Annotated in this window: 108 protein-coding genes and 1 pseudogene (2 of these 109 only partly in view); 51 read left to right on the top strand and 58 right to left on the bottom strand. The window is 65.6% G+C overall.

The genetic code is table 11. The features are described 5' to 3' along the window. The 3 genes from HF886_RS02935 to HF886_RS02945 form a co-directional block, all read right to left on the bottom strand. Positions 1–604: the 5' portion of a 2-oxoacid:ferredoxin oxidoreductase subunit beta gene (locus HF886_RS02935; protein WP_240954879.1), read on the bottom strand. Its footprint begins 476 nt before the window's first position; 604 of the gene's 1080 nt are visible here — the first part of the coding sequence; its start codon is at positions 602–604; the stop codon falls past the left edge of the window. Positions 605–645: 41 nt separating this feature from the next. Next, complete coding sequence (locus tag HF886_RS02940; RefSeq protein ID WP_169651500.1) at positions 646–2553, bottom strand: 2-oxoacid:acceptor oxidoreductase subunit alpha; 1908 nt, start codon at positions 2551–2553, stop codon at positions 646–648. Positions 2554–2692: 139 nt separating this feature from the next. Then, the gene (locus HF886_RS02945) at positions 2693–3406 is read right to left on the bottom strand and encodes an alpha/beta fold hydrolase (protein ID WP_346765285.1); all 714 of its coding nucleotides are present in this window, start codon (positions 3404–3406) and stop codon (positions 2693–2695) included. A 214-nt stretch (positions 3407–3620) separates the two neighbouring features. Here HF886_RS02945 and HF886_RS02950 point away from each other — a divergent pair, with 214 nt between their 5' ends. Continuing rightward, a complete protein-coding gene (locus tag HF886_RS02950) occupies positions 3621–4313 on the top strand; it encodes an SDR family NAD(P)-dependent oxidoreductase (RefSeq protein ID WP_169622098.1) in 693 nt (230 codons plus the stop codon). A gap of 100 nt (positions 4314–4413) precedes the next feature. Here the strand turns inward: HF886_RS02950 and HF886_RS02955 are convergent, their stop codons facing one another. From HF886_RS02955 to HF886_RS03010, 12 genes are all read right to left on the bottom strand, one after another. Next, a complete protein-coding gene (locus tag HF886_RS02955) occupies positions 4414–5304 on the bottom strand; it encodes an alpha/beta hydrolase (protein ID WP_169651502.1) in 891 nt (296 codons plus the stop codon). A 32-nt stretch (positions 5305–5336) separates the two neighbouring features. Further along, entirely contained in the window at positions 5337–6275 is a 939-nt protein-coding gene (locus tag HF886_RS02960; protein ID WP_206038470.1) for an NAD(P)-dependent oxidoreductase, read from the bottom strand. Beyond that, entirely contained in the window at positions 6275–7069 is a 795-nt protein-coding gene (locus HF886_RS02965) for a hypothetical protein (RefSeq protein ID WP_169651503.1), read from the bottom strand. The genes HF886_RS02960 and HF886_RS02965 overlap by 1 nt, the downstream gene beginning before the upstream one ends. 97 nt (positions 7070–7166) lie before the next feature. Next, positions 7167–9011 carry an NAD(P)/FAD-dependent oxidoreductase gene (locus tag HF886_RS02970; RefSeq protein ID WP_169651504.1) on the bottom strand — a complete coding sequence of 615 codons (1845 nt, stop codon included), beginning with the start codon at positions 9009–9011 and terminating at the stop codon, positions 7167–7169. Positions 9012–9125: 114 nt separating this feature from the next. Next, entirely contained in the window at positions 9126–9593 is a 468-nt protein-coding gene (locus tag HF886_RS02975) for a VOC family protein (RefSeq protein ID WP_169622094.1), read from the bottom strand. Between the two features lie 29 nt (positions 9594–9622). Next, on the bottom strand, positions 9623–10516 hold the full coding sequence (locus HF886_RS02980) for a cyclase family protein (RefSeq protein ID WP_169622093.1): 894 nt from the start codon (positions 10514–10516) through the stop codon (positions 9623–9625). Between the two features lie 533 nt (positions 10517–11049). Continuing rightward, the gene (locus tag HF886_RS02985; RefSeq protein ID WP_169651505.1) at positions 11050–12948 is read right to left on the bottom strand and encodes an NAD(P)/FAD-dependent oxidoreductase; all 1899 of its coding nucleotides are present in this window, start codon (positions 12946–12948) and stop codon (positions 11050–11052) included. A 40-nt stretch (positions 12949–12988) separates the two neighbouring features. Beyond that, a complete protein-coding gene (locus tag HF886_RS02990; RefSeq protein ID WP_169651506.1) occupies positions 12989–14563 on the bottom strand; it encodes an AMP-binding protein in 1575 nt (524 codons plus the stop codon). Then, the gene (locus HF886_RS02995) at positions 14560–15363 is read right to left on the bottom strand and encodes an enoyl-CoA hydratase (RefSeq protein WP_169622090.1); all 804 of its coding nucleotides are present in this window, start codon (positions 15361–15363) and stop codon (positions 14560–14562) included. Before HF886_RS02995 ends, HF886_RS02990 begins: the two co-directional genes overlap by 4 nt. Continuing rightward, complete coding sequence (locus HF886_RS03000; protein WP_169622089.1) at positions 15360–16442, bottom strand: acyl-CoA dehydrogenase family protein; 1083 nt, start codon at positions 16440–16442, stop codon at positions 15360–15362. The genes HF886_RS02995 and HF886_RS03000 overlap by 4 nt, the downstream gene beginning before the upstream one ends. 9 nt (positions 16443–16451) lie before the next feature. Next, the gene (locus HF886_RS03005) at positions 16452–17609 is read right to left on the bottom strand and encodes an acyl-CoA dehydrogenase family protein (protein ID WP_169622088.1); all 1158 of its coding nucleotides are present in this window, start codon (positions 17607–17609) and stop codon (positions 16452–16454) included. Continuing rightward, on the bottom strand, positions 17606–18643 hold the full coding sequence (locus HF886_RS03010) for a Rieske 2Fe-2S domain-containing protein (RefSeq protein ID WP_206037179.1): 1038 nt from the start codon (positions 18641–18643) through the stop codon (positions 17606–17608). Before HF886_RS03010 ends, HF886_RS03005 begins: the two co-directional genes overlap by 4 nt. A gap of 551 nt (positions 18644–19194) precedes the next feature. Here HF886_RS03010 and HF886_RS03015 point away from each other — a divergent pair. After that, a complete protein-coding gene (locus tag HF886_RS03015) occupies positions 19195–20265 on the top strand; it encodes a Zn-dependent alcohol dehydrogenase (protein WP_169651507.1) in 1071 nt (356 codons plus the stop codon). Positions 20266–20346: 81 nt separating this feature from the next. Here the strand turns inward: HF886_RS03015 and HF886_RS03020 are convergent, their stop codons facing one another. After that, entirely contained in the window at positions 20347–21375 is a 1029-nt protein-coding gene (locus tag HF886_RS03020; protein WP_169651508.1) for a TetR/AcrR family transcriptional regulator, read from the bottom strand. A 512-nt stretch (positions 21376–21887) separates the two neighbouring features. On the opposite strand from HF886_RS03020, the gene HF886_RS03025 reads away from it, so the two are divergent. From HF886_RS03025 to HF886_RS20990, 14 genes and pseudogenes are all read left to right on the top strand, one after another. Beyond that, positions 21888–22361: a nuclear transport factor 2 family protein gene (locus tag HF886_RS03025; protein ID WP_169651509.1), complete on the top strand. Its 474-nt coding sequence runs from the start codon at positions 21888–21890 to the stop codon at positions 22359–22361. 135 nt (positions 22362–22496) lie between these two features. Then, positions 22497–23873, top strand: coding sequence for an MFS transporter (locus tag HF886_RS03030; protein WP_169622083.1), 1377 nt, complete (start codon positions 22497–22499; stop codon positions 23871–23873). Positions 23874–23910: 37 nt separating this feature from the next. Beyond that, positions 23911–24729: an SDR family oxidoreductase gene (locus HF886_RS03035; RefSeq protein ID WP_169622082.1), complete on the top strand. Its 819-nt coding sequence runs from the start codon at positions 23911–23913 to the stop codon at positions 24727–24729. A 157-nt stretch (positions 24730–24886) separates the two neighbouring features. Continuing rightward, positions 24887–25825, top strand: coding sequence for an alpha/beta hydrolase (locus HF886_RS03040; RefSeq protein ID WP_169651510.1), 939 nt, complete (start codon positions 24887–24889; stop codon positions 25823–25825). Between the two features lie 28 nt (positions 25826–25853). After that, complete coding sequence (locus HF886_RS03045) at positions 25854–26579, top strand: SDR family oxidoreductase (protein ID WP_169651511.1); 726 nt, start codon at positions 25854–25856, stop codon at positions 26577–26579. An 86-nt stretch (positions 26580–26665) separates the two neighbouring features. Beyond that, a complete protein-coding gene (locus HF886_RS03050; RefSeq protein WP_169651512.1) occupies positions 26666–28339 on the top strand; it encodes an NAD(P)/FAD-dependent oxidoreductase in 1674 nt (557 codons plus the stop codon). A gap of 49 nt (positions 28340–28388) precedes the next feature. Then, the gene (locus tag HF886_RS03055) at positions 28389–29432 is read left to right on the top strand and encodes a ferredoxin--NADP reductase (RefSeq protein WP_169651513.1); all 1044 of its coding nucleotides are present in this window, start codon (positions 28389–28391) and stop codon (positions 29430–29432) included. 204 nt (positions 29433–29636) lie between these two features. Beyond that, entirely contained in the window at positions 29637–30740 is a 1104-nt protein-coding gene (locus HF886_RS03060) for an alkene reductase (RefSeq protein WP_240954839.1), read from the top strand. Positions 30741–30792: 52 nt separating this feature from the next. Beyond that, positions 30793–31599 carry a MaoC/PaaZ C-terminal domain-containing protein gene (locus tag HF886_RS03065; protein ID WP_169651514.1) on the top strand — a complete coding sequence of 269 codons (807 nt, stop codon included), beginning with the start codon at positions 30793–30795 and terminating at the stop codon, positions 31597–31599. A gap of 86 nt (positions 31600–31685) precedes the next feature. After that, positions 31686–32195, top strand: a complete 510-nt coding sequence (locus HF886_RS03070; protein ID WP_169651515.1) for an SRPBCC domain-containing protein — start codon at positions 31686–31688, stop codon at positions 32193–32195. Positions 32196–32242: 47 nt separating this feature from the next. After that, on the top strand, positions 32243–32992 hold the full coding sequence (locus HF886_RS03075; protein WP_240954840.1) for a glucose 1-dehydrogenase: 750 nt from the start codon (positions 32243–32245) through the stop codon (positions 32990–32992). A gap of 856 nt (positions 32993–33848) precedes the next feature. Continuing rightward, positions 33849–35933: an MMPL family transporter gene (locus HF886_RS03080; RefSeq protein WP_240954882.1), complete on the top strand. Its 2085-nt coding sequence runs from the start codon at positions 33849–33851 to the stop codon at positions 35931–35933. A gap of 111 nt (positions 35934–36044) precedes the next feature. Beyond that, positions 36045–36299 (top strand): DUF2892 domain-containing protein, encoded by a 255-nt coding sequence (locus HF886_RS03085; protein ID WP_346765185.1) that lies wholly within the window; start codon positions 36045–36047, stop codon positions 36297–36299. Between the two features lie 31 nt (positions 36300–36330). Further along, a pseudogene (locus HF886_RS20990) lies at positions 36331–36459 on the top strand (ABC transporter); the annotation flags it as partial. A 16-nt stretch (positions 36460–36475) separates the two neighbouring features. Here HF886_RS20990 and HF886_RS03095 read toward each other — a convergent pair. The 8 genes from HF886_RS03095 to HF886_RS03130 all read right to left on the bottom strand — a co-directional run bounded on the left by HF886_RS03095 (position 36476) and on the right by HF886_RS03130 (position 45604). After that, positions 36476–37699, bottom strand: coding sequence for a CaiB/BaiF CoA-transferase family protein (locus HF886_RS03095; protein WP_169651517.1), 1224 nt, complete (start codon positions 37697–37699; stop codon positions 36476–36478). Between the two features lie 27 nt (positions 37700–37726). Beyond that, positions 37727–38755, bottom strand: a complete 1029-nt coding sequence (locus HF886_RS03100) for an acyl-CoA dehydrogenase (RefSeq protein ID WP_169651518.1) — start codon at positions 38753–38755, stop codon at positions 37727–37729. After that, entirely contained in the window at positions 38752–39897 is a 1146-nt protein-coding gene (locus HF886_RS03105) for an acyl-CoA dehydrogenase family protein (protein WP_169651519.1), read from the bottom strand. The genes HF886_RS03100 and HF886_RS03105 overlap by 4 nt, the downstream gene beginning before the upstream one ends. After that, entirely contained in the window at positions 39894–40514 is a 621-nt protein-coding gene (locus tag HF886_RS03110; protein ID WP_169651520.1) for a TetR/AcrR family transcriptional regulator, read from the bottom strand. Before HF886_RS03110 ends, HF886_RS03105 begins: the two co-directional genes overlap by 4 nt. After that, positions 40511–42076, bottom strand: coding sequence for an AMP-binding protein (locus HF886_RS03115; protein WP_169622069.1), 1566 nt, complete (start codon positions 42074–42076; stop codon positions 40511–40513). Before HF886_RS03115 ends, HF886_RS03110 begins: the two co-directional genes overlap by 4 nt. A gap of 2 nt (positions 42077–42078) precedes the next feature. After that, on the bottom strand, positions 42079–43236 hold the full coding sequence (locus tag HF886_RS03120) for an acyl-CoA dehydrogenase family protein (protein ID WP_169651521.1): 1158 nt from the start codon (positions 43234–43236) through the stop codon (positions 42079–42081). Positions 43237–43266: 30 nt separating this feature from the next. Continuing rightward, a complete protein-coding gene (locus HF886_RS03125; protein ID WP_169651522.1) occupies positions 43267–44076 on the bottom strand; it encodes a crotonase/enoyl-CoA hydratase family protein in 810 nt (269 codons plus the stop codon). A 109-nt stretch (positions 44077–44185) separates the two neighbouring features. Beyond that, positions 44186–45604 (bottom strand): AarF/ABC1/UbiB kinase family protein, encoded by a 1419-nt coding sequence (locus tag HF886_RS03130; protein WP_346765193.1) that lies wholly within the window; start codon positions 45602–45604, stop codon positions 44186–44188. Positions 45605–45852: 248 nt separating this feature from the next. On the opposite strand from HF886_RS03130, the gene HF886_RS03135 reads away from it, so the two are divergent. Together HF886_RS03135 and HF886_RS03140 are read left to right on the top strand one after the other, a co-directional pair. Then, positions 45853–46887 carry a sigma-70 family RNA polymerase sigma factor gene (locus HF886_RS03135; protein WP_169622065.1) on the top strand — a complete coding sequence of 345 codons (1035 nt, stop codon included), beginning with the start codon at positions 45853–45855 and terminating at the stop codon, positions 46885–46887. 84 nt (positions 46888–46971) lie between these two features. After that, the gene (locus tag HF886_RS03140) at positions 46972–47901 is read left to right on the top strand and encodes a PaaI family thioesterase (protein ID WP_169651523.1); all 930 of its coding nucleotides are present in this window, start codon (positions 46972–46974) and stop codon (positions 47899–47901) included. 34 nt (positions 47902–47935) lie between these two features. Here the strand turns inward: HF886_RS03140 and HF886_RS03145 are convergent, their stop codons facing one another. Further along, a complete protein-coding gene (locus HF886_RS03145) occupies positions 47936–49120 on the bottom strand; it encodes a serine hydrolase domain-containing protein (RefSeq protein ID WP_169651524.1) in 1185 nt (394 codons plus the stop codon). A 140-nt stretch (positions 49121–49260) separates the two neighbouring features. Here HF886_RS03145 and HF886_RS03150 point away from each other — a divergent pair, with 140 nt between their 5' ends. Next, positions 49261–51231 (top strand): M13 family metallopeptidase, encoded by a 1971-nt coding sequence (locus HF886_RS03150; RefSeq protein ID WP_169622062.1) that lies wholly within the window; start codon positions 49261–49263, stop codon positions 51229–51231. A 55-nt stretch (positions 51232–51286) separates the two neighbouring features. On the opposite strand, the gene HF886_RS03155 is transcribed toward HF886_RS03150, so the two are convergent. Then, positions 51287–52018, bottom strand: a complete 732-nt coding sequence (locus HF886_RS03155) for a M23 family metallopeptidase (RefSeq protein ID WP_296550747.1) — start codon at positions 52016–52018, stop codon at positions 51287–51289. A gap of 310 nt (positions 52019–52328) precedes the next feature. Next, complete coding sequence (locus HF886_RS03160) at positions 52329–53045, bottom strand: enoyl-CoA hydratase/isomerase family protein (protein WP_169622060.1); 717 nt, start codon at positions 53043–53045, stop codon at positions 52329–52331. A 132-nt stretch (positions 53046–53177) separates the two neighbouring features. Here HF886_RS03160 and HF886_RS03165 point away from each other — a divergent pair, with 132 nt between their 5' ends. Genes HF886_RS03165 through HF886_RS03180 form a run of 4 tightly spaced genes read left to right on the top strand, consistent with a single transcriptional unit; the run spans position 53178 to position 57690 of the window. Then, entirely contained in the window at positions 53178–54725 is a 1548-nt protein-coding gene (locus HF886_RS03165; protein ID WP_169651525.1) for an AMP-binding protein, read from the top strand. A gap of 28 nt (positions 54726–54753) precedes the next feature. Then, a complete protein-coding gene (locus HF886_RS03170) occupies positions 54754–55935 on the top strand; it encodes an amidohydrolase family protein (RefSeq protein WP_169651526.1) in 1182 nt (393 codons plus the stop codon). Further along, positions 55932–57359, top strand: coding sequence for a FadD3 family acyl-CoA ligase (locus HF886_RS03175; RefSeq protein WP_169651527.1), 1428 nt, complete (start codon positions 55932–55934; stop codon positions 57357–57359). Before HF886_RS03170 ends, HF886_RS03175 begins: the two co-directional genes overlap by 4 nt. A 43-nt stretch (positions 57360–57402) precedes the next feature. Next, complete coding sequence (locus HF886_RS03180) at positions 57403–57690, top strand: DUF3263 domain-containing protein (protein WP_169622056.1); 288 nt, start codon at positions 57403–57405, stop codon at positions 57688–57690. Between the two features lie 37 nt (positions 57691–57727). On the opposite strand, the gene HF886_RS03185 is transcribed toward HF886_RS03180, so the two are convergent. The 10 genes from HF886_RS03185 to HF886_RS03230 all read right to left on the bottom strand — a co-directional run bounded on the left by HF886_RS03185 (position 57728) and on the right by HF886_RS03230 (position 70230). After that, positions 57728–59221, bottom strand: a complete 1494-nt coding sequence (locus HF886_RS03185; RefSeq protein WP_169622055.1) for an MFS transporter — start codon at positions 59219–59221, stop codon at positions 57728–57730. 27 nt (positions 59222–59248) lie between these two features. Beyond that, positions 59249–60367, bottom strand: coding sequence for an ABC transporter ATP-binding protein (locus HF886_RS03190; RefSeq protein ID WP_169622054.1), 1119 nt, complete (start codon positions 60365–60367; stop codon positions 59249–59251). Next, positions 60357–61295 (bottom strand): ABC transporter ATP-binding protein, encoded by a 939-nt coding sequence (locus HF886_RS21355; protein WP_296550713.1) that lies wholly within the window; start codon positions 61293–61295, stop codon positions 60357–60359. Before HF886_RS21355 ends, HF886_RS03190 begins: the two co-directional genes overlap by 11 nt. 102 nt (positions 61296–61397) lie before the next feature. Beyond that, a complete protein-coding gene (locus HF886_RS03200; protein WP_169651529.1) occupies positions 61398–62981 on the bottom strand; it encodes an ABC transporter substrate-binding protein in 1584 nt (527 codons plus the stop codon). Between the two features lie 51 nt (positions 62982–63032). Further along, a complete protein-coding gene (locus HF886_RS03205) occupies positions 63033–63935 on the bottom strand; it encodes an ABC transporter permease (protein WP_169622051.1) in 903 nt (300 codons plus the stop codon). Beyond that, complete coding sequence (locus HF886_RS03210) at positions 63932–64885, bottom strand: ABC transporter permease (RefSeq protein ID WP_169622050.1); 954 nt, start codon at positions 64883–64885, stop codon at positions 63932–63934. Before HF886_RS03210 ends, HF886_RS03205 begins: the two co-directional genes overlap by 4 nt. Before the next feature lie 279 nt (positions 64886–65164). Then, positions 65165–66325 (bottom strand): thiolase family protein, encoded by a 1161-nt coding sequence (locus HF886_RS03215; protein ID WP_169651530.1) that lies wholly within the window; start codon positions 66323–66325, stop codon positions 65165–65167. After that, positions 66322–67515 carry an OB-fold domain-containing protein gene (locus HF886_RS03220; protein ID WP_169622048.1) on the bottom strand — a complete coding sequence of 398 codons (1194 nt, stop codon included), beginning with the start codon at positions 67513–67515 and terminating at the stop codon, positions 66322–66324. Before HF886_RS03220 ends, HF886_RS03215 begins: the two co-directional genes overlap by 4 nt. Positions 67516–67531: 16 nt before the next feature. Continuing rightward, positions 67532–68737: a CoA transferase gene (locus HF886_RS03225; protein WP_169651531.1), complete on the bottom strand. Its 1206-nt coding sequence runs from the start codon at positions 68735–68737 to the stop codon at positions 67532–67534. Continuing rightward, a complete protein-coding gene (locus HF886_RS03230) occupies positions 68734–70230 on the bottom strand; it encodes an aldehyde dehydrogenase family protein (RefSeq protein ID WP_169622046.1) in 1497 nt (498 codons plus the stop codon). The genes HF886_RS03225 and HF886_RS03230 overlap by 4 nt, the downstream gene beginning before the upstream one ends. 217 nt (positions 70231–70447) lie before the next feature. Between HF886_RS03230 and HF886_RS03235 the strand changes: the two genes are divergently transcribed. The 9 genes from HF886_RS03235 (at position 70448) to HF886_RS03275 (ending at position 78877) form a co-directional block, all read left to right on the top strand. After that, positions 70448–71257 carry a TauD/TfdA family dioxygenase gene (locus HF886_RS03235; protein WP_169651532.1) on the top strand — a complete coding sequence of 270 codons (810 nt, stop codon included), beginning with the start codon at positions 70448–70450 and terminating at the stop codon, positions 71255–71257. Further along, entirely contained in the window at positions 71254–71958 is a 705-nt protein-coding gene (gene fabG, locus HF886_RS03240; RefSeq protein ID WP_169651605.1) for a 3-oxoacyl-ACP reductase FabG, read from the top strand. The genes HF886_RS03235 and fabG overlap by 4 nt, the downstream gene beginning before the upstream one ends. Before the next feature lie 82 nt (positions 71959–72040). Then, entirely contained in the window at positions 72041–72901 is an 861-nt protein-coding gene (locus HF886_RS03245; RefSeq protein ID WP_169651533.1) for a mycofactocin-coupled SDR family oxidoreductase, read from the top strand. Between the two features lie 85 nt (positions 72902–72986). Continuing rightward, entirely contained in the window at positions 72987–73178 is a 192-nt protein-coding gene (locus HF886_RS03250; protein WP_169622043.1) for a ferredoxin, read from the top strand. 49 nt (positions 73179–73227) lie between these two features. Beyond that, complete coding sequence (locus HF886_RS03255; protein ID WP_169622042.1) at positions 73228–74574, top strand: cytochrome P450; 1347 nt, start codon at positions 73228–73230, stop codon at positions 74572–74574. A gap of 29 nt (positions 74575–74603) precedes the next feature. Next, on the top strand, positions 74604–76304 hold the full coding sequence (locus HF886_RS03260) for an OB-fold domain-containing protein (RefSeq protein WP_169651606.1): 1701 nt from the start codon (positions 74604–74606) through the stop codon (positions 76302–76304). Then, the gene (locus HF886_RS03265) at positions 76304–77239 is read left to right on the top strand and encodes an alpha/beta hydrolase (protein WP_169651534.1); all 936 of its coding nucleotides are present in this window, start codon (positions 76304–76306) and stop codon (positions 77237–77239) included. The genes HF886_RS03260 and HF886_RS03265 overlap by 1 nt, the downstream gene beginning before the upstream one ends. A gap of 28 nt (positions 77240–77267) precedes the next feature. Continuing rightward, the gene (locus HF886_RS03270) at positions 77268–78086 is read left to right on the top strand and encodes an NAD(P)-dependent oxidoreductase (RefSeq protein WP_169651535.1); all 819 of its coding nucleotides are present in this window, start codon (positions 77268–77270) and stop codon (positions 78084–78086) included. After that, entirely contained in the window at positions 78083–78877 is a 795-nt protein-coding gene (locus HF886_RS03275) for an NAD(P)-dependent oxidoreductase (protein WP_169651536.1), read from the top strand. Before HF886_RS03270 ends, HF886_RS03275 begins: the two co-directional genes overlap by 4 nt. Positions 78878–78937: 60 nt before the next feature. On the opposite strand, the gene HF886_RS03280 is transcribed toward HF886_RS03275, so the two are convergent. After that, the gene (locus HF886_RS03280; RefSeq protein ID WP_206038535.1) at positions 78938–80479 is read right to left on the bottom strand and encodes an acyl-CoA synthetase; all 1542 of its coding nucleotides are present in this window, start codon (positions 80477–80479) and stop codon (positions 78938–78940) included. A gap of 170 nt (positions 80480–80649) precedes the next feature. On the opposite strand from HF886_RS03280, the gene HF886_RS03285 reads away from it, so the two are divergent. Beyond that, positions 80650–81411 carry an SDR family NAD(P)-dependent oxidoreductase gene (locus HF886_RS03285; RefSeq protein ID WP_169651537.1) on the top strand — a complete coding sequence of 254 codons (762 nt, stop codon included), beginning with the start codon at positions 80650–80652 and terminating at the stop codon, positions 81409–81411. A gap of 4 nt (positions 81412–81415) precedes the next feature. On the opposite strand, the gene HF886_RS03290 is transcribed toward HF886_RS03285, so the two are convergent. Genes HF886_RS03290 through HF886_RS03315 form a run of 6 tightly spaced genes read right to left on the bottom strand, consistent with a single transcriptional unit; the run spans position 81416 to position 88140 of the window. Further along, positions 81416–82363 carry an NAD(P)-dependent oxidoreductase gene (locus HF886_RS03290; protein ID WP_169622037.1) on the bottom strand — a complete coding sequence of 316 codons (948 nt, stop codon included), beginning with the start codon at positions 82361–82363 and terminating at the stop codon, positions 81416–81418. Further along, complete coding sequence (locus HF886_RS03295; RefSeq protein ID WP_169651538.1) at positions 82360–82833, bottom strand: carboxymuconolactone decarboxylase family protein; 474 nt, start codon at positions 82831–82833, stop codon at positions 82360–82362. Before HF886_RS03295 ends, HF886_RS03290 begins: the two co-directional genes overlap by 4 nt. 26 nt (positions 82834–82859) lie before the next feature. Next, complete coding sequence (locus tag HF886_RS03300) at positions 82860–84293, bottom strand: aldehyde dehydrogenase family protein (protein WP_169651539.1); 1434 nt, start codon at positions 84291–84293, stop codon at positions 82860–82862. A 53-nt stretch (positions 84294–84346) separates the two neighbouring features. Continuing rightward, positions 84347–85435, bottom strand: coding sequence for an aldo/keto reductase (locus HF886_RS03305; protein WP_240954841.1), 1089 nt, complete (start codon positions 85433–85435; stop codon positions 84347–84349). Further along, positions 85428–86837: an acyl-CoA reductase gene (locus tag HF886_RS03310; protein ID WP_169651540.1), complete on the bottom strand. Its 1410-nt coding sequence runs from the start codon at positions 86835–86837 to the stop codon at positions 85428–85430. Before HF886_RS03310 ends, HF886_RS03305 begins: the two co-directional genes overlap by 8 nt. Positions 86838–86844: 7 nt before the next feature. Then, on the bottom strand, positions 86845–88140 hold the full coding sequence (locus HF886_RS03315; protein ID WP_169651541.1) for a hypothetical protein: 1296 nt from the start codon (positions 88138–88140) through the stop codon (positions 86845–86847). 89 nt (positions 88141–88229) lie between these two features. On the opposite strand from HF886_RS03315, the gene HF886_RS03320 reads away from it, so the two are divergent. Next, on the top strand, positions 88230–88889 hold the full coding sequence (locus tag HF886_RS03320; protein WP_169651542.1) for a TetR/AcrR family transcriptional regulator: 660 nt from the start codon (positions 88230–88232) through the stop codon (positions 88887–88889). A gap of 33 nt (positions 88890–88922) precedes the next feature. On the opposite strand, the gene HF886_RS03325 is transcribed toward HF886_RS03320, so the two are convergent. The 3 genes from HF886_RS03325 to HF886_RS03335 are packed head-to-tail and all read right to left on the bottom strand — an operon-like array spanning position 88923 to position 91091. Beyond that, positions 88923–89780: a TIGR03619 family F420-dependent LLM class oxidoreductase gene (locus HF886_RS03325; protein ID WP_169651543.1), complete on the bottom strand. Its 858-nt coding sequence runs from the start codon at positions 89778–89780 to the stop codon at positions 88923–88925. Then, a complete protein-coding gene (locus HF886_RS21360; RefSeq protein ID WP_169651544.1) occupies positions 89777–90607 on the bottom strand; it encodes an SDR family oxidoreductase in 831 nt (276 codons plus the stop codon). The genes HF886_RS03325 and HF886_RS21360 overlap by 4 nt, the downstream gene beginning before the upstream one ends. A 40-nt stretch (positions 90608–90647) precedes the next feature. Continuing rightward, complete coding sequence (locus HF886_RS03335; RefSeq protein WP_169622030.1) at positions 90648–91091, bottom strand: VOC family protein; 444 nt, start codon at positions 91089–91091, stop codon at positions 90648–90650. 101 nt (positions 91092–91192) lie between these two features. Between HF886_RS03335 and HF886_RS03340 the strand changes: the two genes are divergently transcribed. The 4 genes from HF886_RS03340 to HF886_RS03355 are packed head-to-tail and all read left to right on the top strand — an operon-like array spanning position 91193 to position 95269. Further along, entirely contained in the window at positions 91193–92494 is a 1302-nt protein-coding gene (locus tag HF886_RS03340) for an acyl-CoA dehydrogenase family protein (RefSeq protein ID WP_169622029.1), read from the top strand. After that, positions 92491–93513 carry a phosphotransferase family protein gene (locus tag HF886_RS03345; RefSeq protein WP_169622028.1) on the top strand — a complete coding sequence of 341 codons (1023 nt, stop codon included), beginning with the start codon at positions 92491–92493 and terminating at the stop codon, positions 93511–93513. The genes HF886_RS03340 and HF886_RS03345 overlap by 4 nt, the downstream gene beginning before the upstream one ends. Next, entirely contained in the window at positions 93510–94295 is a 786-nt protein-coding gene (locus HF886_RS03350) for an enoyl-CoA hydratase-related protein (RefSeq protein ID WP_169622027.1), read from the top strand. The genes HF886_RS03345 and HF886_RS03350 overlap by 4 nt, the downstream gene beginning before the upstream one ends. A 5-nt stretch (positions 94296–94300) precedes the next feature. Continuing rightward, on the top strand, positions 94301–95269 hold the full coding sequence (locus HF886_RS03355; protein WP_169651610.1) for an NADPH:quinone oxidoreductase family protein: 969 nt from the start codon (positions 94301–94303) through the stop codon (positions 95267–95269). A gap of 70 nt (positions 95270–95339) precedes the next feature. Here HF886_RS03355 and HF886_RS03360 read toward each other — a convergent pair whose 3' ends face one another. The 8 genes from HF886_RS03360 to HF886_RS03395 form a co-directional block, all read right to left on the bottom strand. After that, positions 95340–95801 (bottom strand): hypothetical protein, encoded by a 462-nt coding sequence (locus HF886_RS03360; RefSeq protein ID WP_346765286.1) that lies wholly within the window; start codon positions 95799–95801, stop codon positions 95340–95342. A 41-nt stretch (positions 95802–95842) separates the two neighbouring features. Further along, positions 95843–96445, bottom strand: coding sequence for a TetR/AcrR family transcriptional regulator (locus tag HF886_RS03365; RefSeq protein ID WP_296550703.1), 603 nt, complete (start codon positions 96443–96445; stop codon positions 95843–95845). 111 nt (positions 96446–96556) lie between these two features. Continuing rightward, a complete protein-coding gene (locus HF886_RS03370; RefSeq protein ID WP_169651612.1) occupies positions 96557–97705 on the bottom strand; it encodes a thiolase family protein in 1149 nt (382 codons plus the stop codon). Beyond that, complete coding sequence (locus HF886_RS03375) at positions 97698–98564, bottom strand: enoyl-CoA hydratase-related protein (RefSeq protein ID WP_169622025.1); 867 nt, start codon at positions 98562–98564, stop codon at positions 97698–97700. The genes HF886_RS03370 and HF886_RS03375 overlap by 8 nt, the downstream gene beginning before the upstream one ends. Continuing rightward, positions 98561–99817 carry a CaiB/BaiF CoA-transferase family protein gene (locus tag HF886_RS03380; protein WP_169622024.1) on the bottom strand — a complete coding sequence of 419 codons (1257 nt, stop codon included), beginning with the start codon at positions 99815–99817 and terminating at the stop codon, positions 98561–98563. Before HF886_RS03380 ends, HF886_RS03375 begins: the two co-directional genes overlap by 4 nt. Continuing rightward, positions 99817–100584 (bottom strand): SDR family NAD(P)-dependent oxidoreductase, encoded by a 768-nt coding sequence (locus HF886_RS03385; RefSeq protein WP_169651545.1) that lies wholly within the window; start codon positions 100582–100584, stop codon positions 99817–99819. Before HF886_RS03385 ends, HF886_RS03380 begins: the two co-directional genes overlap by 1 nt. Then, positions 100584–101750: an acyl-CoA dehydrogenase family protein gene (locus HF886_RS03390; RefSeq protein ID WP_169622184.1), complete on the bottom strand. Its 1167-nt coding sequence runs from the start codon at positions 101748–101750 to the stop codon at positions 100584–100586. Before HF886_RS03390 ends, HF886_RS03385 begins: the two co-directional genes overlap by 1 nt. 242 nt (positions 101751–101992) lie before the next feature. Beyond that, a complete protein-coding gene (locus tag HF886_RS03395) occupies positions 101993–102304 on the bottom strand; it encodes a hypothetical protein (RefSeq protein WP_169651546.1) in 312 nt (103 codons plus the stop codon). Positions 102305–102686: 382 nt separating this feature from the next. Here HF886_RS03395 and HF886_RS03400 point away from each other — a divergent pair, with 382 nt between their 5' ends. The 12 genes from HF886_RS03400 (at position 102687) to HF886_RS03455 (ending at position 112445) form a co-directional block, all read left to right on the top strand. Continuing rightward, positions 102687–103223, top strand: coding sequence for a carboxymuconolactone decarboxylase family protein (locus HF886_RS03400; RefSeq protein ID WP_346765287.1), 537 nt, complete (start codon positions 102687–102689; stop codon positions 103221–103223). A 6-nt stretch (positions 103224–103229) separates the two neighbouring features. After that, positions 103230–104504, top strand: a complete 1275-nt coding sequence (locus HF886_RS03405) for an aromatic ring-hydroxylating dioxygenase subunit alpha (RefSeq protein WP_169622017.1) — start codon at positions 103230–103232, stop codon at positions 104502–104504. After that, entirely contained in the window at positions 104488–104811 is a 324-nt protein-coding gene (locus HF886_RS03410; RefSeq protein WP_169622021.1) for a hypothetical protein, read from the top strand. The genes HF886_RS03405 and HF886_RS03410 overlap by 17 nt, the downstream gene beginning before the upstream one ends. 267 nt (positions 104812–105078) lie before the next feature. Further along, on the top strand, positions 105079–106371 hold the full coding sequence (locus HF886_RS03415) for a cytochrome P450 (protein ID WP_169622020.1): 1293 nt from the start codon (positions 105079–105081) through the stop codon (positions 106369–106371). After that, a complete protein-coding gene (locus HF886_RS03420; RefSeq protein WP_169651547.1) occupies positions 106368–106556 on the top strand; it encodes a ferredoxin in 189 nt (62 codons plus the stop codon). Before HF886_RS03415 ends, HF886_RS03420 begins: the two co-directional genes overlap by 4 nt. Positions 106557–106787: 231 nt before the next feature. Beyond that, positions 106788–107099 (top strand): DUF1330 domain-containing protein, encoded by a 312-nt coding sequence (locus HF886_RS03425; RefSeq protein WP_169651548.1) that lies wholly within the window; start codon positions 106788–106790, stop codon positions 107097–107099. Positions 107100–107344: 245 nt separating this feature from the next. Continuing rightward, positions 107345–108619 carry an aromatic ring-hydroxylating dioxygenase subunit alpha gene (locus HF886_RS03430; protein WP_169622017.1) on the top strand — a complete coding sequence of 425 codons (1275 nt, stop codon included), beginning with the start codon at positions 107345–107347 and terminating at the stop codon, positions 108617–108619. Then, the gene (locus tag HF886_RS03435) at positions 108603–108926 is read left to right on the top strand and encodes a hypothetical protein (protein ID WP_169622016.1); all 324 of its coding nucleotides are present in this window, start codon (positions 108603–108605) and stop codon (positions 108924–108926) included. The genes HF886_RS03430 and HF886_RS03435 overlap by 17 nt, the downstream gene beginning before the upstream one ends. Before the next feature lie 4 nt (positions 108927–108930). Beyond that, on the top strand, positions 108931–110142 hold the full coding sequence (locus tag HF886_RS03440) for an amidohydrolase family protein (protein ID WP_169622015.1): 1212 nt from the start codon (positions 108931–108933) through the stop codon (positions 110140–110142). After that, positions 110129–110545: a nuclear transport factor 2 family protein gene (locus tag HF886_RS03445; protein ID WP_169622014.1), complete on the top strand. Its 417-nt coding sequence runs from the start codon at positions 110129–110131 to the stop codon at positions 110543–110545. Before HF886_RS03440 ends, HF886_RS03445 begins: the two co-directional genes overlap by 14 nt. Next, on the top strand, positions 110542–111630 hold the full coding sequence (locus HF886_RS03450) for an acyl-CoA dehydrogenase family protein (protein ID WP_169651549.1): 1089 nt from the start codon (positions 110542–110544) through the stop codon (positions 111628–111630). Before HF886_RS03445 ends, HF886_RS03450 begins: the two co-directional genes overlap by 4 nt. Further along, positions 111627–112445, top strand: a complete 819-nt coding sequence (locus HF886_RS03455) for an acyl-CoA dehydrogenase family protein (protein WP_169651550.1) — start codon at positions 111627–111629, stop codon at positions 112443–112445. Before HF886_RS03450 ends, HF886_RS03455 begins: the two co-directional genes overlap by 4 nt. Before the next feature lie 32 nt (positions 112446–112477). Here HF886_RS03455 and HF886_RS03460 read toward each other — a convergent pair whose 3' ends face one another. Next, the gene (locus HF886_RS03460) at positions 112478–112909 is read right to left on the bottom strand and encodes a nuclear transport factor 2 family protein (protein ID WP_169651551.1); all 432 of its coding nucleotides are present in this window, start codon (positions 112907–112909) and stop codon (positions 112478–112480) included. Between the two features lie 83 nt (positions 112910–112992). Here HF886_RS03460 and HF886_RS03465 point away from each other — a divergent pair, with 83 nt between their 5' ends. Then, on the top strand, positions 112993–113760 hold the full coding sequence (locus HF886_RS03465) for a glucose 1-dehydrogenase (protein WP_169622010.1): 768 nt from the start codon (positions 112993–112995) through the stop codon (positions 113758–113760). 60 nt (positions 113761–113820) lie between these two features. Here HF886_RS03465 and HF886_RS03470 read toward each other — a convergent pair whose 3' ends face one another. Both HF886_RS03470 and HF886_RS03475 read right to left on the bottom strand, forming a co-directional pair. Continuing rightward, the gene (locus tag HF886_RS03470) at positions 113821–114603 is read right to left on the bottom strand and encodes an enoyl-CoA hydratase (RefSeq protein ID WP_169622009.1); all 783 of its coding nucleotides are present in this window, start codon (positions 114601–114603) and stop codon (positions 113821–113823) included. 10 nt (positions 114604–114613) lie between these two features. Next, positions 114614–115343, bottom strand: the 3' portion of a protein-coding gene (locus tag HF886_RS03475) for an acyl-CoA dehydrogenase family protein (protein ID WP_169651552.1). 446 nt of this gene lie beyond the right edge of the window; 730 of the gene's 1176 nt are visible here — the last part of the coding sequence; the start codon falls outside the window, past its right edge; its stop codon occupies positions 114614–114616.

Raw genomic sequence — 115343 nt, forward strand, 5'->3', positions numbered from 1 at the left:
CCGAATCCAGCGCGCGGGCAACGAAACTCGCGTCCGCTCCGAGTGCCAGCGACATCGTGTTGAACGGGGCGTCGACCGAGCCCATCGGTGTGGACTTGGTGACCTTGCCGACCTCGGAGGTCGGTGAGTACTGCCCCTTGGTCAGTCCGTAGATCCTGTTGTTGAACAACAGGATCCGCATGTTCACATTGCGGCGTAGCGCGTGGATCAGGTGGTTGCCGCCGATCGACAGCGCGTCGCCGTCACCGGTGACCACCCACACCGACAGGTCGGGCCGGGTGACGGCCAGTCCGGTGGCCAGTGTCGGCGCGCGGCCGTGGATGGAATGCACGCCGTAGGTGTCGAGGTAGTACGGGAACCTCGACGAACATCCGATACCCGACACGAAGACGATGTTCTCCCTCGCGAGCCCCAACTGCGGCAGCATGCTGCGCACGGTCGCGAGGATGACGTAGTCGCCGCATCCGGGACACCACCGGACCTCCTGGTCGGTGGTGAAGTCCTTCGCCTTCTGTGGCACGTCGGTGCGGGGTACATGGGCGAGGCCACTGAGACCCAGATCCCTGCCGACCGCGCCGGTCTCGTGGGCCGTGCCGTTGTGCATCGTTCCCGTCATCTGTCGGATCTCCGATCTTCGGTGGCGCGTCAGCGTGTCACGGCTGCCGCCACCGCGGCTGGGGTCTTTGCGGATTCGGCGCTGCGCAGTCCGTCCTCGAACTCGTCGAGCAGCGCCTCGTGGAGTTCGTCGGCGAGGAACGCCATGCCGGCAACTTTGGTCACCGGCTGGATGTCCGCGTCGTACCGTGCCCGAAGCAACATGGACAGCTGACCGAGGTTCATCTCCGGTACCAGTACCCGCCGGTACCGGGCGAGCACGTCACCGAGGTTCGCGGGCATCGGGTTGAGATGACGAAGGTGTGCCCGCGCGACCGGACGGCCCCCGCGACGTGCCCGGCGGACGGCCTCCCCGATAGGTCCGTACGACGAACCCCAGCCGAGGACCAGGATGTCCGCGTCGTCACCAGGATCGTCGACCTCGAGATCGGGTACGGCGATACCCGCGATGCGGGCGACCCGAACCCGGGTCATCAGTTCGTGATTGGTGTGGTGGTACGAGATGTCGCCGGTGCCGTTGGCCTTCTCGAGACCGCCGATGCGGTGTTCCCGCCCCGGGGTACCCGGGATCGCCCAGTCTCGGGCAAGCGTCTCCGGATCCCGCGCGTAGGGCAGATGACCGGGGCCTTCCTCCCCCGGCGGTGTCGCAAATCCGGGTTCGATCGCGGGGAGGTCCGCGGCGTCGGGAATGCGCCACGGCTCGGACCCGTTCGCGATGGCGCCGTCGGACAGCAGCAGCACCGGTGTCCGGTAGGTGACGGCGATGCGCGCTGCTTCCCGTGCCGCCTCGAAGCAGTCGGACGGGGACTGCGGCGCGACGACGGCGACCGGAGATTCCCCGTTGCGGCCGAAGATCGCCTGGAGCAGGTCGGCCTGCTCGGTCTTGGTGGGCAGGCCCGTCGAGGGCCCACCGCGCTGCACGTCGATGACGATCAACGGCAGTTCGGTCATCACGGCCAGTCCGATGGCTTCCGACTTCAGAGCAAGACCCGGTCCCGACGTACTCGTCACCCCGAGGCAGCCGCCGTAAGATGCGCCGATCGCAGCACCGATCCCCGCGATCTCGTCCTCGGCCTGGAAGGTTTGCACACCGAACCGCTTGAGTTTGCTCAGTTCGTGCAGGATGTCGGACGCCGGGGTGATCGGATAGGTCCCGAGGAACACGTCCATCCCCGCGGACCGTCCGGCCGAGACGAGGCCGTACGCAAGCGCGGTGTTTCCGGTGATCTGCCGGTATCGCCCGGGCGGTAACGCGGCTTTGCCCACCTCGTAGGTGGTGGCGAACGCCTCGGTGGTCTCGCCGTAGTTCCATCCCGCGCGCAGCGCCAGGACATTGGCCTGCGCGATGTCCGGCTTCGCGGCGAACTTGCGCTCGAGGAAGTCCTCGACGGGGGCCAGTGGACGCCCGTACATCCACGACAACACTCCGAGCGCGAACATGTTCTTGGCGCGGTGGGCGTCCTTCTTCCCCACACCGGACGGCTCGACCGCGCCCGCGGTGAGGGTGCTCATGGGGATCGCGTGAACCACGAACGGCTCGACGAGGTCGGTCTCGAGCGGGTTGGCGTCGTAGCCGACCTTGCTCAGATTGCGCCTGGTGAACTCGTCGCTGTTGACGATGAGGATCCCACCCGCAGGCAGGTCGCCGAGGTTGGACTTCAGGGCAGCCGGATTCATCGCGACGAGCACGTCGGGCCGGTCCCCCGCGGTGAGGACGTCGTAGTCGGCGATCTGGATCTGGAAGCTCGAGACGCCGTGCAGTGTGCCCTGGGGTGCGCGAATCTCGGCGGGGAAGTTGGGCTGGGTGGCGAGGTCGTTGCCGAACGCGGCGGCCTCGGCGGTGAATCTGTCACCGGCGAGTTGCATCCCGTCGCCGGAGTCACCCGCTATGCGGATGACGACTTGTTCCAACTTCCTCGCGGTCGGTCTCGACGTCATACGGTCGGCTCCTTCTTCCCCCGGCGTGCGCTGGGGGTCGGGTGTGCTCCATGGTCGTCCTCCGGCGCATTTCCGCAACCCGTTCCCGGAACTTTCTCGTCCGTGCCGCCCCGAACCGTGCGTCGGCCGACCGCGCGGCTCAGCCGAGCGTGGTATCGGCGACGAAGCGCAGGACCTGCGGCCAGGAGAGCGCGTAGGCGTCCGCATTGACCTGATTGCCGTGCCGTGACCGCACGCTGAAGCCGTGTTCGGCACCGGGATAGACATGGATGATGGTTGCCCCGGTTCGGCGCTGCTGGAGCGCCTGCTGAAGGTCGCGGAAGATCTCTGCGGACATCACGGTGTCGGCGCCGGCGTGCAGCACCATGACCGGCGCGGTGATCGTCGAGGCCTGGTCGACCGCGTCGAGGGTGTGGTTCGGCGGAGCCGAGTCCCAGATGGAGGGGTGGTACGCGACCACAGCGGCGGGCCGCTCGTCGCGTGCGGCGAGGAGCAGCGCGAGGCGTCCCCCGAGGCACCACCCGATCACGCCGATCTTCGACACGCCCAACTCGTCGACGGCATAGTCCAGCAGCGTTCCCATCTCGGCGAGGGACGCCTCGTCGTCGAGTCGGCCCATCATCTCGGCGAGCCGGTCGCGCGGGGTGTCGTCGGCGCTCGGCCCGTGCCACGGGTCCCACACGAGCGCCGTGGCCCCGGCGCGCGCGATGTCCTCGGCGTATTCGCGGACCTGGGCGCCGATACCGGTGATCATCGGCAGGAGCAGCATCGCGCCGGTGCTGCCTCCGGCGGGACGAGCCAGGTAGGCGCGCAGTTCTCCGACGTGGAGGAAGTTCGCTTCGATGTCGGTCACAGGTGGTCCCTTCGCGGTGATCGGGCCGGAACTCCGGCCCGTGACGATCTTCGTACGGGGGGCCGAGCCGATGCCGATCCCATTCGCCGGAAAAATTTGGAGAATTCCATTTCCGTTTGCGATAGTGTGGCTCTCATCACCTCGGCGAACCGATGCCGAGCGTACTTCGGAGCCTCCCGGCGACCGAGCGAACCTGTCAGGAAGGGGCGGTGGCATGACTCGCACCGTATTGGTCAGTGGCGGCACCGGCGGTCTCGGAGCAGCCGTGACGAAACACCTGCTCGATACCGGGTGGCGAGTGGTGGTGCCCTGGCTCGTGCGCGAAGAACTCAGCCGCGTCGGTACCCACCCCAACCTGCATCTCGTGCAGGCGAACCTCACCGACGACCAGCAACTCGAAGATGCGCTGGCAGTCGCCGGCGAAGATCCGGACGCGCCGCTGTTCGGCGTCGTCAACCTCGTCGGTGGATTCGCCTCGGGTCCGAAGGTCCACGAGACACCCATCGAGGTCCTCGACTCCCAGCTCGACCTCAACCTGCGGACCGCGTACGCCGTCAGCCAGGCAGCGCTGCCCCACCTGATCCGTCGCGGCGGTGGATCGATCGTCTGCATCTCCACCGCCGCGACGCGCAGCCCGTTCCCAGGCGGCGCGTCCTACATCGCGTCGAAGGCCGCCGTCTCCGCTCTCGTCGAGACGATGGCACTCGAGTACCGCGAAGACCACATCCGGGTCAACGCCTTGCTGCCCGTCGTGATCGACACACCCGCCAACCGCGCCGCGATGCCCGACGCCGATACCAGCAAGTGGTCGCAGCCGGCCGACGTCGCCAAGGTGATCGAGTTCCTGATCTCCGACGCGGGCTCGCCCGTCACGGGCGCGCTGATCCCCGTCACGAACGTCGGCTGACCGCGCTCAGCCCGTGACGCGTGCCGCGCACCGGCATCGACCGACATTGCGGTTCCGGTGATGCGGGCGCACTCACCTCGGCCGCGAGGAGCAGCATCGCTTATCGCGTTTCGTTGCCACCCGTACGTCGACCGTTCGTTGCACGCGACCGGACGAACCGGGCACACGACTCGATCGATGCGACTGAGACGCTGTGACCGGGATAAATCAGCGGCCATGTGTGCCCCTGATCCGCTACTACTTCCAGTGTGCAGGTGACGTTCGCGTTCGCGAGCGATTCGGCCAGCCCGAGCGCATCACCGACCAGTGCCTCGTTGCCGCCGACCTGGATCAGGGTGGGTGGGAAACCGGTGTGGTCGGCCAGCAACGGCGAGACCAGCGGGTCGCTGGCGGAGGCGCCCTGCAGATAGTCGTCCCGCGCCGACGCCGCCGTCGCCAACGGGAAGAAGACGTCGGGTGCCGTTTCGTAGAACGGTGACGAGCAGTGCAGGTCGAGCCAGGGCGACAACAGCATCAACCCGTCGGGGCGGCGCACGTCGCTCGTCCTCGACGCGACGATCACCGCGGCGGCGAGACCGGCGCCCGCCGAGTCACCGCCGAGGATGATCGGTCCCTCCGCGGCGGATGCGAGCTGCTCGTAGACCGCGAGGGCATCACGCAGTCCGGCCGGGAACGGATTCTCCGGTGCGAGCCGGTAGCGCGGCAGGACAACCGTCGCCTCGGCGTCCACCGCCAGCGCCGCAGCATAGGCGTTGTATGCCTCCGGACTACCCATCCGGTAGCCGCCCCCGTGCAGGTAGAGGATGGTGGCCCGGTCACCGGCCCGAATGGTCCGGCACGGCACACCCGCGAAGTCCGCGTCGCCCGCCGCGACCCCCAGCGCGGGGTCGATCTCGGTCGCGGCGAACTTCGTGCGGCGTTCCCGCAATTCCGGACTCGCCGGTGTGCCCGTCCGTTCCGCGGGCAGCGACTTGTGCACTGTCGTCGGCATATCGTCTCCCAATGCTGATTACGAAGTGATGCTCACGAGCGGGCGGGCTCGACGAGCCTGCCCGGATGGCGAGTGGCAATCGTCCGACGGATGCCTTCACGCCAATCCACCGTGCACGGTCCGGTAATGGATGCGCGCCGCGTCGTGTCCGCGATCGATCCGCGCAGCGTCCCCTCGATAGGGACCACGTCGACGGTCTGGTCGAGGCCCATCAGCTCACCGGCATACGCCGCCCACTCCTGGACACTGACCGGATGGTCGCCGCCCCAGTTGACGATGAGTGCCGGCGTGGACGCTGCTTCGAGGAGGGCGCCGACCTGCATGTTGATGTCGTCTTCGTAGATCGGGCTGTACATGCACGGATCCCATCGCGTGGTGATCGACCGGCCTTCGACGAGGGCGTCGATGTGCATAGCAGGCAGTCCACCGTTGGGACCGTACGAGGCGTTCATCCGAGCGATCGTGACCGGAATGCCGAAGGCGCGGGCGGCGAACCGAGCGGTGGCTTCCTGGCTGATCTTCGACATCGAGTAGGTCGGGGTGTGGGTGCTGTTGCACTCTCCCAGTGGCGACTGCTCGGTGAACACGTACATGGGGTCGTCCTGCGGGCGGTAGACCGAATGGGTCGACATCACGAGGGCACCCTTGGCGGATCGGCAGTGCTGCAAGAGAAGCCCGGTGCCTTCCGCGTTGGCGCGGATCGCGGCGTCGTAGTCCCATCCCGGAGCCAGACTCGCCGCCAGGTGTACGACGTACGTGAAATCCGTCGGGACACCGTCGAAGTCGCCGCTGCCGAGATCACACGCGACCGGGACTATTCCCGCTTCGCTCACCCGCTGCCGGGCATCGGGGCGGCTGTACCGCGCCAGCCCCCACACCTCGTTCTCTGCCGCCAGCATCCGTGCGATCGGGAAAGCGATCTGACCGGTCACCCCGGTCACCAGAATCTTCTCGCCGCTCAACACGGGCATCACCACAGTTCGTCGGTGTACTTGTCCGTACCGATCTCGGTCGGGATGAACGGTGAGGCGAAGGTGACGCGACCCGCGCCCGAGCTCTCGATGTTCGCGGCGTAGTCGACGATGTGCTGCCAGCTCTCGGCGGGATCGCCCTCGAGGAAGCACATCTGAAGGATGCGCTCGGTGGATCCGCCGTCGTTGCCCATCTTCATCGGCACGTTGTGATCGGCGGGCCAGGGCTTCATCCGCCAGTTGCTCACGAGATCGACCGTGCCGGTGGCAAGGAGCTTCTCGGCCGGGCTGCTGTTGATGATCTCGAGGGCGGCATCGCGGGCAACGCCCTCGGCCGGCTCGATCATGACGGTGACGAGTCCGCGGTAGTTGTGGTCGAGCGCGAGTTCGAGAGGAACGCCGTCCTCGTGTGCCGAGATGTTCGAGTCCGGCAGATACTGGCCGGTGTGCACGTGCTCACGCTCGGCGAAACCGCGTCCCGCAGCGTACAACTCGCCTACCTGGGTACGCGCCCAGGCTTCGGCTTCCTCGATCTCCGGTTCGTGCACCCAGTAGATCGCGAGGTACGAGCCGTCCTCGGTCTTGGTCGCGACCGGGCCGGTCTCCGGGAAGCGCAGGTCCTTGAGCCACTTCGGCGCCACCCAGCGGCTACCGGCGAACCAGCCGGGACCGATCATGCAACCCGAGTAGCGGTGGTCGCGCTCGTACCAGCGGTTGTATGCGACCTCGTGACCGCGCGCCGGGTCCACCATGGTGAACAGCGCTTGGCCGAGTCTCACCGGAGTCAACGTCATTACTCTCTCCTTCGTTTTCTGGCACGGACACGCGCGCAGCCGTTACATCGGCTGCGCGCGGTCCCGGAACAATTCCTGTGGGCGACGTCCGGGTGAGTCAGCGAATCGCGGCGATGCCTTCGAACTCGTCGTCCTCACGCCACTTGCGGAGAAGGTCGAAGTACTCGTAGCCCGGTCCGTACAAGCCGCCGACGAGCGTGCTGCGCTTGTCGTCGACGCGGCCCTCGTTGTTGTAGTGGCCCGGGGTGCACGAGGTGTTCCAGTCGCGCCGCATCTCTGCGTGCTCGGCGATGGTCGCGTTCCATCCGGCTTCCGCCTCGGCGGTGGGTTCGATCGCCCGGATGCCCTCGTTCAAGCACTTGCCGACCATGTAGACCATGTGCCGGGCCTGGTTGTCGATGAGGTTCGAGATGTTCGATACCTGCGTCGACTGGGTGAAGCCCAGGAAGAACAGGTTCGGGAAGTCCTTGCTGAGGAAGCCGTGGTAGGTGCTGACGCCCTCGGCGAACTTCTTCGACAGCCGGTTGCCGTTGCGGCCCAGCACGTCGTAACCCGCCTTGTCGGTCCAGGTGCGTCCCTGCTGGAAGCCGGTCGCGTAGATGATGAGGTCGACTTCGTACTCTCGGTCACCGACGACGATGCCCTTCTCGGTGATCCGGTCGATCGGTGTGGTGGACGTGTCGACGATGTCGACGGACTCCTTGTTGAAGGCAGGCAGGAAGTCGTCGCTGAAGCCGGGCCGCTTGCACATGGTGCGGTAGTAGGTCTTGAGCTTGTCGGCCTTGGCCGGGTCGGTGATGATGGCGTCGACGCGGTCTCGCAGCATCTCGTTCCACTCGTAGTCCGAGCGCTCCATCGCGTCCATGTACTGCTCGAGGGTCGGTTCCGCGCCGCCGGCCTCGTAGATCGCGCGCATCTGGTACTTCGCGAACTTGATCCAGCCGTCGTCGACATCGCAGTGGGCGGTGGCACGGTCCATCGCGCACTTGTCGAAGGATGCGCGGCGCTCACGATGCCACCCTTCGGGCAGGGACTTGAACCATTCGACGTCGGTCGGAGCGTTCTCGCGGGGCGCAATCTGAGTAGGCGTGCGCTGTAATACGACCAGCGACTTCGCATACTCGGCGAGCTGCGGAATAGCCTGCACGCCCGTGGCACCGGTTCCGATGATGGCCACACGCTTGTCGTGCAACCCGGTCAGATTCCCGGTGATGTCACCGCCCGTGTACTCATAGTCCCAGCGGCTCGTGTGGAAGCTGTGGCCGGCGAACTTCTCGAGCCCCGGGATGCCGGGCAGCTGGGGGCGGCTGAACAGACCGCTCTGGGTCGAGACGAACCGGGCACGGAACACATCGCCGCCGTCGGTGCGTACCGTCCACCGCGCCGAGTCCTCGTCCCACTCCATCTCGGTGACCCGCGTCTGGAACAGGGCGTGCTCGTACAGGCCGAACTGCGTGCAGAGGGACTGGGTGTAGGCGAAGATCTCGCTGCCGCGGGTGTACCGCTCCGTCGGGATGTAACCGGTCTCTTCGAGGTACGGCAGGTAGATGTACGACTCGATGTCGCAGCGCACACCCGGGTAACGGTTCCAGTACCAAGTACCGCCGAAATCGCTTGCGACATCGAGGATTTTGAAGTTCGTGACACCGACCTTCTTGAGCTCGATGCCGGTACTGATGCCCATGAAGCCGGCGCCGATGACGAGCATGTCGAGATCAGCGGTCTCAGGGGGTGCGGTGCGGGGGCCGTCCGCGTGTGGATCGGCGTCGAACGAGGCGAACTTGCCGTCGAAATCGATGGCCTGGAAGGTGTCGGCACCGGTGTTCGGCAGGCGCTTGTCGCGCTCTTCCGCGTATTTCTGGCGGAACCATTCGAGGTCGTCGACCTTGCGCTGGGGTTCCCAGAGGTGTGGATCGCGTGCTGTCTTGTCGGGGGCGGTCATGAAAGTCCTTTGGTCGTCACTGCGTCGGCATGTGCGATCCGGCGACGGTGGGATCGGTCGCCGTGACGCACTCAGCGATCTATCGGGGGAAGCTGTAATCCGGCGCAGGTCCCGTCACCAGGGGGTGCCGGCGGGGATGTGCATGAGCTCGACTCGGTTACCGTCGGGGTCGGCCACGAACACGAACTGCGGGGCGGTCGGATCGCCCGCACCTGCGCGGGTCTGCGGCACCAGGACGCCGCCGAATTCACACAGCGCGTCGGCTGCGGCGTCGATGTCCTCGGCGAAGAACGACAGGTGGGTCATGCCCAGATGGTTGCGGCGTGTGGGCGGGGTCCCGATCACGCCGGGCTGCCGGTAGGAGAGCAGCTCGATGCGCAGGCCGTCCTTCTCCAAAAAAGACGAGGTGAGGCTGCACGGCGCGTCGACCTCGGGGATCTGCTCGTCGATATCGTATTCCATGATCTTGACGAAACCCAGTCCGTCGCAGTAGAAGCGAAGACTCTTGGCGAGGTCGGAAACACACAGTCCGACGTGGGAGGTGCGGTACGTGTGCACGGCCGCCTCGGTGTTCTCGGTCATCCGGAGGTCCTTGTCGTGTGAGAGGTTCGTCAGCCGACGGCGACCGGGGTTACCGGGCTCGCGGTGGCGCCCGTGATCTTCAATGCGCCGATGGTCAGCAGGAACTCGTAGCACCGGTCGGCTGCCAGTTCTGCGAGGTTCATGTTCTCGACCAGGTAGATACCGTGCTCGACGAGCAGGATGATGTGCCCACCGAGGTAAACGTTCTGATCGAACGGGATGGGTTCGATTGCGGCGTTGTCGGAGCCGACCAGCGCAACGTCCTTCTCCGCGAGGAAGGCGGCCGCTTCGAGACCGACGCCCGGTTGCGGCATCATCTCGCCTTGGTTGGCCAAGTAGTCCTCGAGCCATCCCGTACGGATGAGTACCAGGTCGCCCGTCTGCAGTTCGATACCCTGCTCGTCCAGTGCCTTCTGCAGATCGGCCACGGTGATGACGTAGCCCGGTTCGAGCAGGTCGACACCCTTGGAGGCTGCGACGTCGATGAGGACGCCGCGGCCGGCGATTCCGCCGACCTTGTCGATGCTGCACTTGGCGGCGCCCGAGTACGGGGTGACCTGGTCGGCGGGGTAGCCGTTATAGATCTTGTTGTCTGCGTACACGTGACACAGTGCGTCCATGTGCGTCGAGGTGTGCGACGGCATGACGAGTTGGTCCTCGTTGGCGCCGACTCCGGGCGCGCCACCGTTGGCGCGGGCCATCGCCTCGTCCTGATGATTGGTCAGGGTGAGTCGCTGTGGGATGCCGCGGTATTCGAGGTTCGGCACCCCGGACCGCTGGATCGGAATGCTGAGACTGTAGGTCTTGCCCGTCTTGGGAAGCCTGAGGGCGGCGAGGACCCGCTCCGGCGTGAGGTGATTGAGAGCGCCCAACTCATCCGACTCGCCCCAACGGCCCCAGTTCGACTTACGCGTGCTCAACATCGACTCCTCAACATCGTGTCCTCGTAGCGAGGTTCGGGGTGGTTGTCGGTCGGTTTCGGGGACATGCCGGACAACGAGTGCGAATCGAATCCGTGAGCCACGACATTTACCGTCCGCCTTGTGACCGGACTCACTGTAGCCATCGGCTACGTTCGCGTCAACATCCTGGTTTCGATTCGGTTCCACTCGATTCTGCTCACACAGGCATTCCGGCCCGTATCGAAAATCCGCGAAATAGCGACGGCGGGTGAATGTTTAAGTGCCGTCTCCACGGAGCCGGGAAGCTCCCATTGGCAATTCCGGATCCGCGTGAGCAGCCGGATGCAGACCGGCAGAGCTCGACGTCGACCGCAGCGTCAACCAGTCGGGAGGCGGAAGATCCGTTCCCCGGATGAAGACGGATTCCGATCGGTGGGCGAGGTCATGTTCGTGCCCGAAGACCGAACACCATCCCGCCGCAACTCCGTTGTCCTGCTTCTCTTTTCATCGTTCCCGCCCCACGCCCCTGTCACCGCGTGAGCGAACGAAACGTACTACTGCGCTTCGGTGAAGTCGAAGTGCGACTCGTCCGGGCTCTTGCACAGTTCGTAGTACTCCTCACCGTTCCACGGTGCATTCATCTGCAGCCGGCCGAACTCGTTGACGTAGTAGTTCTTCTCCATCGCAGAGTTCGGCATGAGGTAGATGAGTTTCTTGGCTTCCTCGTGCAACTGCTCGTTGTACTCGTCGAAGGCGTCCCTGCGGATGACCATCGACTTCCGGCCCTTCTCGAGCATGCCGACGATGCATTCGGCGATGTAGCGAGTCCAGATCTCGAACCACGTGGGCAGTCCCGCTCCGCTCGCCACCGGCTGCGAGTTGGGGCCGTACAGCATGAACATGTTGGGGAATCCGGGCACGGTCATGCCGAGATGCGCCTGAGCGCCCTGCGCGGTCCAGACGTCCTCGAGGCTTGCTCCGCCGAGGCCGTAGTACTGCGTCGGCCAGATGTACTTTTCGGTCTGGAAGCCGACCGCAGCGATGACCAGATCCGTCTCGCGGGTCTTCCCCTCGGTGGTGACGATCGCGGTATCGGTCATCCGCTCGATCGGCGTCGTGACGAGTTCGACATTGTTCCTCGTCAACGAGGCGTACCAGTTGTTGTCGACCACCGGGCGCCGCGTCATCGGCGGGTAGTCCGGGACAAGCTTGTCGATGAGGTCCTGGCGGCCGTCGACCTGGTTCGAGATGTAGGCGATAAGCATCTCGCGCAGCATGTCGTTGCGCTCGCTGATGTGACCGCCCCCGGCGATCCACTCCTCGTCGGGCATGAGCACATTACGCAGATCGATCGTGCTCAGTCCGGCAACGTACTTGTTCCAGTTCCAGTAGAAGGGCATGTTCTGGATCAGCCACTGCAGTTCATCGGCGATCGGCACGCCGTAGTTGGTGCGCGGCGAGATCCACTGCGGCGTCCGCTGGTACACCACTACCGAGTCGGCCTTCTCGGCCACCTTCGACAGGAGCTGGACTCCGGTTGATCCGTTACCGATGACGGCGACCTTCTTGCCGGCGTACTCGACATCCTCGCTCCACTGGGCGGTGTGCACAATCCGGCCGGTGAATCCGGAAACACCCTCCACCGACAGCTCACGCGGTGTCGCGAAGACACCGCTCGCGGCGACCACCACGTTCGCTTCGACCTCCGCGACCGAGTCCTCGCCCCGCACGGTCATCGTCCAGCACTGGGTGGTTTCGTCGAAACGGGCTTCCTGAACGTCGGCGTCGAACCGGATATGTTCGTAGACGCCATATTTGCGCGCTACGTGGTCGATGTACTCTCGGACATCCGACTGCCGGCCGAAGTACTCGGTCCACGGATACTTCTTTTCGAACGCGTACTCGTAGGTGAAGCTCAGCGTGTCGACACGGACGTCCGGGTAGGTGTTGATGCTCCACACCCCGCCGACCTCGGCGCGACGCTCGTAGATCGTGAACGGGATGCCGAGCTGCACGAGCTGCACCCCCATGGCGACACCGGCAAACCCGGCACCGACGATCGCGACGTGGTAACCCTCCGGGATCGTCTTCTCCCCGGTCCACTGTGCCTGGAATGGCATGTCCTCGAAGGCCGGGATGTGGTGGCGCATGATCAGGTCGTCGGGCCCCAGTTCGCGGGCTTCGGCCATCTCGAGCAACTCGACGACTTCGTCGCGCGACGGGATGGGCAGTGCGGGTTCGTAGGGTTCGGTGAGCAGGTAGTCGACGGCTTTCGCTCGGATGAGTGCGACATCGTGGTCGGAGAACACGATGGCGTCCGTCGTCGGGCCGAAGACACGTTCGGGGGTGATCGCGGCGATCTCCGCGTCACGGGTCGCCTGGTACAGCGCCATCCGCAACGCATTCGTGTCGGCGCATTCGACGGCGCGCTCTATGTAGCTACGTCCTGGCATGGTTGTTCCAATTCTCGATTCGGGGGGCACGGGGGGCGTGTCACTCGTCAGCCGCGCCGGACAGGGCCCGCTGGTCGATGACGAATTGCCGGAGATGCTGCTTGCGGATCTTCATCGTCGGTGTCTTCGGCATCTCCGAGACGATCACGACGTCCTCGGGAAACTTCGCGGGCGAGATACCGGCGTCACGGCAGTACGTGCGGAGCGTATCGACGTCGAGGGCCGCTGCGCCGTCCTGCAGTTGGAGAACTGCACAGATGCGCTCACCCGACCGGTCGTCGGGCAGGCCGATGACGGCGACGTCGGCGACGGCAGAATGGGCCGCGAGGACCTCTTCGATCTCGGTAGGGCTGATCGACTCGCCCTTGCGGATGATCAGGTCCTTCTCCCTGCCGACCAGGACCAGGTGCCCCTCCGGCTCGAGCTTTCCGGTGTCACCTGTGAACATCCAGCCCTCAGCATCGAAGGGACGGATGATCTCGCCGTCGGCGCGGTACTCCTTGAACAGCATCGGGCCGCGCAGCCATACCCGTCCGACCTGGCCGGTGGGCAGTACTTCGTCGTCCTCGGTGCGGATCTGTACCTCGCAACCCAGGACCGGGCGGCCGGAGGTGGTGGCCAGCTGTTCGACACTGTCGTCCATCCGGGCCGAGGTGATCATCGGACACTCGGTCATGCCGTAGGCATGCAGGATCGGAATGCCCATCTCGGCGAGCACGTCCCGGAACAAACTCTCCGGCATCGGCGCTCCCCCGCCGGTCACCATACGCAGGGTCGGAACCACCGGGTTCCCCGGATTCTTCCGCTGCTCCTCGAGCAGCAGGGCGTAGTGCGGGGTCGATCCGCCGGTGATGGTCACCCCCGTCCGGCGCATCAGCTCCACTGCGGCAGCCGGCGCGTAGACCTCCATGACCACCAACGACATTCCGGTGGCCAGCGAAGCGATCAGCAGATCGGGACCACCGATATGTGCGTACGGGAAGAAGATGGTGCCGGTGTCGTCGGCGGTCGCACCGATCGCATCGGCCAGCGCGACACCGCCGGCGATGAGCGTGCCGTCCGTGTGACAGACGCCCTTGGGTGCCGAGGTAGTACCGGAAGTGGTGTAGATCCAGCGCACCTCGTCGCGGCCGACCGGCGCGGGAGGAAGAGTGGCCGGGTCACCGTCGGGCAGTTCCGAGGAGACAACCATCAGGTTCAGGAGATCACCGCTCGCCGCGCGCAATTCCTCGGCCATGGCCCCGTGGTCGAAACCGCGGAACTCCCCCAGGGTGATGAGCCAATCCGACTCGCACTGGGCGATCATGGCCCCGACCTCACGTGCCCGATAGAGCGGGATGATCGGGTTCTGGGTCACGCCGAGACGCGACAGCGCCAGGCTGAGCACGATGGTCTCGATGCGTGTGGGCAGTTGCCAGCTCACCGTGGAGCGGGGTTCGACCCCGCGGGCCAGCAGGCCGGCCGCGACGCGTTCGGCCATGGAGACGACCTCGGTGAAAGTCATGCGGCGATCGAACTCGTCGATGACGGCGACGGTCTCACCGCTGGTCTCAGCTCGCAGGGCCAGCAGATCCCACAGGGAGACTGCGTCGTTCGGCGCGATGTCCGAGTTCACGACTTCTCCTTATTTGCATCCGACGGAAGGGGACCAGGTGTCAAGAGCGGGTATCCGGTGCGCAGCAGGGCGTTCGCGTGTCCGTGCCAGTGGATGTCGAAGGCCGATTGCAATGCGGCCTGCTGGCCCATGATGTCGAGGGTCTGGTTGACGGCGCGCTTGGCGGTGGCCAGGCCCCACGCATCCATCTCCGCGATCTCGCGCGCCAGTTCCATGGTCTGCGTGCCGAGTTCGTCGAGCGGGACCACCCGGTTCACCATGCCGGCGGCGAACGCTTCGGCCGCGGTGAGCTTCCGGGCCGTGAACAGCATTTCCTTGGCACGACGAGCACCGAGTTCCCAGGTGTGCGCGTGGTATTCGACGCCACCGACACCGAACTTGACCACCGGGTCGCTGAAGTAGGTGTTATCGGCCGCGATGATCAGATCGCACGGCCAGATGACGTTGAGGGCACCGGCGACGCAGGCGCCCTGGACAGCTGCGATCGACGGCTTGGGGACGTCTCGCCACTTGCGGGAAAAGCCGAGATAGTGCTCGGTCTCCCAGCCGTAGGCGCTCTCGAGGGTGGTCTTGCCCTCCTTGAAGTACCCCGGGGCCGGGGTCTTCAGGTCATGGCCTGCGGAGAAGTGATCGCCGTTGGCGCGCACGACGATCACCTTGACCTCGTCGTCGGCGGCGGCCTGCTGCCAGCGGGCGTCGAGGTCACGCAGCAGGGACGCATCCTGGGCGTTGTGCTTGTCCGGTCGATTGAGACTGATGACGGCGACGGCGTCGTCGACCCGGTAGTCGATGTAGCTCATCGGCCGGCCCCTGTGTAGATGTGGTCGAGGGCCGCGACGATGTCGGCGTCGTTGCGTGTGGCCGAGCCGAAGTCGAACTGCCAGCGCTTCGCGGCGTCGGTGAACAGGTGCACATTCGACTCGACCATGTAGCCGATGCCGGCGTGGACCTCGTGCGCCGAGTGGACTATCTCCAGTGCAGCTTTCGCCGCCTGTTTACACATCAGACCGATGTGGGGCTGCGGATCGAGGCCGGTGTCGAGGGCGGCGGCGGCCGCCCGCGTGTGCACCGAGGTGAAGTGCGCAGCGATCGCGATGTCGGTGCACAGGTATTGCACCGCCTGGAATCGGCCGATCGGTCCACCGAACTGGTGTCGTTGCTGCGCGTACAGCACGGTCATGTCCAGCAGTTTCAATCCGGCACCGTAGACCTGCGCGGCGCGCAGCACCGCTCCGCGCTGCGCTGCGACCTCGACGGCGCGGTCGGCGTCGAGGCCGCGGGCCAGCACCGCCGCGTCGGTGACCGGTGTGCTGTCGAACCTCACTGCGAACAAGGGGTGCCCACCCATGTTCGGCATCGCTTCGACACCGGCCACCGAGCTCGGCTGCACCACAGCCACAACGCTTTCCCTACCGGCTGCGTACACGAGGTAACTGTCGGCGCTGTCGGCGTGGTCCACGGCCAACGCGACTCCGTTGAGCACGCCGTTCTCGTACGTCACCGTCGAGCCCCATTCGGGGGACGGGAACACCGGGACCACCACGACCTCGCCGTTGCCGATCCGCTCGGCGAGGCTCGTCGCCTCGTCGGTGCCGATGACCAGTGCGGCGTCGCGGGACATCGTCAACTCGAGCAGCGGGGTGGCGGCCAGCGCCCTGCCCATCTCGACAAAGATGCCGGCGATCGTCGCAAGTGACGGACTATCGGCGTCGGCGCCGGTCGGATCACCGAGTTGCAGCCAGCCGAGTTCGGCGAACTGCGCGACCTGTTCCACCAACGGAACAGTGTTGGATCGGTCTTCGAGCGGCGAGTACCGCGCGAACACCGACTTGCTCACATCTGCGAGGGCAGTGAAGTCCTCGCCCCATGCCAATTCCATCTTCAGCTCCTATCGGGGCAGGCCGAGGCCCCGCGTCGCGAGCACCATCCGCTTGAGTTGGGACGTTCCTCCGGCGTGGTTGGCAAAGGACTGCCGGTACCACGCCTCAGGCCTTCCACTGAGGGGGGCGTACGCCGACCCCGACTGCAGTTGACTGGTCGGGCCGAGCACTCGGTCGTAGATCTGAGCGAACAGCGGCTCGTACTCCTTGGCCGCGACCTGCTGGACGCCGCCGCCCCAGGGGGTCAGCCGACCGTGGGCATTGTCGCCGATGATCTCGTAGGCGAGCAGGCGCTGGGTCTGGACGATGCCTGCGAGTTCGGCAAGGTCGGCTTGCACGTGCGGGTCGTCGAGCTTGCCCGGGACCGCCTTGCAGTGCTCGATGAGATCGCGCAGACGTGCTTCTTGCATCGCGTAGATCGGTTCGACGGTCCCCGAGGCGTAGAAAGCTCGCATGATGTATTGCCAGCCCTTGCCTTCTTCACCGATCAGCGAGGTCTCCGGCACTCGAACGTGATCGAGGTAGGTGCTGGACTGGACGCCACCGCCGTAGTTGCGCATCGGATGGAGGGTTACGCCGGGACTCTTCAGGTCGACCACGAAGATGCTGATCGCATCACGCGAGCCGGCGTCGGTCGCCGTGCGGGCAGCCACATACAGTACGTCGGACATCGGCCCCCAGGAAGTGAACGCCTTCTCTCCGGTGATGACCCACTCGTCACCCTCCCGGACGGCTTTCGTCCGTAGGGAGCCGAGATCGGAGCCCGCTCCCGGCTCGGTGAGCCCTTCGGCCCAGAGAGTCCGCATGTTCGCGATGTCCGGCAGGAGACGCTTCTTCTGCTCCTCGGTGCCGCCCACCAGGATCGTGCCCGCGGCGAGGAAGATTCCGACGGAATTGACCATCGGCGCGTCGGCCGCGTACAGCTCCTCGAGGAGGATCTGGTTCGCGATCGGGGGCAGCTCCTTGCCGCCGTACTCCTTCGGCCAGGTCAGACCGATCCACCCTTTGGCGGCGACCTTCTTGCTGAATTCGACGGCGATCGCCCACTGATCGGGTGCATCGTCGAACTCGGGGTTGAAGGCGTGTCCCTGGGGCAGTTCGGCGTCGAGGAACTCCCTGATCTCGGCCCGCCAAGCCTCGTGTTCCGCTGTCAGTGTGGGTCTCATGAGACGTTGTCCGCCTGAAATTCGTCGGTGCCTGCGGTCTGCTCGGCGGCGCCGTAACCGAGGTGGCCCTCGGGGTAGAAGCGGCGAGCCCACTGGCGGATGTCACGGAAGCCTGCCGCCTCTGCGGTCGCCAGGCCCGGCGGCTCGGTGTATCGCTGGTGTTCCCAGATAGCGATGTCGGCCTCGAGCTGGCCGATCGCATTGCGCTGGCGTTTCGTCACTCGTGCGTCGTCCTGGCCGTCCTCCTTGCTCGCCCACGCGGAAAAGCGCACGATCGAACGCTCGTCGTCGACAGGGGTCACCGCGGTCAGGGAGCAGATGGCGCCGACGCCGTCTGCGTACGAGTAGCCCAGTCCCAGACCGAGGAGTGACGCTCTGGTCCGGCCCTCGACGAGTTCGAATTCGCCGTCGGCGCCGCGACGCTTGAAGTGCAGGGCAAGTTCGGTTTTGAAGTCGTACTCACCGAACTCGCGGTGTACCACCGTAGGGATCTCGTCGGCGCGGTGGACGTACTTGAAGTGCGCGAAGTCGACGCCGTTCTCGGCGGCGTACTGCGGGTGGATCGGCAGCGCGGCCGACTCGAAACGGCCGGCCTCCGCCGGCTCGTGGTAATCGTTCGCCGAACCGCAACCCGGAAAAAGGTCGAAGACGCTGGGCACCTCGTACAGCGGTTCGCGGCCGTCGACGTCGTGCCAGATATACATGATCCCGTCGCTTTCGGCCGTAGACCAGGTACCGATCTTGCGGACTCGGTTCGCAGCCTTCTGGTACGGAATGCAGGTGTTGCGGCCTTCCTGGTTCCATTGCCAGCCGTGGAACGGGCATCGGATGTCGTCGCCGGAAACTGTGCCACCGTGGCCCATATGGGCGCCGAGGTGCTCACAGTATGCGTTCAGAACCACCAGGCGGCCGCTCTGGGCACGGTAAGCGACGAGGTCCTGACCGAAGTAGCGCAGCGGCTTCACATCGCCGATCTCGAGGTCGGCGGACCAGCCGATCTGGAACCACCCCGTCGGCTTCATCGATAACGCCATGGGCGACACTTCATCCTCCTGAACTGTTGTAACAGAGGCACTTTCGTCACCTGCGCAGAAGATGCTCCGCGACAGGGGTTTTCACGGGTCGCAATCAACGGGCGTGCGTCCACACGCCCGTTCGCCCGGCGTCCGGCGAAGACCCTCGTCGGGATGACGAGAGTCACTGCAACCACATTCCGTGACTGGCATCACTGTAGCCATTGGCTACGTATGCGTCAACAACATGACGCGGGTCGGGGGTTTTCCCAGTTCGGAGCGGATTTCGACTTGTCCCGCAGATATTTCGGGACAGAGCCGAAAGGTGTACGCCGACCAGCGCACGGCCGTCACATTTCGAGCATTCGCCCGGGAAGCTCAGCCCCCCCCGAACCGCTCGGCGTCCGCCCACCCGAGAGCTTGACGGGCCGACCCTCCACCCCTAGCATCACCAGCATCGATAGAGGTGCCACCGCAGTGGCCCGGATTCCCACCACCCCTTCATTTCTCGCCCGCACCCGTTGCGTCTCCCCGCCGTGCGAGCGAGTTCTCATCGACAGTGAGGTCGAGAATTGAAAGCGATCGTCTTCGACGGCACCGACAACAAGCTGGTCGACGGTGTCACAGTCCGAGACCCCGGACCCGGCGAGGTTCAGGTGCGCATCGTTGCGAGCGGCCTGTGCCAGAGCGACCTGAGCGTGGTCAACGGCAAGATCCCGTTCCCTGCACCGGTGGTCCTCGGGCACGAAGGTGCAGGTGTCGTCGAGGCCGTCGGGCCGGGCGTGACCGTTCCCGTGATCGGCGACCACGTGGTGCTCTCGACGCTGGCGACGTGCGGCCGGTGTGCCGCGTGCACCTCCGGGCGGCCCACCATGTGCCGCGAATCTTTCGGTAAGACGGCAACCCCCTTCGAATTCGACGGCACACCGGTCCACAACTTCGCAACGCTCTCGACCTTCGCCGAGCAGATCGTCGTCAAGGCCGGACAGGCGATACCTATTCCGAAGGACATTCCGCTGTCCACCGCATGCCTGATCGGTTGTGCGGTGTTGACCGGCGTCGGAGCGGTATTGAACCGGGCACGCGTCAACCCCGGCGAATCGGTGGTGGTGATCGGCGCCGGCGGTATCGGTCTCAACGTCATCCAGGGGGCACGCGTCGCAGGGGCTGCGACGATCGTCGCCATCGACACCAACCCCGACAAGGAGTCGAAGACCAACCTCTTCGGCGCCACCCACTTCATCGATGCGACCGCGGGTGACACCGTCGCCGCCGTCCGTGAACTCACCGACGGCGGGGCTCATCACGTCTTCGACTGCGTCGGCGGCGAGGCAATCACCAGCCAGGCAATGGAAATGCTCGACTGGGGCGGGCAGTTGATCATGCTCGGTGTCGCAGGCCCGCAGGCCAAGCTGTCCGTCCCGGCCGCCACCTTCTACATGGATCGCGCGGTACTGGGCTGCCGCTACGGCTCGTCACGACCGGGCGCGGACATCCCGAAGTACGTGGACCTGTACCGGTCCGGCAGGCTCCTCCTCGACGAACTCGTCACCAAGACCTACGAGCTGGAGGACTTCGAGTCCCTCATGGACGACGCCCGGAGCGGAAAACTCGACCGCGGTGTGCTGCTGATGCCGTCCTGACGGCAACTCCCCTGCGCCGGAACGGGCCGGATGACCTCCGGACCGTCCACCCGTTCCGGCTCCCTCGACGCGCCGAATGTCTCAGGTCTTCGGCCGGGCTGCATAGACGAGGAGCTTGAGCAGTTCGGTGACTTCCTGCCGGAGATCCTCCCGGCTACGCCACCGGTTGTCGGCGAGCTCGATCATGTAAGGCTCGTACAGATCCCACACCGATCCGAAGACACCGAGCAGCGCCGCCACCACGCTCGAATCGAACTCGGCCCGCACGTCCGGCTCGACCGGGTTGTTCCAGAGTGCGTCGATGTGCGGGCGGTAACCATTCGAACGTGCTTGTCCGAGCAGTCGATCCGGCTGGATCCCTTCGGAGATCGACCACATCAGCATCCGCCCGAACTGACCGGAGTCGAGGTCGGCGCCGATGGAGTTATCGATGGCGGCGTACGCGTCCTTCTCCCCGGACAGACGCTCGCCGCCGTAACCGACCAGCAGTTCCATCACCGCCACCAGCAGATTCTCCTTGTTGCGGTAGAACCGGTGGATCAGGCCGTACGACACGTCTGCCGCAGCGGCGATCTCCCGTAGCGTCACTTTCGCGGGGCCTTTGCGCGAGAAGAGGTCTGCAGCAGCAAGAAGGATGGCTTCTTGAGCTCCGGATGCCCCTGGGCGGGTCGGCCTCCACTCGGCGACCTTCCTGTCCACGGATTCGTGGTCGGCCCCGCCCTCCAGCGCGGGATTCTCCTCGATCGAGTCCGCTGTGCAGGTACCGGCCAACCGCAATGCATCGTCCTCGGTGTCGGGGTCCAGCAACAGCTCGGCTGGTGTCCGACCGCTTCTCTCCATCTTCGTGATCGCCCACAGCGCGATGGCGGCCGGTTCGATCTCGTCGTCGAAGGCAGCGAGAAACTCGGGAACCTGCGGATAGATTCTGTGATTCGCCGTGTCGAACTGCCACACCGGAAACAGCGTCACTCCGCCACCTGCGTAACCGAGCATCTTCCGATTTCGAACACGCTTGTTGATCGCCTGACGACTGATGCCCAGGAAACTCGCCACCTGCGGTGTGGTCCAGACGTCGTCGGCTAAGGCGGCGGTCTCAGTGAGGTGCTCCATATGGCGCAGACCCTATCATTCTCAGCGACAGGGGGATTCGCGTAGCGACTCCCGGATGTCGGTGCCGGCGGTGGCGACTGTTGCGACGAATCGATGTTGCGACCCCTGAGCACATCTTTGCGGATCTGCTGCGACGTGTCGCCCCATCGATGAGCCGACGATACCCGTCGATCACCTATTGACGCACGCGTGGCCAATGGCTACTGTGACGGCAGTCACTGAATCTGAGCGACCTGCGGGCAATAGCGCGGTACTCATCGAAGGCAATAGAAATGTCGTGCCGGTACCCCTTTCCCTGGCCGCAATCCGGCGAGACCGTCGTCTCGGACCAGTTCGTCGGCAGTGTCGAATTTCTGCAGTTCCCCAGTTCACGGAGGATGAAGTGCCACCCACAACGTTGCCGAGGGAGTCGTCGGGGATGTTCGCCCACACCGAGCGGCCCAGCCTGTCCGCCGCGCGCGACAGCGTTGCCACACGGGATCGTCATGTATAGCGACTCCAGAATTCGGGCGATGGAGGATCGACTGGCGATCCTGGAGTTGGAAGGTCTCTACGCACGCTTCTTCGATGATCACGACGGGGCGGCGTGGGCGGCGCTCTTCACGTCGGACGGGGTTTATCGGTCTCGCGAGAGGAGATCAGACCTTTCGACCGGCACATCCGTCCGCGGCAGGGAATCCCTGCATGCGTTCTGTAACGACGCTCCGTACACCGGTATCCACCTGATGCACCTCCCACAGATCTCCATCGACGGGGATCGAGCCAGGAGCCGAGTTCACATGGAATGGTTCGGTTCGTTCGACACCCCGGGATCATCGTCGAAGCGGTTGGTGGGCTATTACGACGTCGAATACACGCGGGTTGGATCGACCCCGGTCTGGCAGATCTCCGACCGCGTGACCACTACGTTCATGGCCGAATCCCGGATAGTCCACGGCTACGTGTCCGGCAACGGCCTGGACGCGGCCGACACCCGTCGAATGTAAATCGGGAATACACTCCTCCGCTCGTTGCGGAGGTCTCGAGCAGCTGCGCGGTCCGCTCACAAGACCCGGCTGCAACGACTCGGAACCGAACTTCCCCGGTGCACACACCGGAGGACACAACCGAACAGGATCGATATGAACTCACCTGTGAGCGCGCCCTCACGCACCCTGGTGCGCAGGGCGTCGATGGCCGGCTTCTTCGGAACTGCCGTCGAAGCCTACGACTTCATGGTTTTCACCTTCCTCATCGCCTATCTGTCTCCTCTGTTCTTCCCCAGCGACAATCCTGCGGCCGGCATTCTGAGCTCGTTGGTGGTCCTCGGCACCGGATTCCTTGCGCGCCCGATCGGCGGTATCGTTTTCGGCCGGATCGGTGACCGATACGGTCGACGTTTCGCATTGATCGTCACCATATCCGGCATGGGTGGAGCCACAATCCTGATGGGACTGTTGCCGACGCACGCCACCGTCGGAATCCTGGCCCCGGTGCTGCTCGTTCTCACGCGGTTGATGCAGGGCTTCTTCGCCGGCGGCGAACAGATCGGTTCGGCCACATTCGTCACCGAGCACGCGTCTGCCAAGAACTACGGCATCCTGAGCGCGATGACCCCGGTGGGGTTCGCCTTCGGCGGCACCCTTGCCCCATTGGTCGTCGCCCTCACGACCTCGCTGTCCTCGGAGGAATGGATGGCCAACTGGGGCTGGCGCCTTCCCCTTCTCATGTCGCTCCCACTGATGCTGTACGTGCTGTTTCTGCGTGCCCGGCTCGAAGAATCACCCGAGTTCAAGGAACTCGCCGACAAGCACGAGGTGCAGTCCTCACCGCTACGTTCGGTCGTCAAGCGATACCCTGCGACCTTGCTGCGCGTGATCGCCCTGAGCACATCGGTTCTCGCGATCGGCTACGTGGTTCCCGCGTACATGCCGCTGTTCCTGCAGCAGGAGGTCGGTATGGCCCCGGGTACCACAGCTTGGGTGGCCACCGCCGGATCGACGTTTGCCATCGTCGTCGGATTCGCCTCCGGGTTCATGATCGACAGAAGCGGCCGGAGGAACACCATGATCCTGGGGTTGGGCATCATCCTCGTGTCGATGTTCCCGATCATGTACCTGATCAAGGCGACCGGCGGCAATCTGTTCGTCACCGCGCTCGGCCACATGCTCCTCGTCGGCCTCGCGGGTGCCTCCGCTGTCCCTGTTTACGCGACACTCACCTCGGCCTTCCCAGCTGCGGTGCGCTACACCGGCGCTGCGATCGGATTCGGTCTCGGTTCGGCTATCGGCGGCGGGGCGGGGCCTTACCTCGCGGGCAAACTCACCGCGCTGACAGGGAACTCGTATGCTGCCTCCATCGTCGTCGGCGCCGCGGCCCTCCTGGGAATCGTGGTGATCGCCACCATGCCGAACAGCAACGGTAACGCCGCGCCCGAAGCAAGTCTCACGACAGGCGACATCGCTTCCGCCGACTCGGATTCGACCGAAGACTCTTCCCTGTCTCCGAAGATGGCGTGACATGCATCGTTCGCGCCCACCCTCGATCGGAGGACACATGGCTCAGGACTGTTCACCGCCGGGCGATCGCGCCGAACTCGACCGGATCGTCGATTACCGCGGTCGGTTCGACCTCTCCCGACGCAGATACCTTGTGCTCGGTGGCGGGCAAGGAATGGGGCGGCAGGTCTCCCATGCACTCGCTCAAATTGGCGCCACAGTGATTGTCGTCGACCTCGACCGGGACCGTGCCGACCACGTATGCGCAGAGATCGGCCCAGCGGCCACGGCCGAGCAGGTCGATGCCACCGAAGACGCCGACATGGCCGCATTGGCCGAGCGCGCGGGGGAACTCGACGGCGTCGTCGACGTCATCGGTATGGCGAGATACGCGCCCCTGCTCGACATCACCGATGACGACTGGCGGTGGGAAGAGGGCATCGTCCTGCGCCATGCGGTGCTCGCGCTCAGACATTTCGGTGCTCGGTTGCGCGACCGCGGCGAAGGTTCCATAACGTTCGTCTCGTCGGTGTCCGGGCTCGGCAGCTCACCGGTGCACGCTGCCTACGGCGTCTACAAGGCTGCGCTCGGCTCCCTGGTCCGATCCGCGGCAATAGAGCTGGGACCTTCCGGTATTCGCGTCAATGCAGTGGCTCCCGGATTCGTCGTCACACCCAGGATCTCGGCGATCCTCGACTCCGCGGCGCTCGAGAACACCCGCTCACAGATACCACTTCAGCGGTTGACACTGCCGGCCGACGTCGCGAGTGCCCTGACCTTTCTGGTGAGCGACCTCGCCCGGACGATCACCGGCCAGGTGATGGTGGTCGACGGCGGAGCGACGAACAAGTACCCGTACGACATGTCGGGCTTCTGAGTCGGCCCGTGCCCGTTCGAGACTGCTGTGCGACTTTCGGTTGACGAGAAAGTAGCCAGTGGCTACTGTTCCCTCAGTCGCAGTGATCGCCGCCACTTCCAGCCGTTGCCAGTCGAGGTCGACCGGGCGCTCGCCCTATTGCACAAGGAGATGAATCATGTCCTACGCCGTCGATCCCGCGTACCGGCCGATGATGGGATTCCTCCCCGAACTCGACGTCTCCGACGCCGAAAAGGCGCGCGCAGTGATCCTTTCGATGAGGATGAAAGATCCGATGGCAGCCGTACCGGCAGGAATCGTGGTAGACCACCGGTCAATGCCGACAACCGACGGATCCGAAATCGATCTCGTCGTGTTCCGCCCGGAAGACCCCGTCGGGCAACCACTTCCCTGCATCCTCTACTTCCACGGCGGAGGATTCATCTTCGGCGACGCTGCCACCGATGTCCGGGTTCCGTCGGCACTGGCCGCCGACCTCGACGCGATGGTGGTCTCCGTCAACTATCGACTCGCGCCGGAGCACCCCTTCCCGACACCGTTCGACGACGCCTTCGACGCTCTGAGCTGGATTGCAGGTGACAACGGCCTCGGGATCGACCCGACCCGGATCGTCCTCGCCGGGATCAGCGCGGGTGCCGGACTCGCGGCGGCGGTCGCGCTCAAGGCCCGCGACGTCGGCGGTCCCGCGGTGATCTTCCAAGCCCTGGACTCCCCCGTCCTCGACGACCGCCTGCTCACGACCTCAGCGACCGAGTACATCGATTCCCCGCTGTGGAACCGGGAGAACGGAATCGACAGCTGGCGTCACTATCTCGGGGACCCTGACCGGAGTGTGACGTCTGAATACGCCGCCCCCGCACGGGCGCGCGACCTCAGCGGGTTGCCCCCGGCCTACATTGCGGTCGCCTCCTTCGACCCGCTTCGGGACGAGGGAATCGACTACGCACAGCGGTTGACGCAGGCGGGCGTGCCCACCGAATTGCATCTCTACCCGGGGACCTTCCACGGATCATCGGGAGTGTTCCCACAGGCTGCGATCTCCCAGCGGATCGACGCCGACTACACCGCCGCCATCCGGCGCGCGTTGACCAGCTGAACCACGAGCATCCCGGAATCGGAGAGTCATGTCGCATCGCTTCGAAGGAAAGGTCGCGATCGTCACCGGTGGCGCACGCGGACAGGGCGAACAGATCGTTCGGGCGCTGGCGCGCGAAGGCGGCTCGGTGGTGATCGGCGACGTTCTCGACGACCTGGGACAGACCGTCGCCGACGACGTCGGAGACGCCGTCGTCTACACCCATCTCGACGTGACCGCCCCGGAAGACTGGGCAGGTGCCGTCGCCCTGGCGACCTCGACCTTCGGAGGCCTCGACGTCCTCGTCAACAACGCGGCGATCTACCGCAAGCAGTTGCTCAAGGACGAAACCGCCGCCGACCTCGACAAAGTCCTCGCCGTCAACCTGCACGGGCCGTTCCTCGGCATCCAGGCCGTCGCCCCCGCGATGCGCGCCCGGGGTGGTGGCTCGATCGTGAACGTCTCGTCGCTCGCCGGAACGACGTCCTATGCGGGCCACGGCTCGTACAGCATGTCGAAGTGGGCCCTGCGCGGACTGACGAGGACCGCAGCGATCGAGCTCGAAGCGTCGAAGATTCGGGTGAATGCCGTGCTGCCCGGCAACATTCGGACCGGCATGTCGCCGACCACCGCATCCAGCGATACCCCGACCGGCCTCAAGCGTCAGGCCGACCCGCAGGAGACCGCCAACGTCGTGGTCTTCCTCGCCTCGGACGACGCGTCCTTCGTCAACGGCACCGATGTCGTAGCGGACGGCGGCTCCCTGCTCGGGTAGCGGTCGCCATCCGCGATTCGGTTCCCCTTCTTTCTCATCCGGCCGCAGCGCGTGCCGCTGAGCCAGATTCGATCCTTGGAGGAAACATGTCCATCTCGACCCCGGAAGCCGGCCCTACCGCCGAACACTTCGACGTTGTCGTCATCGGCGCGGGATTCAGCGGAATGTACGCGCTGCATCGTCTCCGCCAGCAGGGCCGTCGAGTCGTCTGTGTGGAAGCGGGCGACGGTGTGGGCGGCACCTGGTACTGGAACCGCTACCCCGGTGCCCGCGTGGACATCGAGAGCATGCAGTACTCGTACTCCTTCGACGAAGAGCTTCAGCAAGAATGGTCGTGGTCGGAACACTTCTCTCCGCAACCGGACTTGGAGGCATACGCCAACCACGTCGCCGACCGCTTCGACCTGCGCGAGGACATACGGTTCGAAACTCGTGTCAACGAGCTGACATTCGACGACACCGTGGACAAATGGACCGTCGGCACCGCTTCCGGCGACCGCTTCGTGGCCACATACGTGATCGCGGCAACCGGCAGCCTCGACGTCTCCAACGTCCCCGACCGGCCCGGTCTGGATCGCTTCCGCGGCCAGGCCTACCACACATCACGATGGCCCAAGGAGGGCGCCGAACTCGCCGGCAAGCGCGTAGGGCTGATCGGCACCGGGTCGACCGGCATCCAGATCACGCCGGAAATCGCCGCGGTCGCCGAGCACCTCACGGCCTTCCAGCGGACCCCGAACTTCAGTCTCCCCGCGCGGAACCGGAGACTGGATCCGGACTACGAGCGGGAGTGGAAGGCCGACTACCCCGAGCGGCGCAAGCAGATCCTGGGCACACACGGCGCGGTGCTGATGAGCAATGCCGCCGAGCAGCGCTCGATCTTCGACTACACCGCGGAAGAACGCGAAGAGGTGATGGAGCGAGCGTGGAACGCCCGGAACGGCCTCGAGTTCATCCGCACGTTCACCGACACCTCCAGCGACCCGAAGGCGAACGAGATACTCGCCGAGTTCGTGCGCAACAAGATCCGGTCCATCGTCCACGACCCGGAGACCGCTGAACTCCTGTGCCCCAAGACATATCCGATCGGTGGCAAGCGGATCTGCATCGACTCCGGCTACTACGAGACGTTCAACCGGGACAACGTGACCCTGGTCGACATACGGACCCACCCCATCGAGGAGGTCACCGAGTCGGGCATTCGCACCACCGAGGCAGAGCATGACCTCGACGTGATCATCTTCGCCACCGGCTTCGACGCGATGACCGGTTCGATGCTGAGGATGGACCCGACCGGAGTCGACGGTGCACGACTCGCCGACCATTGGGCCGACGGACCGAGGACCGTCTTCGGCCTGATGACCGCCGGATTCCCCAACCTGTTCATGGTGCACGGCCCCGGTAGCCCGTCGGTTCTGGCACAGATGATCACCACAGGCGAATGGCAGGTCGACTGGATCCTGCGGACCATCGACCATCTCGACGAGAACGGAATCTCCCGATTCGGTGTCACCCCCGCCCAGGAAAGCGAATGGGCCGGTGAAGTGGACACCGCCGCCTCTCGCACGATGCATGCCCGTACCGACTCCTGGTACACGGGCGCGAACATCCCCGGCAAGCCGCGGGCGCTGCTGATGTACGTGGGCGGTTTCCAGCGGTACTCCGACCTGTGCACCCGCGCCGCGGAAGAAGGATACACGGGATTCGAGATGAAGCAACGCGCACTGACCCTGGGTCCGAACCACCAGACCCCACAGTGAAATTCACGAACGCGACGCAGCAGTCAACGGAGAGCGCAGGCGACCGAAAGTGAGCACCTTGCAGACCGTCGGTGTCGGGTACGAACTGTCCGTGACCGAGGTCATCGAAGAGACCCCCGATGCGAAGTCGATCGTACTGCGCAAGCCGGAGAACTCTCGTGACCTGTTCGCGTACCGGCCCGGTCAATTCCTGACCGTCCGGATACCGAGCGACCGCACCGGGCATGTCGCCCGGTCGTATTCGCTGTCGAGCACACCCCACGTCGACGACCAGTTGAAGGTCACCGTCAAACGCACTGCGGACGGGTACGGATCGAATTGGTTGTGCGACAACGTGGAACCGGGGAACTCTCTCATCGTCCTGCCACCCTCGGGCCGCTTCACGCCGACGGACTTCACGAACGACTTCCTACTGTTCGCGGCGGGGAGCGGCATCACGCCGATCATCTCGATCCTGAAGACCGCCCTGCTCGGGTCCGACCGTTCGGTCATGCTGTTCTACGCCAATCGCGACCGCAACTCGGTGATATTCCACAGCGAACTCGACGAGTACGCCGCGAAGTTCCCCGACCGGCTGACGATCCGATACTGGTTCGACGACGTGCACGGCCTCCCTTCCCAGGAAGGGCTCGCGGCACTGGCGTCCGACCACTTGTCTCGAGAAGTATTTGTCTGCGGCCCTGTACCTTTCATGGACAGCGTGGCGGAAAGCATGCGGTCGGCCGGCGTACCGCCGGAGCGTCATCATCAGGAAGTGTTCGTCTCGATCTCGGGCGATCCCTTCGAAGCTCCCCGGCCGATCGTCGACGACAATCCTGCCTCGGCGGTCGAAACAGTCGTACATCTGGACGGCGAGTCACATCGTTTCGAGTGGGCGAGCAGCAACACGCTCGTCGATGTGTTGCTGGACCGTGGTGTCGACGTCCCGTTCTCCTGCCGATCGGGTGAGTGCGGTTCCTGTGCGTGCACAGTGATTTCGGGCAAGGTGGTGATGGAAAATTCGGACATCCTCGACCCGTCCGATGTCGCCGAAGGCTACGTCCTCGGGTGCCAAGCGCGACCCGTCTCGGGCCCCATCGAGATCGAGTTCTGATCCTCGCTCCCACAGATGTTGACGCTACTGCAGCCGACGGCTACGGTGATCCTCATCGCCGCCCGAAGCGAGTGAATACAACCCCTCTCCAACACTTTTCATTGACGCTTCCGCAGCCTGGATGAAGTCCGGGGCGGTCGCTCGCGCTCTGCGCGGCGGCCCGTGCACAGAGAGTCGCAGACCTTCCCAGAAAAGAGACAGCGATTGATTCGGTTGTTCGATACCCATCGGCTCGGTGAACTCGTCCTCGACAATCGCCTCGTGATGGCGCCCATGACACGGGCTCGGTGCGTCGACACCACCCCGACCGCGGACACGGCGGAGTACTACCGCCAGCGAGCGACCGCCGGATTGATCGTTACCGAGGGCACACCCATTTCTCCGGAAGCGCAAGGCTACGTGCATGTTCCGGGTATCTGGTCTCGAGCGCAGGTCGCCGGGTGGCGCATCGTCACCGATAACGTCCACAGCGTGGGTGGGCGTATCTTCGCGCAGCTCTGGCACGTCGGCCGGTTGTCACACACATCCATTCAACCCGGAGGGCAGCAGCCGGTCGGCGCCGGCGCCCACCCGGCCCCGGAGAGCAAGGTTTTCGCCTTCGCCGACGACGGGAACGTAGGCTTCGTCGACGTAAGCGATCCCCGACCGCTGAGCACTCGCGAAGTCGGCCGTGTCGTCGACGACTTCGCGAGGGCGGCAACCAATGCCCGAGTCGCCGGCTTCGACGGAGTCGAGTTGCACGGTGCCAACGGCTACCTGTTCGAGCAGTTCCTCAACCCCGCGACGAACACCCGCTCCGACCGGTACGGCGGCTCACTCACCGAGCGCGCCCGGGTCCTGCTGGAGACGGTCGACGCCGTGACCGACGCAGTCGGCTCCACCCGAGTCGGGATCCGGCTCTCGCCGTTCAGCGAGCTTTTCGACATGCCTCCATACTCCGAGGCGGCAGACACGTACCTGTACCTGGCCTCGGAACTGTCGCGCCGCGAGGTCGCCTACATCCACCTCGTCGACCAGCGCCCCGCAGGCCGTCGCCTTCTCGACACCGACTTCCTCACGACGTTTCGCGCCCGGTTCCGAGGAACCGTCATCCTCGCGGGCGGGATGACCCGGGAATACGCCGAGGACCTGATCGCGCAGGATCTGATCGACCTCGCCGCCTTCGGACAACCGTTCATCGCCAACCCCGACCTCGTCGCACGTCTGCAGAGCGGGTGGCCCCTGACGGCGCCGAATCCGAACACCTACTACGGCGGGGGCGCCGAGGGATACCTCGACTATCCGCGATTCACCCCGGCGCCGGCATGACTCGACAGACCGACCGCACATGCGCCGGCAACGCCAGAAGGGATCTCCATCGATGACCGAACCGCAGACCCCCACCCGTTGGCGTGGCCACGACCTGGGCGCCCGGGTGGTCGGTTACGACGAGCGCGACGCCATCCTGTACGCGCTGGCGGTCGGTGCCCACGCCACCGACCTCGATCTGGTCTTCGAGAATCGGCTCCGCGTTCTGCCCACCTTCGCCTTGACCCTGGCACAGTGGGCACCCGATGCGCTGGGCGCGCTCGGGGCGTTCGATACGAAGACCGCACTTCACGGTTCGCAGACCCTCGACGTGCTCTCTCCCCTGCCCCGCTCCGGCGAGATCACGCTGTCGGCGCGGGTCGGTGAGGTCTGGGACAAGGGGCGTGCTGCGGTCTTCGAGGTGGTGGTCGAAAGCAAGTACTTCGTGGCCGCCTGGTCACTGTTCGCGCCGGGCGCGGGCGGATTCGGCGGCGACCGCGGCCCCTCGGCACCGTCCGCGCCCGAGGGGGACCCCACCGCGGTGGGCACGATGACAACCGACACCGATCAAGCCGCCCTCTACCGGCTCACCGGCGACCGGCATCACATCCACATCGATCCGGACGCCGCTGCGCGCATCGGTCAGCCGCGCCCGATCCTGCACGGGATGTGCACGCTCGCGGCGACCACCTTGCCTCTCGCAGACATGCTCGGCGCCCACCCGGCCGACCTGAAGACCCTGTCCGGCCGCTTTGCGGCACCCGTCTTCCCCGGCGACACCGCGCAGATACGTGCCTGGGGCGGCTCCACCGATGCACGCTTCGACGTCACCACCGACGGCGGTGCCGTCCTGACCGGCGGACACGCAACCTTCGCCTGATCACGAGCACAACCACTAGCACCCACGGTGTCGCCAGGCTGTGCAAGACCCTCGCCAACTCATCCGCTGACCACAAAGGGGCCTCGATGTCCGAACTATCCATCCCGACGTACGACCCGGCTACGACCGTCCGATCCCTCGAGGTCGAGATCGACGCGCCCGCGAGTGTCGTCTGGGAGGTCCTCACCGACCTCGACAGCTACCCGCACTGGAATCCGTTCTGCGTCGCGGCGAAATCGACACTGGAACTCGGTGCGGCCGTGGAGATGACGCTGGCCGACTACTCGGGGGCGACGGAAACGTTCCCGTACACCGAATACGTCTGTGCGGTCGTTCCCGAACGCCTGCTGTCGTGGGAACTGCGTCCCACCGAGGTCTCCGTTCAGGCCGCACGACGCGATCAGGTCATCGAACCGATCACCGACAACCGCTGCCGTTACTACTCCACCGACGCCTTCCTCGGCGAGGAAGCGCTTCAGATCATGGCCGACAGCGGTGAGTGGGTGAAGCGCGCGTTCGACGACACCGCTGTCGCGCTGAAGGAGCGCAGCGAGGCGCTCTTCACTGCGCGCAGTCTCGGCTCTCGATCCGCGTAACCCAAACACAGAGCACGCCACAGCACGACCACCCGAGAGGCCGACAGATGGCACACCGCATGCAGGACAAGATCGTCATCATCACCGGGGCCTCTTCCGGCCTCGGCCGAGCAACCGCCGAACTGATGGTCGCGGAAGGCGCTCGTGTGGTTATGGCGGACGTCAACAGAGAGGCGGGCGAGGCGGCAGCGAACGCAATCGGTGCCGACTTCGTCCGGACCGATGTCGCCGACCCTGCCGAGGTCGAGACTCTGGTCACCGAGACCGCCTCCCGGTACGGACGGCTCGACGTGATGTGCAACAACGCCGGCGTCCACGCCGCCGCCTCGCTTCTCGAGACGACGAACGAAGATTTCGAACGCTTGGTGGCCGTGAACTTCGGAGGGGTTTTCTACGGCACGCGAGCGGCAGGCCGCGTGATGGCGGAACAAGGATCCGGCGTCATCGTCAACACCGCCTCGAACGGCGGTTACCTGCCCACCGAAGGCATGGCCGTCTACTGTGGCACGAAGGCGGCAGTGGTCGCGATGCCCAAAGCATGCGCCCTCGAACTCGCACCCAAAGGCGTTCGAGTAAACACGATTTCACCAGGAACGATGCTGAGCGGCATGGTTCCGGACGTGGCGGGCGTCGTCGAGGTCCTCGACAGACTCCAACCCATCGGATACGCCGCGAATCCGTCCCAGATGGCCACGGGAATCGTGTACCTCGCCTCGGACGACGCCAACTATGTCACCGGGCACGATCTGATCGTGGACGGAGGGGCCACCGCAGGCCGAGTCACTGTCGGAATCTGACATAGCCCAGAAGAAATCTCCGAGAAGAACGCGAGTCGACGAGTCGGATCGAGAACAAGGTGGCATCGGTGACGGCCACCGCTGTCGCGGTCGATCGTGGCCGAAGGCGGTCGCGCCGTAAGTCGGCGCCCGGATTTCTCGTCCGGTGGAATGGGACAGGCGGTCGCCGAGACGGCCGGCACCTTCGCTTCCTCGGAATCCTGGTAGACAATGCGGGAATCGCCAATCCGGATCTGATCCAGGGGCACCGGTGCGGAACTCTTCCTATGGCATCGTCCGGTTCGAGGCCGCCAAGGAAGGGTCCCTCCAGGGTCCTTCAGCGCCACCCCCGTCGCTGCGAATGCACGAAGGACGCCGGGGCCGACTCCGCCCCCGAGTTCTTCGGCCGACTCTTCGGTCGCTGACCGACGTAAAGAAGATGGGGCGGCGGCCCTCGCCTCAACGATGCGGGGCCGCCTCACCCACACCCCGAACACACAACACCACCGATGACAGTCCGTGAACCTTCCGGGCGGTCCGGGGCCCGCGAGCTCTCGCCCGAGGCCCATCCCCTTCGCGCTGCTGACCTCGCGCTGCCGACCCCCACGCCCGCCGGGTACCCCCCGGGGCATCATAATTACCCCTGGGGGTATACCCTCGTACCGGCGCCCCCAGTCGATCACCCGAGGACGTCCGCGTCGACCCCCCTGCGAATTTCCCGGGGTGTAGTGCGCTCGGATAAATACCCCCACCCGTATTAGGAGCTCCACAAGATATGAGTAGCAAGCACGTTGCCGACGGCGATCGGTCGCCGGGGACGACGACGCAGAAGCCGGAAACCGCCCCACCGAAGGGGTCGGGCGGTGTGCTGGCACGCATGGGCGCCGTCATGGCCACGCACGCAAAATGGGTTTTCGGCGCGTGGCTGATCGCTCTGATCGCACTCGGGGCCGCCGCCCCCACCGTGTTCAGTTCACTTGCCGGGGCCGGCTGGCAGGCGAACGGTTCGGAATCCGTGCAGGTGCGCGAGCTCGCCGAAGAGCACTTCGGCGGAAACTCCTCCGCCGCGGTCCAGGTGGTCGTGCACTCGGACACCGAGCAGGTATCCGATCCCGCTGTCCAGCACGTCCTCGACGAGGCCACCGCGGTGTTCGCCGACGACCCCCGGTTCGGCGAGGTCATTCCACCCCGACCCGGGATGTCGATCAGCCCCGACGGGCACACCGGCATCCTGATCGCGGGCGCGAACGCGAGCACCGACGAGATGGTCAAGGCCGTCGACGAATTGAAAGCCGAACTCACCGCCCTGTCCGGGGACGGCATCGAGGTCTACCCGACCGGGGCGTCCGCGCTCTGGAGTGACTTCAACGAGGCCAACCACGACGCGATGATCAAGGCGGAGCTGTTCTCCTGGCCCGTGACGCTCGCGATCATGGTGCTCGCGTTCGGTTCCCTCGTCGCCGCCGGACTGCCGCTACTGCTGACCCTGGCCGGGCTCGTCGCCTCGGCGGGTGGACTGGTCCTGCTCAACACGGTCACTCCGATCTCGGTGTGGGCCATGAACTTCGCGATGATGTTCGCCCTCGCGCTCGGCATCGATTACGCCCTGTTCATCGTCGCGCGGTTCCGGGATGCACTGAGCAAGAGCGGAGACCCGCGCGCAGCGGTGGCCGAGACGATGGACACCGCAGGCAAGGCTGTCGTGTTGTCGGGCCTGACGGTACTGGTGAGCCTGTCCGCAGTGCTCCTCGTACCGGCTCCCGCGGTCCGGACGATGGCCGTAGGGATCATGCTTGCGGTGACGTTCGTCCTTGCCGCGACCCTGACGCTGCTCCCTGCGGTGTTGGGAAAGATCGGTGCGAAGGTCAATGCCGGATCGCTCCCGTACGCCAAGCGCCAGCAGCACCGGTCTCCGAAATTCGAGGCATGGGGCAACCTGCTGCACGCGCATCCGTGGCCGTTCGCGATCGGGTCGCTTCTTGTGCTGATCGCACTCTCGATTCCGGTACTGGGACTGAAGGTTGCGATGCCCTCGATCCAGGTCGTTCCCACCGACGCGCCCGTCCGCCAGGGCTACGAACTCGTCCAGGCCCAGATGGGCGACGGCGCACCGGGAATGCTCCAGATCATCAGCCCGGCGGCCGACGCCGACTCGGCAGCGGCCACGGCGCGGGCGACCGAAGGCGTCACGATGGTCACCCCACCGATGCCGGCGTTGGACGGTTCCGACTACGTGATGCTGCAGGCCGTCCCGAACGTCGACCCGTCGGACGACGCAATGGGCTCGATCGTGGATCGATTGCGTTCCGACCTGCCGTCGCAGGCCCTGGTCGGCGGCGCGCCCGCGGAGAACCTCGACTTGCAACAGGCGCTCAACGATTACCTCCCCGTGATCGTCGGGGTCATCCTCGCCCTCGGATTCCTGTTGCTGCTGGTCGCACTCCAGGCCCCGCTGATCGCCATCCTGGGCACGATGGTCAGCCTGCTCTCGACCGCGGCCGCGTTCGGCGTTGCCAAGTTGATCTTCCAGGACGGACACGGATCCGGACTCCTCGGCTTCACCCCGCAAGGCTTCCTCGACGGCTGGGGGCCCGTGTTCTTCTTCGCGATGATCTTCGCCATCGCGATGGACTACACGGTGTTCCTGCTCTCGACCGCCAAGGAGCACTACGAAGAGTCGGGTGACCCGAAGGTCGCCCAGGTCATGGGACTGGCGCATTCTGGCAGGGTCATCGCTGCCGCGGCGGCGGTCATGGTGGCGGTGTTCTTCACGTTCGCCTTCGCCGAACCGCTGCCGCCGAAGGAGATGGGCATCATCCTCGGCGTCGCCGTCCTGCTCGACGCGGTCCTCATCCGCCTCGTGCTGCTCCCGGTGCTGCTGCGCCTGACCGGCCACGCAGCCTGGTGGTCGCCGGCCTGGCTGCGCCGGATCCTGCCTTCCATCAGTTTCTCGCACAGCTGACCCGAGGTATGGGTGGCGGGACCCTGCCACCCATACCCCGTGGGGTATACCGAGTACAATCGAAAGGGTTGCCATGACAGGAAACGACGAGAACACGAAATGGAACTTCCGGTGAAAACGCTTCCACATCACGACGGTTGGACCGTAGAACGCGTCGTTCCGCTCATGGCCGGCGTCATGGTGCTGCTGAGCGTGGCACTGACACTTGCCCTCTCCCCCTGGTGGCTGATTCTCACCGGATTCGTGGGCGTCAACCTTGTCTTCTACTCCGCCGCCGGGTGGTGCCCCGCCAGCCTGATCATGGAGAAGGCCGGACTGGAGCGGGCGAGCTGCCGCCTCTCGCCGACCGCCACCGGAACCCGCTGATACCGCCCTTCGGGGCGAACGCAGACCGATCATGAATCTCGCACTGTCCACCACACTGCAGACCACGTTCGCGGACGCGGTCGAGAAGACCCGAACCGCGTTGCAGGAACAAGGGTTCGGAGTGCTCACCGAAATCGATATGCAGGCCACCCTGAGGGCCGGGCGACCGCGTCACATCAGCCGACGATCCCCGCGTCGCGCAGCCCCCTGATCTGTTCGTCCGTCAGCCCGAGTCCGGCGAGAACCGTGTCGGTGTGCTGCCCGAGTGCGGGGACAGGGCGCATCGGCAGCTCGACATCCCGGAAGTTCATCGGCGGCAGGAGCCCTCGCACCACGCCCGCTTCGGTGTCGACCTCACGCCATCGATCCCGGGCGGTGACCTGCGGGTGTTCGATGAGTCCGCGCAGGTCCCGCAGCTGTGCCGCGGGAATGCCGGCCGCCGCGAGCTTCTCGTCCAGGTCGGCGCTCGCGAAACAGCTCGTCGCGTCGCCGACCAGTTTGTCGACCTCGTTGCGGCGGCGTACACGTTCGACGTTCGTGGAATACCGCGGATCGTGTGCCAGTTCGGGCATTCCCAGCACCTCGGTCACCAACGTCCGCCACCCGCGGTCGTTCTGCACACCGATGAGGATCTCGCCGTCCGACGTGGGGTACTTGTCGTAAGGGGCAATCGACGTGTGCGCCAGGCCCATGCGGGGAACCTGCCGGTCCTGGTACATCTGCAGGTACATCGGGTAGCCCAGCCACTCCGCCGTCGCATCGAACATCGACACGTCGATCGTCGCGCCGACCCCGGTGCGATGCCTGCGCAGCAGAGCCGCCTGGATCGCGGTCAACGCGTACATTCCGGCGGCGATGTCCGAGGTCGGGATTCCCGTCTTCACAGCCGTCTCGGGCGTCCCCGTGATCGAGCACAGGCCGGTCTCCGATTGGACCAGCAGGTCATAGGCCTTGCGGTCGCGCATCGGCCCCTCGGCGCCGTACCCGGACATGTTCACCACGACCAGTTCCGGGTGGCCGGCCCGGAGCATATCGGCGCCGAGTCCGAGACGTTCGGCGGCGCCGGGCGCGAGATTCTGGAGGAACACGTCCGCACCGGCGATCAGTGACGTGACGGCGTCGATACCGGCCGGGGACTTCAGATCCACCGCGAACGACTCCTTGCCGCGGTTGAGCCAGACGAAATGCGCGGCGAGGCCTAGCACCGCACTGTCGTAGTCGCGCGCGAAATCGCCGTCGCCCACCCGTTCGACCTTCACCACCCGGGCGCCCAGATCCGCCAGGTGCCGGGTAGCGAGAGGTGCCGCGACGGCCTGCTCGAGGCTCACCACCGTCAGCCCTTCGAGCGGCAGTTCGGCCGCTGCCCCCGCGTGTGACGGGTCCGGTCGATTCTTCGTCACGGGGACGTCCTTTCGTGGGGCCACGCGTCAGCCGGTGGGACCGTCGGTGACGAGCGGCCAGAGTTCGTCCGAGCCGACCGCAGTGCACAGGATCTCCGCGTCCCAGGACGCCACCGTTCCGAACTCACTGCGCCAGGAGAGGATTCGGTTTGCGTGGCGGTGCAGTTCGTGCTCCATCGTGAAGCCGATCGCGCCGAGAGACTGATGCGCGTTACGCACGATCACCGCTGCCGCGTGTCCGCTGCACGACGCCGCGGCAGCAATGGCGAACCGGGTCCGGGCGCTGTCGAAGCCGTGGTCGACCACAGCGGCGACAGCGGCATCGGTGGCGGCACGGGCGAGCGCTGATTCCGCCGCGAGATCGGCGACCAGCGCCTGGACCGCCTGGAACTTTCCGATGGCGCGGCCGAATTGCACGCGCGCGCTGGTGTGCTCGACGACGAGTTCGAGGATTCTGTCCATCGCACCGACCGACGCGAGGACCCGGATGAGTGCGCCCCGATACCGGAACTCCTCGACGAGTGTCCCGGGTACCTCGATACCGGACAACTCGGAGGTCTCCACCTGGATGTGGTCGCGTGGTTCGCTCGCCAGGTTCACCGATTCGGTCAGTTCGAGGTCAGCGCGAGCAACCTCCGCAACCCGCCAGGACGCGTCGGCGTCCGGCCACAGTACGACGACCGTGTCGGCGAACCGTGCCCACGGCACGTGCCGGGCGCTCCCGTTCTCGTCGAGTACGGCTGCCGTGCGGACCGCCGGACCGACACCGAGACCGGCCTGTTCGAGCAACCACCCTGCGAGCAAGTCGTTCTCTCCCACCGGTACCGCGGCCGCGGAAGCACCCGCGGCACCGAGAAGCAGCGCCGCCTCGGCCCAGCCCGCGCCGCTGCCACCGTCGGTTTCGCTCCCGGTCAATCGGTCGAGACCGAGTTCGCCGAGGGTCTGCCACAGCGGGCGGTCGAATTCGACGACCTCTCCGATGCGGTGGTCGTCCCCGGCGGTGAACACCTCGGAGAGCATCTGCGCGAAATCGCGCAATTCGGGGGACTCCGTCATCGCATTCCCAATCCTCGTGCGATGACCCCGCGCAGGATCTCGCTGGTTCCGCCGCGCAGCGTGAAGCCCGGCCGTTGCATGACGCCGGCCCGGACGAGCCGGCGGAGCTGGTCGTCGGATGCGGTGTAGCCCGCGATCTCGTCGGCGAGGTCGGCGAGATCTCCCTCCGTCTTGGTACCCAGCACCTTGACCACCGACGCCGCGAGTTCCGCATTCTCACCACGCTCGAGTGATTCCGACACCGCGGTGGACATGTGGTGCAGGCCCACCATGCGCGCGATCGTGGCACCGATCCTGGTGTCGGGCTCGAGAACACAGTCGGCAACGGACCGTACGAGACCGTCCAGCACACCGAAGGTGGACAGGAACCGTTCCGGCCCGCTCCGTTCGTACCCGAGTTCGCTCGTCACCTGTTCCCAGCCTGCGCCGACCGTCCCGAGCACGAGATCGTCGGGGACGAAGACGTCGTCGAGGAGCACCTCGTTGAAGTGGTGGTCGCCGGACATCGACATGATCGGCCGGATCGTCACGCCGGGGGAGTCGAGCAGGACGATGAACTGGCTCAGACCGTCGTGGCGGTGGGCAGGGTCGAGCGGGGCGGAGCGCGCCAGCGCGAAGAACGCATCGGCGTGGTGGGCGCCCGAGGTCCACAGTTTGGTTCCGCTGAGCTTCCAGCCGCCGTCGACCTGCGTCGCTTTCGTCTTGACACCGGCGAGGTCGGAACCCGAGTCGGGCTCGGACATGCCGATGGCCCAGCAGATCTCACCCGCTGCGATCCCGGGGAGAAACCGCTGCTTCTGTTCCTCCGTGCCGTATTTCAGCAACGACGGCGCCGCCTGGCGGTCGGCCACCCAGTGCGCCGCCACCGGAGCACCGACCGCAAGAAGTTCCTCCGTGACGACGAACCGCTCCATGAACGTCCGGCCGTGGCCCCCGTACTCGACCGGAATGGTCATGCCGACCCATCCCTGCGCGGCAAGGCTGCGGGAGAACTCGGTGTTCCACCGCGTCAGCCACGTGTCGACACCGGGCGTGAACGTCCCCGCGTCGACCTGTTCCTTCAGGAACGCCCGGACGCGTGCGCGCAGTTCGGACAGTGCGGCATCCTCGGGTCCGGCTTTCGGCACCAATCGTGTGCTCATCGTCCATCTCTTCCATTGCTCGCCGGCACCGGAACACCGCCCGGGCACAGCAGATTCAAGGACAGTTCCGCGTATCGTTCCGCGATCACCTGCGGTGTATCCGGACCTGTGGGGTCGTACCAGTTCGCGATCGCGGACGTCATCGCCAGGATCGACCGGCGGCAGTCGTCGGGGTAGCGGGTCGTGAACACACCCTCCTCGATTCCGGCGTCGATGATGTCCCGGATCCGGCGTCGCCCGGCCCGTCGTCGTTCCTCGTACAGTCGCGCGCCTTCCGGTTCGAGGTTACGCACCTCGGTGGCGATCATCCGGGCATGATCGGGAAACTGCGTACGGAACGCGACGTTACCCCGCACGAAAGCGCGCAGTTGCTCTGTCGCATCGTCACCGGACTCGGCGAGTTCGGCATCGCACACGGCGTCGTACGTGTCCACACCGTCCATCAGCGTGGCGAGAAGCAACTCCTGTTTGTTCTTGTAGTGGTAGTACAGCGCCGACAGGCTGACACCGGCCTCGTGCGCGATCGTGCGAATCGACGACGAGCCGTACCCGTTCCGAACGAACTCCCTCCGGCCGGCTTCGATGAATATCCGTTGCTTCGCCGACGGTGCTCTCACGACGGGACCCCGGAGTCGCCGTACCTCGCGATGAGGTCGCGGAGTTCACCTTTGACCATCTTTCCGGTCGGTGTGCGCGGAAGCCCGCCCACGACGCGAACCTGCCTCGGGCACTTGAAGCGAGACAATCGTTCCCGGCAGAACTCGAGGATCTCGCGCTCCGGATCGTCACTGTCCACCACGTCCGAAAGCTGCACGAACGCCTCGACGCGCTCGCCGAGATCGGCATCGGGCACGCCTACGACCGCGACGTCGTGAACGAGGGGGTGCAGCGCCAGAACGCTCTCGACTTCCTGCGGATAGATATTGACGCCGCCCGAGATGATCGTGAAGTTCTCCCGACCGGTGAGGAACAGGACATCGTCGTCGTCCAGGTATCCGAGATCACCTGTTGTAAACCAGGATTCCCGGAACGGGTGTCGGGCGGACGCGGTCTTGACCGGGTCTTTGTGGTATTCGAAGGAGAAGTCCCGGCGCTCGAAGTACACCGTCCCGATCTCTCCTGCCGGGAGCACCCGACCGGCTTCGTCGCAGATCCGGGCGAGGCCCAGAGTGCCCGGTCCCCCGGTCCGGCCGACACATCCGGGTTTACGGAGCCACTCCTGCGGGGTGACCACCGTACTGCCGATCGCCTCGGTCGCGGAATAGTACTCGTACACGATCTCACCCCACCACCGCATGAGTTCCTGTTTGACCTCGACCGGGCACGGCGCCGCGGAGTGGAGCGCATACCGCATCGACGACAGGTCGTACCGGTCACGCACCTCGCGTGGGAGTTTCAGCAGCCGCACGAAATGAGTGGGAACCCATTGACTGTGGGTGACTCGATAGCGCTCGATGCAGTCGAGTGCGAGTTCCGGTTCGAACCGTTCCATGAGCACTACGGTCCCCCCGAGCGCCTGGGTCGACACGCTGTAGCGCAAGGGTGCCGAGTGGTAGATCGGCGCAGGCGAGAGGTACACCGAGTCTTCGCCGAAGCCGAAGCCGCGCACCGTCTTCAGGAGCGGCGGACCGGGCTCGTCCTCGATCCGGGCGCCGGTGAGCGGAGGCTTGATTCCCTTCGGCCTCCCGGTGGTACCCGAGGAATACAGCATGTCGCTGCCACGCGGCTGATCCGCCGGTGGTTCGGTGGGCAATCCCGCAATTTCGTCCTCGTACACGAGGTGCCCCGTGATCGGACCGGAGAAGGCGAGCCGGTGCGCCACTTTGGGCGTGAGCGCGACGATCTCTTCGGCGAGTGGTGCGAGTGGCGCCGAGACCGCCAGTACCGTTGCGTCACAGTCGTCGACGATGTACCCGGCCTCCGCGGCGGACAGATGCGAGTTGACGAACGTGATGTATGCCCCGGATCGCAATGCTCCCCAGTACAGTTCGAATACCGAGGCGTCGTTGACCGACAACACGGCGATATGATCGCCGGCTCCGACACCGTGGGCGCGGAGCCAATGCGCGAACCGGACCGATGAGTCCTCGAGCTGACGGTAGGTGATCGTCCGGCCCGTCGCGACCTCGTGCACGGCGGGCCGATCCGGTTCCGCGGCTGCGTATCGGCCCGGATACATCCCTAGAGCCCCAGATCCTTCGAGATGATCGTCTTCATCACTTCGCTGGTGCCGCCGTAGATTCGGGTGACGCGGGTGTCCGCGTACAGGCGGGCGATGGGGTACTCGGTGATGTACCCGTAGCCGCCGTGCAATTGGAGACACTTGTCGATCACGCGCCCGGCGACCTCGGTGCAGAACAGTTTTGCACGAGCGGCATCGGCGACGCTCAGTTCCTTGCGGTCGAGAAGTTCGAGACAGTGGTCGACGTAGACGCGGGCGGCCTGGGTCTCCGCGGAGCACTCGGCGAGGACGAATTTGGTGTTCTGGAACGCGGCGACCGGCTTCCCGAAAACTTTGCGGTCCCTGGTGTACGCGAGTGCGTGGGCAATCGCGGCTTCGGCGAATCCGACCTGGTTGAGCGCGATACTCAATCGCTCCTGCGGCAGGTTGTGGGTGAGGTATCCGAAGCCGGCACCCTCCTCGCCGAGAAGGTTTTCGACGGGAACGCGAACGTCGTTGTACGACAGTTCGGCCGTGTCCTGCTGGTGCAGGCCGATCTTGTCGAGTTTGCGCCCGACGGAGAATCCTTCGGTGTCGGTGGGCACGGCGATGATCGACAGTCCCCCTCGACGGTTCTCCGGGTCGAACGGCGAAGTCCGGCACACCGTGAGGATCAGGTCGGCCGTCACCCCGCCCGTGATGAAGGTCTTCGCTCCGTTGACGATGTAGTGCGAGCCGTCGTCCGACAACTTTGCGGTGGTCGCGATGTTGGCGAGGTCGGAACCGGTACCCGGTTCGGTCATTGCGATGGCCGTCATGATCGAGCCGTCCGCGAAGCCCGGAAGCCAGCGCTTCTTCTGCTCCTCGGTGGCGTATTCGAGCAGGTACGGCAGGATCAGGCACGCATGAACGGTGTACGAGCCGAACGAGACTCCGGCGCGGGCCACCTCTTCGAACACGATGGTGTTGTAGACGAAGCTCGATTCTCCGCCCCCACCGAACTCCTCGGGTACCTGGATGCCCAGAACGCCGAGTTCACCGAGCCGGGTGAAGAATTCGCGCGGGGGACGTCCGAGTTCGTCCCACTCCTCGCGGTGCGGAACGACTTCCTTTTCGATGAAGTCCCGCAACATCTTCCGGAATTGCTCGTGCTCTTCGGTCATGATCGTGCGTTGCATGGTGCGTCCTTCGAACGGCGCTGAGGCGGGTCAGTTACCCGTGAAGTTGCCCGGGCGGCGTTCGAGGAACGCGGAGAGGGCCTCACGGTGGTCTTGGGTGTGGTGTGACAGTGCTTGCAGGGAGGCAGAGAGTTCGAGCAGGGTATCGAGGTCCACGCGCTGGCCCTCGCGGAGAAGCTTTTTCGTCATGCGCAGCGCGTTCGGCGGATTGACCGCGACCCGCGCGGCCAGTGCGTTCGCCGCCCCGAGCAGTTCTTCGGGTTCGACGACCTGCGACACCATGCCCCATTCGAGTGCGGTCGCGGCGTCCACGCGATCTCCGGTGAACGCCATTTCGGCGGCGCGGGCAGCACCGACCGCGCGGGGCAGCAGCCACGCGCCGCCGTCACCGGGGATGATGCCGAGCTTGACAAAACTTTCGGCGAAGAACGCCTTCGTGGAGGCAATTCGCATGTCGCACATCATCGCCAGGTCGCACCCCGCGCCGACGGCCGGGCCGTTGACGGCAGCGATGATCGGTACCTCGCAGTGGTAGATCGCTTTGGGCAGCCGCTGGATGCCGCGGCGGTAACCCTCCCGGAGCGCGTGCGGCGCGCCCGCGAACATTCCGGCGCGCTCGTCCATGTCCTTGACGTTGCCGCCCGCGGAGAAGGCGCTTCCGGCACCGGTGAGGACCACCACGCGGGTCTCGATGTCGTTGTTCGCTTCGTCGACCAGATACACGAGGCGCTCGACGACGTCGTCTCCCGAGATCGGGTTGCGGGCATCGGGAAGGTTGATCGTCCACGTGACGACGTTTCCGTTGCGCTCACTGAGTACGACGTCCTGCGCTGTCGTCATAGGGGTCGTGGTCCTTCCGTCGCCGAGGTGGCCCGAACCGTGATTTGGTCGAACGATCGTTAAACTACGGACACGGCACGCGACTGTAAAGGCCCCGAGCGGTGTCCGGTCAGTCGGGCAGGCTCATGCCCGATTCGGCAATTCGTATGCGAACCTCGTCGGGGAAGACGTTGCGGAACACGAACGGATCCCGGCCCAGGACCCATCCGGGCGCGAGCGCCGTGGCGTACCGCTCGAAGTACCCGAGTTGTTTTCCGAAGAGGACGAGTTCCTCGGGGCTCGAGGTGTTCCATTTGCGGCCGAGCGACACGAGAGCGCCTATCAACTCGCTCAGACGCAACTCCCCCATGTCCCGGCCGAGCAGCGGCCCGAAGGTGTCGGCCACTTGCCGGCCCACCTCCACATCGTCGAGGTCGAGATCCGCCGCGACACCCAGCGCCCGCACACTGCGGGCCACCTCGGTGAAATCTCCCTCGAGCAGTGCGGCCCGGAACAGCGAGCGGAGCAACTCGCGCCATTTCTCGGGCAACTCGCCGACGATCCCGAAGTCGAGCAGTGCGACCCGGCCGTCGTCGAGGAGCCAGAGATTTCCCGCGTGCACGTCCCCGTGGAAAGGCCCGTGGCACAGCACCGCCTCGATCCACACCTTCACTCCCCGTCGCACGAGCAGCGCGGTGTCGATACCGTCCTGCCCCGGGACGACACGGTCGAGCGGTCGGCCGCTGAGCCGTTCCATGCAGATCACACGCGGGCCGCACCAGTCCCAGTACACCTCGGGGACCGTCACGAATCTGTTGTCGCCGAAGGCCGCGATGTTGCGCCGGAACCGGTCCTGCCGGTCCGCCTCGACCGTGGCGTTGAGTTCGGTCATGGTCGCGTTGTAGAGGTCGCGGATGATCGCGGGGGTGTTCGCGATGCGAAAGAACTCGAATACCTGCAACATTCGTGCGCCGACATACGCGGCACGGAGGTCGACGAGCATACGATGCGCGATCCCCGGTCGCTGCACCTTCACCACAGCACGTCGTCCGTCGCGCAGCACGCAGCCGTGTACCTGCGCGACGGAAGCCGCGGCGAGCGGCACGTCCTCGAACGACAGGAACATCTCGTCGATCGGGTGGCCGAGATCCGCTTCGATGACCGCGCGCGCTTCGGCGGACGGAAAGGTGGGGACGTCGTCCAGCATCCGCAGGCAGGCATCCGCGAGAGCGACCGGGAACAGCCCCGGCGACGAGGCGACCAGCTGGCCGAGCTTCACGAAGGTGGGCCCGAGGTGCTCGAACGCGTCGACCGTTCCGTGCGCGGCAGCACCGACAACGCCGCGGCCACGCGGACGAACGACCCAGCGCAGTACCGCCCACAGCACGAACGTCACGAGAACGACGCCCACCACCACGGCGCGGCCGAGTTCGGCGAGCCCGAACCGGTCGAGCGGCGGCCGGTCCACCCGCAGGGCCTCGGGTGACGGGCCGCCCGAACACGGCCCCACGGGTCCGCGAGGCGAGGGGTGCGCCTCCCCCACGGTCACCTCCGATGCCTGGTCGCGCAGTGTGTGATCCTGCACCGCGTGCCCCCACTCCTTCACCGACGCGCGCACCCGACGGCGCGGCTGTGAGCACGGTACCCGGAGAGGTGCCCAGGATCGAGAGGCACGAACGCTCGAACGTGAGTTCTCGGGGTATTTCTCAGGGTATTTCTCAGGGTGTTCTGTGTCGGTACCCACGACTACCCTTTGACGGGTAGTCGTTCGGGCCGACGAATCGGAGTGGGTGCGGTATGGCAGAACAACTTCTCCCCGGTCCCCCCGGCGCTGTCGCCGACGAGACCGATTTCATGGGGCTGGCCGAGCCGTTCCGGCGCGAGCTTCTCGCCCATTGTTACCGCATGAGCGGGTCGCTCCACGATGCCGAAGACCTCGTGCAGGAAACGTATCTCCGAGCATGGCGCGGGTACGACAATTTCGGCGGTCGCTCGTCGCTGCGCACATGGTTGCACCGCATCGCGACCAACGTCTGTCTCACTGCGCTCGAGGGTCGGAAACGCCGTCCGCTGCCCACCGGTCTCGGTGCGCCCAGTTCCGACCCCGCAGACGATCTCGTGGTCCGCCAAGAGGTTCCCTGGCTCGAACCCATCCCCGGCACCTACACCGACGACGGGCGGACCGACGATCCGTCCGATCCGGCAACGATCGTCGCGTCGCGCGATTCGATCCGGCTCGCCTTCGTCGCGGCGCTGCAGCATCTGTCCGCACGGCAACGCGCGGTGCTCCTGCTGCGCGATGTCCTGCAGTGGCGCGCGGCCGAGGTTGCCACGGCGCTCGACACGTCGACAGCCGCGGTCAACAGTCTGCTCCAGCGTGCCCGCGCGCAGTTGAAAGATGCTCAGGTCACGTCCGATCGGCCGACCGAACCCGAGAGCGCGGAGGCCAAGGCCCTCGTGGAGCGGTGGGTCGAAGGGTTCGAGAAGTACGACATCGACTCGCTCGTCGACATGCTCACGAAGGACGCGATCTGGGAGATGCCGCCGTTCGACGGCTGGTACCAGGGCGCCGACGCCATCGTCACCCTCATCAAGCTCAATTGTCCGGCGAAGGGCCCCGGCGACCAGGTCATGCTGCCCACAACCGCAAACGGTCAGCCTGCGCTCGGGCTCTACATGCGCGGGGAGGACGGCGTGCACCGCCCTTTTCAGCTCCAGGTTCTCGACATTGTCGGCGGGAAAGTCGCGCATGCCACGGCCTTCTTCGCCGATGACACCACCGCCCTGTTTGCCCGGTTCGGCCTGCCGGCGTTCCCGACGACCCGAAGCTGAGACACATTTCCGCACCGTGCCCCGACCGCGCGCAGCGGCTACCCGAGACACCCCGTGATCGGTGCCCCTGATAGAGAAGGGGACATGATCACCGACGCGGCGCCGTTCCCGCTCGACCGACCCACCACGTTCACAGGCATCGGCCTGTCGATCGCAGGCGACAACGAGATAGCGGTATCGCAGCCCGTCGGTCCCCGCTACCTCGACCACCGTGGACAGACGACCATCGGCTCGGTCGGTGTGCTCACCGACGTGTCCGTGGGCGCGGCTGTCGCGGTCGCGCGGTTGCACGCGACCGGCGAGCGACCACAGTCCGTGATGTCCCAGATCACCGCGTCGACGGCCCACCCGTTCCCCGTCACGGGGGCAGTCTCGGGACGTGGCCGCAGCGTCTACTTCGACGACACCACCGGACTGGCAGAAGCGACCCTGTTCGACGACGACGGCAACCCCGTGATGCACCTGACCGGACGGTCGATCGTGGTGGGACGCGCACCGTCCGACGCACTTCGCGCGCCGGATGTCACTCACGCCGCTGCCACCGGCCCCGAGCCCGGGCCGTGCGCGGACCCCGGCGTACTCGCCGAACTGGGTGGCCTCGAGATCGTCGCCGGTATCGCCGCGGAGACCGTGCCCCGTGGCCCGCTGGCGGAACTACTGGGACTGACCCTCACCGCCGTCGAGCACGGCACGGTGCAGGGCGAGATCGTCCCGCTCGCATGGATGGCCAATCCGATCGCCTCCGTCCACGGCGGCGTGCTCATGTCGATGGCGGAGATCGTGTCCGGTCTGGCCGCACAGACCCTCACCTGCGTCGGCGGCCGATACCGGCTTCTCCAGATCAGTGCCGACTATCTGCGTTCCCCTGCCGCACCGGGCCCTGCCGTGCAGATCAAGTCCGAGGTAACCCGCGCCGGGCGCCGCCTCGCCTCGATCGAGACGGTGATCTGCGGTGCGGACGGCACCGTGTATGTGCGTGCCCGCGCGAACGCTCAGCTCTTCCCCGGCGTCTAGGCGGTACGGCGTCGCCAGGACCGGGACCGTGTGATCACCCGGCTCGGCGTGCCGCCGCCACGGCTGTCGCGCCGAGGCGGGGGAAACGTCCGTCGGAGATTGTCGTGAACGTGTTACCCAGCCGATTCGTGACGAACGCGACCGACAGTCCCGTCTCGGGATCGGCGAAGGCCCCGGACCCGCCGAAGCCGTAGTGACCCACGGATCGGAGCGGCTGATGCCTCGAGGCAACCCAGCCCGGGTGATACCCGAGACGCCAGTTGGCCCGGATTCCGAGTACGTAATCGCGGCCTCGGGTCTGAACCTCGGTCAACTGCCGGACGGTGTCTTCCTCCAGGAAGCGGACATCGTCGATCGCCCCGCCGCAGGCGAGGGCCGCGTACATCCGGGCCAGCGCCCGGGCTGTGAAGACGCCGTTCCAGCCCGGCATCACGGAATCGTGCGCCCGGGAGCTTCGCATCAACTCGTCGAATCCCTCGGCCATGCCGGCCTCGGCGAGTCCACGCAGACCGGGTGTCCTGGCGAGTACCGCGCCTGCGGTGGCCCACGGGGCGGGCAGAAAATTGATCTTGGGGAAGACTCGTGCGATGCGATGACGCTGGTCCTGCGGCACCCGGTACCAGAACTCATCCATTCCGAGCGGCTCGGCAATCTCGGTGCGGACGAGTTCCTCGAACGATTTCCCGGACGCGCGCGCCGCTACCTCCGCAACGAGGTTTCCGTAGGTGACGGCGTGATAGCCGGGTCCGGCCAAGCGACGCGGGTCCGGCGGCGCGGCGGCGAGCGCGGCAGCGACGGCTTCGGAGTCGAGCAACCCGAAGCGCCCCGGAACGAGTCCCCGCGCCTTGTGCAGCCCGGCGCGGTGGGACATCAGCTCACGAACGGTGATGGCGTCCTTGCCTGCGGCGGCGAACTCCGGCCAATACTGCGCCACGGGGCTGTCGTACTTGACGAGCCCTCGCTCGGCGAGGCGGTGGAGAACCGTGCTGGCGACTCCCTTCCCCGTCGAGAAGGACAGCACCACCGTGTCCCGTTTCCACCGCTTGTCGCGGGCGGCCCACCCGGCCCAGATGTCGAGAACGCATTCGCCGTGCAGGTAACACGTCAGTGCGCCGCCACCTTGACCGGGCGAAAAGAACATCCGGAAGAACTGATCCGCGACCGGCATGAAGCGCGGGTCGACCACCATCTGCGTGGCCGGTATGTCGTTCTCGGTCATGCCACCCGTGCTCCTAGCGCTACCGTCGCGAACCGCTGTCCCCCGCACGATCGTAGGAGCCGCGCACCACGGGCGTGGAGGTTCTCCGCGTTCGGGTGGGCGTCTGCACCTCCCGGGGAATCGGTGTAAGGATGGAGCCCATGACCATCGCGCCACATTCGGAGATCCGCTCCGGCATCGATCTCGAACATGTCGACGAGCACGTCCGGCCCCAGGACGACCTGTTCGAGCACGTCAGCGGGCGATGGCTCGCCGAACACGAGATTCCGGCCGATCGCGCTCTCGACGGCGCGTTCCGCACGCTCGCCGACAAAGCCGAGGTCGACGTCCGGTCGATCATCGAGGAGGCTGCGGCGTCGAGCGCCGAACCCGGCACCGATGCGCAGAAGATCGGTGACCTGTTTGCGAGTTTCATGGATATCGATTCGATCGAGGCCGCGGGCATGGCTCCGATCTCCGCGGAACTGGCTGCGATCGCGGGCGCGCCCGATCGCGCTGCACTCGCGTCGGTCCTCGGCGAACTTCAGCGAGTCGGTGTCAGCGGGGCGCTCGCGCACTACGTGGACACCGACTCGAAGAACTCGCAGCGTTATCTGATCCACGTCGCGCAGGGCGGACTCGGCCTTCCCGACGAGTCGTACTACCGGGAGGAGCGGTACGCCGCCATCCGCGACTCGTACACCGGGCACATCGGCCGTATGTTCACCCTCGCCGGCCTCGACCACGACCCTGCGCGGGTGGTCGCTCTGGAGACCGCGCTTGCTGCCGGGCACTGGGATGTCGTCACACGCCGCGACGCCGACCTGACCTACAACCTGGTCACGCTCGAATCGTTGATCGCCGATCTGCCCGGGTTCGAGTGGACGGACTGGATCACGGCCACCGGTGCGACCGCCGGGCAATGGTCCGAGATCGTCGTGCGGCAGCCCAGTTTCCTCGAGGTGTTCACACAGTTGTGGACCGACCAGTCGCTCGACGACTGGAAGGCGTGGGCTGCATGGCGGGTGCTGCGGGCACGTGCCCCGTACCTTTTCTCGGCAATCGTCGACGAGAACTTCGCGTTCTACGGACGCGAACTCACCGGCGCTCAGGAGATCCGCGCTCGGTGGAAGCGCGGCGTGTCGCTGGTGCAGGACCTGCTCGGTGAGGCCGTCGGCAAGATCTACGTCGAGCGGCATTTCCCTGCCGAGGCGAAGACCCGGATGCAGGTGCTCGTCGACAACCTCACAGAGGCGTACCGGCAGAGCATCACCGACCTCGAGTGGATGAGCCCGGAGACCCGTGGGGCGGCACTGCGCAAGCTCGACAAGTTCACCCCCAAGGTCGGGTATCCGGACAGGTGGCGGGACTATTCGGCGGTGTCCATCGCTGCCGACGACCTCGTCGGCAACTACCGCAGCGGGTATGCCGCGGAGTACGACCGCGATCTCGCCAAGCTCGGCGGTCCGGTCGATCGTGACGAGTGGTTCATGACCCCGCAGACGGTCAATGCCTACTACAACCCGGGAATGAACGAGATCGTCTTCCCGGCAGCGATTCTGCAGCCCCCGTTCTTCGATCTCCACGCCGACGACGCCGCGAACTACGGCGGGATCGGTGCGGTGATCGGGCACGAGATCGGACACGGATTCGACGACCAGGGTGCCAAGTACGACGGGGACGGAAACCTCGAGAATTGGTGGACCGACTCGGATCGTGAGGAATTCGGTAAGCGCACCGCACAACTGATCGCGCAGTACGACACGTTCGAGCCGAAGGCATTGCCCGGACATCACGTCAACGGGAAGTTCACGATCGGCGAGAACATCGGCGATCTCGGCGGCCTCTCGATCGCCCTGAAGGCGTACGCGATCGCACTCGACGGCCGCCCTGCGCCCGTCATCGACGGGCTGACCGGACTGCAGCGCGTGTTCTTCGGCTGGGCTCAGGTGTGGCGCACCAAGGTCCGCGACGAAGAGGCGCTCCGCCGACTCGCCGTCGATCCGCATTCGCCGCCCGAGTTCCGGTGCAACGGGGTCGTCCGGAACATCGACGAGTTCTACCGGGCGTTCGACGTGCGGGAAGGCGACGGCCTCTACCTCGACCCGTCGGAGCGCGTGAAAATCTGGTGATCGATACGCGAAAGCCCCCATGTTCTTTCCGAACATGGGGGCTTTCGTGGTGTCGTCAGCCGAGGTGCGAGCTGGGCACCGGGACGCCGCGCGCGTGGAACCACGGGATGGGGTCGGTCTTGACGCCGTTGGGCAGCCACACTTCGTAGTGGAGGTGCGGTCCGGTGGACTGGCCGCGGTTACCCATCGTCGCGATCACGTCGCCGGCACGCACGTGCTGACCGACCGAGACCAGGGACTGGTCGATGTGCCCGAACACTCCGATCGTTCCGTCGTCCTGAGCGATGCGAACCCACAGTCCGAATCCCGTGGCCGGGCCGGTCTCGATCACGACACCGTCGGTCACCGACACGATGGGGGTACCGATCGAGTTGGCGATGTCGATGCCGTTGTGGTTGGTGCCCCACCGCGCGCCGAAGCCGGAGGTGAGAGTGCCCGCGGCGGGGAACGCCAGTGCGGGGCGACGCGCGGCCTCTTCGCGTGCGGCCTGTTCGGCTGCCTCGCGGGCGAGCCGATCGGCTTCCTCGTGCGCGATACGATCGGCCTCGGCCTGGAGGGCGGCGGCTTCGTCGGCGATCCGCTGTGCGTCACGCTCCGACGCACGCCGCAACTTCTCGGCGTAGTCGGTGGACTCGAACCCGGGGACAGTGAGGACCTGGGGTGCGGTGGACAGTGCGGTCGTCGCGATGCCCGTCCATGCCGGGCCGGTCTCCAGGCGGGACGGTCCGCCCGCGGCGTTCGCCGCTGTGGTTCCGCCGGCGGTGACGGCACCGGTCACGAGGACCACGGCTGCCCAACGGCCGACACGTGCGGCCGTGGTGAGGCCGTGGGATGCACGGGTGGCGTGGTCGAGGTGTTCCGAAGTGTGTGACAAAGCTGCGATCCCTCTTGGTCGTCCCCTGATAACGAACTGATTACGAGATCATCACGATAGCGCCGATTTTACGGATTTCCGGCGCGGCGTCTTGACACGATCGTTGTAAAAAGTGGCTCAGGTTACGAAAAAGAGATCTCTCCAGTCACACAAACCTCAGTCGGTTCGCGAGGTCTCGGAGGTTTCGGCCGAAAAGTGACCGAGGTCACGCGTCCAAGAGGTTTCAGCGCGCCCGATTCATCACTTTTTCGGCTGCTTCCCAGTGCGCGTCGGCTACCCACAGGCGAGCGAAGGCGTCGACGGCTTCGGCCGGAGTCGCCCCGTTCATCACTCGTTTGATCGACGCGGACGAGTCGTTGGCGAGCGCGCGGCCGAGCGCGCGCCACCCTTCGTCGAACGTCTCGCGCGGGAGGACACGATCGACGAGTCCCACTCGCTCGGCTTCTTCGGCACGGAGGATGGTGCCGGAACCCGCCAGCATCAGAGCTCTGCCCCTGCCCACGAGCGACGCGAGCCGTTCTGCCCCACCCCACGCGGGCATGATCGCGAGCGTGGACTGATTGAACCCGATCCTGATGTCGTCGGCGGCGACCCGGATATCCGCGGCCACCGCGACCTCGGCACCCCCGCCGAGCGCATGCCCGTTCAGTGCCGCAACGACGGGCGCGGGGAACTCCGCGATCCGATCACAGATCGCCCGCATCTGGCGCGCCATCTCGGCGGCCTCCTCATGGGTGCGCAGTTTTGCCAGTTCCTTGAGATCACCGCCCGATACGAAAGCCTTGTCGCCCGCACCTCGAATGACCAGCGCACGCGCGCCGGCAGCGGCGTCGAGAACCTTCTCGAGCTGGTCCATGGTCTCGGGCGCAATCGCGTTGCGGGCGTGGGGGCGATCGATCGTGACAATCGCCAGTCCGTCTTCGAGTTCGAGATCGACCATAGCTCTGTTCTCCAAATTGATATTGGAATTCTGGAAATCGGAGAATAACATGCTCGCATATGACCGAAGCCGACTCCGAGCGCTGCGACGCACGGCAGAGCGGTCTCACCCCTTGACCTTGGAGCTCCCACGATGCGGCAGTTGCCCCCCGAATTGGTCGAACGCTACGAGCACGAAGGGTGGTGGACACGCGAGACCATCGGCGACATGCTGGCTCGTGGCCTGAAGGCCGCCCCGGACATCGAGTTCCGGGTCCACTCCGACGTGCGGCCCTGGTCGGGAACAGTCGGTGAGGTCGAAATCGTCGCGCGTCGTCTCGCTGCAGGCCTGCGCCGGTGCGGCGTCGGCCCCGGTGACGTGGTGGCGTTCCAGTTGCCGAACTGGATGGAAGCGGCCGCCGTCTTCTGGGCGACGTCCTTCCTCGGCGCGACCGTGGTGCCGATCGTGCACTTCTACGGCCGCAAGGAACTCGGGTTCATCCTGCGCGAGTCCTCGCCCAAGGTCTTCGTGTGCGCCGAGCGGTTCGGGTACACCGAGTACCAGCCCGACCTCTGCGCCGACATCCCGATCGTCGGCGTGGTCGGGCGCGATTTCGACGACCTGCTCGACGCCGAACCCTTCGAAGGCGTTCTCCCCACCGACCCCGCGGCGCCGGCACTGCTCGCCTTCACCTCCGGCACCACGAGTGATCCCAAAGGCGTGGTCCACAGCCACCGCACCCTCGGATTCGAGACGCGGCAACTCGCCGCCCGCTATCCCGCCGACCGGGGCACGCAGCTCACAGGCGCACCGGTGGGGCACTTCATCGGCATGGTCAATGCCTTCCTGATCCCTCTGCTCGACAACTCCCCCATCAACCTGCTCGACGTGTGGAACCCCGCTCGCGCAATCGAACTCATGGAGAGCGACGGCCTGGTCATCGGCGGCGGCGCGACGTATTTCGTCACCAGCCTCCTCGATCACCCGGACTTCGATCCCGGCCGGCACCTGAAGTACATGAAGTACGCCGGTCTCGGCGGCTCGACAGTTCCGGCCGCGGTGACCCGCCGGCTCGACTCGCTCGGCATCACCGTGTTCCGGGCGTACGGGAGCACCGAGCATCCGTCGATCACGAGTTCGCTGGTGACCCATCCCGTCGACAAGCGGCTCTTCACCGACGGCTGCGTCTCACCGGGAGTCGAGATCCGCCTCACCGAGGACGGCGAGATCCTGAGCCGCGGACCGGATCTCTGCATGGGCTACACCGACCCCGAACTCACTGCCCGCATGTTCGACGAGGACGGGTGGTACCACACGGGCGACATCGGGGTGCTGGACGACGACGGCTTCCTGACGATCACCGACCGTAAGGCCGACTTCATCATCCGGGGCGGCGAGAACATCAGCGCCCTCGAGGTGGAAGAAGTACTGCTCACGCTTCCGTCGGTTGCGGAGGCCGCGGTCGTCTCCGCCCCCGACGAGCGCCTGGGTGAACATGCTGCGGCCGTACTGAGGCTTCATCCGGGGCACGCGATGCCCACGCTCGACGAGTTGCGCGAACACTTCCGGGCCTCGGGTATCGCGAAGCAGAAGTGGCCCGAGGAACTGCACGAAGTGACGGAGTTCCCCCGCACCGCGAGCGGCAAGATCCAGAAGTTCCGGGTGCGCGGGGATATTGCGGCCTCCCGCGGAAGAGAATAGTATTCTCACAACAGGAGAAGGAGGATCTATGTCACCGAAAGAATTGCCGTATCCGCTGTTCGATGCGGACAACCACCTGTACGAGACCGAGGAAGCCCTCACCAAGTTCCTCCCGGAGAAGTACAAGGGCGCCATCAAGTACGTGCAGGTCGACGGCCGCACGAAGATCGCGATCCGCAATCAGATCAGCGAGTACATCCCCAACCCCACCTTCGAGGTGGTCGCTCGTCCCGGAGCGATGGAGGACTACTTCAAGAACGGCAATCCCGAGGGCAAGAGCAAGCGGGAGATCTTCGGCAAGCCGATGAAGTCGATCGACGCCTTCCGTGAACCCGCTGCGCGTCTCGAGCTCATGGACGAACTCCAGATCGACCGCACTCTGATGTTCCCGACGCTGGCCAGCCTCGTCGAAGAGCGCATGCGCGACAACCCCGAGCTGATCCACGCGGTCGTCCACTCACTCAACCAGTGGCTGTACGAGACCTGGGGATTCAACTACAAGGACCGCATCTTCACCGTCCCGGTCATCAGCCTGCCGATCGTCGACAAGGCGATCGAAGAGCTCGAGTGGTGTGTCGAGCGCGGCGCGAAGGCGATCCTCGTCCGGCCCGCACCGGTTCCCGGCTACAAGGGTCCGCGCTCGTTCGCGCTCCCGGAGTTCGATCCGTTCTGGAAGCGCGTCGTCGAACTCGACGTCCTGGTCACCCAGCACTCGTCCGACAGTGGCTACGCACGGTACAACCAGGAATGGGACGGCACGGGCGAAGAAATGCTCCCGTTCGTCACGAACGCGTTCCGCATGGTCAGCGAATGGCGTCCGATTCAGGATGCCGTGGCGTCGTGGGTCTGCCACGGTGCACTGTTCCGTTTCCCCGAGCTGCGGATCGCAGTCATCGAGAACGGCGCGTCCTGGCTTCCGCACGTGCTGCAGACCCTCGGTGACACCTTCAAGAAGGCTCCCGAAGGCTTCGGCATGCAGGACCCGGTCGCGGCGGTCAAGAAGAGCATCTACGTCAGCCCGTTCTGGGAAGAGGACTTCAGTAAGCTCACGGCCCTGATCGGTGCCGACCACGTGCTCTTCGGTTCCGACTACCCCCACCCCGAGGGCCTGGCCGAGCCGACCAGCTACATCGATCACATCCAGCATCTTCCCCTCGAGGATCAGAAGCTGGTCATGGGTGGCAATCTCGCGAGGCTGCTGAAGGTATGACCTGGCGGACCATCCCCGAGATGGTCCTCAGCACGGACGACCGCTTCGGCGATGCCGAAGCGGTCGTCGACGGGGACCTCCGGCTCACCTTCACCGAGCTCACCGCCCGCATCCGCCGGGCCGCAGGAGCATTCGCCGCGGCCGGCATCGACAAGGGTGACCGGGTAGCGATCTGGGCCCCCAACTCCGCAGAATGGATCGTCGCGGCCTTCGGGCTGCTCGCGGCGGGCGGAATCCTCGTCCCCGTCAACACGCGCTACAAAGAGGATGAGGCCGGCGACATCATCCGCCGCAGCGGAGCGAAGGCCGTGCTCGTCCAGAACGGCTTCCTCGGTACCGAATTCCGGACGCCGGCAGGAGTGCCTACGTTCGATATGAGGTCGGGATTCCTGGAGAGCGGAAATCCCTACGCCCGCAGGCTGAGCGGCAACGATATCGCCGACATCATGTACACCTCGGGAACCACCGGACGCCCCAAGGGCGTCATGATGAACCACACCCAGACTCTCCGGATGTTCTCGGAGTGGTGCGACCTCGCCGATCTCCGCAAGGGCGACAAATATATGGTCGTCAACCCCTTCTTCCACATGTTCGGCTACAAAGCCGGCCTGATCGCGTCGATGATCCGGGGCGCCACCGTACTCCCGGTGCCCGTTCTCGATGTCGACAGAGTTCTCGAACTGGTCGAACGCGAACGGGTCACCGTACTTCCGGGCCCACCGACGCTCTACCAGTCCCTTCTGGCCGCACAGGGCACACGGGACCTCTCGTCGTTGCGTGCAGCGGTGACCGGGTCGGCAGACATCCCCGTCGATCTGATCCGGCGTATCAGCAACGAACTGCCGTTTCGAACCATCATGACCGGGTACGGGCTGAGCGAAGCCGGTACGGCCACGGCGTCCCGGCCCGGCGACACTTTCGAACAAATCGCCACCACGGTCGGGATTCCTTGTGAGGGAATAGCAGTCCGCATTGCGGACGACGGAGAAGTGCTCATCCGTGGCTACAATGTCATGCAGGGCTATTTCGACGATCCGGAGGCAACCTCGGAAGCTGTCGACCTCGAAGGCTGGTTGCATACCGGAGATCTCGGGACGCTGGACGACGACGGCCGCCTGCGGATCGTCGGCCGAAAGAAAGACATGTTCATAGTCGGTGGCTTCAATGCATATCCCGCGGAAATCGAGGGGTTCCTGCTCGAACACCCGGCCGTCGACCAGGTCGCCGTGATCGGTATCCCGGATGAGCGCCTCGGACAGGTCGCAAAGGCATTCGTCGTGTCGGCGAATCCGGTACCGCCGGAGGAGTTGCTCGCCTGGAGCCGGGAGCGAATGGCCGGGTTCAAGGCCCCTCGGGCCATCGAGTATCTCGAAGCCCTGCCACTGAACGCGACGGGCAAAGTCATGAAGGACCAATTGCGTTGATGCGCAGTGCATCCACACCCCTACAATAGAAGGAGACGGCGCGATGACCGATGAAGCTGCACTACTCGCCTTCGCCGTAAAGTGGCGCCACTGGAACGGCGGGCCCGACGAAGACATCTTCGTCACCTTCGGGATATCCCCCGAGGACTATTTCCATCGGCTACGCAGGCTCCTGACCAAACACCGCTGGAACCGGCTCGACCCGCAGGTCCTCACGGACCTCGTCCGGATCTGCGACGACCGCCTCAGCACGATCGATATCCGGTCCGGCGACCGGGCGCGACCGCGTCGCGTGTCGTCGGAGCATCCCCTCAGTAAGCTCTCTGCCTGACACGTTCTCTGCCTGACACATTCTCTGCTCGACGCACTCACCGTGCGGACGCTGCCCCCGGGCCGGTGACCGCGGAGCGCGACGAGGCATCAGCCGGCGACTGTGCCGCGATGCCGGGAACCGGGGTCTCCGTACCGCCGGGTTGCGCTCCGCGGATCGCCACGGTGGCGAGCGCCGCGACAAGTGCCGCGGCGCCACCGATCAGCATGCCCACGAGAAATCCGTTCTCTGTGGGAATCGTGTTGCCCGCGAACATGATGCTCATCTGTGCCAGGACGACTCCCGCGACCGCTGCGGACACCGTACTGCCCAGCGAACGCAGCAACGTGTTGACGCTGTTCGCGGACGAGACCTCCGTCAGCGGCACCGCTCCCATGAGCAGAGTCGGAATTGCACCGTAGGCCAGCCCGATTCCCGCAGCGATGCAACAGGTGATCACCAGCAGTCCCCAGGTCGATCCCATCATGAACAGCGACGAACCGTATGCCGCGGCCATCATCAGGCAACCGGTGCAGAGCGTCGTCCGGGGACCACGCGCGGTCGTGAGGCGTGCGCCCAGTGGTGAGATCACCATCATCAGCAGGCCGGCGGGCGCACACCAGAGTCCCATGACGATCATCGATTGCCCCAGGCCGTATCCCGTGGACTCGGGCAGCACCCGGATCTGAGGGACGAGCAAGGCCTGGAAGTACATCGAGAAGCCGATCAGGATGGTGACGATATTGGTCACGAGCACCCGGTTGCCCATCGCCACCCGGAGGTCCACCAGAGGACTGTCGGCTCGAAGCTCCCAACGTCCCCAGCCGAGAAGCACCACGATGGACACCGCGAGCAGCGTCAAGGTCAGTCCCGCGGTCCATCCCCAGTCACCGCCTTTGGACACCGCGAGCAACAGGCATACCAGTGCCACCGACAGACCGAACGCGCCGAATCCGTCGAACTTGCCCCTGTGCTCGTTCGCCGGTGTGTCCCGTACGACCCATGCGATGAGGATCGCCATCACCACGCTGAGGATTCCGACTCCCCAGAACAACATTCGCCAGCTCGTGGTCTGCGCGACGATTGCGGCGACCGGAAGTCCGAGTGCTCCGCCGATGCCCAGCGACGAACTCATCAGTGCGATCGCCGATCCCAGGCGCTCGGGAGGGACCAGCGAGCGCAGTGCGCTGATACCGAGCGGAACGATGCCGAATCCTGCGCCCTGCAGTGCGCGTCCGACGAGCATGGGTGCCAGGCTCGACGACATCGCACACAGGAACGACCCGAGGATCAGCGGCACCGTGCACAGCAGCAGGATCCGTCGTGCGCCGTACATGTCGCCCAGCCGGCCGGTCACGGGGGTGGCGACCGCTCCGGACAACAAGGTCACCGTGACGACCCAGGACGCATTCGCGGGACTTGTTCCGAGTAGTTCCGGCAAGTCGACGAGGAGCGGAATCACCAACGTGGACATCAGCGTGGTGACGATTCCGGCAAAGACCAGCACCCAGATGGTCGGACCGGTCCGGACGGCCGGCACTACGGCATTCACAGGCGCCCGGTGCTCCGGGAACCACCGTCACCCATCGGCGTTCACCAGTTCGGTGTCGCCCGTTTCGGTGTCGCCCCTTTCGGTGTCCCCCGTTTCGATCTCCACGGCTTCCGTCTCGGCAGGTTCGGACTCCACCGTCTCGAAAAGGTTCTTCCGTCCCGTGACCGACGGCAACGGGAAGTGGCACGCCGCAAACTGTCCCGGCCGTACCTCCCGCATCTCGGGTTCTTCCTCGGCGCAACGATCCTGGGCCTTCGGGCAGCGGGTCCTGAACCGGCATCCCGTCGGAGGCGCAAGGGGCGACGGTACGTCGCCCGCCAGAGCCGGCCCTGCAAACGCTTTCTCGGGATCGGTCAGGGGAACCGAATCGAGTAGGGCACGCGTGTACGGATGAGCGGGATCATCGTAGATCTCGATCGAATCACCGAATTCACACACCTTGCCGAGGTACATGACCATCACGTTGTCGCTGACGGTGCGTACGACCCCGAGATCGTGGGCGATGAACACCACCGTCAGAGCGAACTTCGTCTTCAGTTCCTCGATGAGGTTGAGGATCTGCGCTTGCACCGAAACGTCCAGGGCCGACACAGGTTCATCGCAAATGAGGAGCCTCGGCTCGAGCGCGAGCGCCCGCGCGATCGCCACGCGCTGCGCCTGTCCCCCGGACAACTGCCGTGGGAGCACGTTCGCGAATCGGTCGCCCGGGAGACCGACCTGCTCGAGAACCGACGCCGAGGCCTTCTCGCGTGACTCGGACGACGCGCCCGCAATGGTCATCCCCTCGACCACGATGTCCTTGACGGCGCGGCGGGGATTGAGCGAGGACACCGGGTCCTGGAAGATCATCTGCATATCCCGGCGGAGCGAACGCATGTGCTTTTCGCTCGCGCCCTCGATCCACTCTTCTCCGAAGCGGATTCGCCCCGACGTCACCCGGTCGAGCCGGAGGACGGCGCGGCCGGTCGTCGACTTGCCGCATCCCGATTCGCCGACGATTCCCAGCGTCTCGCCGGCCAGTACGTCGAAGCTGATCTTCGACACCGCCTGTACGGTGCCGGCATCCGTCGGGTACTCCACCACGAGATCCTGAACACTGAGCAGGGCCTCTTCGCCCCGCAGATGAGCGGTACCACTACCCGCCATGCGATTCACCTCCGGATACAGCGCCGACCGCCGGAACGACGGGACGCAGACATGCGACCTCATGGTCGATACCGACCGATTCGAGACCGATCGGCGCGACGGTGCACTCGTCCGCAACATGGGTGCAGCGCGGCGCGAATCGGCACCCCTGAGGCGGATCGGTGGGATCGGGCAGCGACCCCTCGATCAGGCGCAGCGGTGCGTGCCGCTCGTGATCGATCGTCGGTGTCGCCCCCAGGAGCGCGTGGGTGTAGCGATGCATCGGCGCATCGAACACCTCTCGGGTGGATCCCACCTCCGCGAGCCGTCCCGCGTACATCACCGCCACGCGGTCCGTGCGACCGGCGACGACGGCGAGGTCGTGGCTGATGAGCATCATCGACATGTCCCGGTCGCGTTGGACGCGGCGGAGCAGGTCCAGGATCTGCCGTTGCACGGTGACGTCGAGGGCGGTGGTCGGCTCGTCCGCGATGAGCAGATCCGGTTCACATGCCAGCGCGATCGCGAGCATCACGCGCTGGCGCATACCGCCGGACATCTCGTGGGGATAGTTGCCCAGCCGTCGTTCGGGGTCCGGAACGCCTACTTCTTCGAGAAGCTTCAACGCTCGGGTCCGCGCTTCGGACCGGCTCACCCCGAGATGCCGCCGCATCCCCTCGGTGAGCTGACGCTCGACCTTGACCACCGGGTTGAGCGAACGCCCCGGGTCCTGGAAAACCATGGCGATCTGGTTTCCCCAGATCTCCAGCTTCTCCTTCTTCGTCAGGGACAGCAGGTCACGGCCCCTGAACGTCACGTGGCCGGATCGACCCGAACGCGGAGGCATGAGCCCCATGATCGCGCGGGCCATCACCGATTTGCCGGAGCCGGACTCGCCGACGATACCCAGCGCCTGTCCGGAATCCAGGTCGAGCGACACGTCGTCCACTGCACGGACGGTGCCACGCGGCGTACCGATGTAGGCACGTAGATTTCTCACTTCGAGAAGCGGCTGAGCATTCACGGCGAGCCGGCCCTTTCCTCGTGTCGGCTAGTTACTGATCCAGAACTCTTCGGGAAGAGGAGACCCGAGTGTGTAAATCTGTGCGCCGTGCAGGTTCTTGCCGAAGGTCACCGACGGCAACGCCCGGACGTACCAGAGACCCACCACGGTGTCGGCGATGATCTGCTGTGCCTCGTCGTACGCCGCTTTGCGCTCCTCGGCGGTCTGGCCGAACCGGCCCCGCTCGAGCGCGGCGTCGAGTTCCGGATTGTTCACGCCCATGAAGTTTCCGCTCGACTGCGAGTCGAACGCCATGGTCAGCGCGTAATCCGGATCCTGGGTGATCGTGGACGAGACGAGCATGTCGAAGTCGCGGGCACCCGCACGTGCTGTCACCGCGGGGAAATCGGCTACCTCGACCTTCATCTCCACATTCTGGAATGCACTGAGCTGAGCCTGGATTGCCTCACCCAGCACGCGACTCTCGCTTGTCGGGTAGGACAGGAAGGTGAACGACACCGGCTTGCCCTCCGCGGCGAGCTCATCGAAGAGACGCTGTGCCTCGGCGGCATCCGTCGTGCTCAAGGGGATATCGGCGTAGTACGGGGAATCCTCGGGGAACAAGGTCTTCGGCACTTCGCCCTCACCGTTGTAGACCACGGTGTTCACGGCGTCGAGATCGACAGCGAGCGACACGGCACGTCGTGCCCGGGCGTCGTCGAACGGTGCGCGGCGTTGATTCATACCGGCGAACTGGCCACCACCGGTCGACGCGACCAGGTACTGCAGGCCGGCGGCCTCGGCCTTGTTGATATTGGTCCAGCTCGTCTCCGTGGTGAGGTCGGCCCCACCGGTGGTCATCGCGTTGGAACGCTGGTTGGCGTCGGCCACGGTGCGAATCACAAGCTTGTCGAGATAGGGCTTCGGCGCGTCCCAGTACCCGGCGTTCTTCTCGAGCTCGATCGAGTCCTGACGCGTCCAGCTCACGAGCGTGAAAGGTCCGGCTCCGACGGGATTCTCGTCGAATGCCGCAGCACCCTTCTCGAGTGCGGCCGGGGATGCGATCCAGTTGAGTGCGCCGGCAACGAGCGCCTGGCCGAACTGGGGGTTCGGCTCGACCATCGTCACACGCATCGTCCTCGGGTCGACCACCTCGGTCGATTCGATCTGCACAGCCTGCCGGATCGTTGTGGATCCCAGTGCGGGGTCCTTGAGCCGGTCCCAATTGAACTTCACGGCCGCGGCGTCGAGCGGGCTACCGTCGCTGAACGCGAGGTCGGGCCGCAACGCCAGCGTGAAGGTCTTTCCGCCGTCGGCAGTCGAGAAGTCGGTCGCCATCTTGTACTCGAGTTCGAGCGTGTCGTTGGCCGTGACCATCAATGTGCCGTAGAGGGCATTGCCGAGAGTGGGCTGGTGGGCCCAGGTGTTGGACAGCGCCGCGGGGTCGAGCGAGCGTGGTTCACCCATCTGCAGGATGCGACCGGTACCACCGGCTACGGGGTCGCCCGCGTCCACGGTGCTCTGGGCGGCGTTGGAAGCGGAAGCGGAATCGCCGCTCCCACATGCCCCCAGCACCAGTGCGGCAGAGCATGCGGCCGCGAACGCGGCCACCAGACGTCTGTGTCGTATCATTCTCGACCTCTCATGTGGAAAATGTTCGAATACAACCGGTTCGAGGCCAACTCAGTCGTGCAGCGTCCGGTCGTACTTGGTGCGGAGGTGGTCGCCTACCTGATTGAGAGCGAACACCGTGAAGAAGATGACGAGGGCAGGCACGAAGACGAGGTGCGGGGACGTCGCGATGGCGTCCTTGCCGTCGTTGATCATGCCGCCCCAACTGGGCTGGGGTGGTGGAATGCCCAGCCCGAGGAAGCTCAGAGAACCCTCGGCGACGATCAGGGCAGCGATCACGATCGGCATGTACGACGCCAGCGGGGCGAGAACGTTCGGCATGATCTCTCGAAAGAGAATGCGCCCGTTCCCCGCACCCATGTTCTTTGCCGCTCTGACGAATTCGCGTGAGGACCACGCCAGGGTGTTGGCCCGGGACAACCGGATGAACGACGGAATCGCCAGCAAGCCGAGCCCGAAGAGCATCGTCTGGACGCTCGGAGTCAGGATCGACGCCAGGGCGAGAAGCAGGATGAGCGGCGGAAACGCGAGCATGGCGTCGGCGACGAGCGAGATCACGGCGTCGACACGCTTGCCGAAGTATCCCGCGATCATCCCGAACAGCGAGCCGACGACGAAGCCGACTGTGCCGGCGACGGCACCGATCACGAGCGACACCTGGGCGCCGTAGACGACACGCGAGAGCAGGGACCGTCCGAGCGTGTCGGTTCCGAGGAGCGTGTCCAGCGAACCGAAGCCGGGTGGCGTGCGGGGCGGACCGATCGGGATGTTGTACGGAGCGAGGGGCAGGAGTCCGGCGAAGACCGCCGCACCGATGATGATCACCAGCCACGCGATCGACAGGTACACCAGAATCGACCGGGTCTTCTTGACCGCGGGTACATCCGGAAGTTTCGTGGCTACCTCGTCGACGGGGCGACCGTCGTCCTTCTTCTCCAACGCGACCTGGGTCATGCTCCGACCACCTTCCTGACCCGCGGGTCGATCACTTGGTAGCTGAGATCGACAAGGGTGTTGATTCCCACGTAGACGACCGCGATGAACACCACGATGCCCTGGACCATGATCACGTCACGCGACGTGATGGACGACGCAACGAGTTGCCCCAGACCCGGGAGCCCGAACAATGTTTCGACGATGACCGTGCCTCCGATGAGGCGGCCGAGGTTGATGCCCGCGACGGTGATCAGCGAGAAGGACGAGGGGCGCAGCGCGTGCCGGAACATCACGTACCAGGACGGCATTCCCTTGGCTCGGGCCGCGGCGACGAAATCCTCACGCAGCGTGCCGATGAGATCGGTGCGGAGCAGACGGTGGAATGCCGCGATCTCCGTGAGCGCGATCGCCAGCGCCGGCAGCAGAGCGCCACGCAGGTTCTCACCGAGTCCTTCCTCGATCCGGGACCATCCCATCACCGGGAAGATGTTGAGCTGAATCGCGAGGAAGTAGATCAGTACCGGGCCGGCGATGAAGGCCGGCACCGACAGGAAGACCGCCGACAGCGCGTTCATCCCGCGGTCCACCTTGCTACCCGGGCGCGACGCCGAAACCACGCCCATGACGAGCGCGACGAGGAGAGCGATGATCAAGCCCATAGCGGCGAGTTGCAGCGTCACCGGAAGTCGCTCACCGATGGCCTCGCTGACCGATTGCCCTGTCAGCGGCGATGTTCCGAGATCACCGCGCACCGCATCGGCGAGCCATCCCGTGTACTGCGCCCAGAACGGCTGGTCGAGGCCGAGCTTGGCGTCCATCGCGGCGACAGCCTCGGGTGTTGCATTCTCGCCCAGGATGACCTGTGCGACAGATCCCGGAGCAAGACCGAGCAGTGCGACAACCGCGATCGTCACCAGAAGGACGACCAGCAGGCTGCGGCCCACTTTCTTCGAAATCGTGAGAATCATCCACACTCAACTTTCATCGTGCTGCCGGAGCCGTGGGACGCGGCGACACAGAACAAGACCCACCCGAGCACTCCATGTGATGACCCACACATTAAGTCTTGTTTGTGAGCACGGCAATACGGATTCACTAGAAAGGTGAATGGTGTGCAAAGAATACAGAACGGCAATCTTGCAGTGCTGCAACATATTCGGCCGACACACGTCGAAGCGAGACAGTCGTGCAACGTCGAACAGCCCACACCCACGTGGCGTGGGCGCGGGCTGTCCGGGTGGCAGAGATTATCGAGTTGCGGGCCCCTCCAGAATCGTCACGGCGGCAACCGCTGTCGGACCTCCGACATTGTGCGCAAGTCCGATTCGTGCTCCGTCGACCTGATTGACGGCCTGTCCCCGTAGTTGCTCGAAGAGTTCGACACACTGCGCCACCCCCGACGCGCCGGGTGGGTGACCCTTCGTATTGAGACCCCCACTGGGGTTCACGGGAAGGGAACCGCCGATATCGGTGGCCCCGGACTCCAGCAACTTGAACGCTTCGAATTTCTCCGCGAAACCGAGATCCTCGTAACTGATGAGTTCGATGCCGGTGAAGTAGTCGTGGACCTCCGCGACGTCCACGTCCGCCGGACCGAGCCCGGCCGCGGCGAACGCCTGCTTCGCGGCACGCCGAGTCGCCGGCAGCGTGGTGAGATCCCCTTTGTGCTGGTGCATCACGGAGTCGAGGCCGAGTCCGGTACCGCGGATCCACACAGGACGGTCCGTGAAGCGATCGACCACGTCGTCCGCGACGAGGATGAGCGCGGCGGCACCGTCGCTCTGAGGCGCGCAGTCGTAGACCCCGAACGGCGTGACCGTGGTGTCCGCGGCGAGCACTTCTTCCACCGTCAGTTCGAATCGCCGGCAGGCCTTCGGATTGGTCATTCCGTTGCGATGGTTCTTCACCGCCACCATCGCCATGTGCTCACGGGTGGCAGGGGACTCGTACAGGTAGCGCCGGACGTGGAGTGCGAAGCCCGCTTGGGCGAGACCGAGGGGGTAGTCCCACGCCATGTCCCGGGTCATCGCCTCCCATTCCCACAACATGCCCTTCGACGCCGTCTCCCGGATCTTGTCGGCACCCATGACGAGGGCGATGTCGTACGCCCCCGAGGCGATCCCGAACATCGCGTTGCGGATCGCGTCGTGCCCGGTGGCACAGGAATTCTCGACGCGCGTGACCGGCAGTTCCGGCAACCCGAGCGTGTCCGCCAGGATGCCGGACGGAAATCCGTCCGTGGTGCCCATCGAGCCGAACCACGCGGCCTGCAGGTCGGACTTGTCGATCCCCTTGTCGACGCTCGCGGCGCATTCGGAGTACGCCATCGGGAGCAGATCCCGCATACCCAGCGCAAAGTGCTCGGCGAACGGGGTCATTCCTGCGCCGACGATTGCGACGTTTCTCATGCCGCCTCCTCCGCATCCGTACCGACATCGTCGGGCTCGAACGCATAGCCGTAATCCGGGACGCCCGACCGCACAGCGACCCGGCGCAACACCAGCCTGCCGCGGTCACCGATGTCGGCCGTGCCGGCTTCGGCTCCGGTAACCCGCACCAGCGCGCGGACTCCGACGTCGTCGAGTTCGACGACGACCAGCGAATAGGGCGTACTCAGGCCCGGAACCGGGATGTGCACGGTGACCTCGGTGTACACCGTCCCGGTCCGGGGAAGATCGACGAGTAGATACCCGGTGTTCAGCGTTCCGTCGGCGTCGACGCGGTAGCGGGGCGGAAAGTCGAGAGTCTCACTGTCCGCGAAACGACCTGCCTCCCAGCGGACTTTCGCCTCGAATGCTCGTTCGTACGCGGCCAGGGAGATCGGAATCTCCCCTTCGGCGGTACTGATGGAGGCCGGTCTCGGCCGAGGCGGCCGTTCCCGCCGGTTCACCTGTACCGCCCCGTCGGCGACCGTCAGCCCCGACAGGCTTGCCTGCTCCACGCCGACCAGTGGCCCGGTGATGCCGGCTTCGGCCATGGCCGCGAGGGCGAACAGACCCGAACTCGCCCCTGTGGTGGGCAGGTCCAGCCTCCGCGTCGCCGCGAGACGGCCGGTTTCCGACGACGTCACCCCGGCCACGATCGCGGGGGACTCCACCCACGCCGTCGACAGCGAGGCGAGGTAGCCGCGCTTCGCGAGCAGCCGCGGATCGCCGTAGTCGTGGATGTCGCCGGACGCACTCCGTGTCCGCACCGGCAGGCTGCGCGAGACCCGTGCAGCCGTGCGAACCTGCAGACCGCGATCGGACGTCAGTACCGCTGCGGCCCCGGCAGGTTCGATATCGACGCCGATCACGAGCGTGCGGGGGCGAGCCGATCCCAGAGCGTCGAGTGCGGCCGGTGCGCCACCGAGACGCTCGGTCACCTCGAGCTCGGGGTCGAGTCCGAGCCCCGCGAGCAGGACCGCCGCATTGCTGCTCTCCATCAGCGGCAGGTCCCGGCTCACGACGACCACGTACTCGGCGGATCCGCCCGCTTCGAGTGCGGCACGACCGGCCTCGACGGCGAGGGTGACGGCATCCTCGTCGTCACCGGCGACCCTGCTGTCCGACGATCCCCAGCAGGGCAGATACGTTCCGATCGAAGCGATGTAGGGCATGATCCCTCCTTGCGAACTAGGTGACTGCGCCCGCGGTCTTGAGTTCGATGATGCGTTCCCAGTCCAGCCCGAGTTCGAGGAGAATCTCCTCGGTCTGGGCAGCGAACTCGGGCGCCGGGCCACTTTCGGGAGCGGCGACGTCGAACTGCACGGGATTGGATACGAGTTCGAGTTCCCCTGCCTTGATGAGGTACTCGTTCGCCCGGACCTGGGGGTCGCTCACCACCTGGAGCGAGTCCTGGATCGGCGCCCACGGCCCCGACAGGGTGCCGAAACGCTGAGTCCAGTCGCTGAGCGGCTTGCTGCCGATGACCTCACGGAGGATCGCGACCGCCTCGGCGGTGTTCTCACCGATCGCCTCCGCATTCGCGAAGCGCGGATCGTCGATCAGGTCCGGCCGGTCGATGTGCCGGCACACGTCGGCCCAGAAGCGACCGGGCTGGAGCATCACGAACGACACGTACCGGCCGTCGGCCGTCCCGTACACACCGGACAACGGGTTACGCGGTGATCCGTGCCCGCCGGCCTTCGGCGCCTCCATGTGCACGCCGAGGTGCGCCGACAGCGCGATCGTGTGGCCCATGGCCCACACGCCGCTGCTCAGGAGCGAGACGTCGACCACGGACGGCTCACCCGTTCGTTCACGCTTGAACAGCGCTGCGGCGATCCCACCGGCGAGGTTGGTGCCGGAGATGGTGTCGCCGAACGCGGGTCCGGGAGGAGCGATCATCCCTTCCGTTCCGGCCGGGGTGAGGGTCGCGGCGACACCGGCGCGGGCCCAGAAGGCCGTCATGTCGTAGCCACCCTTGTCGGATTCGATACCGCGAGGCCCGAGTGCGCTGCCGCGCGCGTAGACGATCTTCGGGTTCACCGCACGGATGTCGTCGACATCGATGCTCAGCTTGGTACGTACCCTCGGCAGGAAACTCGTGAGGAAGACGTCGGCGCCGCGTACGAGGTCGAGCAGCACTTCGCGGCCTTCGGGAATCGAGATGTCCAGTCCGAGACTGCGCTTGCCTCGATTGGCGTGCTCGACGTTCGGGTTCGGGTCGCCCTCGACGCGCATGGTGCCGGTCTGACGGAGGCCGCGCTGCGGGTCGCCGGTGACCGCATGCTCGATCTTGATGACGTCGGCGCCCCATTCGGCGAGCACCGCGCCCGCCGAGGGGACGAAGCCGTACATCGCGACCTCGACGACACGCACTCCTTCGAGCGGCCTCACTTGACCACCACCGAGAATGCCTTCAGCTGCTGGAACTCGGCCAGGCCCGCGGCGCCCATCTCGCGACCGATACCGGACTGCTTGTAACCGCCGAACGGGACGTCGGGGCTGAAGTAGTTGCCGCCGTTGACACTGAAGGTGCCGGTCCGGATGCGACGCCCGATGGCGATGCCTCGCTCGTCGTCCGCGCTGAGCACGCCACCCGAGAGCCCGTACTTGGAGTTGTTGGCGATCTCGACGGCGTGGTCGTCGTCGTCGAACGGGATGACGGCCAGGACCGGTCCGAAGACCTCTTCCTGCGCGATCTCGCTGTCGGGGTCCACGTTTGCGAGCAGGGTCGGCTTGTAGAACCAGCCCGGATCCACCTTCTCGCCGCCGGTGACGAGGGTCGCGCCCTCGTCGACGGCGCGCTTGACCATGGCGTCGATCTTTTCGCGCTGCTTCTCGCTGATGACCGGGCCCATGTAGATCTTCGGGTCCGACGGATCACCGAACGGCACGTGCTGCATGACACCGGCGACGTGCGCGACGATCTCGTCGTGCTTCGACCGCGGCACGAGCAGGCGAGTGGTGAGGGCACAGCCCTGGCCCGCGTGCGAGCAGATGCTGAAGGCCGCGAACTGGGCGGCGGTGGCGACGTCCGCGTCGTCGAGCACGATGAGTGCCGATTTGCCGCCGAGTTCGAGGAAGACCCGCTTGAGGGAGTCGGCTGCCGCCGCCATGATCTTCTTGCCGACCGGCGTCGAGCCGGTGAAGGTGACCACGTCGACGTCCGGGTGGGTGGTCATCAGTTCGCCGGGAGCGATCTGCGACGACGACAGGATGTTCACCACGCCCGCGGGGATGTCGGTGTGGTTGGCGATGACCTCGGCGAGTGCCTGCGTGACGAGCGGGGTGTCCGGTGCGCCCTTGAGCACCACCGTGCAGCCTGCGGCGAGCGCGGCCGGCAGCTTCGCCATCGCCAGCTGTGTCGGGTAGTTGTAGGCGACGATCGCCGCGACGACGCCGGCGGCTTCCTTCTCGACCCAGCGACGGTGGGGCTGTCCGCGGAACTCGACCTCACCGAGTTCTTCCGTGAACGGTGTGTTCCGGAGGAGTTCGGCGTAGTACTTGACGATCTCGATCGGGGCATCGAGCTGGTTGCCGTGGGTCAGGATGCGCGGCGCACCCACCTCCGCGATGGTCAGCTCGCGCAGCTCCTCGACGTTGTCGCGCAGGGCTTGGTAGAGCTGGTCGAGGCACTTGGCGCGGAATTCGACGTCGGTCGACCACGTGGTCGTGTCGAACGCACGACGTGCCGCCTTGATCGCGGCTTCCGCTTCCTCCACCCCGGCGTCGGGAGCGTGGCCGACGATGTCGCCGGTCGCAGGGTTGTAGGACGCGAACGTGCGATCGGTGGTGACCAGCTCGCCGTCGATGAGCAGGCGCTTCGTCACACCGTTCGAGGTTGCGCCGTCGGCCACAGCGGTCGACCCGTTGTCCTGCACTGACATTCCGTCTCCTCACATGGATGAAAACATCATTCTCTTCAATGAGAATTATTCCCTCTGCTAGGGAGAACTCTAGCAACCGGCCAGCCGCGAAGATAGACCGAAAGTGATTTGCGCCACGAGCCCCACCTCGGATTCGCTGTCGTGGCGGCGTTCGTCCGGGTCTTGCGACCTGCAATTGCGCGAGAGTATGGTTCTCGCATCCGGAAGGGAGATTCTTGTGATTCAGACTACAGCCCTCAGTCCGTCGTTGGGCGTAGAAGTGACCGGCTTGGACAGCCTCGACGACGACACCGTCGTTGCGCAGCTGCTCGAAGCACTCAAGTGGAGGGGCGTCCTGCTGGTCCGGGGGCTGAACCTCGACGACGACGCCCAGCTGGCCTTCAGCCGCAAGCTCGGCAAGGTCGTGACACCGGCACCGGGACAGGAGATCTTCACCGTCTCGCTGGACCCGGCCAAGACTCCGTCGGCCGAGTACCTCAAGGGCACGTTCCACTGGCACATCGACGACACCACCAACGAGGTGCCCGCCAAAGCCACCACCCTCACGGCCCGGCACGTGGCGATGGTCGGCGGTGGCACCGAATTCGCCAGCACGTACGCGGCCTACGAGAATCTCCCCGAGCAGGAGAAGAAGCGCTACGAGTGCCTGCGCGTCGTGCACAGCTTCGAAGCCGCTCAGCGGCTCGTCCATCCGGACCCGCCGGAAGAGATGGTCGCCCGGTGGCGCGCACTGAAACCCCACGAGTCCTCACTCGTGTGGGAACGACGCGACGGCCGGCGGTCGCTGGTCATCGGAGCCACCGCCGATCACATCGTCGGGATGCGCCCCGAAGAAAGCCGCGAACTCCTCGACGAACTGCTCGCGTGGACGACGCAGGAACGCTTCTGCTATTCGCACGAATGGGCCGTCGGTGACCTCGTGGTGTGGGACAACACCGGAATGCTGCACCGCGCCCTTCCCTACGATCCGTCGTCCGAGCGCCTGATGCGCCGCACCACCATCGTCGGGGACGAGGCATGGGCATGAGGACAGCCGTCGTCACCGGAGGCAGTTCCGGAATCGGGCGCGCCATCGCCGAACGCTTGCGCAAGGACGGCCATCGGGTCGCCGTACTCGATCTCAACCCCACCGGGGACGAGTTCGAGTACAAGGTCGACGTGTCCGACCGTGAGCAGGTCGAGGCCGCGTTCGCCGAGATCCGCGCGGAACTCGGACCCGTCACGATCCTCGTCAACGGCGCGGGACTCGAGCTGTACAGGCGCTTTCAGAACATCGACTACGACACCTGGCAGAAGGTCGTCGCGGTGAATCTCGGAGGCGTGTTCCACTGCGTCCAGGCCGCGTTGCCCGACATGATCGAGGCCGGATGGGGACGCATCGTCAACATCTCGTCGTCGAGCGCGCAGTCGGGCCAGCAGTTCATGTCCGCCTACGTCTCGTCCAAGGCAGCGGTCAACGGCCTCACGAAATCCCTCGCGCTCGAATACGGGCCCAGCGGCATCACCGTCAATGCCGTACCGCCGGGCTTCGTGGACACTCCGATGCTGCGCCGCTCCGAGGAGAAGGGGCTGCTCGGCGGAACCATCGAAGACCACATCCAGCGCACACCGGTCCGGCGGGCAGGACGCCCCGAGGACATCGCCGCCGCATGTTCCTTCCTGATCTCGGAAGAGGCCGGCTACATCACCGGGCAGATCCTCGGGGTCAACGGCGGACGCAACACCTAGAACACCCACTCCGGCCCCTCGAGGTGCCGGTTCCGCTCGGCCGGAATCCTCCCGGCCGATACCCTTCCGAAAGGATTCTCCCGTGGGACGTGTTGAAGGCAAGGTCGCGTTTATCACCGGCGCAGCTCGTGGTCAAGGCCGTAGTCACGCAGTCAAACTCGCATCCGAAGGCGCCGACATCATCGCTGTCGACATCTGCCGGAACATCGATTCGATGGGGTACGCCATGGCGACCCCGGAAGATCTCGAAGAGACCGTCCGGCTCGTCGAGAAGGAAGGCCGGCGCATCGTCGCCGTCCAGGCCGACGTGCGTGAGGCCGCGCAGGTGAAAGCCGCCCTGGAGCAGGGGCTGGCCGAGTTCGGCAAGGTCGACATCGTCGTCGCGCAGGCCGGTGTCGCCGGTATGAAGGGCGAGCCGCAGACCCAGGCGTGGGCCGATGTCGTCGACACCAACCTGGTCGGCACGCTCAACGCGATCCACGCCGCGCTTCCGCATCTCGCCGAGGGCGGCTCGATCATCGCCACCGGTTCCACTGCCGCCCTGATGGACGTGTCCAAGGTCGACGTACCGGGCAAGGACCTCGGCGGCGTCGCCTACGTCTTCTCCAAGCGTGCCATCGCCCAGCTGGTTCACGAACTGGCGACCCATCTGGCACCCCGCAAGATCCGCGTCAACGCGCTGCATCCCACGAACTGCAACACCGAGATGCTGCAGAGCGAGCCCATGTACCGGTCGTTCCGCCCGGACCTCGAGCACCCGACCCGCGCGGACGCCGAGCCTGTGTTCGGTGTCCAGCAGGCCATGCCGATTCCGTACATCGAGCCCGAGGACTCCAGCAACATGGTGCTCTTCCTCGCGTCCGACGAGTCGCGCTACGTCACGGGCATGCAGATGCGTGTCGACGGTGGCGGGTACCTGAAGTGGTACGACTTCCACATCTGACCGTCACAGTGCGCGGGACTTTCCCCGGTGGTCGTGGGAATATCCGGGCGCCAACCAATTTCAACCGCAACCGGGAGGAAATATCGTGAAGGTGAAGGTCGATCCCGAGCGCTGCCAAGGGCACACCCTGTGCGCCATGGCGGCACCGGAGGTATTCGAACTGAGCGAAATCGACGGTCACGCCACAGCCGTCGTCGAGGAAGTGCCCGCCCACCTCGAGGAGAACGTGCGGGAAGCCGCGCGGTCGTGCCCCGAGCAGGCCATCCAGATCTCCTGACCATCAACGTTTCGAACAGTCCGTCCATCGAAGCGTCAGAGAGGAAACCATGAGTGTCGACGACGTCGTTGCCGACAATTCCCACCGGACCCCGGTCTTCAATTTCGACCGGCACGCCGCCGACTACCGCGAGAACTTCCTGCCGATCACGGAGGAAATGCAGTCGAAGTGCCCCATGGCATGGTCGGACACCCACGGAGGCCACTGGGTCGCCGCGGGTAGCGACGAGGTGTTCAACATCGTCCGTTCACCCAATGTCTCGAACGACCACGACATCAAGGGCGTTCGTCGCGGGTACAAGGGCATCATGATCCCGACCGCCGAGCGCGCCTCCGGCGTGCGCGGCGGAATTCTCGAAATGGACGACCCGGAGCACCGCGAATTCCGGGCACTCCTCAACCCGTATCTCTCCCCTGCTGCGATCCAGAAGTGGATCCCGATCATCGACGAGGTCGTGCAGGCCGCCCTCGACGAGAAGATCGAGAGCGGCCGAATCGATTTCGTCGACGACCTCGCGAACGTCGTGCCGGCCGTCATCACGCTGGCGATGCTCGGCATCCCGATCAAGAAGTGGGAGGTCTACTGCGAGCCGGTCCACGCGGCCATCTACACCCCGCCGGATTCCCCCGACATCGCACGCATCGGTGAGCTTCACCGCAACATGGGTATCGACCTGCTCACCAACCTGTTCGAGATCCGGGAGAAGCCTCGCCCGGGCCTGATCAACGCGATCGCCGACGTCGAGGTGCTCGGCGAGAAGCCCGACGACATGGAGTTGCTGGGCATCCTCAGCCTGCTCATCGGCGGCGGCTTCGACACCACCACCGCGCTGACCGCGCACGCACTCGAATGGCTCGGGGAGAACCCCACCGAGCGCACGCGTCTCAGCGACGAACGCGACGCCCTGCTCGACAGCGCCACCGAGGAGTTCCTGCGCTACTTCTCTCCGACGCCCGGTGACGGACGCACCTTCTCTGCGGACTGCGAGTTCAGCGGCGCGCAGGTCAAGGAAGGCGAACGTGTCTGGCTGTCGTGGGCGATGGCCAACCGCGATCCGGCCCTGTTCGACGAGCCCAACTCGGTGGACATCGAGCGTAAGGGCAACCGGCACTTCAGTTTCGGACTGGGTGTGCACCGCTGCATCGGGTCGAACCTGGCACGGACGGTGTTCAAGCGGATGTTGATCGCCGTGTTCGATCGCATGCCGGATTACACATGCGATGCGGAGAACACGGTTCACTACGACTCGATCGGAGTCATCCAGGGCATGCGGCATCTGCCCGCAACGTTCACGCCGGGCAAGCGGATCGGCCCCGGCCTCGACGCGACCCTGGAAAAGTTGCAGGTCCTGATCGACGAACAGGAACTCGCAGCACCCATCACGGCAAAAAAGTAAGGATGCTCGGGTAAGTGGCTGACACAGCGGTGGTCGATCAGGAATCAGGGAACGCAGGGACACAGGACACGCCGGCGAAAGCGTCCGGACGTCCCCTCCCCCAGCTGACCCTGGAAAACAAGTTCTTCTGGAAATCAGGCGCGGACGGCCTGCTGCGGATACAGGAATGCGAGTCGTGCTCGGCTCTCATCCATCCTCCTCAGCCGATCTGCCGCTACTGCCGGGGGAAACAGATGGGGGTGCGCGTCGTCTCGGGTTACGCCACCCTCATCGGATTCACGGTCAACCACCGCTTCGGTCTGCCCGGGCTCCCTACGCCGTTCGTCATCGCGCAGGTCGCACTCGAGGAAGACCCCCGGGTGCGGCTCACGACCAACACGGTGGAATGCGATGCCGAGCAACTCGAGCTCGGCATGCGCATGGAAGTCGTGTTCGAAGCCGACGGCGACGTCTGGCTTCCGTTCTTCCGCCCGGTAGCGGAGCAGGGTCCCCCTGCTCCCCTGCCGACGGACGAGATCGAACCGGACCAGATCCGGTTCCACATCCGTCCCCCTGTCACTCAGGACAAGTTCGAGGACAAAGTCGCCATCAGCGGCGTCGGCATGTCCGACATCGGACGCCGCATGATGGTCAATCCGATCGCCCTCACCATCGAGGCCTGTGAGCGCGCCGTGGCCGACGCCGGCCTGACGATGGACGACATCGACGGCCTGTCGACCTACCCGGGTGCCGGCCCCCTGGTCGGGTTCGGCGAAGGCGGCATCGGCGCGCTCGAGTCCGCGCTCGGCCTGCGCCCCACCTGGTTCAACGGTGGGCTCGAAACCCCCGGTCCCAGCGGCTCGGTGATCGCCGCGATGCTCGCCGTGGCGAGTGGGCTCGCACGCCACGTGCTCTGCTACCGGACACTGTGGGAGTCGACCTACAGCGAAATGATGCGCTCGGGCGACATCACCCCGTCCGGTGGACGCACCACGAGCTGGATGATGCCCTTCGGTGCCAGCTCCGCGGCACACACACTCGCCCAGAACGCCCAGCGGCATTTCCATCGCTACGGGACGACGCGCGAGACCCTCGGCTGGATCGCGTTGAACCAGCGGGCGAACGCAGCACTCAACCCGACCGCGATCTACCGCGACCCGATGACCATGGACGACTACCTGTCCGCACGCCCGGTCACCACGCCGTTCGGGCTCTACGACTGCGACGTCCCGTGCGACGGTGCCGTCGCGGTCATCGTCTCCGCGGCCGAAACGACACGCGATCTCGCCCGTCCCGCCATCCGCGTCGAAGCGGTCGGGACCCAAATCGTCGAGCGCATCGAGTGGGACCAGAGCACCCTCACGCACGAACCGCAGGTCCTCGGGCCCGCAGCGCACCTGTGGACACGCACCTCGCTCCGTCCGGAGGACGTCGACGTCGCGGAGTTGTACGACGGCTTCAGCTTCAACGCCCTGTCCTGGATCGAAGCACTGGGCTTCTGCGGGATCGGCGAAGCGAAGGACTTCCTCGACGGAGGAAAGAACATCGCGCGCGACGGCATCCTCCCGCTCAACACGCACGGCGGCCAGCTCTCGCACGGCCGCACCCACGGCATGGGCCTCGTCCACGAAGCGGTCACACAGTTGCGCGGCGAAGCGGGCGACCGCCAGGTTCGCGATGCGCGTGTCGCCGTCGTCAGCAGCGGCGGGCTCACCCCGGGCAGCGCGATGCTGCTCCGGAGCGAGTCGTGATGGCCGCTCACCCCCGCACCTCACCGATCGAGGAGGCCCGCGTCGACGGCGCGGGAGGCGTCTCACCCGTCTCTCGCGTCGTCGATGTCGAGGGCATCCCGATGTCCGGCCTCCTCATCGAGGCGGATGCACCCCGTGCCGTGATCGTCGCGCTGCACGGTGGTGCCGCCCGGTCCGTGTACTGGGATTGCCCCGACCATCCGGAACTGTCGCTGATGAGAGAGGCGGTGGCGCAGGGATTCACCGTGCTGGCGCTCGACCGTCCGGGTTACGGGTCTTCCCGCCCGCATCACGAGGGCATGTCCGAACCCGCTCGCCGGGTGGAGCTTGCGTTTGCGGCGATCGACGGTTTCCTCGGCTCGGGATCGCGCGGTGCCGGTGTGTTCCTCTGGGGACATTCCGTCGGCAGCGAGTTGACGATGCGGATGGCAGTCGACGATCGCAACGGCGACATCCTCGGCCTCGAACTGTCGGGCACCGGACGCGAGCATCACGCGCTCGCGGCCGACATCTTCGGCACCAAGGATCGGTACGCGAACGCCCGCGGCGTCGGCGAACTGCTCTGGACCCCGGCCGATCTCTACCCGGCCGACATCATCGGCGGCGCGAAGATCGCGTCGTCCACCCCGGCGTACGAGGGCGTCGTGACGGCGTCCTGGCCCCAGGAGAACTTCCCTGCACTCGCCGCAGAGGTCCGGGTACCGGTGCACTTCACCGCGGCCGAGTACGAAAAGGTCTGGCGCAACGACCCGTCCGCTCTCGACGACGTTGCGGCGATGTTCACGGAGGCACCCCGCGTGCAGGTGCAGGTAGAGCCGTCGGGTGGGCACAACCTGAGCATCGGTTACGCCGCGCCCGCCTACCACCGTCGCGTGATCTCGTTCCTCGAGGAGTGCATCGAGGGCCGCACCCGGCCGGCGGATTTCAGGTCATGACCACCACGAACGGTAAGGAGGTTCGGTGATGCGTGTCGGATTCATCGGGCTCGGAAGTCAGGGCGGGCCGATGGCCCGCCGTATCGTCGAAGCAGGCTTCGAGACCACACTGTGGGCTCGCCGGCCCGCGTCCCTCGAACCGTACGCCGACACTGCCGCCACCTACGCCGAGTCACCGGCGAAGCTCGCGGCGGTGAGCGACCTGGTGTGCCTGTGCGTGGTCGGTGACGACGACGTCCGGCAGATCGTCGCCGGAGAGAACGGGCTCCTCGAAGGACTCCGTGAAGGCGCCGTGATCGCGATCCACAGCACGATCCACCCGGATACCTGCAGGGAACTCGCCGAGATCGCCGGCACACGCGGCGTTTCGGTCGTCGACGCGCCGGTCAGCGGCGGCGGAATGGGCGCGGCCGCAGGCACTTTGCTCGTCATGGTCGGAGGCGATGCCGAGACCGTCGAGAAGTGCCGTCCGGTGTTCTCGACCTACGGCAACCCTGTCGTGCATCTCGGCGAAGTGGGAGCCGGCCAGGTCACCAAGCTCCTCAACAACCTGTTGTTCACCGCGAACCTGTCCGCCGCGGCAAGCACCCTCGAACTCGGTGCGGCCCTCGGGATCGATTCGGCGCGCCTGGGTGAGGTCGTCGCGAACGGCACCGCGAACAGCTTCGCCCTCGGACGCGTGGTGTCGGCAGGCGGGACACTCGACCGTATCGCGCAGCACGCGGGTGAACTTCTGCGCAAGGATGTGCGGCACATCGCGGAGATCGCCGACACAGCCGGCGTCACCCCCGGCGCCGCGCTGACCGCAGCCGACGCCACCCTCGAGATGATGGAGTATCCGCGGTGACCACAGTGCATTTCGTCGGCGCGGGCCGCATGGGCCTGCCCATGGTGGGGCGTCTCGTCTCGAACGGCCACGACGTGCGGGCTCTGGCGCGCAACGAGGAGACCCGATCGGCTCTCGAGTCGGCCGGGGCCCGGCCGGTGGCGGACATCTCCGACATCGGCGACGGCGCCGACATCGTCGCGGTCTGCGTCTTCACCGACGCCCAAGTCCGGCAGGTATGCCTCGACGACGGAGTGCTCGCTCGTATGCCACAGGGCTCGACCCTGATCGTCCACACGACGATCAGCCCTCGTTCCATCGAGACGTTGACCGCCGAGGCGGCCCCGTACGGGGTATCGGTCGTCGACGCTGCGGTCAGCGGTGGACCGCACGACATCGCGGCGGGTGCGCTGACCTTGTTCGTCGGTGGCCCGGACGAGGCCGTCTCTGCCGTGACGCCGGTGCTGAAGAGTTATGGTGACCCGGTCATCCACGTCGGACCCAGCGGCAGTGGCCAGCGGGTCAAGCTGGTCAACAATGCCTTGTTCGCGGCGGAGATCGGCCTGATGGCGGAGGCGGCAGAACTCGGCCGCCGGCTCGGCCTCGACGAGAAATCGCTCTTCGAGGCACTTCCGCACGCGAGTTCGTCGTGCAAAGTCATGGGCAACATCGCGATGCGCGGTTCCGTCGCGGACTTCCGCAGCGCTGTCGGCGAGTTCCTGTCGAAAGACATTGCCGTCGTGCGTGCGACCGTCGCCGAACTCGGAGCCGACCTGGGCGTGCTCGACACCGCGATCGACGCGCGTACGTAAGTCGCGGCCCCGACGCCGGGGCGATGCACTCGGTGCGTAGCCCCGGCGTCCGTCTCCCGGTCAGACGACGTGGGATTCTCTATCAGCCCAGTACCCGTCGCGCAGTCGGCGCTTGTACAACTTGCCGTTGGGGTCGCGTGGAAGCTCCGTGACGAAGTCCACCGTGCGAGGACATTTGAAGGAAGCCAGCTCGTTACGGCAGAAGTCGATGAGCTCGGACTCGAGTTCCGGGCTTGCCGACGCCGGATCTGCCAACTGGACCACAGCTTTGACGGCTTCTCCCATTTCGTCGTCCGGAACGCCGATCACGGCGGCGTCGACCACCGCGGGGTGACCGACGAGGAGGTTCTCTGTCTCCTGCGGATAGATGTTCACCCCTCCCGAGATGATCATGAATGCCTGGCGATCGGTGAGATAGAGGTAGCCCTCAGCGTCGAGATATCCCATGTCGCCCAATGTCCGCCACCCCTGCTCGTTGGTGATGGACGCGGTTTTCTCGGGATCGTTGTGGTACTCGAACGCTCGACCGCCCGCGAAATACACCACGCCTACCTCCCCCGGGGGAAGCTCTCGACCGTCGTCGCCCACGATGTGGCACTCCTGCATCGGCCGGCCCACCGAACCGGGATGCGACAGCCACTCTTCGGGAGAGATCGCGGACGCGCCCACATCCTCTGTACCCGAGTAGTACTCGTGGATAATCGGTCCCCACCACTGCATCATCTGCTGCTTGACGGCGACGGGGCAGGGGGCAGCACCGTGGACGACCTCCCGCAGGCTCGACGTGTCATACCGAGCGCGGATGTCGTCGGGCAGTTTGAGCAACCGCACGAACATGGTGGGGACGAACTGCGCGTCGGTGACCCGGTACTTCTCGATCAACTCGAGACACGTGCGCGCGTCGAAGTTCTCCATCACGACGACAGTGCCGCCGAGCCGATGCCAGGACATCGAGAAGACCAGTGGCGACGCATGATACAGCGGAGCGGGCGAGAGATAGACGACGTCCTGACGCGGACCGTGGCGCAGAAGACCACGGGCGATGAGAACGGGTGCGCACGAGGGATCACCGAGTGGCGTGCCCGGCCACGGTTTGCGCACGCCCTTCGGAAAGCCCGTGGTGCCACCCGAGTACAGCATCTCCCGGCCCTCGATTTCGGCCTCGAGGGGTTCGGCCGACTCGCTGCGAAGCACGTCGCCGTAGTGTTCGAATCCCGGGATCGACCCGCTCGCCGACACGAGCACCCGAATGGCACCGAGGTCGAGATTCTCGATCACCTCGGCCATTCCCTCGCTGCTGACGAGGGCGACCGCACCGCAGTCGCTCAGCACGTGCTGGACCTCACCGGCCCTGAAATGCCGGTTGATCGCCGTGTAGTACAGGCCTGATCTTTGTGCTGCCCAGCAGATCTCGAGGAACGGGCGGTTGTTCTCCATGAGGATCGCGATGTGGTCGCCGGGGCGCAGTCCCCGGGATCGGAGTGCTCGCGCGAACCGGATCGAACGCTCCTCGAGTTGCGCGTAGGTCACGGTCTCTCCGCTGGACGCCATGACGATCGCGGGCCGGTCCGGGTGGGCGCGCGCGTGGGTGCTCGGTATCAACAGTTCCTGGGTTTCGGTCACGGACTCTCGCCTTCTTCGTCGACCGCCGGCCCCCGCCGACGAAACGGAAACATTGTTCTCACACACTAGAACTTTGTTCTTGCTCTAGGTAGGTTCGGATTCACGGGTTTCCGGTTTTCTGGACCGACGCGAAAAGCAGGGATGTTCATATGGACGGATTGAAAGGCAAAGTCGTACTGATCGCGGGTGCCGCAACCGGACTCGGCGCCGACTCCGCGCATCGCCTCGCCAGGGAAGGCGCCCGGGTCGTCGTCGGCGACATCGATGCGGAGGGAGCCGAGCGCACCGCCGCCTCCATCCGCGCAACAGGCGGTGAGGCGACCGCGGCGCAGTTCGACATCTCCGACGACGATTCCGTGCGGGCCCTCGTAGCGTCGACGGTGGACGGTTACGGCGGACTCGACGCGGTCCACATCAACGCCGGCGACATGTCCGCCGTCACCAAGGATTCCGACGTGGTGAGCATCGACCTCGACGTGTGGGACCGCACGGTCGCCGTCAATCTGCGCGGCCACATGCTCGTCACGCGGCACACCGTTCCCCTGCTGCTCGAACGCGGAGGCGGTGCCATCGTCTACACCTCGTCGATCGCCTCGTTCACCGGTGATCCGCAACGGCCCGCATACTCTGCGACGAAGGCGGGGATCAACGCTCTCGCACGCCATGTCGCGTCGCGGTGGGGACGCGAAGGCATCCGCGCCAACGCGGTGACACCGGGCCTGATCCTGACCGACGAGATCCGGGAAGGCGCGCCGCCCGACCTGCTCGCCGGAATGCTCGCGCGCACGCGCAGCACCCGCCTCGGGGAAGCTGCCGATGTGTCGAGCATGGTCGCGTATCTGATGTCCGACGACGGGTCCTGGATCAACGGGCAGGTCGTCAACGTGGACGGCGGAACCGTCCTGCGTTGACGACCTACTCCGTCTCCGTGGCGCGCTGGTTCTGCTCGGCCGCGGCGTCTCCCAGCGAAACGCCGTGTGCCTGTTCGAGGTAGCGCACCACCGCGGTCTGGTCTGCCCCCGGTTCGAGGGCGTCGACCGCGGCATTCCAGACTCGGCCGATGGCCTCTCCCAGCACCGGCTCGATCCCCTGGTCGTGCGCCAGGTCGAGCGCGATGCCGATGTCCTTGCGCATCAACGCGGCGGCGAATCCGGAATCGAAGGTCCGCGACAGCACGAACTTCTCGTACTTCGTCTCGGTGGCCTGATTGCGGCCGCTCCCCGCGTTGAGCACCGCGAGAAGGGTTTCCGGCGCGATGCCGAACTTCCTGCCCACGAGCAAGGCTTCGGCCGCGACGAGGACATTGTTCGCGGCCAGCAGGTTGTTGAGCGCCTTGGCCGCGTGTCCCGAACCGACCGCACCGACGTGGATGATCTCCTGTCCGGTCTCCTGCAACAACGGGCGGACCCTGTCGACAACAGCGGTGTCACCACCGACCATCACGGCGAGGGCCGCCTGTTCGGCCTTCGCCACCCCGCCGCTGACCGGCGCGTCGACGACCGAGATCCCCTTCTCTCCGGCGATCCGGGCGAGGCGTTGTGTGCGCGTGGGCACGCTCGAGCCCATATCGATCAGCACGGCGCCCGGACGGAGATGCGCGAGCAGGCCGTCCTCACCCAGCACCACGGCGTCCACGATGTCGCTGGTCGGCAGGACCAGGATCACGGCATCACAGTCGGAGAAGTCGGCGAATCCCGCGGCACCGCTGACTCCGGAATGCTCGTCGACGAAACGCTGCTGAGAGTCGATGTCGGCATCGCGTACCACCAGTGGCCGGACGCTGCGCGCGAAGTTGCGCGCGATCGGGCGGCCCATAGCACCGAGACCGACGTGCCCCAGGCGGCGTACCGACGTCGCACTCATGCTGTCGCCTCCTCGGCGGAGGAGGTGCCGGACTCCGCTGCGTCGAGCGGTCCCAGTTGTTCCACGAGTGTCGCCTGGACGACCCGCATCGCGGCGAGTCCCGCCGGCGCGCCGACGTACGCGGTGGCGTGGAGTACCGCCTCGGATATCTCCCTGCGGGTCAGCCCGTTCCGGAGTCCCGCGCGCACATGGGTCGCAAGTTCGGTGTGCTGCCCGAGCGCGATGAGCAGTGACACCGTGACGAGGGACCGGTCGCGCCGTCCCAAGCCTTCGCGAGTCCACACACCGCCCCAGACGAACTCGCTGACGTAGCCCTGGAGGGCTTCCCCGTCCGTGCCCGCGTTGCGGGTCAGCGCCGCATCGACATACTCGTCGCCCAGCACATCCCTGCGTTCGGTGAGTCCGGCGTTGTAGACCGTCTCGTGTGCTGCGGCGACGCCGCTCCGCACGGTGGTGCCCTCTGGAGACATCGGTGATCCCTTCGTGGCCGGCGGTTTCAGAGCCGGGCCGAATCGAGTTTGACTGTGACGCATTTGACCTGGCCGTAGTGGTGGAGCGCTTCCACACCCTTTTCGCGGCCGTACCCGCTGTGCTTCCAGCCTCCGAACGGTGTCTGCACCGACCCGGTCGACCAGGTGTTGACGAAGACCTGGCCGGTGCGCAGGCGCCCGCTGACGGTGAGGGCACGCGAAATGTCCCTCGTCCATACGCCCGCGACCAACCCGTAGTCGGAGTCGTCGGCGATCGCGATCGCCTCGTCCGCCGTGTCGAACGGGATGACCACGACCACCGGACCGAAGATCTCCTCCCGGGCGATGCGCATCGCGTTGCCTACTCCGCTGTACACGGTGGGGTCGATGTAGAAGCCGCCGGATTCGGCGGCGAATGCCGACACCGTGCCGCCGGTTTCTACACGCGCACCTTCCGATTCGGCGATCTTGAAGTATTCCTGCACCTTCTCGAACTGGTCGCGGGTGATGAGGGGGCCCATGTCGTGGCCGACGCGGATGCGGGACACCGCGTCCACCAGTCGGGTCACCACCTCGTCGTGCACGTCGCGCTGCACGAGAAGGCGGGTTCCGGCCGAGCACACCTGCCCCGCATTCGCGGTGAAACCCTGCACCGCTCCCGCCACCGCCGCATCGAGGTCGGCGTCGGCGAACACGATGTTCGCGGATTTGCCGCCCAGTTCGAGGGTGGCCGGGATGACCCGGTCGGCCGCGATACCGGCGATCACGCGTCCGGTGGGTACCGAACCGGTGAAGGCAACCTTCGCGATATCCGGATGATGGACGAGCGCCGCCCCGGCTTCGGCCCCCGTACCGAGCACCACGGTGAAGGCGCCCTCGGGGAAGCCCACCTCGGTGGCCAACTGCGCGAGCCGCACGCTGGAGGCGGAAGTGTTCTCGGAAGGCTTGACGACCACCGTGTTTCCCGCCGCCAGGGCAGGAGCGCACGCGCGTGCGGACTGGTTGAGCGGAAGGTTCCACGGGGTGATCACGCCGATCACACCGAACGGCTCACGAATGGTGAACACGTGCTGGTCGGGCGCCACATCCAGGGTTTCGCCCGCGGGCATGCCGACAAGCCCGCCGTAGAACTCGAAATAGGTCGCGGAATTCTCCACCTCCGCGAGCGCGACCTTCTCCGGCTTCCCGGTTTCGCTGATCTCGAGTGCCGCGAGGACCGATGCGTCGGCCCGCATCGCGCGGGCGAGGTCGACGAGGAGCCGCCCGCGGGAAAGCGCGGGAACGGCCAGCCATTGCGCGGTCGCGTTCACCGCGGCCCGCACGGCTGCGTCCACATCGGCGGCGTCACCTCGCGCGACCTGCCGTACGGTCCGGCCGGTCGCAGGATCGGTGACCGCGAGGTACTCACCGCCGGCGGGGGGTACTGCCACGCCGCCGATCCAATGGTCGAGCGTCTCCATGATGTTGCCTTCCGGGAGTTGTCGAAGAACGCAGTCGTCTTCGAGTGCCGCGGCTATCGCGCCGCCGATGCTGTCTGCTGTCCGCCCGGGCGGGTACCGCTGTGCCGCCGTCGCGCAGAGCCCTCCGAATCTTGCCTCGTTGCACCCAACGGCGGCAAGGCATCCGGGGCGAGCAACGCACGGCGCTCATGGAGGAAGTCGTGCGGGTAGCCCAACGTTATCCGCGACGCGTCGTCGAGTTGTGCGAGGTGCGCGTCGTTCAGCACCACCGCGGCGGCACCGAGATTGTCCCGCAGCTGCGCAACGGTCCGGGCTCCGATCGAGACCATCGGTCCCCGGTGTCTCACCCATGCGAGCGCTACCTGCGCAGGCGAGTGCCCGAGTTCCTGTGCGATCGAGCGCGTCACCTCGATCACGCGTCGTGCACGGGCCGACAGCCGAGCCAGGCTCTCGTCGGTGTGCTCGCGTGCCAGGGCGCCGCGGGCCAGGGGGCTCCAGGCACTCACCGCGAGCCCGAGTTCGTCCGCCATGGGCAGCAGTTCCCGCTCGGGCGTCCGCACGACGAGCGAGTACTCGATCTGCATCGCGCAGAACGACGTCCATCCTCTGAGTTCCGCGATCGCGTCCGACCGGGAGACCACCCATGCGGGTGTGTTGGAAATGCCGAGGGCCAGTACTTTCCCCGAACGCACCAGATCGTCGAGCCCGCGGAGGGTTTCCTCCGCCGGTGTACAGCGGTCCCATGCGTGCACCCACAGCATGTCCACGTAGTCGGTGCCCAGCCTCCTCAAGCTCGTCTCGACACTGCGGCGCAGACTCTTGCGGTTGCTCCCGCCGGAGTTCGCGTCGTGCGGGTCGGTCGGCAGGGTGTACTTGGTACTCACGACCACCGCGTCGCGCTCGGGCGCGATCAACCGGCCGAGGATCTCTTCGCTCGCGCCGTTGGTGTAATTGTTGGCGGTGTCGACGAAATTTCCGCCGGCTGCGCGATATTCGTCGTAGACCTCGCGACAGGTCGCCTCCTCGGCACCGAATCCCCATTCCGTTCCGAAGGTCATGGTCCCCAGGCACCACTCGCTCACACGGATACCCGAGGATCCGAGAACTCGTTGCGCCATCCCGCTCGACCGCTGTTCAGGCATCGTCGTCCACCACCCAGTTGACGAAACGGTGCAGCGGATACATGCCGTCGTGAGGTCCACCCATGCTGCCCTTCAGGGCGCTGCCGAGCCGCACGATGCGCTGGACCCCGGCAGTGGCGAGGAGGTCGCGGATCTCGGCCTTCCGTGACGCCGGGTAGACGCCGACGGTCTGCGTCGCCACTGTGGCGTAGGACGCGGCCTCGCGCATCGCCGCGACCGGGATGACGTTGACCGTCTTGTCGGTCGGGTGGAAGTCCACCATCTCCGGGGAGCGCACCACGAGACCACTACCGTCGAACGTCCCCCATACCCGGTATTCGGGTTCGAGGAATCGCATGCCCTCGACCGCGTCCCGGATTTCGGCGCCGGGCTTCGGCCCGAATGCTTCCGCGAAATCGCGGTCCACGCCCAGTCGCTCGTGCAGCAGCGCACAGAACCGGTCCACCTGCTCGTCGTCGCCTTCGACACAGATGTGGCGGGCCGCGAGACACGCATCCTGGTTGAAGATCGTGGCGTCGAGGGCGGCAAGTTCGGCCACCTCACGCAGTGTCTCCTCCGACTCGAACGCCTCACGTCCGACGATCGACATGGAAACCTTGGGGTCGAACGAGATGAGCTGGAACCCCGGACCCACATACTTCGCGGCGTTCTCGATGGCGGAGCCACCGCCCCACGCGACGAGTTTGTCGAAGTACTGCGAGCGGTAGAGCACGTTTTCGACGGCCTCGTCACCGCCTCGCCAGTACACCGCGGACATCGAACGGAGCACGGGATGATCGGGAGCGATATCAGCCATCGTGCGCAGCACGGCCACGGTGGTGAACGGATCGGCAGACGGCACCTTGAAGAGGTTGATGCCTTTCGTCAGGGCCGCGTCGGCGATCGTGGTCATCGCGGCGCTCGGAGAGTTGCCGGCCATCATGTGGACCAGTCGCGGAGGGAACGCACGAACCCGGCTCACGCTGCCGTTCGGGTCGGTGCGTTCGGTCCAGCCGTCGAGGACGTCGAGACTCCCGAAGGTCCGTTCGAGCCGGTATTCGAGTGCCGCTCTGGTGAGGAACTGTCCCGGGCGAGCGAAGGTGTTCTCGATGATCCGGCGGGGCAATGCGCTGACCTGAACCGTCATCTCGAGTGATTCCTGGAGGTACTCGTTCTTCTCCAGAGTCAGGTACTGCGCGGTTTCGACCAGGAAGTCGATGATCTCCGAGACCGGAACCTCGAAAGCGGGTCCGACCTCCGAGCGTGGGGCGAACAGGCCGTTGTACTCGAGACGTGGGGTCACGAACGGCACACCGAAGTCGCGGGAAAGGTATTCGCTCTCCTCCCCCCAGACGAGTTCACCGCGGACGAAGTGCGGCACCCGGATCGTGGACGCGGGCGGCGCGGAAGCAGTTGTGGTCATGGTCGTCTCACTGTTCGATGAAGCCGCGGACGTACGCATCCATGGTTCCGGCGCACGTGATCTTGTCGTCGTTGCCCAGGTCCGAATATCGCGCGATATCAGGAAGAATCGTCTCGCCGGCGTGCCCGCACGGGCACACCCCCTGTTCGACGACGATGCGGTCGCCGGAGATCGTTCCGCCCCAACGTCCGTCGACGGTCAGGTCGAAGAAAGCTGCACGGCCTTCGACTCTTCCGTCCACGACGTCCGCGAGTTTTTCGCCGTCCTTGTCGAGTACGAACAGCACGAGTCCGTCGGGAACGTGGTAGCGCCCACCGAGGCACCGTGGCATGCGGAGGTTGAGTTCCTGCATGGAGTAGTAGTGGAAGAACCGCTCGGGCGCGATATTGAGCATTCCGAAGATCTGCTCCTGGTAATCCGCGGGCAGGGTGCTGCCCTTGAGTCCGCCGCCGACCGTCAGTGCGTTGGCGCCCGAAATGCTGCCTTCGCGGGCACCCTTCTCCCGGAGGATTTCCACCAGGCGGAACAGCTGTGTGAACTGGGCGTTGAAGAAGATCTCCTCGGTGGGCCGCGCAAGGATGTGGTCCGCCCAGTGGTGCAGGCGCCGTTCCTGTTCTGCCGCACGCCCGTGCGCCTCCGCCTCGAACGCAGCGATGTCGTCCGGGGTGGCGGTGCCGTCGGCCATGGCTCGTCGCATGGCTTGCAGCCGGGCCATATAGCGGTGGTGACCGACCGGCGGAGTGCCTTCGAACAACGGGATGCCGTCGGGACGGCGGTAGTTGTCGATGATCAGGTCGCGCATGGCGACGTGTGCGCTCTGCCCGGTATCGGGTCCGACGGGGATGACATGCCAGCGGCGTTCCGGCGGCATTCCGAGTTCGGTGAGCCCGTCGATCATGTTCTGCATGTTGGCTTCACGGTCGCGAACCGACTTGTTGAGGAAGGAACCTTTGCCGCTCGTCCCGCTCGAGCTGGACACGAGGTGGCCGGCCGCCTCGAGTGCCTCGATCCACTCGTCGACGTCGGAAACGCCCGTGACGTCGACCTCCGTCACGCGGTGCGTCGACAGCGAGTCGATCCAGCGATTCATGCTCGACCAGCGGCCCTTGGCGATGAGCGATTCCGGGTAGCTCTTGTAGGTCGTGTGCGGGAACAGCAACGGAACCATGTCCTCGCGGGACGTGATGGCGGTGATGCCTTCTGCCTCGGCGCGCTGATGCAGCACAGGGACCTGATGGCGTCGCTCCTGAAACTTCGCGTCGATCGCTTCGATCACGTCGTTCTTGTCTTGCGTAAGTGACATTTCCCCTCCGGCGGTATGCGATTTCGGTAACCATACCCACGGGTCAAGTTTTCTGTCTATGCCCGGATCGCTTTGGCACACTGGCGGATATGACGAGTTCCACGGCCCCCGGCGAAGGCACGAAGCGAAACAAGGGCGGACGCCCCACAGCCGAACAGGCCTCGGATCTCGATCGCCGTATCCGGGAAAGCGCCCTCGAGCTGTTTCTGGAACACGGCTACGAAGGCACGTCCATGAACGGCATCGCGGCCGCAGCCGGCACGACGAAACCCTCGCTGTATGCGCGTTTCCCCACCAAGGAGGCGGTGTTCCGATCGGTCATGGGATGGGCGGTGAAGCGCACCGACTGGCCCTTCCCCGAACCGCCGGCGCCCCCACTCGACGACCTCGAGGCCGCGCTGACCGAGATCGCCACGACCGCGCTCCGGCGGGCGCTCGATCCGTCGATGGTTCGTCTCGAACAGGTCGCGATCGCGCACGCTTCCAGCTATCCCGAGATCGCACGCCGGACGTACGGACGCGGGGCATGGCCCCGGACGAAACTCGTCGCCGACCTGCTCCGGCACCATGCCGGGAAAGGCGCTGTCGACGCCGACGATCCGGAGATGCTCGCCGAGTTGTTTCTCGGTATGGCAACGAGCGCACCCGCCCGTCTCGCGTCGTTCGGCATCATCCGCACGCCGGCCGATATCGAATCACACACGCGCGCAGCGGTAACACTGTTTCTCCGGGGACTGCGACCGGCGTGACAACCGGCCGGCGACATGCGAGACGGGCGCCCGTCAGAAGGCGCCTGCGGCGATCTGGTCGAGGACGGGAAGCAGCACCTCGTCACCGGCGCTCGGAATGTCGACGACGACACGGTCGACCGGCATCTGCCGGAATCTCTCGAGCACGTCGGCGAGGTCGGGGCGGATCGCCTGCAGGACGGTCACGCGGATGTCGCCGGGGTCGCGGCCGACCCGCTCCCACTCCTCGCGGAGTTGTTTCAGATCACCCTCCAGCGTGTCGACCACGTGGTGCCCCATCGGGATCCAGCCGTCCGCCCATGCGGCGACCCTGCGAAAGCCCACCGCGCCCGGGCGCACACCGAGCAGCAACGGAGGATGCGGGCGTTGCAGGGGTTTCGGCCCGACTCTGCTGGGAGAAAGCCGAACATGTTTCCCGTCGTACGCCGCTTCCTCGTCGGTCCACACACTCTTCATCAGAGCGATCTTCTCTTCGACCACCGGGTACTTGTCCCGAGCATCGAACCCGTGGTCCTCGAACTCGTCGTTGTTCCAGCCGAATCCGACACCGAGAACCAGCCGGCCGCCCGACATGACGTCGAGCGTGGCCACGGCCTTGGCATACGAGATCGGGTCGTGCCCACCGGGAAGTGCCGTGCACGTTCCGACGACGAGATTCGTCGACGCCGCGACGAAGGACAAACCCACGAGCGGATCCCACAGACCGAAGTAATGGTCGGGCACCGGCCCGCCACCCGGAAACGGTGTGTTCCGCGCTGTCGGTATGTGGGAATGTTCAGGAACGAACAGGGATTCGAATCCTCGCTCCTCCGCAGCATGCGCGAGGCCCACGAGCGGCATCGATGTGTCGGTGCCACCGTAGTGGAGGCCGACCCCCATGGTGGGGCTCATGCGTCCGCTCGTCGTCGCGCACTCGCGGCACACACACCGCCGTCGACGAGCACGTCGGTGCCGTTGACGAATCCCGCATCGTCGGACAGCAGGAACGCGACGACAGCGGCAAGTTCGTCGGCGTCGCCGGTCCTGCCGAGCGGTGTCATCTTGACCATCGCGCCGATTCGTTCGTTGTGCTCCGCCTCCTGCCGGCCCTGTGGCGTGTCGATCATGCCGGGCGAGACCGAGCATGCCCGCGCTCCGACGGCGCCGAGCCGAACCGCTTCGTCGCGCGCGAACTGCTGCACGCCGTATTTCGCCCACGCGTACGCGACGCCGGTGTGCTCCACCGCCTCACCCACCGATTCGCGCATACGATCGAGGAAGTCCTCGGCGAGCGGGTCCGACAGCACCGCGGTGATCTCCGGAGAGGCGTGGATCTGCCCGATGGTCGGCGCCATCGAGGCGAAGTACACCGAGGCGGTACCGGCGGTCGCCAGCGGACGCAACGCTTCCGCGAGCAGAGCCGTGCCGACGAGATCGACGGAGAAGATCCGGCGCCAATCGGCCATGGTCGGCGAGATACCGGCCGCATGCGCAACCGACCGGAGGGTACCGAGTTCGGAGACACGACGAGCGAGTCGCGCGAGGCCGTCGGCGTCGGTGACGTCGAGCACGAACGGTTCGACCCGGGTCCGTTCGGTCGACAACCCCTCGGCCGCGGCGGTCACCGTCGCCTCGTCCAGATCGAGGAGCAGCAGCGTGTCGACCGTGCCGACCATCCGCGCCGCGCACGCGTATCCCATTCCCCGGCCGGCCCCGGTCGCAATCCCGACTGTTGTCACAGTTTTCGCCCCCTGGTAAGTGCGGTGTCGTGTCCGGCGTTCAGTGTTGCGGTGCCCAGCATCCCGACAACCCGGGTTCGGCTGCGCGGGTGACGAGTTCGACGAGCAGCCCCGTCCGGCTGCGCGCGAACGCGAAGAACAGTCCACCTCCGGGCGCGTCCCGCGTGGCCTCCACGGAGTAACCCTGCCGTTCGAGTTCGGCACAGTCCGCATCGACGTCGTCGGACCAGTACCCGAGGTGGTGCACCCCGGAGGTCGCCTGCCACATGGTTCCGGGGACGCTCGCAACGACTTCGATCCGTGGCGTCGTGACGGAATAGGAGCATTCGAGCGTCACCACGGCGTCGCCGGTCGGGAGTTTCACAGGTACAAGACCGCCCACTTGCGGCCCCCAGCTGTAACCGAGCAGGTCCGACAGCTCGTCACGTGCCGCCCCCGGGTCGTCCGCGACGATCCCGAAATGGAACAGATCCTCTGCCTTCACTGCCGCCTCCGAACGTAGGGGTTTCGCAACCACCCGAACCCGTGTAAGAATCGTATTCTGAGTTGCGAGAAAGATATTCTCACAGTTGGAGAGGAGGCACAATGGCGTGGGACTTCGAAACCGATCCCGAGTACCAGGAAAAGCTGGACTGGGCTGACGCGTTTGTGCGAAACGAGGTAGAGCCGCTCGACCTGGTGTGGGAGCACCAGCAGTTCGTGCCGCTCGACGGACTCCGCCGCAAGGCCATCGATCCCCTCAAGGAGCAGGTCCGGCAGCAGGGACTGTGGGCGACGCATCTCGGCCCCGAACTCGGTGGCCAGGGCTACGGCCAGCTCAAACTCGCGCTGCTCAACGAGATCCTCGGGCGGTCGTCGTGGGCACCGATCGTGTTCGGCTGCCAGGCTCCGGACACCGGTAACGCCGAGATCATCGCGCACTACGGAACCCCCGAGCAGAAGGCGCGCTACCTGCAGCCGCTGCTCGACGGGGAGATCTTCTCCTCGTACTCGATGACCGAGCCCCAGGGCGGCGCCGACCCCGCGCAGTTCCGGACCCGCGCCGTCAGGGACGGCGACGACTGGGTCATCAACGGGTGGAAGTACTTCTCCTCCAACGCGCGGACTGCGGCGTTCCTCATCGTGATGGTCGTGACGGACCCCGACGTCCCGGTGCACAAGGGAACATCCATGTTCCTCGTCCCCACCGACACACCCGGGGTCGAGATCGTTCGCAACGTCGGACTGTACGGCGAACCGATGAACGACGGCACCCACGCACTCATCCATTACAACGATGTGCGCGTGCCCCACGAGGCGCTCCTGGGCGCGGAGGGTCAGGCCTTCGCGGCGGCCCAGACACGCCTCGGCGGTGGCAGGATCCATCACGCGATGCGGACGATCGGCCTCGCACAGAAGGCCGTCGACATGATGTGCGAGCGCGTCCTGAGCCGGGAGACCGCCGGTAGCCGCCTTGCGGACAAGCAGACCGTGCAGGGCTACATCGCCGACTCGTACGCGCAGCTCGCCCAGTTCCGGCTGTTCGTGTTGAACACGGCATGGAAGATCGACAAGTACAACGACTACAAGAAGGTCCGCAAGGACATCGCCACCGCGAAGATCGTGATGCCGACCGTGCTGCACGACATCGCCTGGCGCGCAATGCAGGTGCACGGTGCTCTCGGTGTCACCAACGAGATGCCGTTCTTCAGGATGATCCACGGCGCCGCCGTGATGGGACTCGCCGACGGACCGACCGAGGTGCACAAGACCACGGTCGCCAAGCAGGTCCTCCGCGATTACGAGCCCACCGACGACATGTGGCCGTCGGAGTGGATTCCGAAGAAGCAGGAAGCAGCCCGGGCGAAACTCGCCGACTACCTCGAACTCGAAGTGGGAAACCAGTGATCGATACCTCGCGACTCGCCGAATGGATGGACGAGCAGGGCCTGCCCGGCAAGGGTGCGCCGCTCGAAGCCGAGTACCTGTCCGGCGGTACCCAGAACGAAATCTACAAGCTCACCCGTGACGACTTCACCAGCGTCATTCGTATCCCGCCGGCTGCGGCACCCGCCGACCGCGACAAGGGAATCATGCGCGAATGGCGCATCATCCAGGGCCTCGACGGCACCGACGTCCCGCACACCGAAGCTGTCGCGGCCTGCGAGGACAAGTCCGTCCTGGGCCGGTCGTTCTACCTCATGGGATACGTCGACGGATGGTCGCCGATGGATCACCGGGAGGCGTGGCCGGCACCTTTCGACACCGACCTCGACGCGCGCGCGGGCCTGGCCTATCAGCTCGCCGAAGGCATCGCGCTGCTCTCGAAGGTCGACTGGAAGGCTCAGGGTCTGCAGGACCTCGGCCGCCCCGAGGGTTTCCACGACCGTCAGGTCGACCGCTGGACCGCGTTCTTCGAACGGATCAAGGGACGTGAGATCGAAGGTCTCGACGTCGCTACCAAGTGGCTGCAGAACCATCGCCCGCTCGACTACATCCCGGGCCTGATGCACGGCGACTACCAGTTCGCGAACGTGATGTTCCAGCACGGGGCGCCCGCGAAACTCGCCGCCCTCGTGGACTGGGAGATGGGCACGGTCGGCGATCCCAAGCTCGACCTCGCCTGGATGGTCATGAACTGGCCCGAGGACATGAACTCGCCGAGCGCCGCCGAGGCTACCTACGTCGACCTCCGGGGAATGCCGAACCGGTCCGACCTGGTCCAGCACTACTCGGAGATCTCCGGCCGCCAGGTCGACGACCTCGACTACTACCTCGTGCTGGCCAAGTGGAAGCTCGCGATCGTCCTGGAGCAGGGTTTCCAGCGTGCAGGTGACGACGTGAAACTGCAGTCGTACGGGCCGGTGATCGTCGACCTGATGAAGTCGGCCGCCGACCTCGCCGAATCCACGGAGTACAAGGGATGACCGCAGCAGCAGTCGAGGGGCTGATTCGTGAGCAGCACGGCCCCATCCTCGTGCTGCGCATCGACCGCCCCGATGCCCGCAATGCACTGACCGGCGCGGTGATTCGCGGCCTCGGTGCCGCGGTCGCGGACGCCGAGCGCGATCCGGAGATCCGTGCCGTCGTGCTCACCGCTACCGGGGACCGCGCGTTCTGCGCCGGGATGGATCTGCGGGCGTTCGCGAGCGGCGAGGACATCGGTCTCGGGTCCGATGAGGCTGCTGCCGCCTATGCGCGGCTCTGCCAGGGAAAGCTCGGGATACCGGTGATCGGTGCCGCCAACGGCAGCGCGGTGGGCGGAGGGCTCGAACTTCTCCTCGGGGCCGACATCATCGTCGCCTCGTCTGCGGCGAAGTTCGGTCTGCCCGAGGTCAAGAGGGGTCTCTTCCCGGCCGGCGGAGGAACTTCCATCGGGACGCGTATTCCGATCGGCGCCGCACTCGAGATCGCCCTGACCGGCGATCCGATCACCGCGCAACGCGGGTACGAACTCGGGTTGATCAACGCCGTGGTCGAACCCGACGAGGTGCTGAACACCGCTCTGGACTACGCGCGCCGCATCGCTGCGAACGCACCTCTCGGACTCGCCGCGGTCAAGGAACTCGTACGGTCCTCGCTGACCGATCCCGAGTATGCGTCGGAACGGCTCGGATACTGGCAGTCCCTGGTGTTCGCCAGCGACGATGCCAAGGAGGGCGCTGCGGCGTTCATGGAGAAGCGAGCGCCGGCCTGGCAGGGGCGATGAGCACCGTGCGTGCGGCGGTCTGTGCGGAGTACGGGCCACCGGAGATCGTCGAGATCCGGGATCTCCCGTCGCAACCACTCGCGCCCGGGCAGGTCCGGGTGCGGGTGGGTGCGGCGGCGGTGAATTTTCCCGACGTGTTACTGGTCGCGAACAAGTACCAGATCAGCGTGCCGCCCCCGTTCGTTCCGGGTAGCGAGTACGCCGGCGTGGTCACCGAGATCGCGGGCGACACCGGGGAGTTCATCGTCGGAGACCGGGTCACGGGCACCAGCCTGGTCGGAGCCTTCACCGAAGAAGTGGTGGCGCCGGCGGCATCGCTGAAGGCGATTCCCGACGGGATCGACGACCGCACGGCTGCGTCCTTCGGCGTAGCCCATCGCACCGCGTACCACACGCTCCGGTCGGTTGCCCGGCTCCAGCCGGGCGAGCGACTGGTCGTGCTCGGCGCCGGAGGCGGTGTCGGTCTCGCCGCGGTCCAGCTGGGTGTCGCGCTGGGCGCGTCCGTGACTGCTGTCGCGTCGTCGCCCGACAAGCTCGCGGTCGCCGAGAAGTACGGGGCCGAGCACCTGATCGATCACCGGGCGGGCGATCTGCGTGGAGCCCTGAAACAGATGCTGCCGGAAGGGGCCGATGTCGTAGTCGATCCGGTCGGCGGCGACCTCTCGGTACCGGCACTCCGGTCCCTCAGGCGCGGCGGCCGATTCGTCACGGTGGGCTATGCGTCGGGCACGATACCGGAGATTCCGCTGAATCTCGTTCTGGTGAAGGGCCTTCGAATCATGGGATTCCAGTTCCAGGACCTCGATCCCGATGAGTACCGGCGTAACGAAGCAGAACTGGTCGACCTGCTGATGTCCGGCCGGGCGGTACCTCACATCGGAGCGCACTACCCGCTCGAGGACGCTTCCCGCGCCCTGCGTCACGTGGCGGACGGTCGAGCAATCGGAAAGGTCGTGGTGGACATCGCGCGGTGACCTGCGCGAAAACGTCCCCATACGACGGCACGGCCCGAATCCCCCTGGGATTCGGGCCGTGCCGTGTTCGTCAGCGAATGCTGGTGAGGGTACCTGTCGCCGGCATCGACCCCACTCCGTCGGTGCGGAAGGACTCCGTGAACCCGACGTCCACGCGTGAGTTCGTCGCAGCCTGAAGTGCGTGCGCCTTGAAAACTCGTGCCGCTCTGCTCAACCGGTGCTGAGTGGAACCGAACCGGGAGTCGAGCTCGGAAGGAACGCCTTCGCCCCACATCGTGATCGTCGTGGGATGCTTCGCCAAGGTCTCGAGCAGCCCCTGACGGATCCGCGCGTCGGCTTCGTAGAGATCTGTCGCCACCGCGACGGTGTCGGGCATCGGACCGTGCGGGGAACACTCCAGTGCCGATTCGAGGTCGACCGTGGTGGCACCGAGGATCTCGAGGGGCCGGATATCGGCATTTCCGGGCACCAGGACGACGACCTCCCAACCCGCGGCCACCTGGTCGTACAGCCACCCGCCGGTGTATCGCACTGCGTCGGCGACACGAGGCGCGACGACTGCGAGTCGCCTCCTCAGAATGTGCTTGCGTGCATGAGCTGTTGCTCGAGAGACCGTGTGTAGTCCTCGAAGATCTCGGTCAGAGGGAGCGAACGATCGAGTAGCCATGAGGTTTCCATTCCGTTGAGGAAAGCGACAATCTCCACCGCTTTGACGGCTGGGTCCAGATCCGTTCGGTATCGTCCGGCGCACTGACCGCGCCGGATCCCGGCCTCGACCGTGTCGAGTGCCGCTCGATATCGACCGAGTAGGCGATCGTGCAGTGGCGCATCCGGTTCGAGGTTCTCCACGAGGAGCACCGCGTACATCCCCACCAGATCGGGAGAGTCCCGGAAGCGACCGGGGATCTTCATGATCTGTTCGATGAGATCTCCCGAGCGGTCCACACGAGCAAGGTCGTCGGCATCCCGTGCGTCGAGCACGGCATGCAACAACTCGGTCTTCGAATCGAAGTGATGCAACAGACCCGCCGGGCTCAGCCCTGCGGCCCGGGCGATCTGAGCGACACTCGTGCTCCGCCACCCGTTCCTCGCCAGTAACCGTTGGGCGACGCCGAGAATTTGCGCCCTCCGATCCTCACCCCTGGCGAGGAGCGTGTCGTACGCACGGTGTTGCACCCTTGCTTCGCCCTCCTCGTCGACCAAACCTACCGAACACACATTAGGTCGGTTTGGTCCCATGTGACAAGGGTCTCACCGGGTTTATTTTGCAACCCATGTCACACGAGGTCAGCGATCCATCAACTCGACGATCGTGGCGTTCGCGGTCCCACCGCCTTCGCACATCGTCTGGAGTCCGTACCGGAGTCCCTGGTCACGCATGTGATGAATCATCCTCGTCATCAGCACCGCACCCGATCCGCCGAGCGGGTGCCCGAGCGCGATGGCACCTCCGAGTGGATTGACCCGCGCGATGTCGGCTCCGGTCTCGGCAAGCCAGGCCAGCGGCACCGACGCGAACGCTTCGTTGACCTCGAAAACACCCACATCCCCGAGCGCGACACCGGCTTTGCCGAGCACCTTCTCGGTCGCCGGGATCGGGCCGGTGAGCATGAGAACCGGATCCGCTCCGGCGACCGCACCGGCGCGGTATCGCACCAGCGGCGTCAGTCCCAGCTCGCGCGCCTTGTCAGGGGTCGTCACCAGGAGGGCGGCCGCGCCGTCCGAGATCTGCGACGAGTTGCCGGCGTGGATGACTCCGTCCTCGGCGAAAGCAGGCTTCAGCCCGGCAAGCTTGTCCACCGTGCTTCCGCGACGGATGCCTTCGTCCGCGGAGACCGATCCGTTGTCGGTGGCGACCGGCACGATCTGCCCGTCGAACGCTCCGCGATCCTGCGCCGCAGCGGCACGCTCGTGCGAGAGCACCGCGTACTCGTCCAGGTCGGTCCGCGAAAGACCCCACTTCTGCGCGATCTTCTCCGCCGAAATCCCCTGGTTGAACGCGAAGCCGTCATAGCGGGCCAGCGCCTGGGGACCGTAGGGCATACCGGTGCCGCGCGCAGCACCGAGCGGCACCCGGCTCATCACCTCGACCCCGCCGGCGACGACCACATCCTGCTGACCCGACATCACGGCTTGGGCCGCAAAATCCAGTGCCTGCTGGCTCGAGCCGCAGGCGCGGTTGACGGTGGTGCCCGGGATGGATTCGGGCCATCCGGCGGCGAGCACCGAGTAGCGCCCGACATTGCTGGACTGGTCGCCCACCTGCGACACGCAACCCCACACCACGTCGTCGATCACGGTGGGATCGATACCCGTTCGCTCCGCAAGAGCCCGAAGGATGTGCGCCGACAGATCTACCGGGTGCACCCCCGCCAGTCCTCCGTTGCGTTTACCGACCGGGGTACGGATCGCCTCGACGATGACAACTTCACGCATCTTCTTCTCTTCCATTCGTATCCGGTTGTTGCCTCACGCCTGACGCACCGGGCGCAGACTTCGCGGCGGCGGCGCCACCGATCGCCCAGCGACCGGTGAACCTCGCGTCCCGTTTCTCCGCGAAGGCGGCGAAAGCTTCGGGTGCATCCGCGGTGGCGAAATTGACCGCCTGTGCGCGGGCCTCCCCGGCAAGCGATTCACGGAGGGTGCGATCGGCCCCCTCGTTCAGCAGCGCCTTGGTCTGCGCGAGGGCCACCGGCGGCCCCGCGACGAGACGGCCGGCGAGGTCGTCGACGAACGCGTCGATCGTGTCTTCGGGCTCGACCCAGGTCACCAGGTTCAGCCGATGGGCGTGTTCCGCGTCGATCGTCTCGGCGAGCAGAGCCAGCCTCTTGGCCTGTTGCAGGCCGACCAGCTTGGGCAACAGCCACGATCCGCCGAGGTCCAACGACAGCCCGCGTCGCGAGAAGATCTGCGAGAACGTGGATCTCGGAGTCGCGACAACGAAGTCACACCCCAGCGCCAGATTCCATCCGGCTCCGACCGCCACACCGTCGATCTTTGCGATGGTCGGCACCGGAAGCTCGTGCAGAAGCAATGCGATGTCGGTGAGGACACGCATCTTGCGCAAAGGGTGCGCCCGACCGGGATTGGACAGGTCGGCTCCGGAACAGAACGCGCCGCCGGCGCCGGTCACCACAAGCACCCGCACCTCGGGGTCCTGACCGGCCTCGTCCAGGGCATTGCGCAGCGCATCCCACAAACCGCTGTCGAGTGCGTTCTTGCGGGCGGGCCGATTCAGTGTCAGCGTCCGCACACCACCGCGATCGTCGACGAGCAGTGACTCCCCGGCCGTCACCGGTTCTGCCTCGCAGCCGATTCCGGGAACCGGTACGCGGGGCCGATTGCACCCTCCGCACGAAGTTTCTCGATCTGATCCGACCTGAATCCGGCGTCGGCGAGCACCCGTGCGGTGTGTTCACCGAGGCCCGGAACAGCGCCCATCGGCGGGTCGAAGCCCGTGATCACCGGCGGTGGCAAGAGCGCGTCGATCGGACCGTTCGGCGAATCCACTTCGCGCCACCTGTCACGCGCCGTCAACTGGGGATGCACGAGTACTTCACTCGGCAGGTTGTATCGCGCGTTGCCGATCCCGGCCTCGTCCGCGACCTTCTGCACGTGGTCGAGCGGGTACTGTGCGCACCACTGCGAGATCGCCTCGTCGAGAACCGCCCTGTTCTCACATCGTCCGGTATTGGTGCGGAAACGCTCGTCGTCGGCGAGATCGTCACGTCCGATGATCTCGCGTGCGAGTCGCTGCCACTCCCGGTCGTTGGTCGTACCGAGCACCACGGTCTGGTCGTCGGCCGTCCGGTACGCACCGTAGGGCGAGACCGCTGGTGAACTCATCCCGCGCGGTTGCTGATCCACACCCGAGTATCGCGTGTAGGTGAGCGGATATCCCATGATCTCGGTCATGGTGTCGAACAGACTCACGGACACCGAGGTCAGCGCCCCGGCACGTCCACGATGCCGTTCCCTTCCGCACAGCAACGCGAGAATCGACACGGCCGCATACAGACCCGTGCTGATGTCGGCGACGGGAGGACCCGGTTTCGCCGGCATATCGGGGAAACCGGTCACCGCGCACGCGCCCGACTCCGCCTGCACGAGCAGGTCGTACGCGCGCTTGTGGGACAGCGGTCCGCCCTGGCCGTAACCGTCGATCTCTACAGCGATCAGATCGGGGTAGCGCTCCGCCAGCATTTCCCGCGAGATGCCCAGTCGCGCAGTGGCTCCCGGAGTGAGATTCGACACGAGTACGTCGGCACCGGCCAGCAGCGTGTGCAAGGTTGCGATTCCGGCGTCCGACTTCAGGTCGATCGTGACGGATTCCTTGCCCCGGTTCGCCCACACGAAGTGCGCGGCCATACCGTTGACGACGTCGTCGTAGTCGCGGGCGAAATCACCGCCCCGAGGATTTTCGATCTTGATGACCCGCGCCCCGAAGTCGGCGAGCGTGCGGGTACACATCGGCGCCGACACGGCCTGCTCGAGCGTCACGACCGTGACCCCCGACAGCGGGCCCTCCGGGCTCGTCGGGTCGGACATCACATCACCATGCCACCGTCTACCGGCAGCACCTGGCCGGTGACGAACGACGCGGCATCCGTGGCGAGGAACACGAAGGCACCAGCGACCTCCGAGGGCTCGGCCCAGCGCCGCAAAGGAATCCGGTTCAACATGGTCGCGGCGAACTTCTCGTTCGTGCGAATTGTCTCCGTCATCGGTGTCGCAGCGAGCGGGGCAAGCGCGTTGACGAGGATGTTCTTCCGCGCGAGCTCGCGTGCCAGTGACTTGGTCAATCCGATGATGCCGGCCTTCGCCGCCGAATAGTTCACCTGGCCGAGAGTGCCCGTGATTCCGGCGGACGAGGTGACGTTGATGATGCGTCCGGTGCCGTCCGTGGCCAGGAAAGGAAGCGCTGCCTGCGAACACGTGAAGGCGCCGAGCACGTGGATGTCGTGGATGCGCTGGAAGGATTCGGTGCTCGTCTCCGCGAACATCGCGGGATCGGTGACACCGGCGTTGTTGACCAGAATGTGCAGGACGCCTTCGGTGAAGCCGGCGGCCCGCGCAGCCGCAGAGTCGGCGGCGGCCCGGTCGCGAACATCCAGTGCGGCACTGTCTGCCTTGCCACCGTTCTGCGAAATACGCTCGGCCACAAGCGCAGCCGCATCGCCGTCCACGTCGGTGACGAGAACTGCCGCACCGGCCGCAGCGAGTGCCTCCGCCACCGCGGACCCGATGCCACCTGCCGCGCCGGTGACCAGCGCCGACCGTCCGGTGAGGTCGAAAAGGTTGTTCTTCTCCGCCATCAGTAACTCCTCGGCAATCCCAAAACGTGTGAGCCCAGGAAGTTCAGGATCATTTCCTGGCTGATCGGTGCAATGCGCATGACGCGTGCCTCGCGGAAGTAGCGCGAGACGTTGTATTCCTCCGAATACCCCATGCCGCCGTGCGTCTGCAGAGCGCGGTCCGCAGCGGTGAATCCCGCATCGGCACAAAGATATTTCGCTGTGTTGGCTTCCCTGCCACACGGCTTTCCGTTGTCGTAGAGCCATGTTGCCTTGCGGAGCACCAGTTCTGCGGCGTCGAGCTGTGCCAGCGAATCCGCGAGGGGGAACTGGATGCCCTGGTTCATTCCGATGGGCCGGCCGAACACTTCGCGTTCGTTGCCGTACTTGACGGCCTTGTCGAGCGCGACCCGCCCGATACCGAGGGCTTCGGCCGCGATGAGCATCCGTTCGGGGTTGAGACCGTCGAGGAGGTAGCGGAAGCCCTGGCCCTCTTCTCCGACGCGATCCTCGACCGGAATGTGCAGGTCGTCGATGAACAATTCGTTCGACGTGACGGCGTTGCGTCCCATCTTCCGGATGGGCCGGATGTCGACCTTGCTGCGATCGAGGTCGGTCATGAACAGGGTCATGCCGTCGGTCTTCTTCTCGACCTCGTCGTAACGCTGGGTGCGAGTGAGCAGCAGGATCTTCTCCGACTCGGCCGCCTTCGAGATCCACACCTTGCGCCCGTTGACGACGTAGTGGTCGCCGACGCGCTTGGCGAACGTGGTGATCCGCGACGTGTCGAGCCCCGCACCCGGTTCGGTAACACCGAAACAGACGTGCAGGTCACCGTTCACGATGCGGGGCAGCGTCCGCGCCTTGAGTTCGTCGGACCCGTGCTTGACCACGGGTTGCATACCGAAGATGTTCAGGTGGATGGCGCTTGCGGCGTTCATACCGCCCCCTGAACGCGCCACCTCCTCGAGCAGCAGGGTCGCCTCGGTGATGCCGTATCCGTGCCCGCCGTATTCTTCGGGCATCGTGATGCCCAGCCAGCCGCCGTCGGCCATCGTCTTGTAGAACTCGGACGGGAACTCGTGGGCGAGATCCTTTTCCATCCAGTACTGGTCGTCGAACTTCTTCGTCAGTTCGGCGACCGACGATCGGATCAGTTCCTGGTCCTCGGTGAGATCGAAACTCATGCCTCCCATGACTGCCCCCTCACGTCCGAGCCGCACGGCCGTGCGAGCGCGCGGGCATGACGGTAGTGCCGCGCAGTCTCCCGACAGCTTCGGAATTGTTCGGATTCACCGATCTCGCGGTGACTGCGTACCTGGACGCTCACTTCGTGCCCTTCTGCGATTCGTGCACCGGCTGTGCACCGTTCCCGGGAATGTGCTCGACGGTTTTCGAGCACCACTTCGAACGCACCGACCCTGATCGGTCAGTCGGATGCCGGCAACGCCTGTGCCGACTTCACGACCATGGGAACCCCGGCGTAACTGAGTTCGCCTGCGCCCGGGGAAGTGCAGAGCACCTCGACCGTGTCGCCGGCGTCGACGTACCGCTTGCCGAGCAGCGTCCCGGTGCCGCTCGCCGGTTCCGACGGCCGGCCGGGAGGTGCCGGGATCATGGCTTCTCCGCCGCAGGCGAACTCCTGCACGCCTTCCGAGGGAACCCGGACGACGACGATTCTCGTCGAGCAGGTGGTGCTGGCGAGCTGCTGACCGGGGCGGAGCGGTGAAGGTGTGGTCACGGCGTACCTCTCTGTCGATCGCTCGGACACCGAGCGTGGGTTCTGCGAGTGCGCGAACATCCGGAAAGCCCGGGCCTGGGAGCCGCATTCCACGGCACCCCCGAGCACGAGCGGCACAGAGCAGCGGTTCGAGCAGCTCAATACGAGGAAACTATCTTCTCCTATCCGGAGAATCAACCTGTTCTCCCGGCAAACACTCCTAAGCGGAGCGACCTCCTTTTTCAGACCTCGCGCGACGTGCGCGCGCGGGGGCAACCGTTCGACACCCCGGTGACCTGCGGATTCATCCGGTGAAACATGAGTGTTTGACACCTGGGGCGAGGCATGGAAACCTATCGATCAGAAATGAGAATGTGATTCTCCGAGAGGGAGGAGGCTGGGAGTGGTCCTGCTGCCCCCACTGCCGGCAGATCGATGGGACGACAAGGTCGATGCCGCTTTGAAAGGGCTCATGCCCCGGGATATGCGGAATCCGGAACGTGCAGGTGTCGCCATGGCGACGCTCGTGAATCATCCGGAACTGACGAAGGCATTCCTCGGGTTCAGTGTGCATCTGCTCTTCCGGTCCACGCTGCCGCCCCGCCTGCGCGAACTTGCCATCCTTCGTACCGCCCATCTTCACGAATGCGAGTACGAGCGTGAGCATCACAAAGTCATTGCGGCGGCAGAAACCGACCTGACCGCAGACGAAATCTCCGCAGCGCTGGACGGCAGGTCGGACGATCCCTTCGAGAGCGCGCTGCTCGAGGCGGTCGACGAGCTACACGAGTCCTCGCGGATTTCCGAGCGGACATGGACGGCACTTTCAGCCCGTCTCGACACCAAACAACTCATGGACCTGATCTTCACCGTAGGTGGCTACAGCCTGATGGCGATGGCGTACAACACCTTCGGTATCGAGTTCGAAGACGAAAGGTAGAAAGCCTTGCCCCACTTCACCAAACCGGCCGAGGGAAGCTGGACCGAGCACTATCCCGAACTCGGTACCGCCCCGGTCGACTACACCGACTCCATCGACCCCGAATTCTTCGAAGCCGAACGCGAAGCCATCTTCAAAAAGACCTGGCTCTACGTCGGACGCGTCGAACAACTCCCCCGCACCGGCAGCTACTTCACCAAAGAACTCCCCTCCGCCGGCCCCGGAACCTCCCTGATCATCGTCAAAGGCAACGACGGCAAGATCCGCGCCTTCCACAACGTCTGCCGCCACCGCGGCAACAAACTCGTCTGGAACGACTTCCCCCAGGAAGAAACCGCCGGCAGCTGCAAGCAGTTCACCTGCAAATACCACGCCTGGCGCTACAGCCTCGAAGGCGAACTGACCTTCGTCCAGCAAGAAGGCGAATTCTTCGACCTGGACAAGAAGGACTACGGCCTCAAAGACGTCCGCTGCGAAACATGGGAAGGGTTCATCTACATCAACCTCGACCCCAACGCCATCGCACTGGTCGACTACCTCGGCGACTACGCCAAAGAACTCGAAGGCTACCCCTTCGACAAGATGACCGAGGTCTACAGCTACCGCTCCGAAATCGGCGCCAACTGGAAGCTGTTCATCGACGCCTTCGCCGAGTTCTACCACGCACCGATCCTGCACATGAAGCAAGCGGTCAAGGAAGAAGCCGAAAAGCTCGCCGGCTACGGCTACGAGGCCCTGCACTACGACCTCCAGCCCCCGCACTCGATGATCTCCTCCTGGGGCGGCATGGCACCGCCGAAGGACCCCAACATGGTCAAGCCCATCGAACGCGCCCTGCGCTCGGGCCTGTTCGGACCCTGGGACAAGCCCGACATCGAGGGCCTCGACGAACTGCCCAAGGCACTCAACCCCGCCAACTTCCACAGCTGGGGCCAGGACAGCTTCGAGTTCTTCCCCAACATGACCCTGCTCATCTGGGAGCCGGGCTGGTACCTGACCTACAACTACTGGCCCACCGCTGTCGACAAGCACATCTTCGAAGCAAGCCTGTACTTCGTCCCCCCGAAGAACGCCCGCGAGCGCCTCGCACAGGAACTCGCCGCAGTCACCTTCAAGGAATACGCCCTTCAGGACGCCAACACCCTCGAAGCCACCCAAACGATGATCGGCACCCGCGCGGTGACCGAATTCCCCCTCTGCGACCAGGAAATGCTCCTGCGCCACCTCCACAAAACCGTCGCAGACTACGTCAAGGAGCACCGCGATGCCGCTGCCAACTGAGTTCTCCGACCTCGAGCCCTACGCCGACTGGGCCCTGGCCACCGAACCCGAGCGCTACGCCAAGCGCCTCGCCTCGACCATGCCCGAAATGCAGCAGTTCTACGACGCCGCCTTCGCACGCCTGGAAGACGCCATCACCTACTGCGACAAGTTCGACCTCGACGACCTGCCCGACGACGCACGCAGCCTCATGCACCTGATGCAGTCGCTGGTCATGGTCTCCTTCCCCATCGAAGTCTGGAAACAGCCCCGCGTCCCCGACAGCGGCGCCGCCTGGGCCACCATCACCAAAGAACCGGTGATCTGACCCCACCGCCGATGCCTGCAGCGCCCGCATCCGTGCACCGACCCCATCGGGTCGGGGTACGGGTGCGGGCTTTTGTTGTTTGCCACAAATACTGGCGTCCTTTCTGATCATCCATAACAGAGTCCGAAATGTACGATAGCTCCCGAATTTCGGAGTCAAGATCAACATGGTTGGATGTGGACCAGATCCTGGTCGGCTACCCGTCTTCCCGACAGTGGCCCCGGTTCCTCGCACCCCCGCAGCTCCACTTCTTCTGAGAGGAAGAACATGACCGAACTCGAGAAGCTGAACTTCTTCACCGACCCCTCCCTCGTGGGCGATCCGAGCCCGTACTACGACGCGATGCGGGAAAGTTGCCCGGTCAAGCGCGAGCCGCACCACAACGTCATGATGGTCACGGGGTACGAGGAAGCCATCCAGGTCCTGAATGACGAAGAGACCTTCTCTTCGTGCATCTCGGTGACGGGCCCGTACTCGGGATTCCCCCTCCCCACCGACAGCGACGACATCACCGACCTGATCGAAGAGACGCGTCCCAAGCTGCCCATGAACGACCAGCTGCCGACGATGGATCCGCCGCAGCACACCGACCATCGCGCTCTGCTGATGCGCCTGATCACCCCGAAGCGCCTCAAGGAGAACGAAGAGTTCATCTGGCGCCTGGCCGACAAGCTGCTCGACGACCTGCTGGCCAAGGGCTCGGGCGAGGTCATCAGCGAGTTCGCCGCGCCGTTCGCCATGCTCGTGATCGCCGACCTGCTCGGCGTCCCGGAGAGCGACCACCAGGAGTTCATCGAGGGTCTCAACCTGGTGATGAAGGACGGTATCTCGATCGGCAGCACAGAGGGTACCGAGCTCAAGCTCAACCCCATGGAGTTCCTCTACCAGAAGTTCGGTGCGTACATCGAGGACCGGCGCGCCAACCCGCGGGACGACGTCCTGACCGGTCTTGCCACCGCGACCTTCCCGGACGGCACGCTTCCGCCGGTCGACGACGTCCTGCGCATCGCGGCGAACGTCTTCTCCGCCGGCCAGGAGACCACGGTCCGCCTGGTGAGCTCCGGGCTCCGCATCATCGCCGAGGACCCCGAGCTCCAGCAGACGCTGCGCGAAGATCCCGAGCGGATCAACAACTTCATCGAGGAGACGCTGCGCATGGAGAGCCCGATCAAGGGCGACTTCCGGCTCTCCAAGGTTCCGGCCGAGGTCGGCGGCGTCGAGGTTCCGGCGGGCACGATCATGATGCTCGTGAACGGTGCCGCCAACCGCGACCCCCGCCAGTTCACCGACCCGGCCGAGTTCGATCTCGACCGCCGCAACGCGCGTACCCACATCGCGTTCGGTCGCGGCATCCACGCGTGCCCGGGCGCCCCGCTCGCTCGCACCGAGGCGCGGGTCGGCTTCGAGCGACTGCTCGAGCGGACCAGCAACATCACCATCTCGGAGAAGGTGCACGGCCCCGAAGGCGACCGCAAGTTCGACTACTTGCCCACCTTCATTCTTCGTGGTCTGCTCACCCTGAACCTGGACTTCACGCTCCCGGAAGCCGACGCGAAGTGAAGGTTTCCGTCGACGACGACTCCTGCCGCGGCCATGGCGTCTGTCTTGCTCTCTGCCCCGAGGTGTTCGATCTCAGCGACGGCGGGTACGCCGTGACCCTCGTGTCGGAAGTACCGGCCGAACACGAGGACTCGGTTCGCGAAGCAGCAGCAAGCTGCCCCGAACGGGCGATCACGCTCACCTGAACCACCTCTTTCGACGATCGCCGTCAGCCCGGGCCCTCACGGCCGGGGCTGACGGCGTTGTACCGTGCGTGGGGACTGCCCCCAGTCCCGAGAGTCGTTGCACCCCTTGCACACCCGTCCTGATTCTGCTTCTCTTCGTCCATACAGGAATTCGTCGATATCCGATGATCGGGGCACCGCGTTCCGTCTCCTGAAATCCCGGCGGGAGTTCCGCCACCGACAAGGAGAGTCATGCCCAAGGGATATGTCGTCCTCACCGAAGTCATCAAAGATCCCGACGGGATGAACGCCTACAGCGCAGCCTCGGCCCGTTCGCTCGGCCGCGGTGGTGCATCCGTGCTCTCCGTAGACGCCCGCCCGACGATTCTGGAAGGTCAGTGGCACGGCGACCGGACGGTCGTTCTCGAGTTCGAATCCGTCGAGGCCGCCCAGGCGTGGTACGACTCGGAGGAATATCAGGCGGCAGTCCCTCTGCGCCACGCCGCTGCCGACACCAACGCCGTCATCCTCGAGGGCTTCGAGATGCCGGCCCGCCCGTCCTGAACGGCGGCACCCCACCCCGCGCTCCCTGTAGTCGTAGGCCCGGACCTCTCGGTCCGGGCCTACATGCTTTCTCCCCGACGTCGAGTCGACCGTTGACGTGGTAGCGGTTGTGTGAAAATCTGATGCTCATGAATGAGAGCGTCATTCTCATTCAAGAGATCACACAGCGGGTGCGATCGGGTTCCGGGTTGCGGGCAGATGGTTCCGCACACGGTGACAAGTTCGAAGACGAAAGGTAGAAAGCCTTGCCCCACTTCACCAAACCGGCCGAGGGAAGCTGGACCGAGCACTATCCCGAACTCGGTACCGCCCCGGTCGACTACACCGACTCCATCGACCCCGAATTCTTCGAAGCCGAACGCGAAGCCATCTTCAAAAAGACCTGGCTCTACGTCGGACGCGTCGAACAACTCCCCCGCACCGGCAGCTACTTCACCAAAGAACTCCCCTCCGCCGGCCCCGGAACCTCCCTGATCATCGTCAAAGGCAACGACGGCAAGATCCGCGCCTTCCACAACGTCTGCCGCCACCGCGGCAACAAACTCGTCTGGAACGACTTCCCCCAGGAAGAAACCGCCGGCAGCTGCAAGCAGTTCACCTGCAAATACCACGCCTGGCGCTACAGCCTCGAAGGCGAACTGACCTTCGTCCAGCAAGAAGGCGAATTCTTCGACCTGGACAAGAAGGACTACGGCCTCAAAGACGTCCGCTGCGAAACATGGGAAGGGTTCATCTACATCAACCTCGACCCCAACGCCATCGCACTGGTCGACTACCTCGGCGACTACGCCAAAGAACTCGAAGGCTACCCCTTCGACAAGATGACCGAGGTCTACAGCTACCGCTCCGAAATCGGCGCCAACTGGAAGCTGTTCATCGACGCCTTCGCCGAGTTCTACCACGCACCGATCCTGCACATGAAGCAAGCGGTCAAGGAAGAAGCCGAAAAGCTCGCCGGCTACGGCTACGAGGCCCTGCACTACGACCTCCAGCCCCCGCACTCGATGATCTCCTCCTGGGGCGGCATGGCACCGCCGAAGGACCCCAACATGGTCAAGCCCATCGAACGCGCCCTGCGCTCGGGCCTGTTCGGACCCTGGGACAAGCCCGACATCGAGGGCCTCGACGAACTGCCCAAGGCACTCAACCCCGCCAACTTCCACAGCTGGGGCCAGGACAGCTTCGAGTTCTTCCCCAACATGACCCTGCTCATCTGGGAGCCGGGCTGGTACCTGACCTACAACTACTGGCCCACCGCTGTCGACAAGCACATCTTCGAAGCAAGCCTGTACTTCGTCCCCCCGAAGAACGCCCGCGAGCGCCTCGCACAGGAACTCGCCGCAGTCACCTTCAAGGAATACGCCCTTCAGGACGCCAACACCCTCGAAGCCACCCAAACGATGATCGGCACCCGCGCGGTGACCGAATTCCCCCTCTGCGACCAGGAAATGCTCCTGCGCCACCTCCACAAAACCGTCGCAGACTACGTCAAGGAGCACCGCGATGCCGCTGCCAACTGAGTTCTCCGACCTCGAGCCCTACGCCGACTGGGCCCTGGCCACCGAACCCGAGCGCTACGCCAAGCGCCTCGCCTCGACCATGCCCGAAATGCAGCAGTTCTACGACGCCGCCTTCGCACGCCTGGAAGACGCCATCACCTACTGCGACAAGTTCGACCTCGACGACCTGCCCGACGACGCACGCAGCCTCATGCACCTGATGCAGTCGCTGGTCATGGTCTCCTTCCCCATCGAAGTCTGGAAACAGCCCCGCGTCCCCGACAGCGGCGCCGCCTGGGCCACCATCACCAAAGAACCGGTGGTGTGAGCGCATGCTGACACTGAAGGCGGCCGGACTACTCGATGTAGACACCGGCGAGATCATCCGACCGGGCATCCTGCGCATCGACGGCGACCGGATCGTCGGTGTCGGCGGCGAACCGGAGGGCGAGGTCATCGACCTCGGAGACCAGATCCTGATGCCGGGATTGATGGACATGGAAGTCAACCTGCTGATGGGTGGCCGCGGCGAGAAGCCCGTCTACTCCACCGTGCAGGACGATCCGCCGCTGCGCATGCTCCGCGCCGTGGGTAACTCGCGTCGCACGCTGCGTGCCGGTTTCACCACCGTCCGCAACCTCGGCCTGTTCGTGAAAACGGGTGGGTACCTGCTCGACGTGGCACTGGGCAAGGCGATCGACGCCGGCTGGGTCGACGGACCGCGCATCGTGCCCGCCGGCCATGCGATCACTCCCACCGGTGGACACCTCGACCCCACCATGTTCGCCGCGTTCGCACCCGGTGTCCTCGAGCTGACGATCGAGGAGGGAATCGCCAACGGCGTCGACGAAGTCCGCAAGGCGGTCCGGTACCAGATCAAGCACGGCGCGCAGCTCATCAAGGTCTGCGTCTCCGGTGGCGTCATGTCGCACACGGGACTTCCCGGAGCACAGCACTATTCCGACGAAGAACTCCGCGCCATCGTCGACGAGGCGCACCGCCGTGGACTCAAGGTCGCGTCCCACACGCACGGCGCTGACGCCGTCCGTGCGGCCGTTGCCGCAGGTATCGACTGCATCGAGCACGGCTTCCTCATCGACGACGACGCGATCGACCAGATGGTGCAGAACGGCACGTTCCTCGTGCCGACGACGCGGCTCGCCGACGCGATGGACATCTCCCACGCCCCGGCCGATCTCCAGGCCAAGGCAGCCGAGATGTTCCCCAAGGCACGCACTTCGGTGCTTGCCGCGTACAAGGCCGGCGTGAAGATCGCGGTCGGCACCGATGCACCTGCCATACCGCACGGCAAGAACGCCGACGAACTCGTCGCACTCGTCGACCGCGGCATGCCGCCGCTGGCAGTCATCCAGGCGGCGACCATCAATGCGGCCGAACTCATCGACGTGGACGACCGCGGCCGTCTCGCCGAGGGCCTGCTCGCCGACATCATCGCCGTTCCCGGCGATCCCACCGAAGACATCACCGTCACCCAGAACGTGCGGTTCGTGATGAAAGGCGGAAAGGTCTATGTCAACAACTGACGACCTGGTCGAGATCAATCAGCTTCTCGCGCGTTACGCGGTGAACATGACCAAGGGCGACGTCGACGGTGTCGTGTCCGTCTTCACCCCCGACGGCACCTACAGTGCGTTCGGCGACGCGTTCCCCCTCGACCAGTTCCCCGAACTGGTCGCGGCGGCCCCGAAGGGCCTGTTCATGACCGGCACGGCGCTGGTGGAACTCGAGGGCGACACCGCGACGGGGACGCAGCCCCTGTGCTTCGTCGATCACGCGACCCACGACATGCGGATCGGGTACTACAACGACACCTACGTCCGCACCGAGGACGGGTGGCGGCTCCGGACCCGGGCGATGACCTTCATGCGTCGCAGTGGCGCACACGATTCGGGCATTCCGCACGCATTCGAGCGGCCCTCGGCATGAACGTGACCGAGTTCAGGGACGCCGTACGCGCCTGGCTCGACGAGAACGACCTCCGGCCCGGCCCAGATCATTCGTTCGACGCACAGGTCGAACAGCTGGGCCGGGTCCGGCGTGCGTTGTACGACGCCGGCTGGATGCGTTACGGATGGCCCGAGGCGGTCGGTGGACTCGGCGGCGACGCGATGCTGCGGGCAGTGCTCGGCGAAGAGGTCGCGACCCGCGACCTCGCCGAACCCGGCATCTACTCGATGATCGAAGTGCTTGCGCCCACGATGATCTCGTACGCCCGGCCGGAGCTTGCGGCCGAAATGGTTCCGAAACTGCTTCGCGGCGAGGAACAGTGGTGCCAAGGGTTCTCGGAGCCGGGCTCCGGGAGCGACCTCGCGTCGCTGTCCACACGGGCGGTACAGCGCGGCGACGAGTGGGTCGTCAACGGCCAGAAGGTGTGGACCAGTCTCGCGCAGTTCTCCTCCCGCTGTGTCCTGCTCACGCGGACCGCGCCCGGGCACGGGGGCATCACCGCGTTCTTCGTCGACATGGATACCCCCGGGATCACTGTGCGTCCGCTGCGGACCATGCACGGGGTCGACGAGTTCGCGGAGGTGTACTTCGACGACGTCGTCGTCCCCGCCGACCGCATGCTCGGTAACCCCGGTGACGGGTGGAAGCTCGCGATGGATCTGCTCCCGCACGAGCGGTCGACGTGCTTCTGGCATCGGATCGCGTACCTGTTCACCCGGCTGGATCGGCTGGTCCAGGAGACGGACTCGGCGTCCGACGACGAACTCGGCGCCGCGTATCTCGCGCTGCACACCGTGCGGAGCCGGTCGTACGAGACGCAGCAACGCCTCGCGTCGGGCGCACCGCTGGGTCCCGAGACCTCGGTCGACAAGGTCCTTCTCGCGACCGCGGAGCAGCAATTGTTCGACACCGCCCGCGACCTTCTTCCCGGTGTGATCGAACTGTCGGACGGGGAGTGGCGCACCGAATTCCTGTATTCGCGCGCAGCGACCATCTACGGCGGTACCGCCGAAATCCAGCGGAACATCATCGCGCGACGGCTGCTCGGATTGGGGACCGAATGACGACGTACAAGACCGCCCGGCCGAATGCGGCGGCGCTGGATCCCGAACTGGGTCTCCTGGCTGATGCGCTGCGGAAGACCATGGAGACCACCACCGGTGCCGCGCTCGATGCGGCACTCGTGGAACTCGGCTGGCCGGAAATGCTCGCCGAGATGCCGGAAGTGGCGATACCTCTCGTATTCGGGCTACTCGGGGAGACGGGTGCGCATGCACCCGTCGTCAACGATGTCGTACTCGCCGAGGCAGGCTCCGGCATCGGTACCACCGTGCCGTTGCCCTACACCGGTAACCGGTGGATCGAGTGGTCCCGTCACGACCGGGACACCGAGGCTCTCGACGCCGAACTTCCTGTCGCCGTGGTGGAGTCCGGAAGCTCGATACCGGTGTCCGCCGGGCGACGGGCGCTCGGCTGGTGGCTGGTCGGTACGAGCCGGGCGATGCTGGACCTGGCCCGTACCCATGCACTCGACCGCACCCAGTTCGGCAAGCCCATCGCGGGTTTCCAGGCGGTGCGGCATCGGCTCGCGGAAACCTTCGTCGCCATCGAGGGCGCCGAGGCCACGCTGCATGCGGCCACCGACGACCTGGGCTCACTGCTCGCGAAAGCTGCGGCCGGCCGGGCCGCGATCCTCACCGCGCGTCATTGCCAGCAGGTCCTGGGCGGTATCGGATTCACCGCCGAGCACGACCTGCACCGGCATATCCGGCGCGCGCTCGTGCTCGACGGCATGCTCGGCAGTTCCCGGGAGCTGACCCGGGAGGCCGGTGCCATCATCCGTGCCGGTGGGTCAGCGCCCCGTCTCGTCAACCTCTGAAACACCGACCTGCATCCCGGTCCGGCGAGGGATCATGCCTTGGCCGGATCGGGATGGTTGGAGAACCACAGGCTTTCCTCGGTGAGCCGGCAACTCTTCCATCCGTCGTCGGTCCGCATGACCTCGTGGTGGTAATTCCCTCCGCAGTAGGTCAATTCACTCATGCCGGGAAGCCGCATGGGGTTGTAGAACATCGCGCGCACCCGTGCCCTGTCACCGTCGAGGTCGACCTCGATGTTGGTGACGAAGTGCTGCGTCATCGGTAACTGATCGAGCGCCTTCTGCAAGAGCGCGAGTACGTCGTCCCGCGATCCGGGCGGATATCCCACGGAGCTGTAGTCGAGATATGCGTCCTCGGTGAAGACCGAGGCCATACGCTCCCAGTCCTTCGTATCGACAGACGTGGCATAACGGTAGATCAGTTCTGCGATTTCGTGCTTGTCGCACAATTCCTGCGGTGTCATTGGGGCCTCCTCAAGTCCGGAATTCGATTCTGTCAGATGAGAACACGCTTTCCTAGGGCGGCTTTTTCGGGCATGATCGTGTCATGTCACAACTCGATTCTCTTCATGATCTGAGCGGGAAAACCGCTGTCGTCACAGGTGGTTCGCGCGGGATCGGCAGGGCCATCGCCCAGATCCTCGCCGAAGCCGGCGCCGACGTCGTCATCGCCTCCCGCAAACTGGACAACTGTGTCACCGCCGCCGAGGAAATCGCGGAGACCACGGGAAGAAAGCCCCTGCCCGTCGCCTGCCACGTCGGCCGCTGGGACGACTGTAACGACCTCGTCGACACCACTCTCGAGCATTTCGGGCGGCTCGACATCCTCATCAACAACGCCGGCATGTCCCCGTTGTACGAGGACCTCGAGTCCATCACCGAAGACCTCTACGACAAGACGTTCGGGGTCAACCTGAAAGGCCCGTTCCGCCTCGCCGTTCGGGCCGGGGCGTACATGGCCGATCACGACGGTGGGTCGATCATCAATGTCGGTACCGCAGGGTCGCTGGTCGCCAGCGTGCGGGAACTGCCCTACGCGTGCGCGAAGGCCGGTCTCAACGCGCTGACCGTCGGCCTCGCAGAGGCATATGCCCCGAAGGTGCGGGTCAACGCGATCCTGCCCGGACCGTTCCGCACCGATCTGTCGAAGGCGTGGGCGCCGGCCGAGGACGAGGACGCACCGTTCGTCCCGCTGCGTCGCATGGGCCGGCCGGAGGAGATCGCCCCGCTCGCACTGCATCTCGCCAGTGACGCGTCCAGTTTCACCACCGGAGCGATCATCCGGGTGGACGGCGGCGTCACCCGCAAGGTCTGACCACGACCACGACGAAAGGGCGCCCCTCCGCATCGGAGGGGCGCCCTTCGGGCGTGCGCTCTACTTGATGTTCTGCTTCATCTCGTCGAGTTTCATCAGCACCGGCCAGCCACCGACACTGAGCGCGTTTCCGTGCCCGGTCTGGTGGATGTCGAACACCGACTGGATGGCTGCGTAGAAGCCCTGCACGTCCAGCGTCTGATTGACAGCCCGCTTCGCCTGCCGCAGACCGAACGGCGGCATCTGAGCGATCTGCTCGGCGAGTTCGCGAACCTCGGCATCGAGACGATCCCGGGGCACGACTTTGTTGACCATGCCGGTCTTCTCCGCCTCGTCCGCGGTCACCGGGCGGCCGGTGAACAGAATCTCCTTGGCCTTGCGCGGGCCGAGTTCCCAGGTGTGGCCGTGGTATTCGACACCGCCGATGCCCATCATCACGACCGGGTCGGAGAACGAAGCGTCCTCCGACGCGACGATGAGATCGCACGGCCAGCACAGCAGCAGGCCACCCGCGATACACCTGCCCTGGACGGCGGCGATGGACGGCTTGGGAATGTTCCGCCACCGCATCGAGTATTCGAGGTACCGGCGGGACTCGGTCGAATAGATCATCTCGAGCGTGATCTTGTCGGGGACGGGGCCCCCACCACGCATGTCGTGGCCCGCCGAGAAGTGCTTGCCCTCCGCTCGGAGGACGATCACCGACACCTCGGGATCGTCGCCGGCCTTCCGCCATGCTTCGTCGAGTTCGTCGAGAAGAGCAGCATTCTGGGCGTTCGCGGCGTCAGGCCGGTTGAGCGTGATCGTCGCGATCTTGTCCTCGACCTCGTACAGGATGTACATGTCGGGCTCCTCATCCACGGGGAAGGCCGAGCACCCGCTCGGCGATGATGTTCCTCTGAATTTCCGACGTGCCGCCCGCGATGGTGCCGGCGAAACTCCGGACGAAACGTTCGAACCAGCTGGACGAGAAGTTGTCGAGATTCCACGGCACGTACGCCGACGTGGTGGCGGGATGGACGAGCCCTTCCGCACCGGCGGCGTCGAGCGCGTACTCGGCACCGTTCTGCACCGCTTCGGAACCGAGCAGCTTGAGTACCGACAATGCCGGTACATCCTGGTTGCCGCGCGATTCACGCACCAGCGCAGCCGAACCGAGAAGTTTCAGTGCCTGATGGTCCATGACGAGACTGGCGAACCGGTCGCGATCGAGCACCGTCTGCGGGCGGAAATCCTCGACGAGGTCCTGCAGCCGATCCGAGAAGCTGAGCCACAGCAGCGTCCGCTCGTGACCGAGCGAACCGTTGGCGACCTTCCAGCCGCCGTTCAGCTCTCCGATGAGGTTTTCCGCGGGCACCCGGACGTCGGTGAAGAACACCTCGTTGAAGTCCCGATCGTCGCCGTCCGCGATCGAGGGGAACGGGCGCCGCACGACACCCGGGGTGTCGGTCGGGATCAGCAGAACGCTGATGCCCTTGTGCTTCGGCGCATCCGGGTCGGTGCGCACGAACGTCAGCAGGACGTCGGCGTCGTGCGCACCGGAGGTCCATACCTTCTGTCCGTTGACGACGAAGTGGTCACCG

This window comes from Rhodococcus sp. 105337 (assembly GCF_012844225.1).
Classification (GTDB): domain Bacteria; phylum Actinomycetota; class Actinomycetes; order Mycobacteriales; family Mycobacteriaceae; genus Rhodococcus.

Excerpts from the sequence above, each read along its gene's own strand:
- HF886_RS03005 (WP_169622088.1), bottom strand. The coding sequence starts at position 17,609 with ATGAGACCCACACTGACAGCGGAACACGAGGCTTGGCGGGCCGAGATC.
- HF886_RS03370 (WP_169651612.1), bottom strand. The coding sequence starts at position 97,705 with ATGCGTGAAGTTGTCATCGTCGAGGCGATCCGTACCCCGGTCGGTAAA.
- HF886_RS03045 (WP_169651511.1), top strand. The coding sequence starts at position 25,854 with ATGTCGCATCGCTTCGAAGGAAAGGTCGCGATCGTCACCGGTGGCGCA.
- HF886_RS03390 (WP_169622184.1), bottom strand. The coding sequence starts at position 101,750 with ATGAGTTTCGATCTCACCGAGGACCAGGAACTGATCCGATCGTCGGTC.
- HF886_RS03450 (WP_169651549.1), top strand. The coding sequence starts at position 110,542 with ATGAACGTGACCGAGTTCAGGGACGCCGTACGCGCCTGGCTCGACGAG.
- HF886_RS03100 (WP_169651518.1), bottom strand. The coding sequence starts at position 38,755 with ATGACGGAGTCCCCCGAATTGCGCGATTTCGCGCAGATGCTCTCCGAG.
- HF886_RS02940 (WP_169651500.1), bottom strand. The coding sequence starts at position 2,553 with ATGACGTCGAGACCGACCGCGAGGAAGTTGGAACAAGTCGTCATCCGC.
- HF886_RS03040 (WP_169651510.1), top strand. The coding sequence starts at position 24,887 with ATGTCCTACGCCGTCGATCCCGCGTACCGGCCGATGATGGGATTCCTC.
- HF886_RS03285 (WP_169651537.1), top strand. The coding sequence starts at position 80,650 with ATGGACGGATTGAAAGGCAAAGTCGTACTGATCGCGGGTGCCGCAACC.
- HF886_RS02960 (WP_206038470.1), bottom strand. The coding sequence starts at position 6,275 with ATGCCCGTGTTGAGCGGCGAGAAGATTCTGGTGACCGGGGTGACCGGT.
- HF886_RS03410 (WP_169622021.1), top strand. The coding sequence starts at position 104,488 with ATGCCGCTGCCAACTGAGTTCTCCGACCTCGAGCCCTACGCCGACTGG.
- HF886_RS03145 (WP_169651524.1), bottom strand. The coding sequence starts at position 49,120 with ATGACCGAGAACGACATACCGGCCACGCAGATGGTGGTCGACCCGCGC.
- HF886_RS03035 (WP_169622082.1), top strand. The coding sequence starts at position 23,911 with ATGGCTCAGGACTGTTCACCGCCGGGCGATCGCGCCGAACTCGACCGG.
- HF886_RS03010 (WP_206037179.1), bottom strand. The coding sequence starts at position 18,643 with ATGGCGTTATCGATGAAGCCGACGGGGTGGTTCCAGATCGGCTGGTCC.
- HF886_RS03215 (WP_169651530.1), bottom strand. The coding sequence starts at position 66,325 with ATGAGAAACGTCGCAATCGTCGGCGCAGGAATGACCCCGTTCGCCGAG.
- HF886_RS03425 (WP_169651548.1), top strand. The coding sequence starts at position 106,788 with ATGCCCAAGGGATATGTCGTCCTCACCGAAGTCATCAAAGATCCCGAC.
- HF886_RS03180 (WP_169622056.1), top strand. The coding sequence starts at position 57,403 with ATGACCGATGAAGCTGCACTACTCGCCTTCGCCGTAAAGTGGCGCCAC.
- HF886_RS03380 (WP_169622024.1), bottom strand. The coding sequence starts at position 99,817 with ATGTCCGACCCGACGAGCCCGGAGGGCCCGCTGTCGGGGGTCACGGTC.
- HF886_RS03135 (WP_169622065.1), top strand. The coding sequence starts at position 45,853 with ATGGCAGAACAACTTCTCCCCGGTCCCCCCGGCGCTGTCGCCGACGAG.
- HF886_RS03230 (WP_169622046.1), bottom strand. The coding sequence starts at position 70,230 with ATGTCAGTGCAGGACAACGGGTCGACCGCTGTGGCCGACGGCGCAACC.
- HF886_RS03115 (WP_169622069.1), bottom strand. The coding sequence starts at position 42,076 with ATGTATCCGGGCCGATACGCAGCCGCGGAACCGGATCGGCCCGCCGTG.
- HF886_RS03440 (WP_169622015.1), top strand. The coding sequence starts at position 108,931 with ATGCTGACACTGAAGGCGGCCGGACTACTCGATGTAGACACCGGCGAG.
- HF886_RS02995 (WP_169622090.1), bottom strand. The coding sequence starts at position 15,363 with ATGAGCTACATCGACTACCGGGTCGACGACGCCGTCGCCGTCATCAGT.
- HF886_RS03455 (WP_169651550.1), top strand. The coding sequence starts at position 111,627 with ATGACGACGTACAAGACCGCCCGGCCGAATGCGGCGGCGCTGGATCCC.
- HF886_RS03340 (WP_169622029.1), top strand. The coding sequence starts at position 91,193 with ATGGCGTGGGACTTCGAAACCGATCCCGAGTACCAGGAAAAGCTGGAC.
- HF886_RS03050 (WP_169651512.1), top strand. The coding sequence starts at position 26,666 with ATGTCCATCTCGACCCCGGAAGCCGGCCCTACCGCCGAACACTTCGAC.
- HF886_RS03255 (WP_169622042.1), top strand. The coding sequence starts at position 73,228 with ATGAGTGTCGACGACGTCGTTGCCGACAATTCCCACCGGACCCCGGTC.
- HF886_RS03140 (WP_169651523.1), top strand. The coding sequence starts at position 46,972 with ATGATCACCGACGCGGCGCCGTTCCCGCTCGACCGACCCACCACGTTC.
- HF886_RS02965 (WP_169651503.1), bottom strand. The coding sequence starts at position 7,069 with ATGACGTTGACTCCGGTGAGACTCGGCCAAGCGCTGTTCACCATGGTG.
- HF886_RS03080 (WP_240954882.1), top strand. The coding sequence starts at position 33,849 with ATGGGCGCCGTCATGGCCACGCACGCAAAATGGGTTTTCGGCGCGTGG.
- HF886_RS03075 (WP_240954840.1), top strand. The coding sequence starts at position 32,243 with ATGGCACACCGCATGCAGGACAAGATCGTCATCATCACCGGGGCCTCT.
- HF886_RS02975 (WP_169622094.1), bottom strand. The coding sequence starts at position 9,593 with ATGACCGAGAACACCGAGGCGGCCGTGCACACGTACCGCACCTCCCAC.
- HF886_RS03165 (WP_169651525.1), top strand. The coding sequence starts at position 53,178 with ATGCGGCAGTTGCCCCCCGAATTGGTCGAACGCTACGAGCACGAAGGG.
- HF886_RS03325 (WP_169651543.1), bottom strand. The coding sequence starts at position 89,780 with ATGAGCCCCACCATGGGGGTCGGCCTCCACTACGGTGGCACCGACACA.
- HF886_RS03315 (WP_169651541.1), bottom strand. The coding sequence starts at position 88,140 with ATGTCACTTACGCAAGACAAGAACGACGTGATCGAAGCGATCGACGCG.
- HF886_RS03020 (WP_169651508.1), bottom strand. The coding sequence starts at position 21,375 with ATGGAGCACCTCACTGAGACCGCCGCCTTAGCCGACGACGTCTGGACC.
- HF886_RS03175 (WP_169651527.1), top strand. The coding sequence starts at position 55,932 with ATGACCTGGCGGACCATCCCCGAGATGGTCCTCAGCACGGACGACCGC.
- HF886_RS02955 (WP_169651502.1), bottom strand. The coding sequence starts at position 5,304 with ATGCCGACGACAGTGCACAAGTCGCTGCCCGCGGAACGGACGGGCACA.
- HF886_RS03220 (WP_169622048.1), bottom strand. The coding sequence starts at position 67,515 with ATGCCCTACATCGCTTCGATCGGAACGTATCTGCCCTGCTGGGGATCG.
- HF886_RS03160 (WP_169622060.1), bottom strand. The coding sequence starts at position 53,045 with ATGGTCGATCTCGAACTCGAAGACGGACTGGCGATTGTCACGATCGAT.
- HF886_RS03205 (WP_169622051.1), bottom strand. The coding sequence starts at position 63,935 with ATGACCCAGGTCGCGTTGGAGAAGAAGGACGACGGTCGCCCCGTCGAC.
- HF886_RS03120 (WP_169651521.1), bottom strand. The coding sequence starts at position 43,236 with ATGCAACGCACGATCATGACCGAAGAGCACGAGCAATTCCGGAAGATG.
- HF886_RS03470 (WP_169622009.1), bottom strand. The coding sequence starts at position 114,603 with ATGTACATCCTGTACGAGGTCGAGGACAAGATCGCGACGATCACGCTC.
- HF886_RS03200 (WP_169651529.1), bottom strand. The coding sequence starts at position 62,981 with ATGATACGACACAGACGTCTGGTGGCCGCGTTCGCGGCCGCATGCTCT.
- HF886_RS03150 (WP_169622062.1), top strand. The coding sequence starts at position 49,261 with ATGACCATCGCGCCACATTCGGAGATCCGCTCCGGCATCGATCTCGAA.
- HF886_RS03465 (WP_169622010.1), top strand. The coding sequence starts at position 112,993 with ATGTCACAACTCGATTCTCTTCATGATCTGAGCGGGAAAACCGCTGTC.
- HF886_RS03070 (WP_169651515.1), top strand. The coding sequence starts at position 31,686 with ATGTCCGAACTATCCATCCCGACGTACGACCCGGCTACGACCGTCCGA.
- HF886_RS03320 (WP_169651542.1), top strand. The coding sequence starts at position 88,230 with ATGACGAGTTCCACGGCCCCCGGCGAAGGCACGAAGCGAAACAAGGGC.
- HF886_RS03435 (WP_169622016.1), top strand. The coding sequence starts at position 108,603 with ATGCCGCTGCCAACTGAGTTCTCCGACCTCGAGCCCTACGCCGACTGG.
- HF886_RS03170 (WP_169651526.1), top strand. The coding sequence starts at position 54,754 with ATGTCACCGAAAGAATTGCCGTATCCGCTGTTCGATGCGGACAACCAC.
- HF886_RS02970 (WP_169651504.1), bottom strand. The coding sequence starts at position 9,011 with ATGACCGCCCCCGACAAGACAGCACGCGATCCACACCTCTGGGAACCC.
- HF886_RS02980 (WP_169622093.1), bottom strand. The coding sequence starts at position 10,516 with ATGTTGAGCACGCGTAAGTCGAACTGGGGCCGTTGGGGCGAGTCGGAT.
- HF886_RS03065 (WP_169651514.1), top strand. The coding sequence starts at position 30,793 with ATGACCGAACCGCAGACCCCCACCCGTTGGCGTGGCCACGACCTGGGC.
- HF886_RS03270 (WP_169651535.1), top strand. The coding sequence starts at position 77,268 with ATGCGTGTCGGATTCATCGGGCTCGGAAGTCAGGGCGGGCCGATGGCC.
- HF886_RS02950 (WP_169622098.1), top strand. The coding sequence starts at position 3,621 with ATGACTCGCACCGTATTGGTCAGTGGCGGCACCGGCGGTCTCGGAGCA.
- HF886_RS03030 (WP_169622083.1), top strand. The coding sequence starts at position 22,497 with ATGAACTCACCTGTGAGCGCGCCCTCACGCACCCTGGTGCGCAGGGCG.
- HF886_RS03385 (WP_169651545.1), bottom strand. The coding sequence starts at position 100,584 with ATGGCGGAGAAGAACAACCTTTTCGACCTCACCGGACGGTCGGCGCTG.
- HF886_RS03000 (WP_169622089.1), bottom strand. The coding sequence starts at position 16,442 with ATGGAATTGGCATGGGGCGAGGACTTCACTGCCCTCGCAGATGTGAGC.
- HF886_RS03460 (WP_169651551.1), bottom strand. The coding sequence starts at position 112,909 with ATGACACCGCAGGAATTGTGCGACAAGCACGAAATCGCAGAACTGATC.
- HF886_RS03305 (WP_240954841.1), bottom strand. The coding sequence starts at position 85,435 with ATGCCTGAACAGCGGTCGAGCGGGATGGCGCAACGAGTTCTCGGATCC.
- HF886_RS03310 (WP_169651540.1), bottom strand. The coding sequence starts at position 86,837 with ATGACCACAACTGCTTCCGCGCCGCCCGCGTCCACGATCCGGGTGCCG.
- HF886_RS03125 (WP_169651522.1), bottom strand. The coding sequence starts at position 44,076 with ATGACGACAGCGCAGGACGTCGTACTCAGTGAGCGCAACGGAAACGTC.
- HF886_RS03105 (WP_169651519.1), bottom strand. The coding sequence starts at position 39,897 with ATGAGCACACGATTGGTGCCGAAAGCCGGACCCGAGGATGCCGCACTG.
- HF886_RS02985 (WP_169651505.1), bottom strand. The coding sequence starts at position 12,948 with ATGCCAGGACGTAGCTACATAGAGCGCGCCGTCGAATGCGCCGACACG.
- HF886_RS03190 (WP_169622054.1), bottom strand. The coding sequence starts at position 60,367 with ATGGCGGGTAGTGGTACCGCTCATCTGCGGGGCGAAGAGGCCCTGCTC.
- HF886_RS03290 (WP_169622037.1), bottom strand. The coding sequence starts at position 82,363 with ATGAGTGCGACGTCGGTACGCCGCCTGGGGCACGTCGGTCTCGGTGCT.
- HF886_RS03445 (WP_169622014.1), top strand. The coding sequence starts at position 110,129 with ATGTCAACAACTGACGACCTGGTCGAGATCAATCAGCTTCTCGCGCGT.
- HF886_RS03300 (WP_169651539.1), bottom strand. The coding sequence starts at position 84,293 with ATGGAGACGCTCGACCATTGGATCGGCGGCGTGGCAGTACCCCCCGCC.
- HF886_RS03415 (WP_169622020.1), top strand. The coding sequence starts at position 105,079 with ATGACCGAACTCGAGAAGCTGAACTTCTTCACCGACCCCTCCCTCGTG.
- HF886_RS03210 (WP_169622050.1), bottom strand. The coding sequence starts at position 64,885 with ATGATTCTCACGATTTCGAAGAAAGTGGGCCGCAGCCTGCTGGTCGTC.
- fabG (WP_169651605.1), top strand. The coding sequence starts at position 71,254 with ATGAGGACAGCCGTCGTCACCGGAGGCAGTTCCGGAATCGGGCGCGCC.
- HF886_RS03265 (WP_169651534.1), top strand. The coding sequence starts at position 76,304 with ATGGCCGCTCACCCCCGCACCTCACCGATCGAGGAGGCCCGCGTCGAC.
- HF886_RS03025 (WP_169651509.1), top strand. The coding sequence starts at position 21,888 with ATGGAGGATCGACTGGCGATCCTGGAGTTGGAAGGTCTCTACGCACGC.
- HF886_RS03350 (WP_169622027.1), top strand. The coding sequence starts at position 93,510 with ATGACCGCAGCAGCAGTCGAGGGGCTGATTCGTGAGCAGCACGGCCCC.
- HF886_RS03295 (WP_169651538.1), bottom strand. The coding sequence starts at position 82,833 with ATGTCTCCAGAGGGCACCACCGTGCGGAGCGGCGTCGCCGCAGCACAC.